Source organism: Corynebacterium nasorum, assembly GCF_032821635.1.
Classification (GTDB): Bacteria; Actinomycetota; Actinomycetes; order Mycobacteriales; family Mycobacteriaceae; genus Corynebacterium; species Corynebacterium kefirresidentii.
Genome location: NZ_JAVBIE010000006.1, coordinates 1 through 112,962 on the forward strand (window position 1 = coordinate 1; position 112,962 = coordinate 112,962).

Consider the following 112,962-nt stretch of genomic DNA (forward strand, 5'->3'; position numbering starts at 1 on the left):
TCGTAGAGGGCCACGGCATCGCGTTTGAACTGTTCGGAGTACCTGGACATGGTGGTAGATTACCTTTCTTCCAGCCCGACTGGGCTGGATATCAGGTGTCCACCAAACAGGGGTCAGGTCCGTATGCGGAACAAATAGATGTTGACCCCGTGCAGTACGAGGAATCTTTAGGCGTAGAGGGCGTGAAGGAACTTCGCGAGCGGGCGCATGGCGCGTATGCGAGGCGTCGGCTCGCGGTGCTTTCTGGCTCTGTCGAGGACGTATATCGTACTCATACGGACGGATACGAGCAGCTGATTCGCGGCCTTTCGGAGATAGGTCAGTTTGACCTCGCCTATAGGTACTCAGAGAAGGCCATGCTGGCGTTGCCCACGGAGGATACTTTCCATATCGTTACTTTTTGGGCCGCGCTTTGCGACGCCCACTTTCCCCACCGCAGCCCCGCCGTGCACCGGATAGCCTTCGATAGTTTTCCAATGCTATCGACTGCGCGTGGGCTTTTTGCGGCCGTAGGGGACACCGCGTCAGTACTCATCCAGACTCGCCTGCGGGATAAACCATGGGACCTAGCGATGTTCCAGTACGTGTGCCTAAATGATCCGGAGCGTGCTTGGGCAACAGCCTCGGACGCCGGAATTGAATGGAGCTTGGCAGAGCAGCTTCTTCCGGACTTGCCGGACGAGACCATTCCCATTCTGATGCGAAAAGTCGAGGAGCAGTTGGAAAACAAGTACGGTTGCGACCAAGCGTATGAGTTGCTCGGGAAAATCCAAAAGGTTGCTGAACCAACTTCCTTTGAAGAATTCTTGGGTCGGCTAAAGCGGAAGTTTGCTAACTGCCCCGAAATTCGCTCCCTGCTTGCCGGCGTCGACGAACTCTAAACCTTTCCTTTTACCCCCGCCGGTGTGTGGGGTGTGACTCTGGAGATCCCTGCAGGTTTAGGTCACCCTATTCGAACATAAACACCCCCATCAAGAGCATATGTTCGAAAGCCGGGATACTATAAGGACACTGGTTAGAAACCACGTACGAACCCCTACTTTTTTGTTGGAGTACACCCCGTGACTGCCACACTATCCCCACCTCAACCCGATACCGCCCTCGACTATCCCGACACCCTCCTCATTTCCGGCCATCCCGATACTGATCCTCTAGATGAAGGTGATGTGCCCGAAGCGTTCTACACCACCAACGCACCCGGCAACCACATCGGCCAAGCCGGCACCTACACCCGCAAAACCTCCTGGTTCCTCTACCGCGCAATCCTCCCCCAACTAGACGAAGATGTTGATTTAAGCCTGACCAGTCTCGCCAAAGACCTTGGTATCTCCTACTCGAAACTCCAAGGCTTCCTGCGCGTCCACTTCCGCATGCGCCAACTACCTCTAGTCACCGAAGTGCAAGGACTCCACTGGATCCTCGATCTGACCAAATTGCGCATCATCGACCGCGAACTACACCGACTGGAAAATAACCTAGATGACCTCGAAGCCATCGACGCCGCACTCGCAGACTTCCTCACGCCCACCGCACCGAATCAAACAGTCCCCACTGATGCTGAACTACGCCGCTTCATCCGCGGCTTCATCGACACCCACTTGCGCCCCGGAGACAAAGAAGAAAAGCCGCAACCCACACTCCGCATAAACTACAACCCCGATAACACCACTACACTATCTTTGACCTGCGATAGTGCTACCGCCACAATCATCGCCCGCCATATCGATGTGTACACCAACAAGGCACACACCACCGCAGCGCAGGGCCTTATCGATCTCATCCTCGAAGACACCCATACCAGCGTCGCTATAAACACCTTCACCACCAACGAAGACACCAATATCGTCTTTCATCCCGGCGCAGGTTGGATAAATCTCAACCATGCCCCCACAGACAACACCTTCATCCGTCGGCTTAACGCCGACGAAGTAGACTCCTACATCCCTGACGCCGACATCCGCGCCTACACCCAAGGCAGAGACGCCACCTGCCGCTGGCCCGGCTGCACCATCCCCGCCACACAGTGCCAACTAGACCACCGCATCGAATACCACCAAGGCGGACCGACCAGCCCAGACAACCTAGTAAACCTCTGCCAACACCACCACAACATCAAAACCGACCGCCGCGTCCACTACATCCTCGACCCCATCACCGGCACCATCGCCTGGCTCCACCGAGACGGCACCTACCAACTAGACCACCCCACCGGGCCCCTAGCCACACACCAAACACACTGGAACCACACCTGGGCAAAATACCTCGCACTACAACAACAGCGATCAAAAAGAGAGAAAGTGAAAGGATAAAGACGCCCGCCTCGCGGTTTAATTGTGATTGCGCGGGTTGCATATTTAGCGCGTAACTCGGTTTCTCGTTGAGGGCTACCGAGGCGTTAATCTTGCCTCGTGTGCTCACAGGACGAGGCAAGATGACGACCAATTCCTTGCCTAGCGTGGAAGTTTCAGTTGGGTCTGTGAACGGACCTGTATCCGACGTAGCTTATGCAGCTCTAGAGAACCAGCAGGTCGAACTTAGTAGCCTTGACGTCGGAAAGGCGCTTGCGGGCTCGCTCGAGGCGCTGCCATTCCTCTTGGGGGATGGATTTGCGAGCGATGGTGACGGTCTCGGCGTCAGGAGTGCCCCAGGCGATGGGCATCGGGGTGATTTGCTGCCAGTGGTTATTGTCCGCGCGGCCAGAAACAGCTGCAACGGGAACCTTGGTGCCTACGGTCCGTTGGGTGCCGGGGATGGCGGTCACGGTGCGCAGACATGCAGCCCAGCGGGGAGGAAGGGAAGGATCCACATTGGTATTCACCAATGCGAGCAAGACCATATCGCGTTCATTTACTTCAGCGATGACGGCCGGCGCAAGGGGATAGGAATCATAGAGTTGCTGGGCGGTGCCAACTTTACGAGCGGCGGCAAAGCCGACGATGGCCACCATGATTCCGAATAGAATCATGCCCAGGCCGATAGTGATGCCCCAGGAAAATCCCCACCAGATGGCCGCGCCGCCGATGATGAGCAGGATGCCCAGTACGAGGCCGGAAAGGCGAAGGCGGTTGGAATCGCGCAAGAGCTCGTTATTGGCCTTGGCAAAGGACTCGTCTACGTCGAACTTGAAGATTTTCATTGTTCTAAGTCTAGTGCGTCGATAAGCCGGTAGGCATATCCTTGTTCGGCGAGGAAACGCTGGCGGTGCACGGCGTAGTCAGCATCGAGGCTATCGCGGGTGACCAGCGAATAAAAGAGCGCCTCTTCTTCCTTGGGGCGGAGTAGCCGGCCAAGGCGCTGAGCCTCTTCCTGGCGGGAACCGAAGGTGCCGGAGACCTGGATGGCTAGGGCGGCCTCGGGGAGATCGATGGAGAAATTGGCGACCTTGGACACCACCAGAACGGGAAGGCTGCCATCCCGGAATTGCTGGAAGAGGCGTTCGCGCTTAGCAGTGGAGGTGGAGCCATCGATTACGGGGGCGTCGAGATGCGCGCCGAGTTCTTTGAGCTGGTCGACGTAGCCGCCGATGATAAGCGCCTGCTGCGGGTGGCGGGCCAGGATTTTGTCGACCGCGCGTAGCTTGGCGGCAGCCTGGGCAGCGATGCGGTAGCGGTCGCGAGGTTGGGCGGTGGCATAGAGCATGCGCTCCTCGGCGTCCATGTCTACGCGGACCTCGATGCACTCGGCGGTGGCGATATAGCCGGCCATCTCGAGCTCTTTCCATGGGGCGTCGTAGCGCTTAGGTCCGATGAGGGAAAAGACGTCGCCCTCGCGGCCGTCCTCGCGCACGAGGGTGGCGGTGAGCCCTAGTCGACGCCGCGATTGGAGGTCCGAAGTCATACGGAACACCGGCGCGGGAAGGAGGTGGACCTCGTCGTAGATGATGAGGCCCCAATCGCGGGAGTCGAAGAGCTCGAGGGCGCGGTATTCGCCTTTGGTTTTACGCGTGACCACCTGGTAGGTGGCAATGGTGATGGGCTTGATTTCCTTCTTCTCGCCGGAGTATTCGCCGATTTCATTTTCCGTCAGCGTGGTGCGGCGCAGGAGTTCGTCCCGCCATTGGCGGCCGGCGACGGTATTGGTGACCAAGATGAGCGTGGTGGATTCTGCTTTGGCCATGGCTGCCGCACCGACGATGGTTTTGCCAGCACCGCACGGCAGCACCACGACGCCAGAGCCGCCGGACCAAAAGGCCTCGGTGGCGTACTGCTGATAATCGCGCAGCTGCCATCCATCATGATTGAGGGCGATGGGGTGGGACTCGCCATCGACATAACCTGCGAGATCTTCTGCCGGCCAGCTCGCCTTGAGGAGGGCTTGCTTGAGGCGGCCGCGCTCGGAGGGCGGGACGGCGATGGAATGCTCGTCGATGCGAGCGCCAAGGAGCTTTCCGGTTGCGCCACGGGAGAGTTCTTCCAGGATAGGTGGCTCTTCGGACTCGAGAATGAGGCCGTGGGCTGGGTGGGCGTGCAGGCGGACGCGGCCGTAGCGGGACATGGTTTCGGCGACGTCGATAAGCAGGGCTTGGGGGACCGGAAAGCGCGAGTAGTTTTCGAGGACGTCGACGACCTGCTCGGCGTCGTGTCCGGCCGCGCGGGCATTCCACAGCGCGAGCGGAGTAATGCGGTAGGTGTGCACGTGCTCGGGAGCGCGCTCCAGCTCTGCAAAGGGAGCGAGCGCGGCGCGGGCCTCTGCGGCCTGGGCGTGATCCACCTCGAGCAAGACGGTCTTATCCGACTGCACAATTAATGGTCCATTCATGGCTCCAGCGTAACGGAGGTGATCCGGTGCAAGGGAAATCGGATAGTGGAGCCGTCGGAAGAGCGGGCGTCGATTTGCCCACCCGCGACCGTCAGCGGGGTAACGGTGCGGTGCTTTTCGTTGCCGTTCTTATCCGCATAGCCAATGGTGATCGACCGGGCTGTGCGTGCGGCTGCGTGGACTATATCGAGGCTGGGAGTGGAAGGCGCGGAGTCATCGCGCAGATTGCGCATGGCCTTCGCAATGTCCGGGAAAGCGGTAGCCCGACGCGCGGTGGGGGTCGGTAGCGTTGCAGGTTCGGGTGCAACCGTGAGGCTCGCGCCGTTGTGGTCCTCGGCCGCGGGAGAAAGACCGTGATCGCGCAGCCGCTCCAGCAGGTCGTGTACCGGCAGTTGAGAAATAGCGACGGTGGGAGCAAGCAGACGCAAAGGCGCGGCCTTGAGCGCAATCTGGAGGAGGGCTGGGTCCTCGCTGCGCAGGTAGGACAGTGCCGGGCCGGAGCGCAGGGTGCCGTGGCGCTTGGCGACGTCCCCGATATGGAACTCCAGCGTCTGCGGCACCTCCCCGTGGGCTGCGAAAAAGGCGTGGATTTCCTCCCCAGTCATTCCGCGATCAAGGCCGCGGCGAAGGGAAGCGTCCGAGATGCGGTAGACACTGGCCAAGCCGGGGGATTCAAGGTCCGCGACGGATTCGAGCCGTTGGTGTGTTTCTGGATCGAGCGGTCCGGGAACCAATACGGTCATATCTGCCTGAATTAGAAAGTAGTCAACCGTATCTGGGGTCAGGCGGGCGGCGGCCTCGGGGCCCTCGATAAGCACGCTGGTGGGGCGCTCGAGGGCGATTGCGCCGATCCACTCGGCTTCCGCACGGAGCTCGGCGATAGTCTCGTCCGCGGTATGCGTGGCAAAGAGTGGGAAGTGGAAGCGGAGGGATTCTTCGAAGGTGGGTTTCGCCCCGCGCAGATAGACCTGCAGGACCTTTTGCCTGAAGCCCGGCAGGCGGTCATTGGTGTGCGCCAGTGTGCGGCCTTCGTTGGTCCACGTGGAGGTTGTCCATGACTCGAGCAGGAGCTGCCATTTTTCGGCGAGGCTGGCGTCGAGCCAGGTTTGGGCGAGCTCCGTTGGGGCGAGGAAATTGCCCTCCATGTTTTTCGGCTCACCGCGGCTTAGTAGGCGGGCACTCATGCCGAGTTCGATGAGGCGGCGCAACTCCTCCTCGCCAATGTTAAGGGTCTTGCTTAATCCGGTGAGCTGGCGAACGCCGACGGTCTTGTCTTTGAGGAGTTCTATCGGCCGAGCGCCTAGGGAGTCAATGACACGCTGCATGCCGCGCACGACGGATAACCCGGCTGCAGTGCCAGCATCATCGGCCTTGGAATCGGGGGAGGGGGATTCGGTGATTCCCTCCACAGGGATAGGCGCGGTGGCTTTGCCGTTCAGCGCAAGGTGCACGGCGCGTGGCAGGCGGACGGTGGTTGAGTCAACGCGGTGGAGCAGCTGCTTGGCGATGAGCCGCGGGATCGGCCGCGTCGGATCCGCATCAACGGCTGCGTCCCGCGTGGTACCGAGGCCATTGGACCGGGACAGGGTCTCGAGGACCTTGCGCTCTTCAGCTGGCAGCTCGGCGATGTCTGCCGGGCTTACTCGGATTTGTTCGAGGAGGGACCAGCCCGTAGGCAAGGCAGGCATGACCTCAGGCGGAATGAGGACGTTGCCGTACGCTAGTCCGCGCTCCTTGAGCTGGCGGGTGGTCTCCGGATGCAGGTCTTCTACCTCCTCGAGCTCTCCACCACGGCGCGCGATGTCCTCGATTTTCGCGAGCAGCTCCGCGGAGCAGTCCATAAGGGCTCGTGTGATAGAGGTGCGCAGCAGGAGCCGAGTGGCGAGCGCGGCGATACTTGGGGGTAGTGGGTTGAGCACATCTGGCCGGTTGCGGAGGACTGTTGCCAGCTCTTCTTCGTCAAGGGAGGCAAGCCACGTGCGGAAATGCTGAAGATGGGAAGACTGAGTCATGATGACTTCCCAGTTTAGCTATCGATTGAGTTACGTTTTTGCGCAAGGTTTGAAATAATAGGGACTATGTCGAATGAGAAGAAGGGTCACGTTTCCCCGGCTTGGCCGAAGAACGAAAATCGCGAGCACGCAATCACGGAAATCTCTGCGCCTTTTGCTGGTGCATCCAGCCCCTACGGCGATGATCTGATTTTGCCGATGCCGGCAGAGAAGCTGAACTACGTTCACCCTTATACTCGCATCAACCGCTAGAGTGTTTCCCCGCCTCGGTGCGGGGAATTTCTCTCTCACGCAGAAAAGGCCCCTTGCATGAGCAAGGGGCCTTTCAGCGCTGTGTCTTAGCGGGTGATGTTCTCAATCATCTGCGCAATCGGGTCGATGACGTTGCGGTTGGCAGAGTAGAAGTTGTTGAAGTCGTGGCGGTTAGCCTTGTACAGCTCGGTGAACTGTGGAGGCAGAGCCAGGCCGTAGGAGTTAGCGGCGTTCTTGATGGTGTTGTACAGGGCATCAACGGCCAGCTCGTCGGACTTCTGGGCAGCAGCCTGCTTAACCGGAGCCGGTGCTTGGGCCGGAGCCTTAGGTGCGGCGGACGGAGCGGTGCGCTGGGTAGGAGCGGAGTTCAGGCCTAGGGAAGCGGAGCAAGCCGGCCATGCGCCCCAGCCCTGGGAAGCAAGTACGCGCTCAGCAACAACGATCTGCTGCTCGCGGGAAGCCTGGTCAGCGGTAGCTGCGAACTCGCCGCCGCCATTAGCCTGCCAGGTCTGCGGGTTGAACTGCAGTCCGCCGTAGAAGCCGTTGCCGGTGTTGATGTGCCAGTTGCCGCCGGCCTCGCACTGTGCCAGGCGGTCCCAGTCGGAATCCGGGGCAGCAGATGCGGTTGGTGCCATGATGGCAGCAGCGGCGCCGAAGGCGACGGTGCCGGCGGTGAACTTAGCGGCCATGCGGTTCTTAGCGGAGTGGCGTCCCATGTAGTTAGTCCTCTCTGTGTGCCCGCATTAAGTGCAAAGAATATGTACCAAAAAGAAAGGGCGGGCGAGGGCAACTTTCTTAACGGCTCTTAAATGTCTGGGGGACAGCGTAGCGGTTTATAACGAAAGTGTCACGTTATGGGCACTAAATGGGAAAGGAATGGGGCGAATGTGGCGCGTGCGAGGGCATTTGTGCAGGTGAGTGGCAACATGTGATCTGTGGCACATGGCGGAGGTGTGTCGCGTTAGCGTGCGCGACTTCTGTTGTTTTGACCAGGCAGCTAAAATAAAGATTTTCCCCTAGAGAAGAGGTGGGTACCTATGCCTATTGGCAAAGTGAAGTGGTATGACGCCGAGAAAGGTTTCGGTTTCGTCAGCAACCCGGGCGATGAAGACGTCTATGTCGGCCGCAACGTGTTGCCTAAGGGAGTAGAGGAACTGTTCCCAGGCCAGCGCATCGATTTCGATTTCGCGGCTGGCCGCCGTGGTCCGCAGGCGCTGCGGGTCAAGGTATTGGATAAGCCGCGTCGCCGCACGCCGGCCCGCAAGCCCGAGGAACTCGGCAGCATGGTCTCTGATGTGATGACTTTGCTGGAGTCACAGATTCAGCCGGTGCTCAATTCCGGCCGCTACCCGGAGCGCAAGACCGGCCGCCAGGTAGCAGAAATCCTTCGCGCAATTGCGAAGGATTTGGATAGCTAATCAGAAGCCTTCGTGGATTCCTCCGCGGAGGCTTCTCGTTCTTTATCGGTCATCGTGGTGAGCGACCACACGGTGGCCAAGGGGGTTTCGTCACCGTTGTCATCGGTGCCGATCATCATGGAGGAAATCTCTACCACCTTGAGGCGGGGGCGTTTGCCGGTGGAGGCCTTGATGGGCTCTACCGATCCGGGGATTGATACTTCAGTAGTCTCGTTCGCGCCGTGCGCGGTTTCATCATTGGCGGCGGGGTCATCGTAGATGGAGAGAATCTTCCATTCATGATCAGAAATCTCTTCGGGGATTTCCAGCTTGAGGGTGTCGTCTTCCCCTACGGTGAGGTTCGGGACCTCGCCCTCTGGGCAATCGGCGCCGGGCTCGCACGCGATATAAGGGGCGAAGTCGATGGAATTATCGCCCACGGAGGCGGTCACTTTGATTTCGCGCGGATCGGGACCCGGCCGCTGGTTCCACCAGTTCTGGAAGATCACTACGGCGGCGACGATGACTGCCACGACCACGATGAGGGCCAAGATCTGCAGCAGCGACTTTTTCCTTGCTTCCTTACGGGTTGCCATGGGCCTTTACCTTACTCGAACGTGGAAGAGTTCTTTCCACCGCTTGCCGGTAAGCCAGAACTCATCGTCTTTGATGTGCGCGATGCCGTTGAGGACGTCATCGGGGTCGGTATAGCGGGATTTATCTATGGCGTCGGTGGAAATGACGGCGGTCACGCGGCCGGTGGAAGGATCGATGCGGTAGATATTGTCATCCATCCACACATTGGCATAAACGGAATCGCCCACGCACTCCAGCTCATTGATGTCCTCGAGGGGTTTTCCTTCCAGGCTGACGTCGGTGGTCGAGCGCTCCGCAAAAGTTTCCGGATCCATATGCCGCAGGGTAGCGGAGCCATCGGACATGAGAAGATCTTCGCCGTTATTACACAGCCCCCACCCTTCACCGGTGTAGGCGGCGGTATCGACCTGGCGCAGGTCCTGGTCGTATTTCAGGGCCTGGCCGGACTTCCAGGTTAGCTGCCAGATGGAATCTCCGGCCTGGGTGATGCCCTCGCCAAAGTAGCGGTTATCCAGGTGCGTTTCGGCTAAGGTTTCGCCGGTTTCGGGGGAGAAGCGCTCCAGGCGGGATTCGCCCCATTGGCCGGTGCCAAGGAGCAGGTTGCCGTCCGGATCGGTTTCGAGGCCTTGAGTAAAGGAATTGGCCGGCAGGGAAGCGGTGCCTAAGACCTCCACGGAGAGGTGCTCAACTTCGGGTTCTGCATGGGTAGAGGAACAAGCAACGAGGGTGCAGGGCAGGAGAATGCAGGCGGCGCGGGAAAGAAACGACATGCACCATATGTACCACCGTGCGCGCCCCATAATGAATAATGAGGGGCGTGAGTAAGCGAAAAGCAAATCCGTTGATCGATTCCCGCGCCGTGCGCATTGCGCGCGAGGCGCTGGATGAGGTGGGGGAAGGGGGCGTCGGCAAGCATATCGGCGTCGCTGGGATGGGCCGAAACGTTGCTACCCACCGATTTGAAGCAGAGATGCCTGGCTACCCCGGCTGGGAATGGCAGGCGGTGCTCGCATGTGCGGAGGGATCGCGCTACGTCACCGTCAATGAAGTGGCGCTGGTGCCAGGCGGAGAGGCTCTGCAGCCGCCGGAATGGGTGCCCTATGAGGATCGCGTGCGGCCGGGCGACCTTGGGCCGGGTGATTTGATGCCACCGGCCGTAGATGATTCCCGCCTGGACGGCGACAAACTTTCCAAGTCCGGCTTGGACGACGCCAAGAAGCGCTGGCGCACCGAGCGTGGCCCGAATACGGATATGGCGGCCAAGGCGCGCCTGCAATGCCGCACCTGCGCGTTTTATGTAGAGCTGATGGAAAACTACGGCGTCTGCGCCAATGAGTATTCTGCGGACGGACGGGTAGTGCACTCGCGTTATGGTTGTGGCGCGCATTCGCAGACACGGGTGCGGGAAGAAAAGAACCCCGAAGTTGCCTTCGATGATGAAAAACCCATCTTCCAGGATTTTGAAATCGAGGACTAAGACAGCACACTTATGGCGTAAGACTCGCTGTACGTGAAAGGCGCAGGCGTTGAAAGCCACTCTCGATCGCTACTTCCATATCTCTGAACGTGGTTCCTCCATTGGAACCGAGCTACGCGCGGGAACGGTCTCGTTCTTCGCCATGGCCTATATCATTCTCTTGAACCCGCTGATCCTCGGCACCACCGAGGATGCAGACGGCTACGCGCTGGGCGTGCCGCAGGTTGCTGCCGCCACCGCGCTGGTCGCGGGCGTAATGTCTATCCTCTTCGGCGCGATTGCCAAATACCCCTTCGCCATGGCCGCCGGCCTGGGCATGAACACCTTCGTGGGCGTGAGCATGGTCGCCACCAGCGGGCTGACCTGGCAAGAATCGATGGGCCTGGTGGTTATCGAGGGCATCATCATCGTTCTGCTGGCCATTTCCGGTTTCCGCACCGCCGTCTTCGACGCCATCCCGCAGTCCATGAAGGCGGCGATGGGCGTAGGCATCGGCATGTTCATCGCCATGATCGGCCTTGTGGACGGTGGTTTTGTCACCCGCGTGCCGGACGCTGCGCATACCACCGTGCCGGTGGGCTTGGGCATTAATGGATCGATTTCCACTTGGCCGGCGCTGGTCTTTGTCATCGGCCTTATTATCTGTTCCTTCATGGTCATCCGGAACGTGCCGGGTGGGCTTTTTATCGCCATCGTGCTCACCACCATCATCGCTTTTATCGTGCAGGTATTTACCGGCTCCGAGGACTGGGGCATGGCCGCGCCCGTCAAACCAGAAGCGCTCGGTGGGATTCCGGACCTGTCCATTGTGGGCGATGTGAACCTGGTAGGCGCATTCACGAAAATCGGCGTGGTTTCCACCGTCTTGCTCATTTTCACCCTGTTGCTTACCAACTTCTTTGATGCGATGGGCACCATGACCGGCCTGGGCAAGCAAGGCAAGCTTGTCGACGCCGACGGCAACCTCCCCGATATGAAAAAGGCCCTCGTCGTAGAAGGCTTTGGCGCAGTGGCCGGTGGCCTAGGCTGTGCTTCTTCCAATACCGTCTTCGCGGATTCCTCCGCCGGCATTGCCGATGGCGCCCGCACCGGTCTGGCCAACCTGATGACCGGCCTGCTGTTCCTCGCCGCGATGTTTTTGACCCCGCTTTATGAAATCGTGCCTATCGAGGCCGCCTCCCCGGTGCTAGTCATCGTCGGCGTGATGATGGCCGCGCAGCTGACCGAGATCCGCTGGACCAAGATGGAAATCGCCATTCCGGCCTTCCTGACCATTGTGACCATGCCCTTTACCTATTCCATTGCCAACGGTATTGGCGTAGGCTTTATCTCCTTCGCGCTCATGTCCACCTTTGCCGGTAAGGCCAAGGAAGTGCACTGGATCATGTGGCTCTTGGCCGGCCTCTTCGTGATTTTCTTTGGCATGGATCCGATATCCAATGCCATCGGCTAGCCTAAAGGCATGCTGATTACTGACCCTGCGGACCCTCGCCTGGACGATATTCGGAACCTCAACAAATCCGATAAATCCGGCGAGGGTCTCGTCATTGCAGAGGGCCCGCTGGTGGTCTCCCGGCTGGCCGAATCCCGGTTCCCCATGCGTTGCCTGGTGGGCTTTCCTAAGAAGCTGGAAGCATACGTTTCCGAGTATGGCGAGCCTGAGTGCCCCATCTACGAGGTCTCCCGCGAGACCCTCGCAGAGGTAGCGGGCTTTGATATGCACCGCGGGCTTGTCGCCGCCGCGGACCGCGCCCCAGAGCCGGATCTGGGAGAGATTTTGAAGACCGCGAAAACCATCGCAGTGCTGGAGGGCGTGGGCGATCACGAGAATATTGGCGCAATCTTCCGCCACGCCGCCGGCATGGGGGTGGACGCGGTGCTGCTCGGCTCAGGGGCCGCAGATCCGCTCTATCGACGCTCGGTGCGCGTATCCATGGGGCACGTGCTGCGCTTGCCCTTTGCCCATTTGGAAGGCGGGTTCACCACGTGGCAGCGTTCCTTGCAGGCGCTTGCCGACGCCTCCTTTACCCTCATTTCCTTAACCCCCAACCCCCAAGCGGTGCATTTGGCCGAGGCCATGCATGGCTTGGATAAGGTGGCCATGCTCGTCGGTGCGGAAGGCCCTGGCCTTACCGAACACGCAATGAAGGCCACCGATGTGCGCGCACGCATACCGATGGCCCCGGGTACGGATTCCCTCAATGTGGCAACGGCCGCCGCCATTTCCTTTTATGAACGCCAGCGCTCCTTGAGCGACCTAAACGTCTGAGCGCCCCAATTGCCGATGAGGGAACCCAGATGCTTCGCAGTGGAGATGATCTCCTCGCCAGTGGATTCCGGCTCGGCGCTGTGGTCCTCGTAATCATCATAATCGTTCAGACCCAGCTTATTGGCCGACTGCGCAGCTAACTCGCCCACGGTCCGCTTCGGCTTCGGCGGGTCGATCTTCGGCTCTGGGCGGCCGTCAACCGCGTAACCCACGACGTCCAGATCCGGGCCATCGTGTCCTACCTCGATGCCGAGCCAGTACTCCTGGGCCGCCTCCATGATGCCCTGCGGCTCGAAGGGCAGGGAAATGCCACCGATCGGTTCGTACTTTTCTCCTGCCCAGTAGGGCGCCTCGAAAGGCTCTGGCAGGCCGGTGTCTTCATAAAGGTGCTCGCGCGTAGCGCACAGGCAGCGCTTGAGCTGGCCACCCTCCCACAGGGCGAAGCCGGCATAGCCTTCCTTTTCATTACTCGCCAGCGCAATGACGCGCTGGGCGGGGACCGCATTGAGTAGGGTTTCCGGCAGCTGAGAGAGGAGGACAGAGTCTCCTTCGCACACCGTCTGTACCACGGTGATGCCGGGGTAGCCGCCGATATAGTACTCATGTGGATCCGTCTGCGCGGAGCGGTTAAGCGGGAATTGCCCAATCGGGGTGACCGGGAATGTCGGGTCTAATTGGGCGAGGAATTTTCGCCCAAAGCCGCGATCCGCCTTGGGCTCGGTCTTTAGCACCTCTTCTGCGTTGGGCTTAGAGATGTACCAGAGAGTGAGTACTGCGTGAGAGATGTCCACGATTAGTCCCTAGGGCGCTTGGTATTGGAGCGAACGCCGAGTAGTACGTCCTCCCAATGCGGAGTGACGGCCTTGCGGCGGCGCTTGGCGGGCTTTTCTTCCGGGGAGGGGTTCTGTAGGAACTCCTCTTCCTCGGGCTCTTCCGGCGGGGTGGTTGGCGCAGTGAGGTCAGTGACGTTGCTGGGCTGATCGCCGTCGATAGCTTCGTCGTAGCGGCCACTGCCCAACGAGGTCAGCGAGCGCACCGGCTGTACGAAGTCCGGGTCCGTTAGGTCTGCGGCCACCGAGTTGCGGGCCTCCACCGTGGCGGGCGAGGACATGGACTGCTTGAAGTACCACTCGGCTTCGTTCTCGGACAGGCCGGCCTTCCACGTCACGCGCACGATCCAGGCCTCGCCCTGGTGGCGGTAGGCGTCCCAGGTGGACTCGGACAGTGAGTGTCCGCGAGCGGCAAAGGCGGTAGCAAGAACCTCCCACAGGGTGAGCTTGGCTGGGCCGTCCTCGCGTACCGGGTGAGCCTGCTTGGCAATCTCCGCGATGCGGTTGCGCTCCAGCATGACCGGGTAGGCGAAGGGTTCAATGCGGGACTCGGGCACGCCCATTTCTTCCGCCACTTCCGCCGCGGAGGCACCGGCGCGGATGCGGTTTTGGATCTCCGCCGGGCGAATCTTTGCCTCTTCAACCGGCTCCGGTTTGGCGGGCTTGGCAAGGCTGATGGCGGGAGCCGCCGGCTCTTCTTCCGGGGTTTCCTGCTGCTCACCCTGCAGGACCTCGCGCAGTTCATCGGTGATGGAGAGGAAAAACTCTTCGCCGTCTTCGGTGCGCAGCACCAAAGAGGTTTCAGTCGATTCGCTGTCAACTGGGAACAGCTCGCGCATAATAGGGCGCTCCTTTTGCCTATCGACGGCGGACAATTCTGTGATGCATTCAACTATAACGTGAAAAGCCCCACGGCCTGCGAGGCGGCGGGGCATGTTGAGTGAGTGATGCGTTACTTTGCATCCAAGACGTAGTCAATGCACTGGGTGAGCTTAGCGATATCCTCCGGATCAATGGCGGGGAACATGCCGATGCGCAGTTGGTTGCGGCCCAGCTTGCGGTACGGTTCCACGTCCACGATGCCGTTGGCGCGCAGGGTGGCGGCGAGCGCTGCGGCATCGACGGAGGCTGCAAAGTCGATAGTGCCCACCACGAGCGAACGAGAAGCAGGATGTGCGACGAATGGAGTGGCCTCTGGGCGGGATTCGGCCCAGCGGTACAGGTTAGTAGAGGACTGCGTGGTGCGCTCTACCATGCCGTCCAAGCCTCCGTTCTCATTCATCCACTGGATTTGGTTATCCAGCATGAGCAGGGTGGCAATCGCCGGGGTGTTATAGGTCTGGTTCTTGCGCGAGTTATCCACTGCGGTTTGAAGGTTGAGGAAATTAGGGATATAGCGCTCAGAGGCGTTGATCCTTTCAATCCGCTCCAGGGCGGCGGGGGACATGGCGGCTAGCCACAGGCCGCCGTCAGAGGCAAAGCATTTCTGCGGCGAGAAGTAGTAGACGTCCGTGTCGGCGATATTTACCGGCAGGCCGCCTGCCCCAGAGGTGGCGTCTACAACCACCAATTGTTGGTCGTTGCGCGGGTGTGGGCGGGTGACCTCTGCCATCGCACCGGTGGAGGTTTCATTATGCGCCCAAGCAACCACGTCCGCCTCCGCGGAGAGATCGCCTACGTCGGGCACGGTGCCCGCGGGAGCCTCCACGATGGACGGGGCATCAAGCCAAGGGGCACCCGCGGCAGACTTTGCAAACTTAGTGGAAAACTCGCCAAAGGTAAGGTGCGCGGAGTGGCGTTCAATGAGTCCGAAAGTGGCGGCATCCCAGAAAGCGGTGGCGCCGCCCACAGAGAGGACAATTTCGTAGCCTTCTGGCAACGAGAAGAGAGCGCTTAATCCTTCCCGTACCGAACCTACGAGGTTTTTGACCGCTGGCTTGCGGTGAGAGGTGCCCATGACTGCAGGTTCTATGGCTGCAAGCTGGTCGGGGCGAACCTTGGAGGGGCCACAGCCAAAGCGGCCGTCGGCAGGCAGGAGATGGGCGGGCAGCGTAAGTTCTGGAGTGCTCATGAGTGTCAGTGTAGGACAGTTCCGGTCGAACGGCAGTTATTTTAGTCGACCGAAACTTGTAGGCGGCGTCACAAAGTTTGCTAAACTGTGAAGAGCTATCCAACTAGCTTCTTTAAGTTAGTGCCTAATAATGACTTTCACAAAGAGAAAGGAACTTCCGTGGCTTCTGAAGACAACAAAGTAGTGCTCCAGTACCCAGGCGGCGAGTACGAGATGGACATCAAGCAGTCCACCGAGGGTGACTCCGGCTTTGACATCTCCAAGCTCCGTAACGAAACCGGACTTGTTACCTTCGACCCTGGTTACACCTCCACCGGTTCCACCGAGTCCAAGATCACCTTCATTAATGGTGAAGAGGGCATCCTGCGCCACCGTGGCTACGACATTGCAGACCTTGCAGAAAATGCTTCCTTCAACGAAGTTTCTTACCTCCTGATCAAGGGTCACCTGCCCAACGAGGAAGAGCTCAGCCACTTTAATAAGGAAATTCGCCACCACACCCTGCTGGATGAGGATTTCAAGGCCGCGTTCAACATCTTCCCGCGCAACGCACACCCGATGGCGGTGCTAGCTTCCTCCCTTAACATTCTCTCCGCTTACTACCAGGACCAGCTCAACCCGCTGGACCCAGAGCAGCTGGATAAGGCAACCGTTCGCCTGCTGGCTAAGGTGCCAATGCTGGCCGCCTATGCCTACCGAGCTTCCCAGGGTAAGCCTTATATGTACCCGGATAATAGCCTGAACGCCCGCGAGAACTTCTTGCGCATGATGTTTGGCTACCCAACCGAGGAATACGAGGTTGACCCGGTCGTAGCTAAGGCCCTGGATAAGCTGCTCATTCTGCACGCTGACCACGAGCAGAACTGCTCTACTTCCACCGTGCGCATGATTGGTTCCGCGCAGGCGAACATGTTCGTCTCTATTGCTGGCGGCATTAACGCTCTGTCCGGCCCACTGCACGGTGGTGCAAACCAAGCCGTTCTGGAGATGTTGGAAGATATCCAGAACAACCACGATGGTGACGCTACCGACTTCATGAACCGCGTGAAGAATAAGGAAAAGGGCGTTCGCCTCATGGGCTTCGGCCACCGCGTGTACAAGAACTACGACCCACGCGCTGCCATCGTCAAGGAGACCGCACACGAGATCATCGATCACTTGGGTGGCGACCCGATGCTGGATCTGGCCATGAAGCTGGAAGAGATTGCGCTGAACGATGACTACTTTGTCTCCCGCAAGCTCTACCCGAACGTGGACTTCTACACCGGCCTGATCTACCGCGCCATGGGCTTCCCGACGGACTTCTTCACCGTCCTCTTTGCTATCGGCCGCCTGCCGGGCTGGATTGCTCAGTACCGCGAGCAGCTGGAGATCAACACCAAGATCAACCGTCCGCGCCAGATCTACACCGGCGAGTCCCTGCGTAAGGTTACCCCACGTAACGAGCGCTAAAGCGCCCCGCGGGTTCGCCGAATTAAGCCGAATCGGGTGGTAGCACCTATAATAGGTGCAGCTCGGTTCGGTTTTTAATGCGACCGCACGAACAAACTAGATTTCCCAAGGAGAATAATCCCCATGGATAAGCCTGTTATTGAAGCCCAGTCTGGCCCAGCGCCGACGGACCTTGTCGTAGAAGACATCGTCGTCGGCGACGGTGCTGAGGCACAGCCTGGTGCCGTAGTGGAGGTCCACTACGTCGGCGCTGAATACGAGACCAACCAAGAATTCGATTCCTCGTGGGACCGTGGCCAGTCCATCGAGTTCCCACTGACCGGTCTCATTGCCGGCTGGCAGGAGGGCATTCCGGGAATGAAGGTGGGCGGCCGTCGCAAGCTCATCATTCCGCCGGAAAAGGCCTATGGTCCTGCCGGCGGTGCGCACCCGCTATCCGGCCGCACCTTGGTCTTCATCATTGACCTCATCCGCGCCGACTAAAAGCGCTCAACCCCAGGTTCGCCCTGGGGTTTCGTCGTTTTCGGCGCGGCTTTAAAAACTGCGGCACAATGGAGGGCATGACTGTGCCAACCGTAACTTTTAATGATGACCGCGAAATGCCCCAGCTGGGCCTAGGTACGTACAAGCTCTATGACGAGGAATGCATCCGCGTTATCCGTGAGGCCATCGATTTGGGCTACCGCCACTTCGATACCGCTACGCTGTACAAGAATGAAGAGGCGGTAGGCACCGCCCTCAAGCAGGCAATGGATGCCGGCGATGTCACCCGTGATGAGCTCTTTGTTACTTCCAAGGTCTGGCATTCCCACCACGGTGCGCACAAGGTAGAAGAGGCATTCCAGCAGTCGCTGAAGGATCTGCAGCTGGACTATCTTGACCTGTATCTCATCCACTGGCCGTGGCCGCAGGGTGGCCTATACAACGAGACCTTTGAGGCTATCGCCCGCCTGCAGGGTATGGGTCAGATTGCGTCCATCGGCGTGGCCAACTTCTACGAGGACGTGCTCAAGGACTTGATTTCCACCACCGGTATTTCTCCGGTGCTTAACCAGGTGGAGATTCACCCGGGCTTTACGCAGTCCGGTTTGCGCGCTTTCCATCACGATAATGACATCGTCACCGAGGCATGGGCCCCGTTGGCACGCGGGGTAGTGCTCAATAACCCAGTGATTGAGCAAGCTGCCGCTGACCATGAGGCCACCGAGGGACAGGTTGTGCTGGCTTATCTCATGTCTAAGGGGATGTCCGTGATCCCGAAGTCCGCGCGCACCGAGCGGCTAAAGGAAAACCTCGCTTCCACCGAGTTGGAGCTTACGGCGGAGGAAGTATCCGCCATCGATGCCCTGGAAGGCCAGGAGGGCTTTGGTCGCATGTTTAATGACCCGCGCGAGTTCCCTGGCGACGAGGAATAGTCTCACCCGCAGTTTAAGCCCCCTCACCGGGGGCTTTTCTTTTGTCAAGCGGCTGTTAACAATCTTCGCAAAAGGGGGGTTGTTTCCACCGATGGGGGTAGTTGGCTAAAGACGTTGATCCAGCTCGGCGGAACCTATCAGCTTGAAAGGGTGGAGAGGTGAGGTGTTTTCTTGGCAGAGTTCACAACCTTGCAGAAAATGTTCGGTAACTTACATGGAAACATGGATAGTGATTAATAACACATTATCTCGTGTGACCTAAGTTCCTCTCACCCAAGGAGACGAAGCTCTATGAGTGACGTAGCTGCAACTCCTGTCTCGCGCCGCGAACCCACCGGTAGCGAGTTCATCGCGATGCGCGACTCCGCCGAATTCGGCGAGCTGCGCCGTACCTACCGGAGTTTTACTTTTCCCATGACCGTGGCCTTCTTTGTGTGGTACGTGGTCTACGTTCTAGCTGCCGTGTTTGCCCCTGGCTTTATGGCAATCGAGCTTGGTGGCGGCTGGAATATCGGACTGGTTTTCGGCCTAGCCCAGTTCCTCACCACCTTCATTATCACGTGGATCTACGTGAAGTATGCCAATAAGAATATCGAGCCTAAGTCGGCCGCCATCCGTGAAGAGCTGGAGGGCATGTAATGATTACCACCACCCTCGCCGCCGAATCTTCCGCTGGCAATCCCATCTTGAATATCTCCATTTTCGGCATCTTCCTTTTCATCACCATGGCGGTGGTGCTGCGCGCCGGAAAGACCACGAAGAAAGCCTCGGACTTTTATACCGGCGGCGGCACCTTCTCCGGCCGACAAAACGGCCTAGCCATCTCTGGTGACTACCTTTCCGCGGCATCGTTCCTGGGCATCGTTGGTGCTGTGGCGCTCAATGGCTACGACGGCTTTTTGTACTCAGTCGGCTTCTTTGTTGCCTGGCTGGTAGCACTCATGCTCGTCGCTGAGCCCATGCGTAACGTGGGCCGCTTCACCATGGCGGATGTCTTGTCTTTCCGTTTGAAGCAGAAGCCCGTGCGCGTAGCGGCGTCCATCGCCACCCTCTTTGTCACGCTCTTCTATCTCATCGCACAGATGGCAGGCGCTGGTTCTCTAGTGGCCGTGCTGCTGGATATCCACGATTTTAAGTGGCAGGCGGTCGTCGTGGGCATCGTTGGTGTGCTCATGATTGTCTATGTATTGGTCGGTGGCATGAAAGGCACCACCTACGTTCAGATGATCAAGGCTGTGCTCCTAGTAGCCGGCGTAGTCATCATGTGCTTCTTGGTATTCATTGCACTGCGCGGTGGATTTAGCGCGCTGTTTAACAACGCCATTGATATGCACGCCGCCTCTGAACAGATTAAGGAGAAGGGCTATGAAGCTAAAGACATCATGGCCCCTGGCCTGAAATACGGCGCCACCACCGCCACCAAGCTGGATTTCATCTCCTTGGGCATTTCGCTGGTGCTTGGTGTGGGCGGCCTGCCGCACGTGTTGATGCGCTTCTACACCGTGCCTACCGCTACTGAAGCCCGCCGTTCTGTTACCTGGGCGATTGTCATCATCGGCGCCTTCTATCTGATGACCTTGGTCCTGGGATACGGCGCCGCCGCCTTGGTCGGTCCGGACCGCATCCTCGCCGCGCCGGGCGGGGCTAATGCCGCGGCACCACTGCTTGCGCTGGAGATTGGCGGCTCTATCTTCATGGCGGTTATTTCCGCAGTGGCCTTCGCCACCGTGCTTGCCGTGGTTGCTGGCCTGGCCATTACCGCCTCGGCATCCATCGCGCACGATATTTACCATGCGGTCATCCGCAATGGTAAGTCCACAGAAGCCGAGCAAGTTCGCGTTTCCCAGGCCACCGTGGTGGTCCTTGGCATCGTGGCTATCATCTTGGGCATTCTGGCCATGACCCAGAACGTGGCGTTTTTGGTCTCCTTGGCTTTCGCGGTTGCGGCTTCTGCCAACCTGCCGACTATCTTGTACTCCCTGTACTGGCGTCGCTTCAATACCGCAGGCGCGGTGGCCTCCATGTATACCGGCGTGGTGTCCTGCTTGGTGCTCATCTTCTTCTCCCCAGCAGTCTCCGGTTCTGAGACCTCCATGTTCCCGGGCGCGGACTGGGCTATCTTCCCGCTTTCCTCGCCGGGCTTGGTATCCATTCCGCTGTCCTTCTTCGTCGGCTGGTTGGTCTCCATCATGACCAAGCCAGACGACTTGGAGGAGCTTTCTGCAGAAATGGAAGTCCGCTCGCTTACCGGCGTAGGGGTGGAGGCACCCGTCCAGCATTAATTGCCTAGATAGTGCACTCAACCGGTAACATGTATCGACGTGTTTAGAACGTCGTTGACTCGCAAGGCGGCATCAGCCAAGGCTGGTGCCGCTTTAGCCGTATGTATGCTCGCCTTGACCGCCACCGCGTGCAGCACCAGCGAAAGCGATAGCGGCGCGCTTGCCGACGCCCCTTCGGGATTAACAGACACCAACCGCGACGTCCCACCAGAAATCAATGAGTTTCTAGAAGGCGATGAGGGGCGCTCTGTTACCTATATTCGGCTGCATGATGGCATGCATATGGGTTCTGCCTCGGAGCACGAGGCTCGCCCGGCGCTCAGCCTCATCAAGCTCTATATCGCCACCTACGTCATGGAAAAGGGCGAGTACGAAGATAAGTATGAGGCGCTGGATATGATCGCTAGCTCCTCCGATAAGTCCGCCGAGGATCTCTTTGAAAAGTACCCAGAGTCCATCGACACCATTGCCGATGAATTCAAGTTGGAATCCACCAAAGCCGGCGAGAAATGGGGTTACTCGCAGACCTCTACGTATGACGTTGCCAGCTTCATTTCGCAGCTCATCGAGCGCGATGAAACCCACCCAGTGCTCGTAGCTATGGCACATGCCGATCCCATCTCTGAGGATGGCTACCGCCAGGACTATGGCACCGCCAAGCTCTCTAACGTGGTGGGCAGCAAGTGGGGCTGGTCCAATGATAAGTCCATCAACTCTTCCGTCTCCTTTGGTGAGAACTTCGTAGCCGCAGCCTCAATCAATGGCTCGTCCGATGAGCTTACTGATTACGTAAAAGATGAGGTCACCGGAAAGAGCCTGGGCAAGGCTACCGAGCGTTTCCTCAAGTACAAAGACGGCGAGGGCGTGCCGCCGATTGAAACCACTACCTCGGAGACCTCCACGACGTCGTCTAGCAAGAAGGATAAGGACGAAAAACCCGGCACAGGGAAGAAGGATAAATCCGCGTCGAAGGAACCTACCAGCGAATCCACTACGTCCGAAAAGAAGGATAAAGGCAGCTCCGATAAGAAGTCCACAGATAAAAAGAAAGGCTCAGAGAAAACCTCCGAGCCCTCTAAAAAGTAGTACTACCGCGCCTTAGCAACCGTTTCTGCGACGATCTTCGCTAGCTGGCGAATTTGATCGTTGCTCAACGTTTTACCATTGAAAGTGACGCCATCCGCAGTTACCTGCGGTAGCTCTGGCAGCTCTGGATGTTTGCTCTGTAGCTGCGAGCTCAGCTGATTTACCAGGTCGGACGAGCCATTGCTCGGCGCCGTGGCCTGCGGCTGAGTCTTTGGCTGTGTTTTCTTAGTGGTTGGCTTCTTCGCCGGTGCAGGTGCTGCGGACTTGCCCGGTGTCCACTGGCCCCAGTCATCGGCGTAGACCTCGTTAACGTCTACGATGACGCCACCAATGGTCTGCTGTTTGCCGTGCGGCAGCTGGTGAATAGTGGTGCGCGGGTGAATCTTGCCATTAGAGCCCCAGTCATGCATCCAGAAATACTTGCCGATGCCATCCTGGATTGCCCACTCGATGGTGTTGTAATTACCGTAGACACCTGTCTGGTAGCCGGCCAGCTCCAGCGTCTTGGAAAACGCCTGCAGGTATGGGCGGATTTGGCGGGTGTACTGCTCGCGGGTGGGGTTATCGTCGATAGCAATGTAGATGGGGCGGTTTGTTGGGCCGCCTGCCTTCTTGTGTAGTGCAATCGCCTTCGGTGCGTGAAATGCAGCACCTGCTGCGCCCTGCTTCCAATCCGCGGTTTCCGCGCGGCCAAACTGGTATACGGAAGCGGTGGGCAGGCCTGCTGCCGCATTGGCCTTGGTCTCTTTCAGGGTTACCGGCTTGCCGGCCATCCACGCTGCATCGGGGCGCTTGTCGGAGACGTACCGAATCGCACCCATATGGCCGGCCTTCTTAATTGCCTGCGGGGAAGGAACGCCGGCAGAATAATCGATGATGGTGCCGCGCACCGGTCCGAGCGCCGCCGCATGGGGAGCGGCAGCACCGATGGCGCATGCGGTCAGGGCGAGAGCGCCGACCTTAAAGAGGCCGCGACGGGAGAAAGATGGTGACATGTTGAGCTCCTGCAGTAATCACATTTGTCACAGTAGTTAACAACTGCACCATAGCAGGAGGTCTAAAGCCCCAGAGGCAGCGAAAGCGCATGTCGCGCATTTACTTCGTAGTGCTATTTCGAGTCATTGCCAAACAACACTCGTGTGGGATTCTCAACCGTGCGCGACACCGTGCAGTCCTTCTCATGGGAGATGCGAATCAGATTGTCCACCAGCTCGCGTGCTTGGTTACCCTCGGACGTATCTGGGAAAGAAAGATTGAACCCCACGCGAACCTCCGACAGGCGCGATGCGCCATCCTCGTTTACGCGGTCGCCTTCTACATGCACATCAAAAGACTCCGGCTCAGCGCGCCGGGAGGTCACCACGTCCACGTCTACTGCGGAGCACCCCGCAACGGCCGCAAGCAAGAGTTCAACAGGGGAGAGGAGCCCCTCGCCACTGCCAAACTCAATGCTTGCTCCCGCGGAATTGGTAGCTCGGTATAGGGCGGTGTCGAGGCGGGTGAGGTCTACGGCGTAGTGTTTAGTACTTTCACTCATGACTTAGAGCTTAAGCAAGAAGCGAGAAACGCAGAAGGAAATGGCGGTGAGGATCGTTCGATGGTCAACGGTCCTCGCTTCTTGTGGTCAATATGAGCATAGGATCTTGTTCCAGAAAGCGGGGCAGCTGTCATGGAAAACGAGATCACAGTGAAACCGCCGAGTTGTTAAAAGTTCGCGGAACGTGACGAATTAAAAAATCAAGGGCGGCGAAAAGTGAATCCAAACCGATTGTCCCAATGCGGGTTTGTGGTCCGCAGTGGTGCGGAATATGGTTCCAGATTCATGAGTGGCGGTAACGGAGTAGTGGTCGCCTTCGAAAATTGCGGAGTCCACTATTGCTGGAACCGTGGTGCCTAGATAGTCTTCGTCCACAATCTTTGCGTGGTGCGGCAAGATAGCGGCTTTAGTACCTTCCTCTCGCACGGTTACTTGGCTCAGAGGCCATGAAACACCAAGCGTGGGACACTCGACGCAGCCTCCTGTAGTGGTGGTTTGAACAATTGTCGCGTCCGAAATAAACGCCGCGACCGCCGGGCTAGCAGGATTTTCCAGCAGCTGTTGCGGGGTAGCGATTTGTTGGATTTCGCCGCCGTCTAGGACCACGACTCTATCTGCAATTGCCAGCGCTTCGGCGCGATCGTGGGTCACGTGCACCGTGGTTAGACGTTGTTTTTCCGTCAGCGCCACTAGTTCGCGACGCAAATTATCGCGCAATGGTTCGTCAAGAGCTGAAAGAGCCTCATCCAGTAACAAAAGTTTGGGACTTGCGACGATCGCTCTGGCAAGAGCCACGCGCTGGCGCTGTCCGCCAGAAAGACTGTTCGGAGACCGGTCTTCGAATCCCGGCAGCCCTACGAGGGCCAAAGTTTTAGAAATGTGCTCTTCGCGTTTAGCCTTAGATACTTTCGCTCGGCGTAGCGGATAGCCAACATTCTCTTTAACAGACATGTGTGGCCAAATCGCGTGCTGTTGGAAAACCATACCAATGCCGCGCTCTTCGGGAGGAGTTGAAGTCATCTGTCTGCCATCGATGTCGAGCTCGCCCGATGATGGGGAAATAAAACCAGCGATGGTGCGAAGGAGGGTGGATTTACCGGAGCCTGACGGTCCTACAAGTGCGATGAGTTCTCCTGGCTCGATGGAGAGGTTGATATCGCGTAGGCCAGTGGTGCCGTCCGGAAAAGTGACCGAGAGGTGTGAAGTTGCAATTTTCGCCATTTTAAGTCCTTACCTTAGGGGACTGAATAGTCAGCGCGAGGGCAACGATGCCGACGATCGCGAAGAGTAGGGATAGAGCCGATGCCTGGTTATAATTTCCCGCCTGCTGAAGATTGAACACTTGGACGCCCAGCGTTGTCGTCCCGGGAGCGACAAGTAGTACGGAAATAGTTAGCTCTCGAATCGCAGTCACCGCCACTAGAACTGCGCCGGAAATCGCCGCTGGAATGCTCATTGCACCGACGGTTGAAAAGAGCGCCTTGAGGGGCGTGGCACCAGAAATGCGCGCTGCTTCTTCTATTGTGGTCGGGGTACTTATTAAAGGAGCACGCACGGATTGAACAACGAGTGCGGTAAATGCGCAGACGTAGGCAATAAGTATTATCCAAATCGTGTTATACAACCCCGTATAACGTCCGGCGATAAGCCAGGCTACACCGATGATGAGTCCTGGCAGGGCGCTCGGTAACAGCGTAGAAAGCATTAGAAGCGTATTTCCCCGTGCATGGGTCCGGGAAACTAATATTCCGATGACCCAGCCAAGAATGCCGCAGATTAACGCTGCGGTTATTGAGAGAAGTGCGGAATTGGTTAGCCCGTCGATGACGCGCGGGTTGGACAAAGCATTGGTGAAGTTCGCCAGCGAAATGGTTTCTAATGTAAACGGAATCCCAGGGGCTGGTAGCAATGCGCGGTAGGCCAAACCGAGGATTGGGCCAATGGAAATGACTAGTCCGCACACCCACATGATGATTGTGACCGGCCAACGCGCTGAATGCAGCGAAAAGCGCGCCGGGCTACCGGAGTCATGGGAAGAAGGTGAGTTTCTTAATGAGGTGAGATAGTCCATGATGACGGCGCCGATTCCCAAGAACAAGAGAACAACTCCGATGGTGGAGACTACCTGCAGGGGGTTGGATACGGTGCCAGAATCGATGAACCGGTAAATCATCGTTGCCAGGGTTTCGAACCTAGCTGGCGAGCCGATAATCGCGGGAATCCCGAAATCGGCAAGATTAGCAATTGCCGTGAGGGTAAACGCTGACAACAACGCAGGGCGAAGGAGGGGAAGGGTGACCGTACGCAGAACCGTTATTACGGAAGCTCCTGATACACGGGCGGCGAGTTCAAAATCTGGTGAGATTGAGCGCAGGCCCGATGAAATGATTACGTATGCTGTGGGAAAAGAGTGGATAGTCATCAGCGCAATGACCCCATCTGCGCCGTAGATATTCCAAAGTTCGAACCCAATGAGTCTATTTAAACCTTGATTCGGACCGAAGAGCTGAGTCCAGGCAATCGCTCCGATAAAAGGGGGAACCAAGAGGGGCGAAAGTAGGAAGAGCCGCAGTACCGAAGAGCCATAGATATCTGTGCGGTCTATTGCGATGGCAATAACGGTTCCAATGATGACGGCAGCAAGCGCCGAAAGCGCCGTGGTGAAAAGCGAATTCCATGTAGCAATGCTGAGCCCTTGTTCCAGAAGGGTGGGAATTTGGTTTCCTCCCAGTGCGAGGGAGACAACCAGGACCAAAGGCGTAATGAACAGACCAACAGCGATGAACCACACACCAACGCGCAGCGCGGATACGGAGGGATTTTTCAACAAGTGAGCCATCAAGAACTAGGAGGGATTAGAACAGACGGGGACTAGGAAGAAACTGCTTTTTGAAAAGCTTCGACGGCGGCGTTTTTATCCTTGGTAATTTTCTCTAGGTCTTGGTCCATGAGTTCAATGTCTTCAAGTTCTGGGGTGGCTGCTGGAGTTCCCACGTCCTTGCGCACTGGAAGATACGACTGCTCGACTGCGATTTTTTGTGCCTTTTTCGAAAGTAGGAAGTTGATGTACTTTTGTGCTGCTTCTTGTTTTTTGGAATCTTTGAATACACCCGCAGGTTCAGAAATATACGGTGCTCCCTCGGAAGGGTAGGAAAGAGCGACAGGGGAACCCTTGTCCGCTAGGTCTCGCACTAGATAATCGACGACTACACCTACGGGCCGTGACCCGGAGGCGATTTCTTGGGAAGTGGGACCATTGGACTCTGCGATCATCGGGGAGTTCTGGCCGAGATCTTCGAGCCAAGTTTCGCCGAGATCTGAATTGTTCTTCCACGCCGAGGCATTGAATGCCGCCGCGCCAGAGACCGCCGGGTTCGGCATGATGAGTTTGTCCTTATATTTCGGATCAGTTAGATCTGCCCACGACCTCGGGGCTTCGCCTTCTGCAAGTTCGTCGGTGTTATAGGCAATTACCGTAGGGATAATGCGCGTACCGACATAAAAATTCTCGTCGTCCTTGGCTTCGTCGATGATGTTGTTGGAATCAACATTGGCAAGCTGGATGAGGTCACCATCGTCGGCATAGTTTTCAAAGGTAGGTGCATCGGCTGCCCAGAAAACATCCGCTTGGATGTCACCAGATTTTTTCTCTGAAGATATGCGTGCGTTCAAATCTCCGGTGCCCGCGCGGTACACCTTGACCTCGATATCAGGAAACTCTTCATTGAAGGCCGCATTGATCTCATCGACCTTTTCTTCCGGCTCTGAGGTGTAGACGGTGATCGAAGTTGAACCGCTTTCTGCCTGCGTATCTTCATTCTTGGATGTAGGCTCACCGCACGAGGTAAGAAGTACAGTTGAAGCAAGAACTACAGCAGTAAGAGAAGAGTGCCTAGGCTTCATTTGGGGAATTTCCTCCAGAGAGAGTAGTGATCAGGAGTCTTTATCTAACTGTTCCGAAGTTAAGGAAACTTGGGATCGACGTGAATTCGCAGTTAATTTTTGACTCCCTGAGCGGGTGATTTGGAGGGCGGCGCGGTTAAAAATCCTCATACAAGACTGAATGAAACTACTTTCGCGTTTTGATCCTGTAAATATGAGCATCACGGCGAATGGATTGGTGCACTTTCGGCACACGCGGTTGCGTCTGGAATCCACGCTGTACCGTCCAACGGCGCCGTTTTGAGGACAACTAGCAGTGCCGACGTTGGTACTGACGACCCCCAGGGAATACCAGATCTCAGCAGTGGACCAAGCGCGAGCTGATGACCACAACCGTTCCGCGTTCACTTCGCTAATGCTGTGGGGCTTGGCGGCCCCCTTTAGATCGGCATGCTTCTCGCCGAGCTTTTCACCGTGGTATGGGATAGTGCGCTCTGAGGGCTACTCCCAAGTCAGTTATGGAGCAATTCCAATCAGAGGCGGGCAAGCGTTTGCTATTCCGCAGGTGTGATTGGAGAGCCATGGAGTTTAAAAGCTCTGCCAGAAGATTAAGGATTCAAAGAACTCGTTCAACTTTTTCCACGGGTCGTTTTGTCTGTAGACATTCTGAAATCGTCAATGTATTGCAGGCAATTGAAAAAGGCACGGTGCGTGGAGGTGGGTTTCGATAAAACTTATAACGGGAAAATCCCGAAACGATCTCTGTTCGAGGGTAAATTTGGCTTATTTGTTAATACTGGGCTTGGCGAGGGACTGGGGAATGCTTTCGTTTTCATTTGCGTCTGTGGTCAACCAACTGGTTGATTGCAGTTTCAACCAGCCCTGCGATTCAAAGCCGGAACAGATGTGGAAAGATGAGTCCTTGGAGTATTTGATTCGTCGCTAATCCGGCCGTGGCAGCGGTTGGGAAGGAGAATGACCATGAAAGCTTTGTATTGGGCATCTATTTTCTACCTTGTCTTGGGATTGGGGGCCGGGGTCTTCTACCGCGAATTCACGCGTGCCAATGACTTCCCGGAGGGTGAGTTCACTCAGCTGAGCGTGGCGCATACTCACTTGCTGGCGCTCGGTTTCATGATGAGCCTTATCTTCTTGCTATTGGAGAAGGTCTTTGGTCTGTCACGCAATCGTGGTCAGTTCAATGCGTTCTTTTGGCTGTATAACGTCGGCGTGGTCATCACCGTCGGCGTCATGATCTGGCACGGGTGCTTGACCGTATTGGGGGAGGAGTCCACTGCAATGATCTCCGGGATTGCTGGTCTTGGTCATATCCTCATTACGATTGGCCTGATTGCATTCATTGCAGCACTAGGCAATGCCATCAACGAGGCTCAAGAGGCTGAGGCCCAACCCGTAGCAGGTGACTAATGATGAGCGAGATGGCTACTGAATAGGCACAGTGCCTCCACGGCGAGACTGAACCTAACTCATGCGCACTGGGGTAATAGTTTGTATGCGGTCCTGTATGCAGCGCTGTTGTGGGCCACAGGAATGATTGCCGATAGCTGGTGTCGCAAGCGTTCATTTCTGGCGTGGCTGCGGTTGGATCATTGACTTGCCATTGACGCTCTACGGCTTGGGCTTTGTGCCTGTGTAGTTGATGGGTACGCTGCTCAGCGAGATTCCGGTGAATAGTTTCGGTCAGGCTTCGGCTACCCAGAGTACGGTCCGCCAAGTCGGTTCCGCGCTGGGCACTGCGGTTTCTGGGTCGGTATTTTCCATGGCACTTGGGCTAACGCTGCCCAAGACGCTGGAGGCGGCCGGCATCATGGGGCCGGGTGCCGCTGGCATAGCAGAAGCAACGCGCCAATCAGCTGGTTCCGCTATTGCAGAACTGCGCGTTCAAGGCGGGCATAGTCCCTTTAGCGAGCAGACCAGCGTTGTGGTGCAGGCGCTTAGCTACGGCATGACCGGCGCCGCCCGCTACTCCCTTCTTGCTGCAACGGCATTCCTGGCGCTGGGCTTTGTTAGTGCGATGCGGGTTCGCCGTGCCGCGAACGAAAGCAGTTCCATGGAGCAATCGAACTGATTTATTGCCAGAAAGTTAGTGTAAGTCTGTTGTTTTCCTGGGCGGATTAGATGAGCAAAGTTTTTCTGCCTTCAACTAAGAGGGCTTGCCCATCCCTCAGCAGTAGGAGATTCCAATCTTGTCCGTACTGCGCAACAGTTTCACTGATGACGTTTATAGAATAAGGACCAGTCGTTCCTTGGGCGTGGGGAATAATGACATACGGAGTGAGATTTAGTCCTGTGCGGTCGGTGAGCTGCGGTGCCGTCCGCGGATCGTCCATGATTGATGCCGGTTCGATTGAAGGTCCTGCAACCATTGCGCCGGCAGAACTTCCAGCGTAAAGCGTGCCGTTCTGGACCGCTTCAACTAGCAGGTGGTCGGTACCAGTGAGTCTCAGCGCATCAAGGAGACGGAATGCCTCGCCGCTCGCAACATAGATACAGTCGGCTAAGTTGATTTCATTGCGTATGTCGCTCGGTTGCGCCTGCGCCACGGTTAAGGGGATTAGTTCCTCTGCCGCATTGCGAATGGTTGTCAACTCTGTTTGGGCGAACGGGGCTTGGCTCATTCCCGCGGCAGCATCATCGATGTACAGCACTCGACCCGAAATGTATTTGCTGATTTCTGGGTGTAGGTATGAGGCGAGGAGTAAGTGCATAGGCTTAGTCTACGTGAGCGCCTTATATGCTTGGGGCAGCTAGATCGGAGTATTGAATAATCGGAAAAGTCTCGAGACGCCGATCGGAACGATGTCTCGAGACTTCACATTGTGCCCCAGAGTGGATTCGAACCACCGACACCGGCTTTAGGAGAGCCGTGCTCTATCCCCTGAGCTACTGGGGCTGGGAGTTGCTAGTGCAACTTGGCTAATCATAGCAGTGGGGCAGGGGCGCCCCGAAATGGCTGGGGCTTGGATTAGCTCTCGGCCAATTCCTTCTGCTTATTGCGCACGGAGGAAGCTGGTGGGTTGGTCTCGTGGGTACCGTCGGAGTAGAGGACGGTAGGGATAATGCGGTTGCCGTCGTTGACGGATTCAATCCAAGCGTTGATGTCCTCGGTGTTGTCGGCCTCGACGTCGACAAGCTCGTATGGGGTTTCGGTGCGGTCCAGGTTTTTAATCAGCTTGGCGCAGAATGGGCACCAATCGGCGTAGAAGATGGTGACGTCGGAGTTGGTTTCTGGGGTAGTAACAGACATTAGGCTGCATCCTTTCGGTCGTAGGTTAAAAAGCGGTATTTGATGGGGAGATCGCTGGCCTCTTGGTCCGGAAGCTCTAGGTGACCGTTGTCGGAGGTGAGCCAGTCGGTGCTGTGGGCGAGGCCGAATTCCTCGGGGATTTCGGGGGCGTAGATGGACCTATCGCCATAAGCATCCCCGATATTGACGCCCATGAGGGTGACCTCAATGCGGTCAACCTGATCCAGGGTGGCGGTGTAGATTTGGCCGCCGCCGATGACCCAGGCGTCGGAAAGCGGGGGCATAGCGGTGATGACCTGGGCGCCGGCGGACCACTGGCCGGGCGTGCGGGAGGAGAGCACGTAATTCTCCCGGCCAGGAAGGGGGCGGAATTTAGGATTGAGCGACTCCCAGGTCTTCCGGCCCATGATGACCGGCGCACCCATGGTTACGTCCTTAAAGTGCTTGAGGTCTTCCGGCACGTGCCAGGGCATTTGCTCGCCATCGCCAATAATTCCGTCCAAGGACTGTGCCCAGATTGCGCCCAACATTAGACGGACACCTGCGCCTTGATGGTGGGGTGGGGGTCGTAGCCTTCAATCTCAAAGTCGGCGAAGTCATAGGAGAACATGTCTTTCGCCTTGTGCAGGTTGAGCTGCGGGTACGGGCGTGGCTCGCGGGAGAGCTGCTCTTTGACCTGCTCTACGTGGTCGTTATAGATATGGCAATCGCCGCCGGTCCAGATAAGCTCGCCCACCTTGAGCCCGGCCTGCTGGGCAAACATGTGGGTCAGCGCCGCATAGGAAGCGATATTGAACGGAACACCTAAGAACATATCGGCCGAGCGCTGGTAGACCTGCATGGATAAGGTGCCATCGGCCACGTAGAGCTGGAAGAGCAAGTGGCAGGGCATCAGCGCCATCTTGTCCAGCTCCGCGACGTTCCATGCAGAGACCAAGTTGCGGCGCGAGTCCGGATTGTCCTTGAGGGTATCGAGCGCCTGCTGGATTTGATCAATGTGCTCGCCATCCGGGGTAGGCCAGGAGCGCCACTGCACGCCGTAGACCGGCCCTAGCTCGCCATTGTCATCCGCCCACTCATTCCAGATGCGGACCTTATTGTCCTGCAGGAACTTGATATTGGATTCGCCTTTGAGGAACCACAAAAGCTCGCCCAATACCGCGTGGAAATAGACCTTCTTGGTGGTCAGCAGCGGGAAAGACTCGGCCAGGTTATAACGCAGCTGCGCGCCAAAGATGGAGCGCGTGCCGGTGCCGGTGCGGTCGCCTTTGGGCGTGCCGGTCTCTAGGACCTTCTTCAGCAGATCCTCATACGGGGTCTCAATCATGCGCACTAGTTTAGAATCCGCCGTGCTCCTCGGCAAAGGCCTGGGCGTGCTCCAGGATTTCATCCTTGAGCTCGGGGCGGCAGATGAGGATATCCGGGATGAAGGTGTCCTCATTATTGAACCGGATTTCGGAGCCGTCGAGGCGGCAGCAGTGCAGACCGGAAGCTTGTGCGACGCCCACCGGGGCGGCCTGATCCCACTCGTACTGGCCACCGGCGTGGATATAACCGTCATAATCGCCGAGCAGCACGTGCATGGCCTTGGCACCCGCGGAGCCGACGCCCACGACTTCATAGCCCATTTTCTCCGCAATATAGCCGGCTACCTTGGGCGGGCGATTGCGGGAGACGACGAATTTTTTAGATAGCGGGCCGGTGACCGCCCGGACGTCCGAGGACTTGAAGGTAACGCCGAGATCCGGCAAGCCCACCGCCGCGTGGATAGGAATACCATTTTCTACCAGGGCGATGTGCACGGCCCAGTCTTGGCGGCCGGTGGCAAATTCCTTAGTGCCGTCGAGCGGATCCACGATCCACACGCGGTCCTTCTTGAGGCGAGTGAGGTCATCGGAGGCTTCCTCAGAGAGCATGCCGTCCTGGGGGCGGTGCTGTTCAAGCACGCGAGCGATCCATTCTTGGGCGGCTTCATCGCCGGCGTCGCCAAGCGAAAGGCCCCGTAGCAGGCCACCATTGCGCACGCCTTTAAGGATCTCACCGCAGCCCTGGGCGAGGGAATTGGTCAGGCGGGAATCAGAAATCTCGACGGTCATGGTGCCCACATTACAACGCGGACTAGAGTGTGGGCATGCCAGAAAACATCCTCGACCGCTTCCGGCCCCAAGTAGCGCAGTGGTTTCGGGATGTATTTGCCGCCCCCACCGCCGTGCAGGCGCAGGCCTGGGAGAAGATTTCCCGCGGTGAGCACGCCCTTGTAGTGGCCCCTACCGGTTCCGGTAAGACGCTCGCCGCGTTCTTGTGGGCGCTGAATAATTTGGTCGAGCGCGAGGGCCAGCTGGCGCTGCCGGTGGGTTCAGGGACTACCGGATCCGCCGCCGGGGTGAAGGTGCTGTATATTTCCCCGCTTAAGGCGCTGGGTGTGGACGTGGAAAATAACCTGCGCGCCCCGCTGACCGGTATCGCGCGCACCGCGGAGAACCTAAGGCTCGATGTGCCGGATATTTCGGTGGGCGTGCGCTCGGGCGATACGCCCTCGGCGGAGCGTGCGCGGCAGGTGCGCAAGCCGCCGGATATCTTGATTACCACCCCGGAGTCAGCCTATTTGATGCTGACTTCCAAGGCAGCGGGGATTTTGAAGACGGTGGATACCGTCATTATCGATGAGATTCATGCCCTGGCTGGTACTAAGCGCGGCGTGCATCTCGCGCTGACCTTGGAGCGCCTACAGCAGGTGGCAGGGGACTTCCAGCGTATCGGACTTTCAGCCACCGTGCGTCCGCTGTCTGCGGTATCGAATTTCTTAGGCGGCAACCGCCCAGTAGAAATTGTCGCGCCGGCCGCGGAGAAGAAGTGGCAGCTGGACGTGCATGTGCCGGTAGAGGATATGTCCGATTTGCCCACACCGGAGCAAGGCTCCACCATCGGGGAGATGACGGTGGATGATGCGATTGGCATCAGCTCTCCTTCCGTGGATGAGTCCGCGCTGCCCACGGCCAAGTCCATCTGGCCGTTTATTGAAGATGACCTCTATGCGGAAATCATGGCGCATCGCTCCACACTGGTATTTGTCAACTCTCGGCGCACGGCCGAGCGGCTGACCAGCCGGCTCAATGAGCTCTATGCGCAAGAGCATGATCCGGATTCGCTGTCGCCCGAAACCCGCCGGGACCCAGCCCAGCTGATGAAGCAGGTCGACGTCGCCGGCAAGGCCCCGGCGGTTATCGCCCGCGCCCACCACGGCTCGGTGTCTAAGGATGAGCGCGCGATGACTGAAACCATGCTGAAAGAAGGCACGCTCAAGGCCGTGGTGGCCACGAGCTCGTTGGAACTGGGCATCGATATGGGTGCAGTGGAGCTAGTCGTGCAGGTGGAATCGCCGCCTTCCGTGGCCTCCGGCTTGCAGCGCGTGGGCCGCGCCGGGCACTTTGTGGGCGCGGTCTCGCACGGGTCCTTCTATCCCAAGCACCGCGCGGATCTGGTGCAGTCCACGCTGACGGTATCGCGGATGCGCGCCGGGCTCATTGAGGAAATGCATACCCCGCGCAACCCGTTGGATGTGCTAGCACAGCAGACGGTGGCGGCCGTGGCTGCGGCCGGCGAGGACGGGCTCGATGCCGATGAGTGGTACGAGATGGTCCGCCGCGCTTGGCCCTACCGCGATCTGGCGCGGGAGGTCTATGACTCCGTACTGGACCTGGTAAGCGGTGTGTATCCGTCCACGGACTTTGCGGAACTTAAACCCCGCGTGGTCTATGACCGAGTGACGGGAGTGATGACCGCGCGGCCTGGTGCTCAGCGGGTGGCCGTGACCAGCGGCGGCACGATTCCGGATAGGGGCATGTTTGGAGTATTCCTCTATACCGGTTCGGGTGAGGGCTCCGGTGGCGCTCCGCGCCGAGTAGGCGAGCTGGACGAGGAGATGGTTTATGAGTCCCGGGTAGGTGATGTATTTACCTTGGGCGCTACCAGTTGGCGCATCGAGGACATTACGCGCGACCAGGTATTGGTCACGCCCGCGCCGGGGCATACCGGGCGCCTGCCGTTTTGGAATGGCGATGGCACGGGCCGCCCCTATGAATTGGGCAAGGCGCTAGGTGAGTATCGCCGCGAGGTCTTTTCCTCGCCGGATATCATTGCGGATGCCGATGATAATGCGCGCTCCAATATCGTGGCCTATCTGCAGGAGCAAAATGAAGCAACCGGTGTCATCCCGGATGAAAGGACGTTGGTGCTCGAGCGCTTCCGCGATGAGTTGGGCGATTGGCGCGTGGTGCTGCATACCCCGTTTGGCCGGCCGGTCAACTCCGCATGGGCGCTAGCAGTAGGCGCCCGGGTGGGCGAACGCACCGGCATGGATCCGCAGGCCGTGGCTGGCGATGATGGCATTGTGCTGCGCCTGCCGGAGGCAGAATCCGAGCCCGATGGGGCCATCTTCGCCTTCGATGCCGATGAGATAGCGGATATCGTGGCCGAGCAAGTGGGCAACTCCGCGCTCTTTGCCTCCCGCTTCCGCGAGTGTGCGGCGCGTGCGCTGTTATTGCCTCGGCGCAATCCCGGCAAGCGCGCGCCGTTGTGGCAGCAGCGCCAGCGCGCCGAACAGCTTTTGGACGTTGCGCGCAAGTACCCGTCCTTTCCCATCATCTTGGAGACGGTGCGCGAGTGCGTCCAGGACGTCTACGATGTCCCAGCTCTTACGGAAGTCATGCGGGAGCTGGGCCACCGCCGCATCCGTATTGCGGAGGTCACCACCGAACAGCCCTCGCCATTTGCCTCTTCGCTGCTGTTTAACTACACCGGCGCGTTCATGTACGAGGGCGATTCCCCATTAGCAGAAAAGCGCGCGGGCGCCCTGGCCCTCGACCCTGCGCTATTGGCCAAATTGCTCGGCACGGTGGAGCTGCGCGAGTTGCTCGATCCAGAGATTATCGCCGAGGTCCACGCCCAGCTCCAACGCACCGATCCCTCGCGCCGAGCTCGTACCACCGAGGAGGTGGCGGACCTGCTGCGCGTGCTCGGGCCGATTCCCGTAGACGAGCTGGGCGAGCACACCGACGTGCCGCTATCCGCACTGGACCAGCTGGGCACGCGGATTATGCGCGTGCGCATTGGCGGGCGCGAGCACTTGGCCCAGTCCCAGGATGCACCCCTGCTTCGCGACGCCCTCGGTATCCCCATTCCTCCCGGCATCCCCGCCCAAGTGGCAACCATTTCTGATGCCTTGCCGCAGCTGGTCTCGCGCTGGGCGCGCACCCGTGGGCCCTTCGTGTTGCGCGATCTCACCGCGGCCTTCGGCATTTCCGTCTCTGCCGCGCATACCGTCCTCGGCGCGCTTGATGGGGTAGTAGAAGGCCGCTACCGCCAGGGCGTCGACGAGCAGGAATACTGCGCCGCAGCGGTGCTCAAGACCATCCGCTCGCGTTCGCTCGCCGCCGCGCGTGCTGCTACCGAGCCGGTATCAGGTGCCACTTTTGCCCGCTTTTTGCCGGAGTGGCATAGCATCGCACCGGCCGGAAAGCGCCCGGCCCTGCGCGGGGCCGATGGCGTCTTTTCCGTCATCGAGCAGCTAGCCGGGGTGCGCCTGCCGGCCTCCGCGTGGGAATCGCTCATCCTGCCCGCGCGGGTGGGAGATTATTCGCCCACCATGCTCGATGAGCTCACTTCCAATGGCGAGGTGCTCATCCTCGGCGCCGGCAAGGCCGGTGCGGCAGACCCCTGGATCATGCTGCTGCCTTCTGACTACGCGGCCCAGCTAGCCCCGGAAACCGATGGCGAGGGCGTGAGCATGCTGCAGCGCGCCATCCTTGATGTCTTGGGCCGCGGCGGCGGCTTCCTCTTTGCCGATATCGCCGCCGAGGTCCCCGGCACTACCGAGGAAACCCGTGAGGCCCTCTGGGGTTTGGTGGAGATGGGCTTGGTAAGCCCCGATTCCTTCGCGCCGTTGCGTACCCGGTTGTCTTCCGGCGGTTCGCGCTCAGGCCGCACCGCGCATCGCTCAAAGCGGCGGCCCACCCGCTCTCGCCTGCGCATGGGGCGCACCTCTTTTGCCCAAGCACACAATGCTGCGGCCGCGCAGACCCCGCCCGATGTCATGGGCCGATGGTCGCTGGCTGTGTCTGCCGCTACCGATGCCACCTCGCGGTCTGTGGCACACGGCGAGGCTTGGCTCGACCGCTACGGCGTGCTCACCCGCGGCTCCGTCGTGGCCGAAGACGTGCTCGGTGGCTTTGCGCTGGCCTATAAGGTGCTCTCCGGCTTCGAAGAATCCGGCAAGGCCATGCGCGGCTATGTCATCGATGGGCTGGGCGCCGCCCAATTTTCTACCCCCGCCATCATCGACCGCCTGCGCGGCCTGGCCGATTCCCCGGATGTTACCGGCTGGCCGTCTGGAACCACCGAGCCCGAAACCTTTGTCCTCGCCGCCTGCGACCCGGCCAATCCCTACGGTGCGGCCCTGCCGTGGCCGCAGCGCGACGATGCCGACGGCAAAGCCACCGGCGGGCCTACCCGTGCGGCCGGCGCGCTGGTAGTGCTTATCGACGGCCTACCCATCGCCCACCTCACCCGCGGCGGGAAAACCCTCACCACCTTCCTGGAATCGCTGCCGGGAGGCATCGACCCGGCGGAGGTATATCCCCGCCTGGTAGGCGCGCTCACGGATATGGTTGCAAGGGGAGTGCTGTCCCCGTTGGTTATCGAAAAGTGCAATGGCAGCCCCATTCATAAAACCGATGCGGCGGCCCACCTGCGCGACGCCGGCGCCGGCATAACGCCTAAGGGCGTGCGCATCTCTGCCCGCGCCGCCGCCCCGCGCACCCCACGTGCAGGACGCCGCGCGAGCGAGGCCATCGAAGAACTCAGTTTTGATGACCCACCACCCGCTCCGCGCAATAATGGTGGCTTCCGCCCGCGCGGCGGGTACCGTCGCTAAAGATCCACTGGAGGTGTTATGCCCGAAGGCGATTCCGTCCTGCAGCTATCCAACCGCCTGCAGTTCATGGCCGGCCGCGAGGTCACCGGCTGTTCCGTACGCGTGCCGCGCTACGCCACCGCGCACCTAGACGGCATGGTGTGCGAGCGCGTCTGGCCCTACGGCAAGCACCTGTTCATGCAATTCGACCAGACCATCGTGCACACCCACCTCAAGATGGAAGGTACCTGGGCCATCCACTACGCAGGCGATCGCTGGCGCAAGTCCGGACATACCGCGCGCATCGTCCTGCAGCTAGCCAACGCCCCGCGCGATATTGAGGTCGTTGGTCACCAGCTAGGCTTCGTGGATATCTATCCCGCCGACCAATACCACCAACGCATCGCCCACCTCGGACCGGATATTCTCGACCCCGACTGGGACCGCGAAGAAGCCCTGCGGCGGCTCAATAACCGTCCCCAGCGCGCCATTGGCGCGGCGCTGCTCGACCAAAAGGTCGTCGCTGGCATCGGCAATGAATACCGCGCCGAGGCCTGTTTCCTAGCAGGGGTGCACCCGGCCACACCAGTATCCGAGGTGGATACCGCCCGCATCCTCGACATCTCTCGGCGCATCATGTGGGCCAACCGCACCTCCCCGGTGCGCGTGACCACCGGCGTGCGCCGCGCCGGGGAGACCACCTATGTCTTCGGGCGCAATCGCAAGCGCTGCCGCCGCTGCGGCACCTTCATTACCAAGGGCGCACTCGGCGGTGTGGATGCCGGCGGCGATGAAGGCGAACTCGAGCGCATCATCTGGTGGTGCCCACATTGTCAGCCACTTCACCCCGCGCACTAAGACTCCCGCGCTAGTGTGGGGGACATGCGTACCTTTCTTAACATCGTTTGGTTTATCACCGGCGGGTTCCTCCTAGCCCTTGCCTATTTCCTCTTTGGCATCATTGCCTGCATCTTCATCGTCACCATCCCCGCGGGCGTGGCGTCGTTCCGCATGGCTAACTTCGCCCTGTGGCCATTTGGCCGCTCGGTGGTGCAGCCGGTGAAGGGCAGCGGCTCCATGTCCACCTTCTCCAATGTCGTGTGGTTCGTAGTCGCCGGCCTGTGGCTGGCCATTGGCCACGTCACTACCGCAGCGGCGCAGGTAGTGACCATCGTGGGCATTCCGGCCGCGCTAGCCAACCTGAAGATGATCCCGGTGACCTGCTTCCCATTTGGCCGCCGAATTGTGAACTCGGAGGACATTCCCTTCGGCTGGGAGCCGATGGTCAAGCTCTAAACCGCATTCCGCTGACAAAACAAGCACGTTCTGCCCAATTTCGCGCTGATTTAGGGCAGAACGTGCTTGTTTTACATCTCCGTGGGGCGAGCGAGGCCATAAAGCAGCCGCGTTATCCGTTCCGCCGAGTGGGTGGGAGGGGATAAGGCGGCTCAAAGTGGGCGTTAGCGGTTGGAGCGATACCAACCGATGAGCTCGTCGGTGGATTGGTCGCCGGATGCGGCTTCTTCCTTGCCGGAGACTGCCGGTGCCAGGTTATTGGCCTGCTGCTTGCCCAGCTCTACGCCCCACTGGTCGAAGGAGTTGATATCCCAGATAACGCCCTGGGTAAACACGATGTGCTCGTAGAGGGCGATGAGCGCGCCCAGAACGGCGGGGGTCAGCTCCTCGGCCAGGATGGTGGTGGTCGGGCGGTTGCCTGGCATGACCTTGTGCGGCACGATGGCCTCATCGACGCCCTCCGCCGCGATTTCTTCCGCGGTTTTGCCAAAGGCCAGGACCTTGGTCTGGGCAAAGAAGTTGCCCATGAGCAGATCATGCATGGAGCCGGAGCCATCGGCGGTGGGGAAGTCCTGCTTCGGGCGGGCAAACCCAATAAAGTCCGCCGGGATGAGGCGGGTGCCTTGGTGCATGAGCTGGAAGAAAGCGTGCTGGCCATTGGTGCCTGGCTCGCCCCAGTAGATTTCGCCGGTAGACGGGACGGTGACCGCGGTGCCGTCGCGGCGTACGGACTTGCCATTAGATTCCATGGTCAGCTGCTGCAGGTAGGCCGGGAAACGGCCGAGGTCCTGCGAATAGGGCAGCACGGCGTGAGTTTGGGCGCCGAAGAAGTTGGTATACCAGACGCCAAGGAGGCCCATGAGTGCGGGGACGTTTTCCTCCAGCGGGGTAGTGCGGAAGTGCTCGTCCATGGCGTGGAAGCCCTCCAGGAAGCGCATGAAGTCCATCGGTCCAATGGTGCACATAAGGGACAGGCCAATGGCGCAATCCACGGAGTAGCGGCCGCCAACCCAATTCCAAAACGGGAACATATTCTCGGTATCGATGCCGAACTCGGCTACCTTTTCTGCATTGGTGGATACGGCGACAAAGTGCTTGGCCACGGCGGATTCATCGCCATCGAATTGCTCGATGAGCCAGCGGCGCGCGGCGTGTGCGTTGGTCAGCGTTTCTTGGGTAGTGAAGGTCTTGGAGGCGATGATAAATAGGGTGGATTCGGCATCCAGGCCATCGAGCGTGGCGGCCATATCGGCGGGGTCCACGTTGGAAACGAACTCTGCGGAGATACCAGCGACCTCGTAGGAACGCAGTGCCTTGGCTGCCATGGCCGGGCCGAGGTCGGAGCCGCCGATGCCGATATTGACTACCTTTTTGATGGTGTGGCCGGTGTGCCCCAGCCAGGAGCCGGAGCGCAGCGCGCTGGCGAAGTCGCGCATGCGGCCTAAGACTTCGTGGACATCGGCGGCGACGTCTTGGCCATCTACGCTTAAGTCATCTTCGACCGGGATGCGCAGCGCGGTGTGCAATACAGCGCGATCCTCGGTGTTATTGATGTGCTCGCCGGCGAACATGGCATCGCGGCGGGACTCTAGGTCGGCGGCCTTGGCCACTTCCACCAGCTGCTTGATGACGTCCCCGTCGATCAAATTCTTCGATAGATCGACGTGCAAACCGGCGGCGTCGAAAGTGAAGTTGCGGGCGCGGTCTGCATCGGCGGCAAAAAGCTCGCGGAGGTTGAGATCCTTTTTGGTCTCATATGCCTTCGCGAGATCGCTCCACTGGGCAGATGCGGTGATATCCATGATGGTTGGCCTTTCTGGCAACTAGCGCATTGGCAACATTTACCTCTCCCACCGTAGTCCAGAAAGGGCAACCGCGTCGGGCCCTTCTAGAGGATGAGTGCGCCTGCCCAGCCGGCGATGAGCAGCGGAATATTGAAGTGGATAAAGGTGGGTATGACCGAGTCGCGGATGTGGTCGTGCTGGCCGTCCGCGCCGAGGCCCGCGGTGGGGCCGAGGGTGGAATCGGAGGCGGGAGAGCCGGCGTCGCCAAGCGCGCCTGCAGTGCCAATGAGCGCAACGGTGGCCGCGGGACTAAAGCCCAGCGACATGCACAGCGGAACGTAGATAACGGAAATAATGGGCAGCGTGGAAAACGACGAGCCGATGCCCATGGTGACTACCAAGCCCACCACCAGCATGGCACCGGCGGAAAGGACCTTATTGGTGCCAAAGAGGTTAGCGGTGGCATCCACCAGTGGGCCGACCTCATTGGTGGCCGTCATGACCGAGGCAAAGCCCTGGGCGGTGATCATGATGAAGCCGATGAGTGCCATCATCTTCATGCCATTGGTGAAAACGTCATCGGCATGCTTCCAATCCACCGCGCCGGTCAGTAGCAAAATACCCAGGCCGGTCAGTGCGCCGACCATGAGGCCATCGGATTCGAAGTCGAGCGCCTGCATGACAATCTGCACCGCAAAGGTGGCAATGATGGCCACGACGGAAACCCAGACCTTATAGGTAGAAGGGGTCTCTTGGTGCTCCGCAGCGGCGATGGGTAGGTCCTTATAGTTACGCGGCTTGCGGTAGCTAAAGAAAATAGCGATGAGCAGGCCTGCGAGCATACCGAGCGCCGGCACACCCATAACCTGCATGATATTGATATCCGAGGTATCCAACCCTGCCTGCTGGATATTAAATAACAGGATGTCGTTTAAGTAGATGGAGCCAAAGCCCACCGGGATGAACATGTAGGTGGTAATAAGGCCAAAGGTCAGGCAGGTGGTAATGAGCCGGCGGTCTAGGCGCAGCTTATTCATCACCTTAAGCAGCGGCGGAACGATAAGTGGAATGAAAGCAATGTGAACCGGGATGAGGTTTTGGCTCATCACGGACATGGCGATGAGGCCGAGGATGAGCATCCACTTGGTGGCTAGGGCCGCCTTGGGATCCGCTTCGCCGCTGCCGCCGAGCTTGCGAATGAGGAAGTTCGCCAGGATTTGCGGCAGCCCGGCTGAGGCCACGCCCATCGCAAAAGCGCCCAAGAGGGCATAGCTCAGCGCAATCTTGGCGCCGCCGCCCAAGCCATCTTGGAAGGCAACCATGGTGGCATCGAGTCCCATGCCGGACATGAGCCCGCCGACGATGGCACCCAAGAAGAGAGCCACCACCACATGCACGCGCAAAAGGGCGAGCACGAGCATGACTATGACGGCGATGAGAACTGCATTCATGCTTAGCCAGGATACTGCATAGTATCGGCTGGCCAGTAATTATTCGGCTAGCCCAACCGCCCGCGGCCCATGCGCAGCAGCGCCGAGGCAATAGTGGGGCCTTCCTCGCCGAGTTCATCGCGGAACTGATTCAAAATTGCAATCTCGCGCGTGTGAACGAGACGGGTGCCGCCGGAGCTCATGCGGGTGCGGCCGATGGCCTGGGAGACTTCCGTGCGGCGCTTGGCAGCATCCAAAATGATGCGGTCCATGCGGTTGATTTCTTCGCGATATTGTTGGATCTCCGCATCAGAAAGGGGATCATCCGTGCCCGAGGGCGTGCGGATGTCCAAGCCATTATTGACGATGTCCTTATTATCTTCTGCGGTCATAAAACCATATTGTGCCACCCGTTCGTGCAAAAGGAAATAGCAGCTCGCACGGCGGATACGGGACGTGTCCGAGGGGGCTAGTAGGTTGGTAGGCATTATGAACGAAAACTCTCCTTTTAGTCCTTCCCCGTCTAGCGGTGGTGCGCCCGCCCCAAGCCCCTTCGGTGGCTTCGGCGCACCGCGCGGGGCGAGCCCGCAACCCGAATCCTCTGATGCTTTGACCGAGGGCCTTAACCCACAGCAGCTTGAGGCCGTAACCCACTCTGGAAGCCCGCTGCTCATTGTGGCCGGCGCCGGTTCCGGTAAGACCGCCGTGCTTACCCGGCGTATTGCTTATCTCATGCGCCACCGTGGGGTAAATCCGTGGGAGATCCTCGCCATTACCTTTACCAATAAGGCCGCCGCGGAAATGAAGGAGCGCGTGGGCGGGCTAGTTGGCCCTGTGGCCGAGCGCATGTGGGTATCTACCTTCCACTCCATCTGCGTGCGCATCCTGCGTCAAAATGCGCAGCTCGTCCCAGGCCTTAATACCAACTTCACCATCTACGATGGCGATGATGCCCGCCGGCTTTTGTCCATGATTGCCAAGGACATGCAGCTGGATCTGAAAAAATACACCCCGCGGGTGCTGGCCAATCAGATTTCAAACCACAAAAACGAGCTCATTGGCCCCGAATCCGCGCTGGAGGCGGCGCAACAGACCAAGAATCCTTTTGATACCACCGTGGCCCAGGTCTATGCCGAATACCAGCGCCGCTTGCGCGCGGCCAATGCCGTGGACTTTGATGATCTCATCGGTGAGGTGGTGCGGATCTTCACCCAGCACCAGCAGGTGGTGGAATTTTATCGGCGGCGCTTTAAGCACGTGCTTATTGACGAGTACCAGGACACCAACCACGCCCAGTATGCGCTGGTTGCTGCGCTCGTGGGCAGGGGAGAGCTCGGCCCTGACGCGCCCGAGCTGTGCGTGGTGGGCGACTCCGACCAGTCCATTTATGCCTTCCGTGGTGCGACCATCCGCAATATCCAGGAATTCGAGCGCGACTACCCGCAAGCACATACCATCCTGTTGGAGCAGAATTATCGCTCTACCCAGACCATTCTCAATGCGGCCAACGCCGTTATTGCTAAAAATGAGAACCGACGCGAGAAGAACCTGTGGACGGCCCACGGTGAAGGCGAGCAGATCGTGGGCTACGTTGCCGATAACGAGCACGATGAGGCGCGGTTCATCGCCTCCGAGATTGATTCCTTGGCGGATAAGGGGCGCAGCTATTCCGATATCGCGGTCATGTACCGCACCAATAATGCCTCCCGTGCGCTGGAAGATATCTTCATCCGCTCCGGAATTCCCTACAAGGTGGTCGGTGGAACGCGCTTTTATGAGCGGCGTGAAATCCGCGATATGGTGGCCTACCTGCGCATCCTGGATAACCCGGATGATACGGTGAGCCTGCGCCGCATTATCAATGTGCCCAAGCGCGCCATTGGGGATAAAGCACAAGGGCACATTGCCCTCCATGCAGAAAACCACGGCATTAGCTTTGGCAAGGCGCTTGCCGATGTCCCTCGTGGCGAAGTGCCTGGCCTAGCCACCCGGGCCATTAACGCGGTCACCAAATTCAACGAGATGATGGAGGGCATCCGCAATCAGATCCCTTCCATGCGCGATGAGGTTACTGGCCAGCCGGATTTGGGTGAGCTGCTCACCGCCATTTTGGATGCCACGGGATACAAGGCGGAATTGGAAAACTCGAACGATCCGCAAGATGGCGCGCGCCTCGATAACTTGAATGAGTTGGTATCGGTGGCACGCGAATTTACCTCAGAGGCCGCGAACCAGCTGGCTGCTTCGGGTGCAGATGCAGTGGATCCTTCCGAGTTAGTGGAGGAGGGTGAGGCCGCGCCGGGCTCGCTGCAGGCCTTCTTGGAAAAGGTGTCGCTGGTGGCTGATGCTGATCAGATTCCTGACTCGGAGACTGGCGTGGTCACCATGATGACTCTGCACACCGCAAAGGGCCTCGAGTTCCCCGTGGTCTTTTTGACCGGCTGGGAGGATGGCCAATTCCCGCATATGCGCTCTCTCGGTGACCCGAAGGAGTTGAGCGAGGAGCGCCGCTTAGCCTATGTGGGCATTACTCGTGCCCGTGAACAGTTGTATCTCACCCGTGCCATCTTGCGCTCGGCTTGGGGCAACCCGGTGACTAATCCTGCCAGCCGCTTCCTCGGCGAGGTCCCTGCAGACCTCATCAACTGGCAGCGCGAAGACTCCGATAGTTCCCTAACCGGTGCGTGGGGTGAGGACGATTACCAATATGGTCGTTCCTACGGCCGCGACTGGTCTGGGTGGGGCAGAGGTGGGGCCCGCGGTGGCCAGTGCGCTGCGTCTTCCCCATCGCAACGCACTAGCAAGCCGGCGGCAACCTCAATGCCTAAGAACAATAACTTCAACCTGGCCGTGGGTGACCGTGTCAATCACGCTAAGTACGGGCTCGGTACCGTTATTGAGACGTCGGGCTCCGGTAAGCGTGCCACGGTCACCGTGGACTTTGGTTCTTCCGGTAAGGTCCGGCTGATGCTCATCGGCGGAGTGCCGATGGAAAAGCTCTAGACCGAAATGCCGCGCTCGTTGAACCAGGAGACTGGGTCAACGGGTGCTCCACCACCTGGGTGAATCTCAAAGTGGAGGTGCGGGCCCGTGGAGTGGCCCTCGTTGCCAATGCCGGCGATCTCTTGACCCGCGGTCACGTGGTCGCCCACATTTACCTTGAGCTGGTCTGCCGACATGTGGCCGTAGACGGAGATGGTGCCGTCATCGTGCTGGATGCGGATCCAGTTGCCAAAGCCCTGTGCTGGCCCGGAGTTGATGACGGTGCCGTCCATGACCGCCACAATCGGGGTGCCCACGGAGTTTGCTACGTCGATGCCGTTGTGCATGGTGCCCCAGCGCTGGCCGAAGCCGGAGGTAAGGGTGCCGGAGGTAGGAAAGACCACTGTATTGCCCGCGGAGTCCTTGCCGCGCTTCGTGGTGAGTCCAGAGTGATTTCCCTGGGGAGCGAATGCTTCTTTCAATCCCGGTACAGAACCCGGATCCAAGACGATATTTACTCCGCCGGATTCGTTTCCATCTACCTGCGGGGTAGCCTCGCCGTTGAGAACGCCTACGGTAGTGGTGGCCAAGCCCACGAGGGCGTCGACCACACCGGCGTCATCTACGTTCGTAGCGGTGGGCTCGGAAGAGCCGTCCGATACGTCCACGCTAGCCACTGGCTCTGCAGCAAAAGCGGTGGTGCCGGTAGCAAGTACGGTACCGAGCGTAACGATGCTCAGCGCCACGTTCTTGCGTGCGCGGTTCATGCGCTTCATATCTTAAGTCCTTTTCATGGCTTGCATGGTCTCGGGACGCTTGCGCCCTAGTGAGGGCGGCGTCTTGCAACTGCCAACCGCGACACGCCGAAAGCTGAAATGCTTGCGTTCGAAATCGCTCGTGGCAACGAGTTAAAAGTTAGCCCGCCTGAACGGCCCGCGCAATCTTAAAAAACGCTGGTAGCGGCGGAAAAATTCGAAATTATTCGAACATGCCAGCTTGTTGCGCGTGTTACGAATGTGACTAGAGTGGCGTGTGTGAAGTGTTGGTTTAGGGACTGGGGGTAGACTTTGGGGGTGGGTATGCCGCTCTGGAAATGGCGTGTTGCGTTCAAACCCAGTGATTAGCGGAAAATGTGTATTTACCTGCGACAAGGCTGAGCGCTGGACTTGCCTGTGCGGCGCAATTTGTGTCTAGGTCCGGTGGTGGAGCGCTTGTCTCGACGGGGCTTGCCATTTGTTGGAGGCGCAATGGGAAGGCTGCGACGCACTTGAGTCGTCTTGGGGAAGGTTGGCTGCAGCCGCGGTGGTCGGGAGCCGGCGCTGGTGTCTTTAGGGGCAATTGTGGACATGAAAAAGCGCCGCAGGAAAGCCACTGCGGCGCTTAACAAGAAGGTGTTTGGGTGGGAGCCTTAGAGGTCGATGCCTCGCTCAGCCAGCCAAGGCTGCGGATCGATTGCCTCGCCACCGTTCGGGTGAACTTCGAAGTGGAGGTGGGAGCCGGTGGAAAAGCCCATCGAGCCCATGCCGGCGATCTTCTGGCCGGCATGCACGTGCTCGCCAACGGCCACGTCAAGGGTCTGCATGTGACCATAAACGGTCATGGTGCCGTCGTCGTGCATGATGCGGATCCACTGGCCAAAGCCGGAAGCTGGACCGGAGTCGATGACCGTACCATCCATGACGGCAAGGATGGGGGTGCCGGGAGAGTTGGCGATGTCGACGCCCTTGTGGAAGGTGCCCCAGCGCATAGCGAATGGGGATGTGAATGCACCCTCGGCTGGGCGGGCTACGGACGGTGCGCGAGCGGCTTCGTCAGCGGCGGCGCGCTCCTCGGAAGCCTGGATGGCCTTGTTGAGCTGATCGGATAGATCTGCAACCGGCTTTGCTTCAGCTACATTGAGGATCTGCGGAGTGGTATCAACGGGGGCCTCAGCAGCGTCCTCAACCTGGGTGGAATCAGAAGCGAGCTCGAAGTCAACGGACTGCGTCTTGGTAGTGGCCGCGTCATCAGACTGGATGTTTGCAGCGGCTGCGCCACCTACGCCGGCGGTGGATACGGCACCTGCCGCAACCGTCATTACGGCGATGCGGCCCTTCGCGGTCTGCGAGGTGACAATCTTGCGATGGCGACCGGCGCCACGCTGAACTTTGCTTCGCATTAGGTCTTCTTTCGTCTTTTTCACAATCTGCGCAATCTGAGTGTTACGTCCCCACCGAGTTAGTTACGAGATTGTGACCTTCTTGTTACCAACGAGATGTAACAGTAGCGTCTCGAAAAGATAACAGCAACCCAAATTAAGAAATTTTTAGGCGTTGCTCGAGGGAATTGCCCACGAGCAGGCAACATAATCCGAATGGCATATTATTACTGCGACCAAGATCCCACTCGGGCTGCGTGTGGGTCGTATAAAACCGATAACTTTCCATTCATGTTACTGTAGCCAGAGTTAAAGGTGTGAAACCGGGGTAGATTTTATACTCCTAATATATATGTGTGGTCAAGGTGCAGGGGTGTCGCCGGTGATTTTATGGCTACCTCGTCGCGCCACCCCAGATCTGCTGCCGGAAAGTGGCAAAGTGGACGCCGATGAACAAAAACACCAGCCCCCATTCTCGGTCAACGCCCCGCCCGCGTAGCCAGGCGCGGGGCAGGACGGTGCGCACGGAGCGCACCCCACGCGCGCCCCATCCCAGCGGGGCCCGCCAGCCCTCTGGATCGGCGCAACGTGTCGCCCGAAAGGCCGGATCTAAAGCCAAAGCGCGCCGTACTCCTGCGCCGCTGACTAGGGCCGGCCGCATCCGACGCATGCTTATCACGGCGGCAGTGCCCAACGTGGTCATTGTCCTTATCATTATGGCCATTGCCCTCGGTGGTCTTATGCTGGCCGGCTCACCCATGGCGTGGTGGTACACCATCGTGGCGGAGTCATGGATGGTCTTTAACCTCGCGCCAGTCTCGGCGGCCGAAGTGCACATGTCTTTCTTGCCCGCCTTACCCGCGCTCATCTTGGCTGCGGTCGTGGCAGTCCGCGTGCGTAACGCGGTTAAGCACAAGGTCAGCGTCAAAGACTTGCTTATTCTTCTTAGCTGCGTCCTTGGCGTGCCAGTGGTATTTACCATCATCGCCTGGCTGATGCTGTGGGACGCGGGCAAGGTCTATGATGTCTCCCCGCCAAACCTGGCACAGGCTTTGCTGCGGGTTATTGTTCTACATCTTGCTGCTATGGCAGCCGGCATGGGCTCGCGCTTGTGGCGGGCATTGGCCAAGCGTTATGGGGTGCCGCGCCAGATTGTCGACGCCACTCAGATCGCCCTTCGCTACCTCGGCTACCTAGCCATTGGTGCCGCCGTAGTCTTTGCGGTGGTTTTCCTCCTCAATATTTCTCGCCAGGGCGAGATGATGGATGAATATCCCACGGTCTCCGGTCTAGGTGTGGCCGGACTAGTGCTAGTGAGCCTGCTATACATTCCCAATGCCATCGTCAGCACCGCTGCGGTGGTGGTGGGCTCAGAGTTTTCCATCGGCGAAGGTTCGGTCAGCCTCTTTAGTGCCCACCTCGTGCCGTTGCCACCGCTGCCGATTACCGGTGGAATCCCGGCCTCCGCGCCTAGCTGGGCCGTAGTGCTTCTAGTTGTCCCGCTCGGCGCCGCAATCTACGCCCTATATAAAAAGCGGCCAAGCTTCCAGGACGTACTAGTAGCTACGGTGGCCTCCGCGGTAGTGATGTTTATTGCCTGCTACCTTGTCAGCGGCGACCTTGGCTACTACGGCGCCACCGGTCCGATTCTGTGGACCGCCGCAGGCCTAACCGCCCTGTGGATGGCCGTTGTCGGCAGCGCCGTTGCCGCAGGTTTTGCCTTTGTGGCATGGCGCGCGGCGCGCACGGCACGTGTCACGGCCCCTGATACTCCCGATTCGGATGCCGCTGAAGACGACGCCCCTGAGGCCGCCGCTGAAACCGACGAGACCCCAGTTGAACCGGAGCGCGAGCCCATCACCGATCCAGAGATCGTTGACGCCGAAGTAGTTGAGAACGAGCCCGATGACTCCGCCCCTGACGCAGCCGCGGATGGGGAAGAAGGCACCCCAGCTGAGGATGCGGCGAAGCAGCAGGAGGAACCGGAGGAATCTGAGAAACACGAGGAATCGGACGAACCTGAGGACGCTGAGGAGAAGAAAAGGGGCGTCGCCAAGCCGGTTAGCCAACAGCTCAAGGACCAAATGGGGGAGAGCGAGCAGGCTTCCTCGAGCGAAAATTCCTCCGCGGAAGGGGAGAGAGACTAGGCTATAGCGCGTGACTTCACCGATGCCTCCGCGCTATACCGCTGACCCTGAACGCCTCCGAGTGGTGGTGCTCGTTTCTGGAACGGGTTCACTGCTGCAAGCCATCGTGGATGCCCAAGCAGGGCACTACCAAGTGGTGAAGGTGGTGGCGGATAAGGAATGCCACGGTATTTCGCGCGCACAGGACCACGGGATCGATACCGAGGTCGTGGCGCTAGGTGCCGATCGCGCCGAATGGAATCAACGTCTGGTTGACGCAGTAGATGCTGCGCAGCCAGACGTTGTTGTTTCTGCGGGCTTTATGAAGATCCTGGGAAAGGAATTTCTTGACCGCTTCGAAGGCCGCACCATCAATACCCACCCGGCGCTGCTGCCAGCTTTCAAGGGAGCGCACGCCGTGCGCGACGCCCTAGACTATGGCGTGAAGATCACCGGCTCTACCGTCCATTTTGTGGATTCGGGAGTGGATACCGGACCCATCATCGCGCAGCGATCCGTAGCCATCATGGCGGACGATGATGAGTCCACTCTCCACGAGCGCATCAAACAAGTAGAGCGCGATCTCATCGTGGAGGTGCTGCGCGCAGCAGACGTCCACAATGAGGAACTTATTATTCAACTCGCAGACTAAGACTTTTCGAAAGGCTTAATCCTCCTCATGAGCGAAGACCGCAAGCAGGTAAAGCGCGCTCTTATCAGCGTGTACGACAAGACCGGGCTGGAGGATCTGGCCCGCGCCCTCGATAAGGCAGGCGTAGAAATCGTCTCCACCGGCTCCACCGCGAAGAAGATCGCGGACCTAGGCATCGAGGTCACTCCGGTAGAAAAGCTCACCGGCTTCCCAGAGTGCTTGGAAGGCCGCGTCAAGACGCTGCACCCGCGCGTTCACGCCGGCATCCTGGCCGATACCCGCAAGGAAGAACACCTCAACCAGCTCGCCGAGCTCGAGGTAGAGCCTTTCCAGCTCGTCGTGGTCAACCTGTACCCCTTCCGCGAGACCGTCGCTTCTGGCGCGGACTTCGATGGCTGCGTGGAACAGATCGATATCGGCGGCCCGTCTATGGTGCGCGCGGCCGCTAAGAATCACCCGTCTGTTGCCGTGGTAGTAGATCCCTCCCGTTATGACGAGGCTGTGGAGGCCATCAACAACGGGGGCTTTACTCTAGAGCAGCGCCGCGGCTTGGCCCGCGACGCCTTCCTGCATACCGCGGATTATGATGCGGCCGTCTCCGCCTGGTTTGTGGACCAGCTGAGCGAGGAAGGCCAAACCACCCCGCTGCGCTATGGCGAAAACTCCCACCAAAAGGCCACCATCACCCGCATCGGTTCTACGGGCCTTGCCAATGCCACCCAGTTCAACGGCAAGGAGATGAGCTACAACAACTACCAGGATGCGGATGCCGCCTGGCGCGCCGCTTGGGACCACGAGCGCCCCTGCGTTGCAATTATTAAGCACACCAATCCTTGTGGCATTGCCGTTTCTGAAGAGTCCATCGCCGCCGCCCACCGCGCGGCGCATGCGTGTGACCCGATGTCCGCCTTCGGCGGCGTCATCGCCGTCAACCGCGAGGTCACCGTGGAGATGGCCGAGCAGGTCAAGGAAATCTTTACCGAGGTCATCGTCGCTCCTTCCTACGAGGACGGCGCCATCGAAGTCCTCAAGGCCAAGAAGAACCTGCGCGTGCTGCAAGCAGAACACGAAGACCAGCACGAAGAGCGCAAGTACATCTCCGGCGGCGTGCTCACTCAAGAGCCAGATACCTACCAGGCCGAGGGCGATGACCCAGCAAACTGGACCCTGGCCGCAGGTGAGGCCCTCAACGAGTCCGATATGGCTGAGCTCGAGTTCGCCTGGCGCGCCGTGCGCGCGGTGAAATCTAATGCGATTTTGCTGGCTAAGGACAATGCCACTGTGGGCGTGGGCATGGGCCAGGTCAACCGCGTTGACTCTGCCAAGCTCGCCGTCGAGCGCGCCAATACCCTGGCCGATGGCGCCAACCGCACCAAGGGCTCTTTCGCAGCTTCCGACGCCTTCTTCCCATTCGCCGATGGCTTGCAGGTGCTTCTCGACGCCGGCGTGAAGGCCGTAGTCCAGCCCGGCGGCTCCATCCGTGACGAGGAAGTCATTGCAGCGGCCAAGGAAGCCGGCGTTACGCTGTACCTGACTGGCACCCGCCACTTCGCCCACTAGCCTAAGCTAGTTTTCATGACGTTCCCTATCCGCCGGGCCTGGGGCCCGGCAGCTGCCCTCAGCGCCTGCGCACTCTCCCTGGGCGCGTGCGCAAGCGCTGAGGATGCAGCGGATAATTCCCCTACTTTTGTCAATACCGAGGCACGCGGCACGGCCGATCCCTTGTACGGAGAGACCACGTCTGCAACGACTGCGTCCTCATCCGCAGCCCCTGCTGCCGAGCGCGCCCCGTCCGACTCCACGGAACCTCCGGTCGCAGCCCCTGCCGATGACGTTCAAGCCGTACTTGATCGCATTGTGGCAGAACACGGAAATGTGGGCATTGCGGTCTCCGATGGCACCTCTACCGTCGAGGCTGGGCGCACCGCTCCCGAAGCCGCGTGGTCAACCTCCAAGGTGCCCGTGCTTATTGCGGCGCATCGTACGGGTGTTGCCGATAGCCAGCTGGTGTCCTCTGCAATTACTTACTCCGATAACGAGGCCGCCAAGGCCGCGTGGGCAGCATTAGGGGAGCCGACCGTGGCCGCACACGCCGCCCAAAGCGTTATTGCGGAGGCAGGCGATACCGCCACCCAAGTCCAATCCCAGGTCACCCGCCCTGAATTTACGGCCTTTGGTCAAACCATGTGGAGCGTGGGCAACCAGGCTAAGTTTATGGCTGGGTTGCGCTGCGTGGACGGAGCTCAGCCGATTATAGACGCCATGGGAGTCGCCGATCCTGCACAAAGCTATGGCCTACGCACCCAGCCGGGCGCCTTGATGAAGGGCGGCTGGGGGCCGAACCCCGCTGGTGCTTACGATGTGCGCCAGATGGGTATCGTCCGGTTGGGCGGGCACGATGTCGCCGTAGCATTAATTGCCTCGTCTCCTGATGGGCAGTACGCCTCCACCCAGGCGGTCCTTACATCCATTGCCGAAGACCTCGCTCAAGCCAATACGCAGTGGCCCAGCTCGGCCTGCTAAGTCCTAGCACGAGAAAGGAAAGCTAATGTCTTATCGCTCTCGCCTCCGCCCGCTTATCGCCGCGGGGTTCGTCCCACTCGTGGCCGCCAGCCTCGCGCTCAGCGGCTGCAGCAACGCCAAGGATGAAGCTGCCCCTAGCTTTAAAGGCCAGGGTAGTGGAATGACCACGGTCGACAACGCCGATAAAGAAGAGAAGAGTGGCGAGGAAACCACGGCTGCGCAAGAGACCGCAACGAAAGATGAGGAAACCCCCGAGGAGCCACCGGTAGTTACGGTCACGCAGACAGAAAAGCAGGAGTTACCTTCCTCTTCCGGCGGGGGTCAGAAGAGTGGTGTGGGTAACTACATTTCCAACTTCAACGAGTACGGATGGCTGGATGGCGGCTACGCCGACTGTCAGCGCTTTGAGCGTGCCTTGTTCGCCGGCTCTGGTCCCGACGGCAGGGTCATCATTTGTGAAACCGGCGGTGGAGTCAAATTCTATCGCTCGTCGATGTTTGATGGTCAGTTCCAAACGGACGACGTTACCCAAGACGGGAATAACTACTACGTCAATGCGGATCCCTCGATTATCGTGGTGACCCCGAGCGGCGTCAGCGTGCGCGAGGGAGGCGGATTGGCTGCCACGGGAGAGTTCACGGAGTCGTGGCAGCGCTAGTGAGGGGTTAGCGCGACTTCTTCTTGCGGTCGGCTGCTGCGGCGGCGGCCGCAGAGATGGAGTCGTTGCGATTCTTCAATAGCTCGAGGGTGGTTTCCTCGGCGTTATCGGGAACGGAGGCGCCGAGGACGGCTAAGGCGGCGTCGGCAAGCATGGCTGCAGTCTCTGGTACCGACTGGGAAGCATCGAACGGAGGGGTGCCGTTATTGGGGCGCATTTCGATGACGGATAGCGCAATGTGGAAGGGAAGCTCCACTCGGGGATCCTCCTCGCCCACAATGGCGGCGGCGGTAGAGCGGAAATGATTCTGCAGGCGGTCGCGCGATTCGTGGTATTCGGAAAACTCCGGAGAATTAGCCACCGGCAGTTGATATAGGCGTCCCACGTTCCAGCCGCTGGTGAGCAGTAGACGTGATTCCGCGGCGACCAAAGACCACAGGCGTTGAGCCGGATCGGCATCAGTGCCGGCCAACTCATCGGCCAACTCCAAGGATGGTTCGATGGTGGAATTGAGCAGCGTAAGGAAAATCTCCGTCTTGGACGGGAAATGGTAATACAGCGAGGCCTGGCGGATGCCAACCGCATCTGCAATCTGGTGCGTGGATGTAGTAGCAAACCCTTGAGTAGTGAAAAGCTCGGAGGAGGCGTCCAAGATCTCCTCTCGGGCGCTGTTTCCCCTGCGCCGCGGGCTGTGTTTACGCGGCCTACCGACAGTGCCTGCCATGCGGTGGGACGCCTCCTTTCACAAGAAGAAATTGCTTTTAATTACCAACTGTACAATCTTATGCCCGACTAGGTACTGCTTCCGAATCCGCACCTTAGGGACTATTTATATTCTTCTGTCTGCTGGGTAATGGACTCAAATACGGCCGAGACAATACGGCACGCCGAGCCATAAGCAGTGCGGTCCAACGGCGGAAGATCCCGCAGCGTGGCTGGGCGGTCACTGACGCGCTCGTACCAACGGCGCAACTCTAATGCATAGCCGGTACGCCACGCTAGATCCAAAGACTCTGCGTCGGTGGCGGTGAGGACAGCGCGCTCAACGCCAATCGCCAGGCGATCTACCGTCGGGCGAGGCCCCGGCGCTGCCCAGCGAGCGATAGCTGCAATGGGGGAGAGCAGTGTCGCCTTGATGTCCACAGCTGCATCTCGGTCCGGCAGGCCGTCCACCATTTTCAGAGTAGGCGGGCGCTTGGTCAAAGCTTCTTCCAGGAGTGCTTGTTCGCCGCCGTTTCCTAGGGGGAGGCCGGCATCGACGCGCGAGGCAATCGAATCGGCGGCCTCGTGAGCCTGGAGGCCGACATCAGAAAAGACTTCCTGGAGATCGGAGTCCTGGCCAATCCACTCCACAGGCATAGATGGCAGCTGGTCGCCCCGAGCGGCAGCACCGGTAAGGCGTACCGGTGAGTTGACCCCAGGGGAGCGAACGATATCTACCAACAAGTGGGAATACCAGTGAGCCAATTCAATCTCATTATCTTGGTGAGCGACCGCATTGCGCAAGATATCTTGGGCCTCTGCGAGCAGCCCGCGGGCCGTAGCGCGGGACTGGCAGTGCGGGGCAAGCTCGGAGAGATCGAGTAGGGATTGGTGTAGGGCCATTGCTCACTGCCTTTCACTAGTGCGAAGCCGGTGCTTCCCCCAGCGGCTGCGGGGCGCACGAATGCTTTAAATCTAACACCTTGGCCGCGTGGGCTGAATATCTGGGTGCAAAGGCGGGAGTAAGAGGGAGAAAACGACTATCGCCGCCTGCCCTCGAGGAGGGAGGCGGCGATAGTCTATGGATCTTTTACCGTGTCACACTTGCCAGCGGCAAAAGTGCGCTGTTGATACCCAGCTACTGTTTAGCGGGTGGTGAACGGCAGGAGAGCCATTTCGCGTGCGTTCTTGACTGCGGTAGCAACCTGACGCTGCTGCTGCGGGGTCAGACCGGTGACGCGACGGGAACGAATCTTGTGACGATCCGAGATGAACAGACGCAGAGTCTTGGTGTCCTTGTAGTCCACCTTCTCGATGCCCTCAGCCTTCAAAGGGTTCTTCTTCGGGCGACGGCTCTGCTCCATACGGAACTTCTTTTGGTTATTGCGCTTATTAGCCATTGTGCAATTACCCCTTTACCAGCTGGACTTACGAACGCCCGGCAGCTCACCACGGTGAGCCATGCCGCGCATACGGACACGGGACAGGCCGAACTTGCGGAGGTAACCGCGTGGGCGGCCATCGGCAGCGTCACGGTTACGTACGCGGGCTGGGGAAGCGTCACGAGGCTGGCGGTTCAGCTCGAACTGAGCCTCCAGGCGCTCCTCATCCGGGGTGTTCGGGTTCTTGATGATCTTCTTGAGCTCAGCGCGACGCTCCGCATAGCGGGCGACGATTTCCTTGCGCTGCTCGTTCTTAGCGATCTTGGACTTCTTAGCCATTGATTATCGCTCCTCGCGGAATTCGACGTGCTTGCGGGCAATCGGATCGAACTTCTTCAAGGTGATGCGATCCGGGTTGTTGCGCTTGTTCTTACGGGTCACGTAGGTGTAACCGGTGCCCGCAGTGGACTTCAGCTTAATGATTGGGCGGATATCGTTACGTGCCATACTTAAATCTTCTCCCCACGTGCGCGAATCTTAGCCACAACGGACTCGATGCCATCGCGGTCGATGATCTTCATGCCCTTGGTGGAAACATTCAGGGTGATGGTACGGCCCTCAGAGGGCAGGTAGTAGCGACGACGCTGCACGTTGGGGTTCCAACGGCGCGAAGTGCGGCGGTGCGAGTGCGAGACCTGCTTGCCGAATTCCGGCTTGCGGCCCGTTACCTGGCAAATAGCCGACATGGGTCTTCTTTCTCCTAGCCGCCCACATCATGGCTATGGACAATGAAACGCCGACTGCCGAGTGAGGGTGGCAGTGCTCAAAAGTGAGGTGTGAGCGGGTGCGGCGCCATCGTCGAACGCCAGTAGACGGGGCGTAAAACGTATATTTTGACAACAGCAAGGGAAAATCTTACAGCCTTGGGCGCGAATTACCTAATCGCTACCTTGCTGTGGTTAGTGGGGCTGTTTGTGGTTTTGGGGTGGCATTTGGCTGTGGCGTGCCGCCATGCGTAATACAAGAAACTGGTGTGAAATGAGTGGTCGGAGCGGGAAGGGGATTTCGCATCTGGGGTAGTTGACTGTAGGATAATTCAGGTTGTTGACCCGTGCCGCACGGCACGCGGTTAGCAGAGTGAAATTTGTACGTCCCAACTCGGGCACGATCCGCTCCATAAGTGGGTGGAACCGACCTGTAGTCCAACCCTGAGGGAATATATATGAAGAAAGATATTCACCCGGATTACCACCCGGTAGTCTTCCGTGATGCTGGTACCGGTCACTCCTTTTTGACTAAGTCCACCGCTTCCTCCGACCGCACCGTGGAGTGGGAAGATGGCAACGAGTACCCACTGATCGTTGTTGACGTTACCGCTGAGTCCCACCCGTTCTGGACTGGTGCACAGCGCGTTATGGATACCGCCGGCCGCGTCGAGCGCTTCAACCAGCGCTTCGGTGGCATGGCTCGCCGTAAGAAGAAGAACGCGTAAGGAGGAGAATAGAAAATGGCAACTCCTAAGTTTAAGAAGTCCCGTGCGAACACCCACGCACGTCGTTCCCAGTGGAAGGCTGACAACGTGGCCCTCCAGGAAGTCACCATCGACGGACAGACCGTCCGCATCCCGCGCCGCTTGGTCAAGGCTGCCAAGCTGGGCCTGGTTGACGTAGAGCAGTTCTAAGCTCGTTTCGCACTTTCCCCGTTCGCTCTCTGTAGGAGGGTTGAGCGGGGATTTTTGCTACCTTAAGTATTATTTGGGGGGCTATGGGGGTAAATATTTCTCATAACTTCATGAAGTTGCGTTTCATCAGTAATAATTAGGATCATGAAAATCCTTGTGGTGGATGATGAACAACCCGTCCGTGAATCGCTACGCCGTTCCCTACGTTTCAACGGCTACGATGTGCTGACTGCTAGCGACGGCTTAGAGGCAGTGGAGGCGGTGCGCTCTGAGAATCCAGAATTGCTGATTCTGGACGTCATGATGCCAAACATGGATGGACTTGAGGTGTGCCGCACCCTGCGTAGCGAAGGCTGGGACCGTCCGATTCTCGTGCTGACCGCGCGCGATGGCGTATCGGACCGCGTAGCTGGTCTCGATGCTGGCGCCGATGATTACTTGCCAAAGCCATTCGCACTGGAAGAGCTCTTGGCGCGCGTGCGTTCCTTGGTTCGCCGCGCTTCCGCAGATTCCATCGCTGCTGAGGCTCCGGTGGAGAGCAAGCTTAGCTTCGAAGACCTAGAACTCGACGCTGATACTCGTGAAGTAAGCCGCGGTGGCCGCTCAATTTCTTTGACGCGTACCGAATTTTCCCTACTGCAGCTCCTTATGGAAAATCCCCGCAAGGTGCTTTCTCGTAGCAAGATTCTGGAGGAGGTATGGGGCTATGATTTCCCTACCTCTGGCAATGCGCTCGAGGTCTATATTGGCTACCTACGTAAGAAGACGGAGGGAGACGGCGACTCGCGTCTTATCCACACTGTCCGTGGCGTTGGTTATGTCTTGAGGGAGTCTCATCCGTGATCTTAAGGAAGCCCGCTTCCCCTGCAGTGGCTTCCGGGAAAGCACAGCCCACACCTCTTACTGAGTTCTCTGAAAGTCAAGGGAGCTGGGCTTCACGGGCGCCACTGCGGTGGCGCCTTGCTACTGTTACTGGCCTTGTGGTGGCCGTAGCCGTTGCCGTAATGACCTTGGCAACGTACTGGGTAGTATCTATGTCCCTGCCTGCCTCCGTAGATGACCGCTTGGAGGCCAAAGCGGATGCCTTGTTGCGCAAGAGCCAGGACCCGCGGTTTATCGACAACGTGGATCAGGAAATTGAAGAATTTAAGTCCTATAACCCTGATACGCGCGTTTCCTTATCGCCGCCCTCAACGAGCTTGTCCTATGGCGATACTATTCCCCTCGGTGGAGACTTCCATCGGACGGAAGACTATACAGACACCTCCGTGCGTACGGTCGGCGGCGAACGTGTTCTGGCCAAACGCCACGATCTAGGCTCTACCGTTATCGTTGCGCAATCTCTGGCTCCGACCCAAGAATTCATCGCCATCCTCGGCACAGTTTTGCTGATTATTGTTGCGCTTGGCATTTTGCTCGCCATCTTTGCTGGTCTCATCGTGTCCAAAACCGGCATGCAACCCATTGCGCGCTTGAAACGCGCAGTGGATTACGTGACGCAGACCAATGATCTGCGCCCCATCGAAGTATCCAATAATGACGAGATGGCTCAGCTGACCACATCCTTTAACCAGATGCTGGAAGCTCTGCAAGAGTCTCGGTCGCAGCAGGCCCAGTTCGTCGCCGATGCCGGGCACGAGCTGAAGACGCCGTTGACCTCAATGCGTACCAATATTGAGCTTTTGATGATGCTTAATCGCGCCGGTGGCGGCTTTGGCATGAGCGATGAGGACCGCAAGGACCTTGAAGATGACGTCATGTCCCAGATGAACGAACTCTCCACCTTGATTGGTGACCTCGTTGACTTGGCGCGTGAGGATGGCAACGAACGAGAACCGGAACCGGTGGACCTGTGCGAGGTCATGATGTCTTCCTTAGAGCGTGCCCGTCGCCGCCGCCCGGACGTGGAATTTCTGGTGCGCTTTATCCCGTGGGAGCTGGATGGTGACCCCTTCGCATTGGGCCGCGCTACGTTGAATCTGATGGACAATGCGGCTAAGTGGTCGCCGGCTACTGGCACGGTACGCGTGTCCATGGAACAGCTATCTTCCCACGAGGTGCGCTTGCGCTTTGATGACTCCGGTCCGGGCATTGCGCCGGAGGAGCGGGAGAAGGTTTTCGAGCGCTTCTACCGTTCGGCAGAGGCGCGTTCTATGCCTGGCTCTGGTTTGGGCCTGGCTATCGTGAAATCGGTGATTGAGCGCCACGACGGCACGATTAAGATCCGTGAGTCTAATGATGGTGGCACACGCATGGAAGTAGTCCTGCCGGGCAAGCCCGTGTCCGGAGAAATCTTTGTCGATGGTTTGGCAGAACCGCATGAGGGGCAGCCGGGCGGCAATGAAGATTCCAGCGATCGCGGTGAAATCTTTGCTCAACGCTGGTTTAACCAAGGGTAGGCTGCGGCCTTTTATACTGGTGATCGCATACAGCTACCTTTCAGGAATTCCTAGTAGGTTGGCAGATCAGTAACAGTCTTGACTAAGCGAAGTGAGGCATAGTTTTCTCATGAACATGAGGAATGACGATTACCGCGGCTTTGATGGTTCCTTCCCGGAGGGAGCGTCCCAAGAAGGGCCGGGTAAGGCCGAGCCGGTACACGGTGGTCCGAACTTTGGAGACATCGGGCAGCCAAACCCAAACGCTGGCACCGCCGGCCCCTATAGCAGCGACGCCGACGCGCAGGAATATGGGACTGGCTCGTATTCACAAGGCTGGAATCAACCACGCGGCGGTGCAGAAGGAGCTGATCCCAGCGCGCTAGGTTCACAGGCGCCGTACCCGCAGGGCCCGCAGACCCAAAGCTTTAATACTCAGGGCCAGGAAGGTCCGATGGTCACCCCGCTGCCCCCGCAACCGGAACAAAAGAAAAAGATTGGCCTCGGCGCCGCAACTGCCTTGGCTGCCGTAGCCGCAATCGCCGCGGGTTCAATCGCTGGAGCCGTGGTCGGTATGAATTCTGGGGGAGGCAACAACGATACGTCAGTGGTCAATGAGGCGCTCAAGGCCCAGCCGGCCAATAACAGCACCGGCAAAGAACCAGAAAAGGGCTCCGTTGAAGAGGTAGCCTCCAAGGTTTTGCCGGCGGTGGTTTCTATCCAGACGATGACCCGGACGGGCGGGGCAGAAGGCTCCGGTTCCGTTATCTCCCCGGACGGCTACGTGCTGACCAATTACCACGTGGTTGCAGGCGCTGAGCACGGCGGCATGATGCAGGTGACCATGAACGACGGCAGCAAGCATGATGCTGACGTGGTGGCTTCCGATGCGAATACTGACGTGGCCATTGTGAAGATAAAGGATGTCAAAGACCTGCCGTTCTTGCAGTTCGGTGATTCTGATTCCGTCGCCGTGGGACAGGAGGTTGTGGCCGTGGGCTCTCCTCTGGGCCTTAATGCGACCGTGACTTCCGGTATCGTTTCTGCCAAAAACCGCCCAGTGCGCGCCTCCCAAGAAGGCGGCGAGTCTTCCTTGATTGACGCCATTCAGACTGATGCCGCGGTCAACCCGGGCAACTCCGGCGGTCCACTGGTGGACCGGGACGGAAATATCGTGGGCATGAACTCCATGATTGCTTCGCTGTCCAGTAATTCCACCGGGGAGGGCGGATCCATCGGACTGGGCTTCGCCATCCCGTCGAACTTTGCCAAGCGCATGGCGGACGAGCTCATTAATGATGGCAAGGTCACTCACCCGACCCTAGGCGTGAAGGTGCTGGCGCGTGACGACGGCAATGGTGCCCGTATCGCCGGGGTTGAGCCAGGTGGCCCAGCAGATAAGGCGGGCCTGAAGGAAGGTGACATCGTCACCCGCGTCAATGATCGCTTGATCGAGAATGCCGATGCCCTGATTGCGGCGGCGCGGTCGCAAGATTTTGGCGCGACAGTGACCTTGGAGGTTACACGCGAAGACTCGGATGAGTCTCGTCAGGTAGAGGTAACCCTCTCAGGCGAGTAAATTACTGTGCAAGACCTCATTAGGTGCTGAATGCACCGTACCTCACACCGCCGAAAGGCCCTACTGCCTTAAATTAAGGAGAATAATGCCAGATTTGCAGCAGGACTTGACCGACTCCGCGCAACCGGAAGGCGAAGGCAAGCACGATTCCTTGATGGATGTTGCCGAACCCGATGATGCCTTCCTGCTAGCGAGCGAGCAGGAGGATAGCCTAGCCGCGCCACGCCGTGCTCTCATCGTTATTGTCACTGATCACCCTGGGGAGCAATCCGATAGCACCTCTCAGTTGGTCAGTGAGTTGCTCGCGGAAGCTAACTTCCGTGTCGATGGCGCCATCGTGGTGCGTTCCAAGAAGTCCAAGATTCGCCAGGCCATTGAGACCGCCGTGGTCGGTGGCGTGGATTTGGTGCTGACCGTAGGCGGCACCGGTGTAGGCCCGCGCGACAAGACCCCGGAGGCTACCCGCTCCGTCATTGACAAGATGGTTCCGGGCGTGGCCCAGGCGCTGCGTTCTTCCGGTCAAGCCTGTGGCGCGGTGGATGCTTGCACGTCCCGCGGCTTGTCGGGCGTTTCTGGTTCGACTGTAGTGGTCAACCTTGCCTCGTCGCGCGCTGCGGTTCGCGATGGCATGGCTACCTTGGCACCGCTGGTGCACCACCTCATTGAGCAGCTGCAACAATCCAGCGTTCAGTAATCACAAGGCATAGTCTATGACGTTCCGGAAAAATCGTCGGAGAGTCTTCCGTCAATCGGAAGCTGCCGATTATGACCGTAGTGCTGATAAGCCCGGCACATCGGCTGCCCACGGGGTCGATGAGGATCGAATTGTTAACGTTGATGACGCGGAATCGGCCACCGCAGCAGAAGGGGAGTCTGGTCAGCGCGATGAGCAGTTCTACCGCGAGAACCAGCCCCCACACTATGGCGGCTAGTGCGAAGGAGAAGAGTGCAATCACGCACTCAGTAAAGGGATAGATAAAAGCCCGCGGTTCCTACTTCCTCGGAAGCGAAACCGCGGGCTTTGTGCTGCGAACAGCGACAGGCGTATAGCGAAAGGCTACTTGGCCTGGTGGCGGCCGCCGCCGGTGGAACCGTAGTCTGCGTCCTCTGCGGCGTGGGAGGAACGGCTAGTGCCGGTTCCCGGGATGTCCGTATCGGAGACATTCTGGGCTTCGAGCAGATCGCGGATTTCTGCCAGGAGCTCCTCGGAGGTTGGGGCGGGAGCCTCAGGGTCGACACCGTGGCGGCGCTTAGCGGCCTCGGTGAGCTTATTAATCGGCATCACGATGAGGAAGTAGACTACTGCGGCGATAATGAGGAAGTTGATCGCCGCGGAGATGACGGCGCCGAAGTCCACAAAGGTGTTTTTCGCCTCCGTGATCTGGAAGCCAACGGCCCCAACCTCGGCGGAGCCGAGGGAGTTAATGATCGGCTGGATAATAGAATCCGTAATGGATTTGACGATTGCGGTAAAGGCAGAACCGATGATGACTGCGGTGGCAAGTTCGATGACGTTGCCACGCATGATGAAGTCTTTGAAGCCCTTGAGCATGGTGATAAGCACCAACCTTTCTGGGAATAACTAACGGTAGGTAAAAACCATGGACACTGCGAAACCTTAATGGAGCCGGTAACCGACCACAACTGTTGTGGCTGAAAAGGTCTAGTGTTGCTGCGGGTGAGCGCGATCACCAACTATGACCACCGTGAGCGGCTGGCTTAACGACGCCGCGGCAACATCATTAGCGTGATCTTGGGGCAATGCGAGTAAAACGGTCGACGAGGAAGCCTCGCCTTCCGGGCTGGAGGTAGACACCACGCGTCCGCCTGAGGCGATAACGCGTGCGGTAGGGGTTGCGGCGGCCGCCCCCGCCTCAACTGCGGTCACCACGTCCACGGTGTCGCCGTGATGCAAATGGGGGATGATATCGGGCTCGGCAAGTTTGACCGGAATCATCCGCCCGGCCTCGGCCCCTGTGCCACCCACCAAGCTGGAGACAAGATCTTCTCCTAGAAGGCGAGCACCGGTAATCACTTCGCCCTTGTTGGCGGCGGCGGTAATAACGCGGCCACTTAGTTCTTCTGGCTTTTCCGTTAGCGTAGAATCGGGGATAGAGGAGGCAGGAAGCCGGGCTAGGTCGACGTCGGCAAGCGCAAGCTCTGCTCCCGCCGGCAGATCGCGGCTAAAAACGGGAACGCGCGGTAGCTCCTTGGCCGCCGAAAGGGCCGAGGCTAGCGCGGCAATAAGGAGGGCCACCGCAATGGCGCGGCGCACTAGTACGCCGCGGCGGTGGCCAGGGCTGCGGAGGGTATCAACGAGGCGGGGAAAATGAGAAGTGGGCATACTTTTTTAGACTGTCCAAAACCGCTCATGGTTCCCGTACCCCGGAAACTAGAAGCGAGTGATGCCGTGGGCGGTGACCACGGCATCGACCTTGCGGTCGTGGTCCTCGGTAGGTAGCTCATCTAGCAGCTCGGTGGGGTAGACCATGGCGAAGACCGGTGGCTTGCCGTGGGGAAGTGGCTCTAGTGCGCGGTCATAGTATCCGCCGCCTTTGCCCATGCGGTTGCCCTTGGCGTCTACGGCCATGGCTGGGGCGAGTACCAGATCGCACTCGGCCAGGACGCTGCTATCAAAGCTTGGGCCTTGGGGCTCATTCAAACCCATCGCGCTTTCGTGCATTGCTTCTTTGCCGCGGTATTCAGCAAAGGTCAACGTGCCATTCTCGCCGGAAATTGGCAAGAGGACGCGGGAGACATGCTCCTTGAGCCACGGCACAAAATCGGCGCCGCCCGGCTCCGAACCCAAAGGCCAGTAGGCAGCCACGGTCATGGACTCGGTGAGTTCGGACTCGAGATGCTTACGCACGCCAGCAGTAAAGGCGTCGTGGTCTTCGGCGGAAAGTTCGCGGCGGGCCTGGACCAAGCGGGCCCGCAGCTCGTTTTTAGCAGTCATGGAAGAGGTCATAAATTAATCATAACCCCGCGGCGTAGCGGTGCACGGGAAAATAATGTGGCGTTGTACGCTATTACGCATGGCTATAGAACGCGAAGATTCCGCCCGCGGAATCACCACGGTTGTAGTTCCAGCGGCAGGTATGGGCACCCGATTTTTGCCCGCCACCAAGACGGTTCCCAAAGAACTGCTTCCCGTTGTTGATACTCCCGGCATTGAACTCATCGCAGAGGAGGCGGCCTCTGTAGGCGCCCGCCGCCTTGCGGTGATTACCGCGCCCGATAAGCAAGAAGTCATGCGCCACTTCGAAGCTTTCCCAGAACTGGTAGACACCCTTGAATCCCGCGGCAAGGACGAGCAGGTTGCCAAGGTTAAGCGCGCTAATCAGCTCATTCACCCTGTTGCGGTGGAGCAGGAAAAGCCACTGGGCTTGGGCCACGCGGTGGGCCTGGCAGAAGAGGTACTCGGCGAAGATGAGGATTCTTTTGCCGTCATGCTTCCAGATGACATCGTGCTGCCTGCCACCGTCATGGCAGACATGGCTCGCGTGCGCGCGGCTTTGGGCGGTAGCGTGCTGTGCGCCTTCGAGGTCCCGCGCGAGCAGACCTATAACTACGGCGTCTTCGACGTAGAAGATACCAATGCCCCCGGCGTTAAGAAGGTCGTGGGCATGGTGGAAAAGCCGGCGGTGGAAGATGCCCCGTCTAATCTCGTGGCCACCGGTCGCTACCTATTGGATCGCAAGATTTTTGATGCCCTCCGCCGTATTAAGCCAGGCAAGGGCGGCGAGCTGCAGCTTACCGACGCCATCGAGCTCCTCATCGAGGAAGGCGAGCCCGTGCACGTGGTAGTCCACCAAGGAAAGCGTCATGATTTGGGAAATCCCGGTGGGTATATCCCCGCCAATGTGGATTTTGGTCTGCGCGATGAAAAGTATGGCCCCACGCTGTATAAAGCGATTAAGCAGATTCTGGCCGAGTATGAGGATGAGCACGGCCTAAACTAGGGAGATTTCCCAAGGGCAGAGGACATGAAAGCGAAGAAAGGGCTGGCATAGACCTTATGCGTTCAGTTGATGACCAGTTGGCGCTGGTAACGGATGCGGCGAACACGCCGGAGCCGGTGCGCATCGGTATTTCCAACGCGTTGGGGTTAATGTGCGCCGAGGAGGTGCAAGCAAACCAGCCCCTGCCGGGCTTTCCGCAGGCAGCCATCGACGGCTATGCGGTGCGCGCCGTTGATATTGGAGGCGAGCGCGGCCTAAGGCTCCGCCGTCCCAAGGAGCAGGAGGAGCAGGCTGCGGAGGGGGAAGAAGAGAAGGCACCCCAGCAACCGGAGGTCGAGCGTTCCTTGCCTGTGGTGGGCGAGGTTCCGGCCGGCTCCAAGCAGCCGTTGCGCCTGCAGCCCAAGCAAGCCGTGCGTGTGTATACGGGTGCGCCTTTGCCCACGCTTGCCGACGCCGTCCTTCCCCTCGAGTGGACCGACCGCGGCCGCAAGCGCGTCACCGCCCATCGCCCGGTGCGCTCCGGTGACTTTGTTCGCCGGGTAGGCGACGATATCCAACCTGGCGATGTGGCTGTATCTTCCGGCACGGTTTTGGGCCCCGCCCAGATCGGCCTGCTGGCCGCAGTTGGCCGCTCTAAGGTATTGGTCTATCCGCGCCCGCGCATCACCATCATCTCCTTTGGTCGCGAACTGGTTGATTTGGACCAAGAACCGGCACTGGGCCAAGTCTTTGACGTCAACTCTTATTCCCTCGCCGCCGCGGCTCGCGAGGCTGGGGCAGAGGTGCATCGCGTTGGCATTGCCGAGGGGGAGCCGCGCCGCATCCGCGAAGCGCTGGAAAAGCACATCGCTCGCAGCGAGGTCCTGGTCATCTCCGGTGCGGTTGGTGGAGCCGGCGCCGAGGCCATCCGTGAGATTCTTGATGACCTCGGTGATATCGATACCTCTCGTGTTGCCATGCATCCCGGCTCCGTCCAGGGGTTTGGTCTGGTGGGCGAGGAACGCATTCCTACCTTCTTGCTGCCGTCTAATCCAGTATCCGCGTTCGTGGTCTTCGAGGTATATATCCGCCCGCTCATTCGCTTGGCACTGGGTAAACGCAATGCGCACCGCCGTGTGGTGCGTGCCCGCGCGCTGAACCACATCGATTCCCGCCCCGGCCGGCGCGGCTTCATCCGCGCTCGTTTGATGCGCGATGCGGAAACCGCGGATTATCTGGTGGAAGGGCTGGGCGGTGCCGCGGGTGCCCCAGCGCACCTATTGGCCGGTCTTTCGGAGGCCAATGCCATGATTCGCGTGCCGGAAGAGGTAACGGAAATCCGCCCGGGCGATGTGGTCGATGTGTTGTTTTTGACCCAGCGTAGCTAATGCTCGATCCCTTCGGCACTGCGGCGGATAGGTTCCGCCTTCCCGCTACCGGCCCCACGGATGACATGCATCCGGGATGGCCGGAATCTACTCCTTTTGTTAGGCTTCCCGCTTCCGCTGTCTTCCCTTCGGGGGCGCGGATGCGCCTGCGGCCGCTGCTGCGATCTGATGGGCATGAGTGGCGGCGCCAACGTATCGAAGATGAAAGCTTCCTCCGCTCGGTCGAGCCGACCCAAGCGGCACCTTGGGCGGCGGCGCATAGCCAGCAGGCGTGGTGGAATCATCTGATGTACCTGCGTACCGCCGCCCGTGAGGCACTGGTGGTCCCACTTGTCATTGAAGTGGAGGGCCAATTCGTAGGCCAAATCACCTTGGGGAATATTCAGCATGGCAGCATTCGCGATTGCTGGATTGGTTACTGGGTTTATTCCGCTATCCACGGCGCCGGCGTGGCTACGGCTGCCACCGCCTTAGGCGTGGACCACGCCTTTGGACGGGTGGGCCTACACCGGGTGACCGCTACCTATCTAGAGAGCAATCCTGCCTCTGGTCGCGTCTTAGCCGCCAATGGCTTTCGACACGAGGGATACTTGCGTCGCAATTTGCATATAGACGGTGCCTGGCAGGACCACCATTACGTGGCTTTAGTTAAAGAAGACTATGCCTCCACGGCTGTCGAGCGCCTGCGCCAGGCTGGCCGGTTGGCGTGAAATAGCTCCACAGTTGCTGGGATTTCGACCTCAATTTTCACAGAAGTCACAACATTGTAATTTGTGGGAATTTGGGGTGCTATGGTGCGGTTTCACCGTTTAGAGTGGAGTAATCATCTGTATTCAAGGGGAAGGTCCTTTTCGTGTCGACAGCTGTGCCGGTTATCGCGATCATCGTGGTGTGGCTCTTCGTCCTCGCACCATGGATTCTGGGTAGGAATAACCGCCCAATGAGCCATACTGGTGAGGCCTTTGAAGATACTCGCGTCCTTTTTGAAGGAGATTCTGGCAAGGTCGCTGGCCGCCGGCGTCCACGCCTGCGTGCCGATGATGTGCACCGCCGCGAGGACCAGGACGAGGCGGACTATGAAGTAGTAGAGGCCGCAGACACCGGCGTGGATGAGTCGGATGCCGAGGCTACTAAGCCCTCTTCGCGCTCCGTGACTATTGCCGGTGCTGCCCGCCGCGCTAAGTCCCAGCCTTTCGGTACCGGCAGCCGTGCGTTTTCTGCGGCGTCTTCCTCCGCAGCTGGTGAGGACACTCAGCCAGAAGCAGATACTATCGACGGCGAACTGGTCGAGGAAGCGACTGTAGAAGGCGACGATTCTGCAGTTCAGCCCCAAGCAGTCGCGGTCCCAGCCTCCCAGCAGGCTGATACGGCGGCAGTTGGTGACGACACCGAATTCGATGATGCCGATGACGTACTTCTTGAGGACGAGGAAGACGCCGCAGACCAGGCCGCAAAAGATGACTCTACCGATATTGCTGCCGCCGAGTCAGAGGTCTTTAGCGCTCCCGCAGTCTCTACCGTGGCGAGTGATGCCTATGACTACGACGAGACTTATACCTCGCCGGTGGACCTTATGTACCCCGGTGCCGTAGATAAGGCCGAGGTCGCTGAGAAGGATTCTGCCGATTCGGAAGGCACGGCTGACGCTGAGCCGGTATCCGTGGACAAGGCAGAGGCCGAGGACTCTGGGGAACTCATGGAAACCGCTGCAGCAGACGACGCCGGTATGGATACCAACCTGTCCGAGGATGAGATGGAATTCGCGCAGCGTCGCATGGGCCGTGGCGGCTGGGACCCGGTAGCAGAAAAGGAAAAGTCTGTTACTCGTTACCAGCGCCGTCAGCGCACCCTGCTGGGCCTAGCCGTGGCCGTGGTACTCACGGTGGCCCTGGGGATCGTGGCCGGCGGCTGGACCTGGTGGTTGGCTGCGGTGGCCGGTGCGCTCACCGTTGTCTATCTGATGGCTCTTCGCGCTCAGGTCCGTCAGGAGCGAGCCCTGATGCGCCGCCGTGTGCGCCACTTGCGCCGCGCCCGTTTGGGCGTGCGCAACGCAGAGGATGAAGCTTTGAAGATTCCGCGCAACTTGCGCCGCCCAGGCGCTGTGATCGTGGAGATCGATGACGAAAGCCCTGACTTTGTGCACCTTCCGCTGCGCTATAACGATGGGGAAGACGGCGATTTTGATGGCCCCCACGCCGGGCCCGACGGCTATAGCCGGCGCGATGACCTAGCAGCCCGTCGCGCTGGATAGGAACTGGTGCCGACTTAGCAGGCCGCGTTCCGGAGTTCAGTGGAAGGCGCTGACCGCGGGTTCGTGAGCGCGTTGTATTCCTGCGCTAGGCCATAATGCGGCACACCGCTGTCGTGCCATACCCCGGAGGTTCCGCGGCGGTGAGAGCCGATGAGATGGGTATCAATCATGCCGATCGCCTCCATGAGTGCGAAACAGGTGACGGGGCCGACAAAGCGGAAGCCCTTCTTCTTGAGTTCGCGTGACATCAACTTGGATTCGTAGCTCTTTTTCGGAATATCTTCCATTGCGGTGGGGTAGAGGTTCTCCGGCGGTTGGAAGGACCAAATGAACTCCGCCAGCCCGCCCTCTTCGCGTAGGGCGATGGTGGCTTTGGCGTTTGTGATGGCGGCGCGGATTTTGGTCTCGTTGCGAATAATGGAGGCGTCGCCAAGCAATCGCTCAACATCCGGTTCGGTAAATTGAGCGACTTTTTCAGGATCGAAGTCGCAAAAAGCCGCACGGAAGGCCTCGCGCTTTTTCAAAACCACCGCCCAGGAAAGCCCGGACTGGAAAGACTCGAGGCTCAAACGCTCGTAAAGAGCTGCTTCATCAAAAATAGGCAGGCCCCATTCGGTGTCGTAATACTCCTTCAACATCGGCGAGGACATTGCCCAAGGCGGGCGGCCAAGTCCATCATCGTCATAGACTAAGGCGGTGCGCTCTGCGGACTGCGTAGCTGGTTTGCTCATGGTGTTCTCCTTTAATCTTTCTGCCTGGTTCCCATTGAAACAGTCCGCGTGACTATATGCCGTTCCTTCCCCGGCAAAGGGCGAAATTCCCAGCAGTATGGGCGTAGGCCATTGCCTTCGCATCGGGTGAGGGGTTCAGGGTAATCTGTTCAGCATGAATAGACCTGCCGTACGCGATGCCGCTTTGCTTATTTTTCGAGCGGTCCTCGGATTAATCTTTATCGCACACGGCGTGGACAAGATGTTTATGACCGGCATGGACGAAACCGTGGGGCAATTTTCCGCCCTTGGGGTGCCGCAGCCACAGCTTTCCGGCTATATCGCCGCCATCGGGGAGATGGTTGGGGGCGCCTTCCTCGTCGTCGGTTTGCTCACCACTTTTGTGGCCGGCGCGCTTGCCCTGCTGATGGGGTGCGCACTGTACTTTGTGCATTTGGGACATGGTCTTTTTGCTGCCGAAGGCGGAATCGAATACCCACTGGTATTGCTGATGTCCTTATTGATGATCGTGATTTTTGGCTCCGGTCGAGCCAGCATGGACGGGGTGCTCAGCAATGTTGACGCATAGCCAAGTCCAAGCGGCGATTTCTGCGCAGCTGGACGGTGAGCACTCAGATCTGGCAGAGGACGTAATCGATGCACACTTGGAAAGCTGCGCCGAATGCCGCGCCTTTCGCGATAAGGCGGCCGCGCTTTCGCGATCATTGCGTTTTGTGGAGCCTGCGGAATCCGGTATGGCGCCGCCAACGGATCTCTCCGAAGTCATTTTGGCCGGTGTGGAGCCGGAATGGCGGCGCACCTCGAGCGCTCGCCAGGCCAACCTGACGGTTGCGCGTGCCGCCATGGTGCTCATGGGCGCCATCTTTGCACTCTGGGCAGTAGCGCTCATCGTCCATTCCTCCGGGCTCGTACCGTTGGGTGAGGAAGGAAAGGTTTTAGATCCCACGGCGGATCCGGAACGAGCCAACCTGTTGATGGAAGGCGCAGCCGTACGCTTTGGCATGGCCTGTGGCCTATTTTTTAGTGCCTGGCGCCCCGCAGCGCTTACCGGCCTGCTCCCGGTCTCGGCCACGATGTTTGCTTTCCTCTTCGGGTTCGGCATGCGCGATATTGCGCTGGGCACCGTAACCATCGAACAGGTATATTTTCTTATCGCTACCGCGCTGGCGACCTTCAGCTTGGCGTGGGCTTGGGCGGCAGAAAAGGGCTACTTGGTGCGCGCCTGGTGGAAGTCCCTCAACGCACAACCTCAATAAGCCCCGCTTTCGTGCGGCTAGGTCCAGCTAGGCAGCCACATCATGGAGTGGTACCAAGAATCTGGAATCTTGTAGCCGTACAAAATGGGAGAGAAATAGAAGAACATCGCCACTACCAGGGCTAGGTAGAACACGGCGGCGATTGTTCCCCAGCGTACAGGGCCGCCTGCCAAACTCTTGAGCCATCCCCACTGCACTGGCCTGCCATGGCCGATGAGCTGGCCGAGTGCTAAGGCAATGAGCACGATGACAAAGGGGATAAACGCAGTGGCATAAAAGAAGTACATCTGGCGGTCAAAGGCTGCAAGCCAGGGCAAGAAACCTGCCCCAAAGCCCACCAAGGGGATGAGGAAGCTGCGATTGCGACGAATGATAAGTGACCACAGTCCCCACAGGACGGCCGGGATGACCAGCCACCAGATAGCCGGCGTGCCAAAAAGGTAGAGCATCTTGCGGCACTCGTTGCTGCCATCACCGCATTGCAGGTCGGTGGAGGAGTAGTACAAGATGGGGCGGGCGGCTACCAGCCACGCCCAAGGCTTAGAATCCCACGGGTGGTGGTGGCCACCGGAGGAAGTCAGGCTGGCGTGGAATTCTAGGACAGAGGAATGGTAGTAGAACCAGCCTGCCAGGGATTCAGGCAGGTGCATCAGCCACGATCCATCCTCGATCGTTCCATCTACTTTGGCGTGGCGGTACACGGCGGTTTCGGAGGAAAACCACGCTCGCCAGGTCCAGGCGTAGAGCAGCACCGGCACCAGTACGAGGGAGGCTAGGGCAGCAGGAGTATCGCGCACGAGGGTGCCCACTATGTAGCGGCGTACGCCATAGCGCTTGCGCAGGGCAAGATCGCTAAAGACGGACATGAGGCCAAAGAACATGATGAAGTACAGGCCGGACCACTTCACCCCCAGGGAAAGGCCAAGACAGACGCCCGCGAGGAGTCGCCACCAGCGGAATCCAAAGCGTGGTCCGAAGGCGGAGGAGCCCAAACGATTTTTAAGGAAAGCGCTGTGGAGGCGCTCGCGCATCTGATTATGATCGCGAGCAAGTGCCCAGGCGGCCGAGACAACAAAGAAGACCTGGAAAATGTCCAACATGCCGAACTTGGAAGAGACCAAAAGCACACCATCAAAGACGGCGATGAGGCCAGCCAGGGTTGCTACCTGCCAGGATAAAGAGACGCGGCGGGCCAGGGACATCGTCAAGAGCACGGTGGCTGCGCCGAAGAGGGCAGTCATAAAACGCCAGCCCAGTGGGGAATAGCCAGCGACCCATTCGGACAGCGCCACAATCTGCTTGCCCAGCGGTGGGTGAACCACCAGGCCATAACCGGGGTTGGATTCTATACCTCCGATGAAGAGGTTATCCCAGCTTCGCACCATGTCCCAGGCTTGCGGAACGTAGTGCTTTTCATCAAAGACAGGAGTGCCCTTTGATACGGGCGCGGTCAATCCGGCAAAGCGGGTAATGAGCGCGAGTACGCCAACGACGCTAGTGCTTATCCAGTCAGCCTTGCCCCACTGATAGGTGCGGGGCGCTGGCGGGGCCACAGTGTCGTGCGTGGTGCGCGATGGGGCAGCGGTAGCAATAGTCACTTGGTTGAGTCTAGGCGACAAGGCACCGCGCCCGCGCATTAGAGAGTATGGAATGCTAGAGATATGTCTGTTTCAGGTCTGGATCCACTACCGCGCGGGGTCATCCTCGCCGCCACGCCGCTGGGAAACGTGGGAGATGCCTCCGCGCGTTTAATGCATGCCTTGCAGCATGCGGACGTCATTGCGGCCGAGGATACGCGGCGCGTGCGGAACTTGGCGCAAGCTTTGGGCATCGAGATTTCCGGGCGGGTGGTGTCCAATTTTGATCACAATGAAAAGGACCGAGCCCAGCAGCTTATCGACGCCGCCGCAGCCGGCACCGTCCTCGTCGTTACGGATGCCGGCATGCCCATCATTTCTGATCCAGGACTGTCTATTGTGGCTGCAGCAGCTGACCGGGATATTCCCGTGACTTGTTTTCCTGGCCCTTCTGCCGTCCCAACGGCCTTGGCGCTGTCCGGCCTCGGCGTGGGTCACTTCCTCTTCGACGCCTTTCCTCCCCGCAAGCCCGGACCTCGCAAGGCCTGGTTAGAGTCACTGCGTAACGAAAAGCGCGCCATCGTCTTTTTTGAATCCCCACACCGGGTAGCCGAAACTCTAGCCGAGGCCGCGGATATCCTCGGCGCCCAGCGCCCGGCAGCGGTGTGCAGGGAGCTTACTAAAACCTATGAGGAAGTCCGGCGCGGCAGTTTGGAAGAGTTGGCCGAGTGGGCGGCTGAAGGGGCACGGGGAGAAATCACTGTGGTGATCGAGGGCGGAACCGCCGCGGCCGCTACCGCCGCAGATTTGGTTCCCCAGGCGATGGAATTGGCGGCGGCGGGGATGCGGCTAAAGGATGCTTGTAAGCAGGTAGCGAAAGACACCGAGGTTTCCAACCGCGAGCTTTATGACGCCGCTTTAGCAGCTCGCAAGGACTAGCCCCTATCGACGTGCTGATTAAGTCACAACTTTTGGTACCCGCAGATGGCTTCACTAAAGCAAACTTTGTAACTGAATTGTTATAGTGCTCGGGCGTGTGGGTGGCTTAAAGCGCTATTTACATGGGGAAATGAAGCGTAAAAACTGTTCAAATTAGCGTGGAAAATTCCTGGGAAATGGCGCTGAGCAGCGAAGTTTCTTACTGCTTCGTTTGATAATTGAGTAGTTCCGCACCACTGTATAGTTCATGACAAACTCGGAAAATATGGGCACAGGCGTGCCAGAAGAAGGAAAGGAACCGGTCGGCGCACATGCGCAGCCGGCTTCGGCTTCTTCGAGCGAGCAGCCTATTGAGAATTATCAGACTGTAGACGAACAGCTGGACGCACAATCTGCCACCGGCCAGCTGCAGGATATGATTCACTCCGACGGTTTCCACCCGGAGCGCTACGACGATCCTGAGGTAGAAATTGCGGCCGATCGTGACAATATGCCAATCGATTGGTCCATCGTCGGCATCGCCGGCGTGCTTGTTGCCGCGATCGTCGTCTGGGGTTTGGCTGCCCCGGATAACTTTGCCAACTTCTCCGCTTCGGCCCTGACCTGGGTAGTCGACAACTTTGGTTGGGCATACATTCTCTTCGGCACCGTCTTTGTGGTGTTCGTTGTCTTCATTGCCGCCTCCAAGTTCGGCTCCATCAAGCTGGGCCGCATTAATGAGGAGCCGGAATTTTCCACGCCCTCATGGATCGCCATGATGTTTGCCGCCGGTATGGGCATCGGCCTGATGTTCTATGGTGCCTCCGAGCCGCTAGCTAACTACCGTGACGGCACCCCAGGTGAGGGCACCGGCAACGTTGGATCTTCCATGGCCTATGCAATGTTCCACTGGACGCTGCACCCTTGGGCGGTCTATGCCATCGTTGGCTTGGCCATTGCATACTCCACCTTCCGCATCGGCCGTAAGCAGTTGTTGAGCCAGGCTTTCGTGCCGCTGATTGGCGAGCGTAATGCTAATGGTGCAGTGGGCAAGCTCATTGACATCCTGTCTATCTTCGCCACCGTCTTCGGCACCGCCTGCTCCCTGGGCCTGGGTGCCCTGCAGATTCAGGCCGGACTGAAGGCATCCGGAATCATCGATAATCCCACCAACTCCGTGGTTATCGGCATTGTGTTGGTTCTGACCCTCGCGTTCATCCTGTCTGCGATGTCCGGCGTGGGCAAGGGCATTCAGTATATCTCCAATGCGAATATGGTCCTCGCCGCAGTGTTGGCGATCTTCGTGTTCATCTTGGGCCCGACCGTTACCATCCTGAACCAGATTCCTGGCTCCATTGGTAACTACCTCAACTACTTCACCGAGATGATCGGCCGCACCGCCGAGTCCGAAAACGGCGCCGCCGCTGAGTGGCTTTCCGGTTACACGATCTTCTACTGGGCTTGGTGGGTTTCCTGGTCCCCGTTCGTGGGCATGTTCCTGGCTCGTATTTCCCGCGGCCGTTCCGTCCGCGAATTCTGCTTGGGCGTCCTGCTCATCCCAGCCGGCGTATCCACCCTGTGGTTCGCTATCTTCGGTGGCACCGCCATCCACATGGAGCAAAACGGCGAATCCATCACCGGCGAATCTGCCGAGGAAGAGCTGTTTAACCTCCTGCAGTCCATGCCTGGCGGTTTCGTTGCCGGCATCGTTGCAGCAATCCTGTTGGCTACCTTCTTCGTTACCTCGGCAGACTCCGCGTCCACGGTGATGGGCTCCATGTCCCAAAATGGTGCCGCTACTGCTAAGCCGTGGCTTTCCGCCGCGTGGGGTGGATTGACTGCCTTGGTAGGCCTGACCCTGCTCTTGGCCAATGAGGATGCACTGTCTAACCTGCAGAACGTCACCATCGTTGCTGCACTGCCATTCCTGTTCATCGTGGTTGGACTGATGTTCGCCATCTACAAGGCGTTGAGCGAGGATGTTATCTACCTCGAATACCGCGAGGCACAGCAGTTCCAGCGCAAGATGGCCCGCGAGCGCCGCCTGCACCGCGAGTACCAGCGCACGCAGGTTCTGAAGAAGCGCCGCAACGAACGCCTGAAGCACCCGATGAAGCGGAAGTAAATCGCTTTCTTCGCGGCTGCTCTAAAGCGCCCATTGTTTCCTTAGTGGTAGGGAAGCGGTGGGCGCTTTCTGCTGAAAATGCAGTTCACCTGCGGGAGAAATGTCTGCCCTAATCGTGTGTATAGGAGTCGGCTTCGATAAAGTAGAACCCATGACTGAGTCTGTAGTAGTTAATGTTGCTTGGCCCTACGCCAACGGCCCGCGCCACATCGGACACGTGGCCGGTTTTGGTGTTCCTTCCGACGTCTTTGCACGTTTCCAGCGAATGCGTGGCCGCAACGTACTCATGGTCTCGGGTACGGATGAGCACGGCACTCCGCTATTGGTACAGGCGGATAAAGAGGGCGTTTCCGTTCGTGAGCTCGCAGACCGCTATAACCGTCAGATCGTTACTGACTTGTCCAACCTTGGCCTGTCCTATGATCTCTTTACTCGCACCACCACCCGTAACCACTACTCCGTGGTGCAGGAGCTGTTCAAAGGCCTGTATGCCAACGGTTACATGCTCAAAGAGACCACCAAGGGCGCTATTTCGCCGTCTACCGGACGTACCCTGCCGGACCGCTATATCGAGGGCACCTGCCCAATTTGCGGTGCGGATGGCGCCCGCGGTGACCAATGCGATGAGTGCGGCAATCAGCTCGACCCCGTGGACCTTATCAACCCCGTATCTAAGATCAACGGTGAGACCCCGAAATTCATCGAAACCGAACACTTCCTACTGGATCTGCCAGCCATCAAGGATGAGCTGCAAAAGTGGCTTTCTACCCGCGAAGATTGGCGCCCGAACGTACTGAAGTTTTCCCTGAACCTGCTTGAAGATATGCGCCCGCGCACCATGACGCGCGATATTGACTGGGGAATTCCTATCCCCGTCGAGGGCTGGCAGGACAATAACGCCAAGAAACTCTACGTGTGGTTCGATGCGGTCATCGGCTATCTGTCTTCCTCCATCGAATGGGCGTACCGCACCGGTCAGCCCGAGGCCTGGAAGGACTTTTGGCAGAACCCAGACGCCCGCCACTATTACTTCCAAGGCAAGGACAATATCACCTTCCACTCCCAGATCTGGCCGGCCGAGCTATTGGGCTATGCCGGTAAGGGCAACAAGGGCGGGGAACTCCACAAGTACGGCGAGCTCAACTTGCCTACGGAAATCGTCTCCTCCGAGTACTTGACCATGTCTGGATCCAAGTTCTCCTCGTCCAAGGGTGTTGTCATCTATGTCAAGGACTTCTTGGCGGAGTTCGGCCCTGACGCCCTGCGCTACTTCATTGCCGTGGCTGGCCCTGAAAACAATGACACGGACTTTACCTGGGATGAGTTCGTTCGCCGTATCAATAATGAGCTGGCAAATGGCTGGGGTAACTTGGTCAACCGCACCGTATCTATGGCCTTTAAGAACTTCGGAGAGGTTCCCGCACCAGCAGCATTAGAAGAAAAGGACAAAGAAATCCTGCAGCTGGCGGAGGAGACCTTCGACACTGCCGGTGGTTTGCTGGAGCAGTCCAAATTTAAGCAGGCGATTACCGCTATCATGCACGTCGTCGGCGAGGCCAATGCCTATATTGCAGACCAGGAGCCATGGAAACTAGCCAAGGATGAGTCTCAGCGCGAGCGTCTAGCCACCGTGCTGTGGACCGCCCTCCAAGTCGTTTCTGACTGCAATGTCATGCTCACGCCCTACCTGCCGTTTACCGCGCAGAAGGTGCACGAAACCTTGGGCCGCAGCGGCGTGTGGGCCGCCCAGCCGGAGGTACACGACGTCAAGGACGATATTCCGGTAGAACTCGTGGGCGCTGGTTTACCGCCAGAGGGCCACGAATATCCGATTATCATGGGTGACTACACCCAGCAGCAGGCGAAGTGGGAGCGCATCCAAGTAGAGCCGGGCACCGCTTTGACAAAGCCTAAGCCGCTCGTCTCCAAGCTGGACCCAGAGCTGGGTGAAACCGGTCCAGAGTGGGCGCCTGTCTCCAAGTAACACCATATAAATAGCCGCGTTATCGCCCGATTTTTAGGAAGTTAAGGGCATAACGCGGCTATTTGTGTGCTCCAGTGCTGAGGGGCGCGGAGCGGCGGGGAAAAACCTGGCGGTTAGCGCTGGAAATCGCGCTGGAGGTGTACCAGGCCGAGGCGGACGCCGTCTTTGGTATGGATATTCGGCATACGGCCGGTCTCGGTAAAGCCGAACTTTTTATGCAAGGCGATAGAGCCTTCGTTGGTATCGACGATATAGGTGATCATCGTCTGTACGTAGCTGTCATCAGCGGCGTAGTCCATGAGGGCGTCGAGAAGCTCGGAGCCTACGCCCTTGCCCTGGGCGGAGGGAGCAATGTAGACGGAATCTTCGACGGTGCCGTAATAGATGGCAGGGGTCACGAACTGGAAATAGGCGGCCCAACCAATGATTTCATCATCGTGTACGGCTACGAAGACCGGGGAGCCGGCCTCAAACATCTCCTTGAGCCACTTTTCACGGTCAGCCACATCTTCTTGCCAGGTGACCAAGTTGGCGGCGGGTTTCGCTGCGGAGCCGGCGTTGTAGATGGCGGTGAGCGCGGGGGCGTCGGCAAGCTCGGCAGGGCGGATATGCATAGAAATTCCTTTACACCAGAAGTTGTAGGTGGGTGAGGCTCAGCCAACGATCGAACTTGTAGCAAACCTCTTTAAGAATACCCACGTTTTCAAACCCAAACTTTTCATGCAACTTAAGTGATGCCGCATTGGTGGAGACGATGAGGGCGAGCAGCGAATGAACCTTTTTATCGGCGCGCGCCGCCTTTACCAAGGCGCCAAGTAAAGCAGTGCCTACGCCTTGGCCCTGAGCGGTGGGGGAAAGATAGATGGTGGTTTCATAACAGCCTGTCCATACCTGCGGATCGCGGTAGGGGTGGTAGAGCGCCCACCCCAGGTAGTCGCCAGAATCGGACTCCGCGACGAGGCATGGGCAGTCCTTTTCCCACAGCTCGCGTAGGTAGTCTTCGCGCTCTGCGATGCTGGCCGGGGTAGCGCGGAAGATGGCGTCGGTGTGTGCGATGGCCCAGTTGAGGGTTTCGGTCATGGCGGGCACATCCGCAAGGCCGGCGGGTCTGATCAACATGGCAGCCAATATTACAATTGCGTGCATGGCTAAAAAGAAGCGACGACCCACTCCCGTTCCGGCACCGGGCCTCAGTGGCCTTATTGATGCGCACACGCATCTTTTCTCGCACAAGGACACCGATGAAGTGCTGGTGAATCGCGCACGCACCGCCGGTATCAGCCGCATGGTGACGGTTGGTGATGACCGCCGCGAATCGGCAGCGGCTCTGGCGACTGCACATGCCTTCCCGGATGTTTATGCTGCCTGTGCCATCCACCCAGTGCGCGCTAATGAGTTGGATGCGCCGACCAAGGCAGCGCTGGAAGAGATGGTGGCGGATCCGCGCTGCGTCGCGGTGGGGGAGACAGGACTGGATGCGTACTGGGTGCAGCATGAGCCAGAGACCACCGCGACCATGGCCCAGCAAGAGGAATCCCTGCGGTGGCATATTGACCTTGCAGTGCGCCATGGCAAGACGCTGATGATCCACAACCGCGAAGCGGATGCGGACTTGCTGCGCATCCTTGCCGACGCCCCCGCTCCCCACACCGTCATGCTGCACTGCTTCTCCTCGCCGCTGAAGGTAGCAGAGGAGGCCTTGGAGCGCGGCTACGTGTTGTCCTTTGCCGGCAACGTAACCTTTAAGCGCAACGCCGAGCTGCGGCGGGCGGCTGCCAAGGCGCCGGCCGGCCAGCTGCTGGTGGAAACTGATGCACCGTATATGACGCCAGAACCCTTCCGCGGCCAACGCAATGAACCGGCTCTTATCGGGCACACATATGAATGCATCGCCCGTGTACGCCACCAGACGGTGCAGGCGCTAGCGGCGGAGGTTAACGAAACCTTTGACCGCGTCTACGGCCTGGGCTAACTCCTGGGTGATGGTTTTCACAATTTCAAAACCCGCTGGCCAGGGGTGGCGTGGGTGTTTGGTGTGGCGGTTGTGTGCTCAGTGAGGCATGTGGCGGATTGGTTCTCGACTTTATGTTGCTGTTATCGTATTGTTATTAATCGTTCGTTTAGGTTTTAGGGATCCGCAGCGCCGCCCACGGTGCGGCAGCAGCAGATCTGAGCAATGCAATTGCCTGCGCGGAAATTCTTGCTGGCCTAAACTCTAATAATTGTTGAAACCTGCACTATCGGAGATTCATTCAGCATGTCACCTCATCAAATCAAGCGCATCAATAACTCCCGCTCGCTGCCACTGCGTCTGGCAACGGGTGGCGTCTTGGGTACCTTGGCCGTGGGCGGCGTCGTTGCCGTTGCGGCACAAAAGGATGTCACCGTCGACGTTAACGGCGACAAGGTGGAACTGGCTACCTTTGCCAAAGACGTTGACGGCGCGCTGGAGGCAGCTGGCGTTCAGGTGAGCGAGGAAGACATCGTCTACCCGGCACCGTCCGAGTCTGTGGGCGATGGCGATGAGATCTCCGTTCGCACCGCCAAGCCGGTGGCCGTGACCATCGACGGCGTGCAGCAGCAGTTGTCCACCACCGACCTCACCGTTTCTGACCTATTGGGTAACTTGAGCGGCGTGGCCAAGGGCGCTTCCGTCAAGTCCGGTGACGCTGACGTGGACCAGGATGCCCAGCTGGAAGAGGGCATGGACCTAGAGGTCGTTTCCCCGAAGATCGTCAAGATTAATGATGGTGGCAAGGTAACTTATACCAAGATTGCTGCTAAGACCGTCGAGGACGTTCTTAAGGCGCGCAATATCGACGTTGATGACGATGATCGTGTCTTCCCGTCCAAGGACACCAAGGTTACCGATGGCATGTCCATCAAGGTGGATCAGGTTTCCACTACGACCTATGACTCTGAGGAAGAGTTCGAAGCCGAGCCTAACTTTGTTGATGACCCGGAGCTGGAAGAGGGCACCGAAGAGGTCCGCGAGGAAGGCGTTAAGGGCAAGCGCGTTATCACTCGCAAGCTGGTGATGAAGGACGGCGCCAAGGAATCTAATGACGTCATCAAAGAAAAGGTGACCGTAGAGCCTAAGGCTGCCACCATCGCCCGCGGCACCAAGAAGGCCGAAGAAGAAAAGCCAGAGGAGGGCGGTAACTCTGGTGCTGCTGCTCCGGCTGTCGCCGATGGCTCCGTCTGGGATTCCATCGCACAGTGCGAGGCTACCGGTAACTGGGCTATCAATACCGGCAATGGCTTCTCCGGTGGCCTGCAGTTCACTCCATCCACTTGGGCCGCATTCGGTGGCACCGAGTACGCACCGGAGGCATGGCAGGCTTCCCGCGAGCAACAGATTGCCGTGGCACAGAAGGTGCAGGCGGCGCAGGGTTGGGGCGCTTGGCCGGCATGTACTTCCAAGCTGGGCCTGCGCTAGACTGAAGCGCTTTATCGCCGCACACCTAAGTGGTGTGCGGCTTTTTCATCTCTTCTACTAAGTTAGAAGGCATGACTGATTCCACCGGCGCCGCGCTTTTGGGCCCCGTAGAGATCCGCGCCCTCGCGGAGAAGCTCAACATTGTGCCCACGAAGAAGCTAGGGCAGAACTTTCTGCATGATCCGAATACCATTCGGCGCATCGTCGCTGCGGCCGAGTTGGATCCCGCAGACCGCGTCCTCGAGGTGGGGCCGGGCTTGGGCTCGCTAACCCTCGGCCTGGTAGAGGCTGTGGAAAAAGTTACCGCGGTAGAAATCGACTCGCGCCTGGCTGCACAGCTGCCCGATACCGTGGCTGAGCGCGCCCCGGAATATGCCCAGCGTCTTCAGGTGGTGGAAAAGGACGCACTGCGGGTAACAGAAGCTGACGTCACTGAGCCGACCGCTCTGGTAGCCAACTTGCCGTATAACGTGGCCGTCCCGGTGCTGCTGCACCTATTGGAGACTTTTCCTTCCATTTGTCGCGTGCTGGTTATGGTCCAGCTAGAGGTGGCGGACCGCCTAGCTGCGCAGCCGGGCAGCAAGGTGTACGGCGTGCCTTCGGTCAAAGCGGGATTTTATGGCAAGGTCTCCAAGGCGGGCACTATTGGTAAGAACGTCTTTTGGCCTGCGCCCAATATTGAGTCTGGGTTGGTGCGTATTGACGTCTTCGACTCTGCTCCGTGGCCCGTCACTGACGAGTCGCGTGCTAAGGTCTGGCCGGTTATCGACGCCGCCTTTGCCCAACGCCGCAAGACCCTGCGTGCGGCATTGTCGGGTCACTTTGGTTCGGGAGCAGCCGCCGAGGAAGCATTGCGAGCTGCGGACATCGATCCGAAGCAACGCGGCGAAAAGCTCGCCGTGGAGGACTTCGTACGATTGGCAGGAATCTAATGACCGCCCCCATCGATAACGAACCATTCGTCTACACGGCGCGGGCTCACTCCAAGGTCAATATTCACCTGGGAGTGGAGGAACCGCGAGAGGATGGGTTTCATGAGCTTGCCAGTGTTTTTCAGTCCTTAGAGCTACATGACACAGTAACGCTGACTGACTTGGGGAACCCCGAGGTAGATAAGCCACGCATTCAGGGCCTGAAGGTTACAGGCCCTCACGCGCAGGGCGTGCCAGAAGACTATACGAACCTAGCGTGGACCGCGGTAAACCGTATCATGCAGTACCTGTACAGCACCCATGGGCCGAAGGCGCTGCCGGAGGTAGCGCTGGAAATCCACAAAGCCATTCCTACCGCCGGTGGCATGGCAGGTGGTTCGGCGGATGCGGCGGCCGCGCTGCGATTGGCCGAGCGCTGCTATGGCGGCTATTACGGCATCGATTCGGTGGGGGAGCCAATCCTAGACGCGCTGGGCGCGGCATTGGGCTCGGATGTTCCCTTCACCTTGCTGGGAGGCACCGCGCTCGGCACGGGGCGCGGCGAGCAGCTGACCCCGATGATGACGCGCGGTACCTACGATTGGGCGCTCATCGCCTCGGACCGTGGGCTTTCTACCCCGCAGGTCTTTCATAAGCTCGATGAGATGCGGGAAAAGGGCCGCGGCGGTGAGCCACACCTGGACACCGCAGCGGTATCGCAGGCGCTCATCTCGGGCGATCCGCACCGAGTGGCGCAGCACTTGCATAACGATTTGCAGCCGGCAGCGCTGTCGTTGCGCCCAGACCTGCGCAAGACCTTGGAGGCCGGTGTGGCCGCCGGAGCCCTAGCAGGGATTGTCTCCGGCAGTGGTCCGACCTGTGCCTTCCTTTGCGCTGGGGCAGAAGAAGCTCAGGAAGTAGTGTCCCAAGTGACGGTGGAGATTCCCGGAACCAAGGGAGTGGCTACCCAGGGGCCAGCTAGCGGCGCCGTGGTGCTGTAGCTAGAGCACCGTCATTTCGGTGGGCTCGATGTCGAGGTCGAAGCGGTTGACTTCCTTTTCCTGCAGGAGGTCAATGACTACGAGCTGCTTCTTCTGGGCGTCAGTGATAAAGGCATAGCCATCGGCAGCCTGAAGGATAGGTCCTGGTTGCTGCCATTCCTTGTTTTCCTTCCACCGGGAGATGGCATCAATCTGCTTGGTGATTTCACCGGAATCTGGGTCGATGACGTTGAGTTTGCCGTCGGTGGTCAGCACAAGTGCCTCGCCCAGCGGGCCGCGGGCTAGGGAGCGGAACCAATAAGAAGCATCGAGGTCTACCTTCTTGGCCGAAAAATCCTTGGTATCTACCAAGGTTACGGAGGTAGGGCGTTCGAGCTCTGCGTCTTTGTCGGTCTTATTATCGGCCAGGATGACATCGGATTCCTCCGAACCGGCGGCATTGCCAGAGCGCTGGTAGCCGCCTGCACCGGCATAAGCAGAGGCGTCTACCTTGTGGAACTCCTTGCCATCAAAGACCACCGGGCCGTCTTCGCAGCCAAAGAAAATATTGCCGTTTCCAGCGGCAGCCTCGCCGTGGACACCAGGGCATTTGGTGGTCTCAGTAAGAACTTTGCCCTCCTTATCCAGATGCTGGATGGTGTGGCGCTCGTCCTCGGTGCCCTTAGTGATGACCACCGAGCCATCCTTCAGCGGTACGGCCACGCCGTGGTGTGCGGCCCCGGTGCCAACGGTATTGACTGGCTGGGCGTCCTTTTTGCCAATGTCTTCGGTCTTATAAATCTTTGCCACGCCATCACCATCGGAAAATAGTGCGGTAAAGCCATCGTGGTGGACCACGTGGCCGGCATGCGGTGCCTTATTGGGGGCGTCGCCAAGCGCGGGCTCAGCGGTGTAGTAGTGGTTGTGATCGCCATGGCCCTTGGTGATGCGCCCAGTGTCGTAGGTGAGGAAGCTATCGCCCTTAGTGACCATGACGTGGCGATTATCGCCGGCATCGCTGAGACGAAGGAAGGCATTCATCTTGTCCTCGCCGATTACTTTGCCCGTTTTGGCGTCATAGGCGGTTAGACCATCCGCATGGGAGATAACGATGCGGGTGGGCAGCTGGGCTACCTCGGTTTCTCCCTCTTCGGCTTCAAAGCCTTCGTGTGAGTGTCCGGCGTGGTCATGGCCGTGCTCGTGGTCATGGTCATGGTCGTGTTCATGGGCATGCTCGGCTTCGCTATGTGCGTGGTCGTGGGAGTGCAGTGAGTCCTTTTCTTCCTCGGTGGGGGCAGAGCAGGAAGCGATGGCTATCGCCGCAGTGGAAAGCACGGCGCAGAGAGAAAGTGTGTAGCGTTTCATACATTGGCAGAGTATTGGACTTGAAAATCAATAGCAATAGGTTGCAGAAATGCGGGGGTACAGGCAGGGAGGTATTAAGATGGACACTCGTTATGGCAAACCTGATTAACCTCGAGCAAGTCAGCAAAACTTATGGATTAAAAACCCTTTTAGACGGGGTGTCCCTAGGTGTGCAAAGCGGCGATCGCATCGGCATCGTCGGCGTTAATGGCGGTGGCAAAACCACCTTGCTGGAGGTACTTACCGGCATCGAACCACCCGATGCCGGCCGCGTATCCCATACCTCTGATCTACGCATGGCCGTGGTCACCCAGCGCTTCGATCTACCCGATGAACTGACCATCGCCCAAGTCATTATCGAACCCCTCGAACTGGAAACCTATGAGTGGGCATCCAATGCCAAGGTGCGCGATGTCTTGGGCGGCCTGGGCATTGTGGATTTGGGATTGGATACCCCAGTTGGCTCACTCTCCGGTGGCGAGCGCCGCCGCGTGAACCTAGCCGCCGCGCTGGTACAGGACTTGGATCTCGTGGTGCTCGATGAGCCCACCAACCACCTTGACGTGGAGGGAGTGCAGTGGCTCGCAGATCACCTCCTTAAGCGCAACTTGGCCGTAGTCGTGGTCACCCACGATCGCTGGTTCCTCGACACCGTAGCCACGTGGACCTGGGAAGTCCACGATGGCGTGGTTGATACCTACGAGGGCGGCTACAACGATTGGACCTTCGCCCGCGCCGAGCGCGCCCGCCAGGCCGATGCCATGGAACAGCGACGCAAGAACCTCGCCCGCAAAGAGCTGGCATGGTTGCGTCGTGGCGCGCCTGCCCGCACGTCCAAGCCGCGCTACCGGATTGAAGCTGCCGAGGCGCTCATCGCAGACGTGCCGGAGCCGCGCAATAAGGTCGAGCTCATGGCCTTTTCTAAGCAGCGCCAAGGTCGCGTGGTCATCGAGCTTGAGGATGCCACCGTGAAGTCCCCAGACGGTCGCACCTTGGCGGATCACCTTACCTGGCGCCTAGCCCCCGGCGAGCGCATTGGTTTGGTAGGCGTCAATGGCTCCGGTAAGACCACGCTGCTGCGCACCCTGGCCGGCGAATACGAGCTGGCGGCCGGCAAGCGCATCGAGGGCCAAACCGTGCGCCTTGGCTGGTTGCGCCAAGAGCTCGATGACTTGGATCCGCAGCGTCGGCTTATCGACGCCGTCGAGGACGTTGCCACCTATGTCCAGCTCGGCAAAAAGGAACTTTCTGCCTCCCAACTTGCTGAGCGCCTAGGGTTTTCCGCCAAGCGCCAGCGCACCCCGGTGGAGGATCTCTCCGGCGGCGAGCGCCGCCGCTTGCAGCTCACCCGCGTACTGATGGCCGAGCCCAATGTGCTGTTGCTCGATGAGCCCACCAACGACCTCGACATCGATACCCTACAGGAACTGGAGTCTCTCCTTGACTCTTGGCCGGGCACGATGGTGGTTATCTCGCACGATCGCTACCTCATTGAGCGCATCGCGGACAATACCTATGCGCTCTTTGGTGATGGCAAACTCACCAACCTTCCCGGCGGCATCGATGAGTACCTGCGCAAGCGCGCCGCACTTGAGGCGCAACACAACTCCGGCGTGCTCAACTTGGGCGAAAGGAAGCCAGACAGCTCTGCTCCTAAGCCGGAAAAGAAGCTCTCTTCCCAGCAAGAACGTGAAATCACCAAGAAAATGAACGCGCTGGAGCGCAAGATGCACAAGCTCGAGAAGGCGGCCGCGCAGATTAATGAGAAGATGGCGACTGCCGCGGAAAAGGTCGACACTCAAGCCTTGACCGAGCTAGACGGAGAACTAAAGGACAACCGTAGCGCCTACGAGGAACTGGAGATGGAATGGCTAGAGTTGGGGGAGAAGCTCGAAGGGTAGAAGCCCGCATCGCCGATATCGTCGGCCACCTTGACCTGTGGGGCATTATCGGCGCTGCGGCGCTTTTTACCCTAGGCCTTACCCCATCCCTCCTGCCGCGTGACTGGCTCTACCAAGGGCTGGTCTCCGGCATTGCCGCAGGACTTGGTTATACGCTGGGTGTTGCCCTCAAACACGTGTGGTACCGCCTCGTAGTGCGTTATGCGGCACCACGGTATTCCTGGCTCGATGCCACCACGTGGCCGCCCCGGCGCTACCGCCTTGCTTCTCGCATCGCCACCGGAGTTTTTGTGCTGTGGATGGTGGGCTTTGCGGTCTTCGCCGTGCGCTGGCAGCGTCAACTTGCAGATGCCCTAGCCGCCCCAGCGCCGACCATTGCCAGCTATCTTCTTGTGGTTCCGCTCGCTCTTGCAGTATTCACTGCTTTCCTTTTTATTCTGCGCGTGCTGCGCTTTTGCGTGCGTTGGCTCTCCAGCCACTTTCCCCACCGCTTTCGCGCCGCCTACCGCGTCGTGGGTGCGGTGCTCATCGTTGCCCTAGTGGGCACGTATACCGTGGAAAACCTCATCCCTGGCGCCATCGTTGGCGTGGGCGAGAGGATCTTTACCGCTCAAAACGCCGACCCCGATCCCGCCATGAAGCGGCCTATGTCCGCAGAGCGCAGTGGTTCCCCGCAGTCCCGTGTGGACTGGAACGGCGTGGGCCTGCAGGGCTCGCGTTTCCTTTCTTCCGGTGCGCACCGCGCGGAATTGGAGAAGGTAAGCGGAAAGCCTGCCAAGGAACCCATCCGCGCCTATGCCGGATTGGGCAATCGTGACTCGAATGAGGAGCGAGCGCAGCTGCTCATCGACGAACTCGAGCGCACCCACGCCCAAGACCGCAAAGCCCTGCTTCTCATTATGACCACCGGTACGGGCTGGGTGTCTTCCTATTCTGCTCAAGCCTTCGAACTACTCTACGGTGGCGATACCGCCATTGCGGCTGCCCAATACTCCGCTATGCCTTCCGCCCTGCACTTCCTATCGGGCGGTGGCCAGGTAGAGCGCGCCGGGGAAGAGTTCATCAACCCCATCGTGGACTGGTGGAACGGTCTGCCAGAACGCAAGCGCCCGAAGCTCTACTTATACGGCGAATCCTTGGGTACTACGGGCATCGAAGCAGCGTTTTCTGGAGTGCGTGATATTGCCAATTCTGTGGACGGAATCCTCCTTACCGGCCCGCCGCACTTCAATCGCCTGCGCACGCAATTTGTGGAAAGGCGTGATCCCGGATCCTCCGAAATTTCCCCCGAATACGCCGGGGGCCTCGTGGTGCGTTTTGCTAACGATGACGCGCAGGTACGCCAGTGGGGACCGGTGCCGGAAGAAGAGTGGGGACGCACCCGCATGCTCTATATCCAACATCCCTCGGACCCAGTGGCCTGGTGGTCTCCACAGATGGCTTTCAAAGAGCCGGATTGGATGCGCGAACGGACGCCGTATTCTGCCGAGCGCGTGATGCGATGGATGCCCATCATCTCCTCTCTCCAAGTGGCGGCCGATCTGCCCGGTGCAAAAGACGTTTCCGATGGGCACGGTCACAACTATGGAGCATCGGTACTTGATGGCTTTGCCGCCATCGCAGGTCCAGACGTGGCAGGAGCCATCGACCCCGATGAGCTACAGCACGAATTCGCCGCGCTCGACGTCGGCGTTTACTAGGTGTTTAGCCAAACAGGGCCGCGATCGCCAACATCGCCGGCAGCGAGAGGAAGGTCGTGAGAAAAACCGTATCCCGGGCTACGGTTTCTCCTACCTCATAGGTGGCGGCATAGTTGTACACGTTCTGTGCCGTGGGCAAGGCAGCCAGAATTAACGCAGCATACAACTCCGCGCCGTCAAGACCTAGCGCTGCACCAACGGCCAGCGCGATAGCGGGCATTCCCACCAACTTCAATACCGTCGCGGTAATGGTGGGCAGGCGGTCTTCCTCCAGCAGCGCGTCGCCCTTTAAAGAGGCACCAAAGCTCATGAGAATCATGGGGATAGAGGCGCCGCCCAGAATCTCCAGTGGCTTCATTATTACTTCCGGTACCTGCCACCTTGCCGCGGAGACTATGAATCCCGCCACCGCTGCCAACACTACGGGCGCGGTAACCCCTGAGACTACGGAGCGCCATATAGATTGCAGGCTTGTACCCTGCGCATTGAGCCCCGCGATGATAAACGGAGAAAGCACCGCCATTTGCAGAACTAAGGCCGGGATAGCATACGTGGCATCACCAATGACATAGGTAGCGATGGGCAGACCGATATTGACTGAGTTGTAATAGCTTGCCGCTGCGGCACCGGCCATGGTTTCGGCACCGCTGCGGGAAAAGAATAGCTGGCTACACAGCCAATACAACGCAATGGTGGCGATGGATGCAGCAGCTATAACAGCCACCACTGGGGACACGAAGGCAGAGGTATCGGATTTAGCCACGCTGGAGAAAATGAGTGCCGGCGTGGCCGCCCAAAAGGCCGTTCGATTGAATTGCAATCGTGCCTCGCCTTTGCCAATAACGCCCCTGTGCGCCAGCACAAATCCCACACCGATGACTACGAAAATGATTGCAAAACCGGTCAATACGTCCAGCAACAGTCAACAACCTTTCGCAGTACTAAAGAAAAATTCGCTGTGGGCAATTGTCCCATTATCTCTGTCGGTCATAAGACACGGGGGACCATAACAAAGTTGTATCGAAATGCCTGAGCACCACGGAAACGCCTTCCACACTGCTTGTGCTTTATGGCACGGTGGAGGGCATGAAGCTTTCTCACCGCGCAATCGTAGCCACCGTATCCACCGCTCTTGTCGTCACCGGTACTTCCACCGTGGCCTCTGCTCAGCCGGCCTTGCCGCCACAGATCCAGCAGGCTTCTTCGCAGGCTCAGCAGCTTTCTTCTGATCCTTTCGCCGCTTTAGAAGATTTCCGCCTCACCCTGCCGCCGCAGGCCTATGAGCTGGCTGAGAAGTACAATATCCCGCTGCCAGAATTCCTCGCCAAACCGGTGGGCCAGGCGCCCAAGGTTGCCGGCCAGCTAGGCGCCGCCACCACCGCCCACCTCGAAAAGGCTGGGCACCATAAAGATGCGCGTGCAGCGGCTATCGCCCAGGAATGGGCCAATCAAGGTGCTGCCGGCAAGCTTGAGTACAAGGGCGGCATTGCTCACGGTTTGAATCACAAGGACGAGGGCCAGGGCACAGTTCGTCGCCTTAGCGAACAGCAGGCGCAAGATCGCCTGAACTGGTTCAACCGCGATGTCCCGGTCAACGCTGCTCCCCAGCACGGCTTTGGCGTGGCAACCGCCTACGACGGGACCTACATCTATGTTGCGGAGTTCTTCCTCAACTAAACTTTTCCCCAAGCCTCGATTCCGCCGCGTTCTTAGCATTCATCTGCAACGATGACGAAGCCGCACGGCGCCGGTAGAATCGGGGCATGATTTTGATCAACGTACAGTTCCACGTCAAGCCCGAATACGCAGAGACCTTCCTCGATGAAATCAACTGGTACACCGAGGCCTGCAATGCAGAGCCGGGCTGCATCGACTTCAAGTGGTTCCGCGATCCAGAAGATCGTCAGCGTTTCTTGCTTCTGGAGTCCTACGCCGACGGCAAGGATGTCGAGCACGTCCAGAGCGAGCACTTCCAGCGCTCGACCGAGGAGTTCCCGAAGTACCTCGTGGAAACCCCAGACATCATTAACGTCCATATTGACGGCCGCACCGGCTGGGACAAGATGGGCGAATTTTCCGTCGACTAATCCTAAAGAGAAAAGGCTCGTCCTCTACCACGTGGTAGAAGACGAGCCTTTTCTCTTTAGCTCACTACCCTTCGCGCTCACTGTGGTCGTTGCTATCCGTGGAGCACGAGCCCTCCGTGAGCGCGAAGGGCGGGGGAGGGGCTAGGCGCTTGCCGACGCCGTTACCTCCCCATATTGCCTTTGCCTTACTGCGGCACGCACTGCGAGGACACGGTCTTGTCGTATTTCGAGTACTGCTGCAGAGCATCGTAGAATGCGTCCGAGTACTCGCCGGTGCGCTCTGGCATTGGGTGAACACCATCGGAATAGAGGATTGCGGGGTCGCTCTGAGCGTGTCCGCACCAGTCAGCGACGTATACATTGTCGTATTCTTTGGCTGCGTCGAGGACATCCTGCTGGGACTGGGACATCCATTCACGGTCACCATAGGGTACAGCCATGACAACGGTGCGGTCTTTGCCGATGATATCGAGAGCTTCCTTGATCTGATCCGGGAAGGCAGGGCCATTGGTACCGAACCCGAGGAAGACGGTATCGCGCAGCTTTCCGGAATCCTTGAGCTGCTGCAGAATCTGAATGCCTGCAGTGTAGTGGCGGGATACGTCTGCGTCGACGTAAATCTGCGGGAAGCGTTGTTTGAGGGCGCCGCTAGAAGCCAGCATCACTGAGTCACCGATGGCGGTAATGTCCTTGCCCTGCGGCATGGGGCGGGTCTTCGTATTCTTCGAGTCATCCTTGTCGGCGTCGCCCGCGACAGGCGGCTGCGGGGCAGCATCATTAGGTTGAGCCGGAGCATTGTTGCTGCTCTGGTTCTGCTGCTGAAGCTGCTCTAATTGCTGCTCCAACTCGGTCTTATCGCTGGAGTTAATTACGCCGTAGACTACCCCGGCCACCGAGGCGATGACGAGGAACGGGACTACCGGCCACATGGTTTTGCCAAATCCGTCGCGCAATTCGCTAAAACCTGGGCGGGACGACCAGTAGGTGTTCCATGTCTTCTTATAGCCGCCGCGGCGGAAAGGATTCTCAATGAACTGGTAGGAAATCTCGGACAGTAGCAGCGAAATAGGTACGACCACCAGGCCCAGAATCCACGATTTATCGGAATTCTGGTTGCCCTCGAAAAGCGCCTTGAGCATCATGATGACCGGCCAATGCCAGAGATATAGCGAAAAGGACCGCTGACCAAACCAGCGCATGACCTTGGTCCTAAATAGCGGGGTCATAGGACCGTATTCGCGGACCACGCCCCACACCATAAGGACACCGAGCACGCTGGTGAGGAAGAGCCCACCGCGGTAGGTGAACTCCGCGTCATCCGGCATGAGGAATAGCTGCGCACCGTAGCCGATGAGAGCCAAAGTGCCGATGACTCCAGCGATGCGGGATTCAGCCTTGCCCGCCGCGGCCCAAGAATCGGCCTGTGGATTCGATTGGGTAGAAGTCATCAGGAGAGACAGCACGGCGCCAGTGAGCAGGCCAAAAGCGTGGGTGTCTGTGCCGTAGTAGACACGCGTCGGGTCCTCACCGGGCACGAAGATAAGCGCCATGGCCACGGCGGATCCGAGGGCTAAAAGCGTGGACACGAGGATAGGAAGTCGGCGCGGCTTATGGCGAGAAATGAGGAAAATGCCCGTGATAAGGAGCGGCCAAATTACATAGAACTGCTCTTCCACGGCCAGCGACCAATAGTGGGCAAAGACCTGAATCTCATTGTCCGCGAAGTAGGACTGGGAGGTCGCAATCTGTGTCCAGTTATTGACAAAGAACAAAGTGCCCAAGAACTGTTGGCGCAAGCCCACCGCTAAGTCCCCGCCGATCCATGCCACCAGTGCGGTGCACATGACGAGAACTGATACTGCGGCTGGGAGGATACGCCGGAATCGTCGCACCCAGAAGTCCTTCAAGCTAATCCTGCCGGAGGTACGGAATTCACGCACCAGCAACGAGGTGATGAGGAATCCGGAAAGGACGAAAAAGAGGTCAACGCCCAAGTAACCTCCGGGAAGGAGGGCAGGGAAGAAGTGATAGAGCACCACGGCAATGACCGCGAGGCCGCGCAGTCCGTCAAGCCCCTTGACCTGGCGGAGGCGGGCATGGCGCTTCTTCTTGACTACCTTGCTCTCCGGCGGTGTCGCCAGCGCCTCAGGGTCCTTGGTCTGTTTTTGAAGCGGATATTTGGACTTGCCTTCTGACTGCCCAGCCGGAGCCTTCTGAGGTGCAGGTTTATTCGCAGCCGCTGGTGCCTGCGTCGCCACAGCTTGGGCCTTTTTCTTATCGGACGCTGGTTGCTGTGACTGGGGCGACTGCGCGTTTTCGCGCTTCTTCTCTGCGGCGGTAGCGGCTACCGCACCCGACCCCGCGATGGCACCCTCAGCCGCGGACTTGCCTGCCTTGGCAGATGCTCCCTTAGAAGCAGCTTGGGGCTTTACCTGCTTCGGCTGAGGCTGTTCAGGCTGTTGCTTATCCTTTGACTTCTGGGCAGCGCGTGCTGGATTTTGCTGAGCCGGGGTGGGAGTGCCTACCTGTTGTGACTTTCGGGCCAATCCGCGGCTGATATCGTTTGGCTTTACCTGTGGACGCAGCTTTGTAGCCTTCTTGGCCTTGCCCTGTGGCATAGACTCCTTGGGCCGTGGCTGCTGTCCCTGCGGCTGCTGCTTGTGGAGGTTGGTTTGTGAAGGGCTGCCTTGCTGAGGCTTTGCTGGCGCTGCCTTCTCCTCCTTGGCGGCGGATTTATTCTGAGCCGGCTTAGTTTGCTTTTGGGGAGCGTTCGCTGCGCCCTTTGGGGTGTTTTCCTGTGGCTTTGGGGCAGTGGTGCCCTTCTTCGGCGCTGGGGCGTTCGATGATGCTGCTGGGGCAGACTTCTGCTGTGGTGCCGTAGGCGTGCGCGATGAACTTTTGCCTTGAGATGGCTGGGAACGATTAGAAGGCTGAGCCTTCTTCTTAGGTGATGATGGCTGTGGCTTGGACTGTTCCTTTGTCGGGTGTGTCTGTACGCGTTTCTGTGGGCCTGGCTTGTGCGTTTGCTGTTTACTTGGGGACGGTTTGGTGGTGGCAGGCTTGGGCTGTTGCGGATGGGATTTTTGTTGTGCGGCCGGTTTAGAAACCGTCTTTGCTTCAGTTGCGGACGAGCGCGGTGCCGCCGCTTTCTGGGAAGCCTTTTTTGCGCTAGGCGGAGTGGATGGCTTGGGAGGCTGCGCTGGCTTTTGCGTGGCAGGCCGAGCCTGCTGTGAGGGCCTTCCGGTCTCTTGCCGAGAAGGCTTTGCGGCAGGTTTAGGGGAAGCACCACGGGCAGAGTCGTCTTTTGAGGCGGCCTGGGTAGGCGGGGTACTAAAATTCGCACCGCGGCGTGGACGCTGAACCGGCTCATGTGCGTTGCGCTGTGGCTTCTTTTCCGGCGCGCGCGATTCTGCCTGCTTCTTTGTAGCTGCTTTAGGAGAAACCCCTGGCGCGTCTTGCTTGGCGCCGGCAGGCTTAGGCGCAGACTTTTGAGTGGCAGGCTTGGCCTTTGGCTCCTTGGCTGCAGGTGTCTGCGCGGACCGCTTAACCTGTTGCGGTTGAGCGGAATTGGTCTGAGAAGCGTGCGGTTTCGCGGTGCTGGGGCGGGGGGTGCCCTCAGCCGCGGGTTTGGCCTCGGGGGCCTTTGTAGGCTTCTCCTTGGCTTGGTCCTTGGACTTGCCTTGCGGCGTCGTGGGCTTTGCACCGGTGGTGGACTCGGTGTTGTCTGATTTTTGGGGCGCGGAGGCCTTGTTCTCAGAAGGGCGAGATGTACTGGTGGAGCCAGCTTTGGGCTTTACTGCCTGATAGACCGATGGGCGTGGTTCATCTGAACGCCCAGGTTTCTTCTTGCCCAGCAGTGAGCGCAAAATCTGCTTCACAAAAACTCCCAAAGCACTACGTATATTTTCTAAACGGACTATTTTAGCCTGCGTACGAGGTTTTCTCCCATGAGGGTGAAGTAAAGAAGCGGCACGCGGGCCGGAGACGAAAATTCGATTCTAGGACTCTTCGCTGTCAAAAAGCTGACGCAGGACTGTCATGACACCAAATTCGGTATTGGGTGGGGCTATGAGATCGGCGATTTCTTTCAATTTTGGGTGCGCATTTTCCATTGCGATAGCAGTGCCGGCCTCGCGGAGGAGCTCGTAGTCATTCAGGAAATCGCCGAAGGCGGCGGTGCGAGACATGGGAACCGCGAGGAGCTCGGCCATGGTGTGTAGCGCTTCGCCTTTATTGACGCCCGCGGCCATGACGTCGAGCCAGACGGCGCCGGAAATGGCGATATTGTGCTCCGGAACGGCCGCGAGGAGAGGCTGGTGGAGGTGCTTTTCGCTGCCGTCGGCGCAGTAAGCCGCGATTTTGATGATGTCCGCGTCGAGAAGGGCACCGAGGTCATCTACCCATTCCACTGACCTGTAGTACTTGGAAATTTCTGCGCGGGCCTGCTCATCGGCGCCCTTGTGGACAAAAGCGGTATCTGGGGTACACAGCACGACGGTATGCGCGGCGTCGACAGTGCGGAGAGCGGCAACGGCAGCGCGGACTGCCGCGGTGGGCAGGGTAGTAGCGCTAATGACCCGATTATCGTGCACGACGACGGAGCCATTTTCTGCAATGAAGGTATCTTCATGCGGAAACATTTCTTGCAGGGTGGCAAGCTGGCGGCCCGAGGCAGGGACAAGGGTGACGCCGAGCTGGCGGGCGCGGGTGCTGATCGCGGAAAAATCTGGTGGAAGTTGGCCGTTGCCGTCCAGTAGGGTGCCGTCCATATCCAGGGCGATGAGCTGTGGGAGCAAAATCCGAACCTATCTGTGAATCAATCAATGGTGGCTAAGGGGGTGAGCTGTGTGTCACACTAGGGGGTATGACCAACGCTTCACCCATCGTGTCCTCAATCCGTAACCATACCGGAGTGATTGAACTCAACCGTCCCAAGGCTCTCAATTCCCTCACCCCGGAGATGGTAGAACTCATCGCGGCGTCGCTAGCGCAGTGGCGTGAAAACGATGAGGTGGAGCAGGTGCTTTTTCTCTCGGCCAGCCCAAAGGCATATTGCGCCGGTGGTGACGTCCGCTATGCCCGCGAAAGGGTCCTGGAAGGAAAATTAGGCGAAGTCGACACGTTCTTTGCGGATGAATACACCTTAAACGGCGATATCGCGGAGTATCCCAAGCCAGTTATCGCGCTCATCGATGGCATCGCTATGGGAGGTGGCCTGGGTATCTCCGCCCATGGATCCCATCGAGTAGTTACGGATAAGACCTTTGCTTCTATGCCAGAGATGAATATCGGCTACGTCACCGACGTAGGCATGGCCTATGCCGCCCAGCGCGCGGTGGGAACGCGCGGAAAGGCCTCGCCCGAGCTAGCGAAGTTCTGGGGTATTACCGGGTATCGCATGTACGCCGCAGACCTCCTGTGGAGTGGGTTGGCCACTCACTACGTGGCAGACGCAGAGGCTTTTGCTCACGCGGTAATTGAGCAGGGCATGGCCGCAGCGCTAACCCAGCACGCCACCGAACCCGCGGGTGAGCCCGCTTTGATTGAGCTTATTGATTCCATCGAAGACGCCTTCTCCCACGAGACCTGGCAGGATATCACCGCGGCCTTGGATAGTCACCCAGAGCTCAAGCAGCTGGTAGGGGAGCTGACTGCGCAGGCCTGCCCCACCTCTATCGTCGCAGCCATGGAGCTATTCCGCGCCGAGCAGGAGTGCAGCAGCGTGCGGGAGGCGCTGGACATGGAAACCAATCTGGGCGCCTTTATGTATCGGCGGGCGGACTTCGCCGAGGGAGTGCGTGCGGTTTTGGTAGACAAAACCAACGATGCAGCGTTTGAGCCAGCTGCGCTTGACGACGTCGACGTGGACGCCATCCGCAGCGCCCTACACGTCCACCCCGCGAAATGACGCGTAGGCGGCGCGGGCACGATCTGCATCGAGCCAATCGGGAGGGCTAACTTCTAACGTTGCCGCTGTGGCGGTGGGCGTAGGCTTGGGCAAGTGCAGCTCCGGCGCATCGAGGAGGACGAGGCCCACGCGGCCGTCGGAAAGCGTAGTGCCAGCCAGCGTCCAGATGCCAAGGATAGGCAAAGCCAGGTGGGGCAGTTGTTGCCTGCGCGCCAGCTGGAGCGGAAGGTGTGGGCGAACCAACTCGGGGACGACCTCGTTCATGCCAAAGCGTGCCAAACTGCCTGCCCACCGGGCGGCCGCAGAGTCCTTAAGCGAAGGATCGGCCCAAGCCCAGGTGAATTCCTCAGCGGATATGGTGGCTATAAGCACCGCCTTCGCCGCAAACTGCCCACCGCGATAGGACACGGTAGCGGTGGCCTTGTCTACATCGAGGTCAATTGTGGCGGCGGGGAAACGGCCCTGGAAATAGAGTTGGTTCTCCACACCGAGATAAAAGGCATCCTCGAGGATGCTGGTGGCGCTAAAACCCGGGGTGATGCTGGAAATCTTGTGCACGCCGTGGTCGGCTGGTTCGAAACACACCGTGGTGCCATCGGAAAAATGCACGTACGGCTCTTCCTCGGTGGAGTCCATGTCCAAGTAACGAGCAAGGGTGAGGGTAGGGGCCTTTTCATCCTCGTCCGCTCTGCTGTGCCGCAGGCCGTGCAGCAGGGCCTGGCGAAACTCCAGGCGAGGGTGAAAATCTACCGCAACGATAGCCACGTGCTCACCCTGCTGGGCCCGAAGTATCGGCATATTGCCCACGATGAGGGAAGCTAAAGCAATCATGCTTTCAGGGTCTCTCGTCATCGAGATACTCTGTGGCAAATCAGCACAATTCTCGGTGGCCGTGGTGGTCCAGTGCCAGGTGTCGGCAGAAATGACGGCTAGCCGCACGCCACGGAAATCAGAAACCTGCTGCGTGGAACTTATCCTCGCCTCCACTAGCTGATCGGTGACAAAATCGCCTTTACCATCCGTGGAGGGGCCGAGGAAATTAAATTCCACGTCGGTCGCCTTCCCAATGCGGTCTTGAAATGCGGCATTAACGCCCGCCTGAATGAAGCGGGCGTTATGCGCGGTGCTCGATATAGGGGCTTTCTTATCCATAACTACTGCCGAGCATACGGATTAAAGCGCCCATTAGGCTAGCTAGTCGATGGCGCGCACGGCGGCAAAGGCCGTGCGTACTATCTCATGCTTGGCGTGAGCACTCAGTGATTCTTCGGCCTGGGAGCGGCGGTGGATTTCTTTCATGCTCACCGCGGCGGCGCCCGCACAGGCCTGGAGGATGACCGCGACCTCAAAGCGCGATTTATCCGGAACGCGTTGGTGGAAAGCTTCCAAAACCTGCTCGGATACGACCTGGAATTGTTGGCGCTCTTCGGTGGTATGGCTCAAGTTTTCTAAAGCCTCGCCGATAGTGAAAAGAGAGGTGATGGAATGCAACTCTTTTCCTTCATTTTCGGTGGCATCGAGCGTTACCTGTTCGAAGAATTCAGAAATGGATGAGTTAGGAAAGACGGTGGGCACTTCCTTAGAAAACTCGGCAAGCACATTGGTGCCAAAGGACAACAGCGCATCAGAAACCGAGGAGAAGTAGTTATGGAAGGTGCGCGGGGAAACCCCGACGGCGGCAGTTATGCCTGAAACCGTGGCAGCTTCAGCGCCACCCTCGAGGACGAGGCGCGCTGCCGCATCGGCCATGGCCTGACGAGTAGCTCGCTTCTTTTCTTCGCGCAGACTAGTCACGGTGTGTTTCGCCTACCTTCTCCCGTTGGGTGCGCAAGAGCTCCTCGCGCTCAGAGTGCAAAGCCTCTCCCTCAATATCCATGTTTGGGGTGATCTTATCCAACCAACGTGGGAACCACCATGCCTTCTTATCCAGCACGAACATGGTGGCCGGGATGATCATCATGCGGACCACGAAGGCGTCGATAAGCACGCCAGCAGCCAGGGCAAAGCCCATGGTCTTAATAAACGGCTCGTCCATCAAAATGAAGGCGGCGAAGACCGAAATCATAATCAGGGCCGCAGCGGTTACCACGCGGGCGCCGTGCTTAAAGCCATTGGAGGTAGCGTTGCCAGCCGTTTTGCCATTGACAAATCCCTCGCGCATGCGGGTGACCAAGAAAACCTGATAGTCCATGGCCAGGCCGAAGGTAAGGCCGATGAGCATGATGGGCAGGAAGGAAAGAAGCGGCTGCGGGTCATCGACGATGCCGAACATACCCTCCTGCCAAATGGCTACGGTGATGCCGAAGGTCGCGGCCATCGACAAAGCGAAGCCGGCTGCGGCGATAAGCGGTACCCAGATGGAGCGGAAGACCAGCATCAAGACGATGAAGGCCAAGCCCAGCACGATGGCTACATAAGGAATGAGCACGTTATTGAGGCGCTCAGAAATGTCATCGAAGATGGGGGTGATGCCGGTGATGCCATAAGAGCCGCCGGTCTTTTCAAACTCACCCTGGTAATCGCGCAGGTGGTTGAGGGTCTCGGTGGTTTCTTCATCGGTGGCGCCAGTGGTTGGCGTGATCATGATCTGTGCAGCATCACCGTTGTCAGTGGTCTGCACGATCTGGGCGTTTTCTACACCCGAAGTGCTATTGAATTCCTGCAGCAGGTTTTGGAACGCCGGCATGCGATCCTGTTCGGACACGTTAGCTACGTCAACGAAGGCGATCATTGGCGCATTGCGGCCTGGGCCAAAGGCATCTGCCGTAATCTCATAGGCCTCGCGCTGCGGGGTACCCGGCTTCGCGGTGCCATCGGTGGGCATGGCCAAGCGCAGCTGGGCGAATGGTACAGCCAGGATGCCCAGCAAGACGACGCCGGCGATAAGATGCAGCCACGGATGGGCGCGCACACGGCGCACCCAACGCAGACCCATGGTGGGCTTTTCGTCCTCTGGGTCCGGCACCTTGGGGCCGGGGACGCGGCCGGCAAAAATCTTGGTGCCCAAAAGTCCCAGCAGGGCAGGGATAAAGGTATTGGCAACGAGCACTGCGATGATGACCGTTGCTGCCGCGGCGATCGCCATGGTGCCCAGGAACGGAATGCCGATGATGGTCAGAGCGGCCAAGGCAATGACCACGGTGGTGCCGGCGAAGACGACGGAACCGCCCGCGGTACCCAGCGCCATGCCCATGGCGTGAGCACGGGTGGCCTTATCCATCTTCTTGAGCTCTGCGGCTAGTTCCTTAGGCGAAAGATCATTGAGGCCAGAGGAGGTAATGAGCTCATTGCGGAAACGGTTAACAATAAATAGTGCGTAATCGATGCCGACCGCCAAGCCGATCATGGAGGCCAAGGTCGGGGTCATATCGGAAATGGTATCCGTGAATACGGTGGAAACCTGCACGCCAAGGATGCCGATGCCCACACCGATGATGGCGGAAATAAGCGGCATGCCGGCGGCGACGAAGGAACCGAAGGTAATCAGCAGCACGATTGCGGCAACGATAAGGCCGATAATTTCGGCGCTGCCACCCATCTCTTGACCAGCGGAGTTAAAAGCATTGCCCTGGTACTTGACCGTGAGCTCGCCCTCGTCGTACTTGTTCAACACATCCGTTACCGCAGTCATATCCTCTTCCGGGATGTCCATGACATTGTCGGAGTTGAAGGTAATAGTGACGGTACCGGTAGTTTTATCCTCGCTGAGAGGGGAGAGCTGTTGCAGGTTCTTCTTCACCTGCTCCTCCGGCATGTGCTGGGCCTTCATTTTTTCGCCCATTTGCTTTTCCATGCCAGCGGCGGCCATAACCGGGCTGACCAGCTTGTCTTGGTCCTTGAGCGCACCGGTGTCCTTGAGGTCACCGAGGAGGTTATCCACCTCGCCGGCCACCTGCTTATCGGTGAGGTCTTTGCCCTCCGGTGCTTGGATAACCACTGTGCCCTCGGGAGCGCTCATGGCATCGGTGTCTTGGCCAAAGCGTTCCATCATCTTGTCTTGGGTGGTGGTCGAATCCATCTCCGGCATGGAGAAGTTGGGGTTCGGCGACTTGGCAAAGCCGGCGGTTAGGCCCACCATGGCCACCAAGACGATAAGCCAAAAGGCCAGGAAGGGCCATACCTTGCGGTATGACCAACTTCCTAGTCGGTAGAGAAATTTAGACATATGCGTGCTTTCTAGTCGAGTGAACGGGCAATGTTATGCGCGCGGATAAGCGCGGATATGCGATCCGCGAGCAAAGATTGCATTTCATAAGAAACATTGCACAGTCTATGCAAAATTACTGAGTGTACGCAAAGGTACGTGTGGTGCATCATAAATTGACGCTCTCGAGAGATAAAACATTCAATCTCTGCAGCGTCGGAGATTTCGGCGTGGAGCGGTAGACTATCCGGCATGCTCCATGCCGTTAGTTTCGCCCTTTTGGATTCCGTTAATGCCTTGCTTATTGGCATCCTTGTGGCCATCGGCATCATCTTGCCCCGCGGTAAGTACCGGCGCATCGCCGCATTGGTGGTGGTAGGAGATTGGGTCGGGGTGCTCGTTGCAGCGGCCGTGGTCATGTTTTTGCTGCTTGGGGTAAAAGATCAAATTGAGGCCATTTTGAGCTCGCCCATTGCCGGCTGGGTGCTGGTCGCAGTTGGCATCGCCGTGGCTATCGGCTCGTGGCGCTCCAAAGGGAAACCCAACGCCTTGGTCAACCGGCTACTAGAGCCGCTCCGCACGCCGTCGCTGATTACGGCACTCATCGGCTTTGTGATGGGTGTGGTGCAATCACTGACCTCGGTGCCTTTTTATTACGGGCTCATGCACTTGGCCACAGAAGATATCTCTCCAGCAGCACAATATGGAGGCCTAGTGTGGTATGCCAGCCTAGCTCTATCCTTGCCTACCATCTGCGGCCTATTTATCGCTGTGGTGCGCGCACATCCCGATTCGGCGGCGGGCAGGCTTTTTGCCGCTGCCCGTGCCAATAGCACCCAAGTGGCGCTCTTTGGTGGTTACCTCGTGGCGATCTTTCTTATCCTCATGGGCGTATTGTCGCTCTAATCAAAGAGGACTTCATCCAGGCTTAATGCCTCATTAGATTGGCGCTGGGCGCACTCCACGTAGCGCGCCGCATGTGGGATGAAAGCTTCCGACTCCTCTGGGCTGAGTTCGCGGCGGACCTTGGCCGGCACGCCGACGGCGAGGCTGCGCGGCGGGATTTCTGTGCCCTCCAGTACCACGGCACCGGCGGCGATAAGCGAGCCCGCACCTATAGTGCAGCGCGAAAGTAGCGAGGAGGACATCCCAACTAAAGAACCTACCTCCACGTGTGCGGCGTGGACCATTGCCATGTGCCCCACCGTGACATCATCTTCCAGTACGCAGGGGGTATCTTCTTCCACGTGGAAGACACAGTTGTCCTGAATATTGCACCGCGCACCGATCCGAATTTCCCCAACATCACCGCGCAGCACGCTGCCATAAAACACGGAGGATTCCGGGCCGATTTCAACGTCTCCAATGATGGTGGCATTAGGGGCAATCCACGCGCTGCGATGGATGCGTGGCTTCTTTCCAGCAAAGGGCAACAGGAGCATGTGCGGATTCCTTTCAAAAGTTATTCGACTACTAAAGCCAAGGCGGGGGAGAGCTCATATTCGCCGGGGCGGGGAAGGTGGTCTAAGAGGGCGTCGGCAAGCGCGGGCGTAAGCGGAATAACCCAGCCGCGCCGGGGATCCTTGATGGGCAGGGCATCCTTCTTCGCAGCCGGGAAATGAACCGTTGCGGTGGGAGAAACCAGGGTGGCCGACTCGCGGGAGCGGGCTATCTCGCGCAGAACCTCCGCGCCGGGCTGATTGGTGACCACTATGATCAATGAGCCGGCGGTGTGGATTTCCAGCCTTTCCACCTGGGCAGTGGGGGCAGTGGAATCGGGGTGCGCTAAGCGCGGGGACTGCGTGCCGGTGAGCCGAGCAAGTGCATCTTTTAATCCCATAAGCCTCTAGCCTAGTGAGCGCGCACGGTAACGGTGTGGCCGCGCTCTAGATCGAAGTAGGTGCGTTGTCCCGTGGCGGCAACGTGCTCGCGAGCGAGAGATTCGTCTTGGGTAACCGACGTAGCAAAAAATACTAAAGGGCCGCCTGGGTGGCGCCAGGTACTGAAATAGCGTGCGCCCTCTCGCCTGGCTCGTGCGAGGGCTGTGCGTATCGCGTCCGGAGTGGGCTCATCTGCTTTCAGTAGCGCCGTTGCGGTAGGGGCGTAGGCAAACCCGGTGCGGGGTTGCTGGCCGGTTTCGATATCGAAGGTGCCTTCCTCGTCCGCGAGTAATTGCCGGAAAATGCGCTTCATTGGGTCCAGCGTAGTATGGGGCATCATGATTGACGCTAAGAACACCGCACTCGTTATCGAAGGCGGCGGCATGCGCAATTCCTATACCGCCGCCTGCATGGTTAAGCTCATCGAAGAAGGCGTGGACTTTGGTTGGGTAGGCGGTGTTTCAGCCGGGGCATCCCACACCGTTAATTATTTATCGCGCGATGCTCGGCGTGCGGAAGAGTCGTTTACGGACTTTGCCAAGAATCCTAGTTTTGGCGGTGTGGGGTCGCTGGTGCGTGGAACGGGCTATTTTAATGCGGAATATATCTACGAGCGCGCCGCGGATAAGGACCTGCCTTTTGATTGGACGGCTTACCGCGAGCACCCGGCCGATATGGTGCTGGCGGCAGCGCGGGCGGATACCGGCGAGTCCGTTTATTGGACTCGCGAGGATGTCCACACCCCAGAGGATCTTTTTGTGCGGGTGCGAGCCTCTTCCACGCTCCCGCTGATTATGCCGATGCGTTTTATTGACGGCGCTCCCTATGTCGACGGCGCTTTAGGCTCTTCCGGCGGCATTACCATCGCGCAAGCGGAGGAGGCCGGCTACGAGAAGTTCCTTTTCATCGGTACTAAGCCGCGTGGGTATGTACGTCCTGAGGTGGCGCGCCCGGCCTTAATCCGCCGCATCTTCCGCAGGTACCCCGCTATTGCCGACGCCCTGATAGCCCGCCCCGCTATCTACAATGCCGCCAAGGACCGCCTTGTGGAATTGGAACGCCAAGGCAAGGCCCAGCTATTTTTTCCGGAGGACATGCAGGTCGTCTCTACCGAGCGCAATGTGCACAAGCTGAGCGCGAATTATCAGGCGGGCAAAGCCCAGACCTATACGGAGTGGCCGCGGTGGAAGGAATTCCTCCTCGACTAGTTCACTTTGGATAGTTGCTGTGAGATGTACCGCTGCTGGGGGTGGTCGGTCGACGGTGAAACTGGTCTAAGCAGTAGCGATGCCGAGTGCAGGCTTTGAAGAAAGTGTCTTTCACGTGGCACTTTGCTGGAAAATGCCTAAACTATTCCAGCGTGTTAGCAATTTTTGATGGAAATATATGGCTGAGCATCTTTTTCATAGTGCTGCTCGGCACGTTATTTGGCATGATTCCTTTCGGGCCGCTGCGCTTTGGCGCGGCCGGCACGCTTTTTGTGGGTTTGGCCCTCGGCTCGTTTATTGACCTGGACAAAGACATCCTAAGCTCCCTGCAAGAGCTGGGCTTGGGACTCTTTATTTATATGCAGGGGCTCTCCGCTGGTGAGCGCTTCTTCAAGGGCTTTTCCAAGCAGATGAAGCACATGCTCACGGCGGCCATTGCGATTGTGGTGGCTGCGGGCGCAGCCCTCCTCTTTGGTGGCATGCTGGGGCTGGATACCTTGGCTTCCGTTGGTGTATTTGCCGGCGCCACGACCTCGACGCCGTCGCTGGCAGTTGCCCAGCAACAAACCGGTGAAGAGCTACCCGCCGTGGGCTACTCGCTGGGCTATCCCGTGGGCGTGGCGGTGGCCATTTTGGTCGTGGCATTCCTGCTCAAGCAGAATTGGCCCGCCAAGCACGATAAGGACAATTCTGCCTCCAAGATCTTCCGTTCCCGCACCATTCGCGTTACCAAAGACGTGAACTACGATGATTTGGAAGAACAGTTCAAGGATCACTTTGTTATCGCTACCATTCGCCGCGGTAATAAGGTCCGGGTTGCCGGCGATCGCCCCGAATTGCACAAGGGCGATATCCTGCGCGTGATGGTCACCAAGGCTAAGGCCCGTGAGCTCACCCAAATGCTGGGCAAGCGCCAGCCGCAGACTCCGTTCGTGGATAAGCGCCTGGTCATCGAAACCGTGGCTGTATCTAACCAGGATATTGCCGGTCGCACCGTAGAGGAGTTGAACCTGTTTTCTCGCTATGGCGGCCGCATCGTGCGCGTACAGCGTGGCGACGAGGAGTTCCTAGCCAATAATGAAACCCACTTGGCCTCTGGCGATACGCTGGAGCTCATCGTGAAGTTTGACCGTTTGGGCGATATCCGGGATTACTTCGGTGACTCCGTTAAGTCCTACTCCGAGTTGAACTGGGTGGCACTAGGCGGCGGTCTTTTCTTGGGCTACCTGCTCGGCCAGGTCGTAGTACCGATGCCGGGAGGCGCTTCCTTCGAACTGGGCTTTGCACTCGGACCGCTGATTACCGGCCTGATCCTCGGCGCGCTGCACCGCACCCGCCGCATCCCGTGGCAGGTTCCGGCCTCCATTAATACCGCCTTCCAGCAGTGGGGCCTCGTCATCTTCTTGGCATCCGTGGGCCTATCTTCTGGTGAGGCATTCCTGTCCACCGCATTCTCCTGGATGGGGCTGAAGTGCATGATCCTTGCTGCCATTGTTACCTCGGTGGCTGCTGTGTTTTTCGCCGTGGCGAATCGCTTCATGGGGCAATCTGAAACTCGCACCGTCGGCGGACTCTCCGGCATTTTTGCCCAGCCAGCCGTAGTCAATTACGCCACGGGGCTTAGCTCCGACTCACGTATTATGATCGGCTACGCCGCCACGATTGTGGTGGCACAGGTGGTCAAAATCGCCGTTGTCCCAGTGATGTTGATGCTTTAACCGGGCAACCGAACAAGGCCGCTTCCCAAGAATGGGAAGCGGCCTTTTGCTTGTCTTGTAGAGAAAAGAAAGCAGTGCTGCTTTAATCCGCCACCAGCGTTTCCATGGTCAGCTCTGGGTGTTCTTTCTCAATGAAGGCGAGCTTCCACTTGTCACCAAAGAGCGCGATGAGCTCGCCGTCTTGGCGGGTGAAAATTTCCACGCCACGCTGACGGCCAAGCTCTGGGGCGGATTCGGCATCGGTGCGGCGAGCTACGGAATAGGGGATAGGCTCGGTGACGGTTTCCACGTTGTATTCGAACTCCATGCGGGCCTGCATAACCTCGAACTGCATGGGGCCGACCGCCGCCATGACCGGCGAGGCATCGCCACGGGCTTCGTTCTTGAGAATCTGAACCACGCCCTCGGCTGCTAGCTGATCCAGGCCCTTGCGGAAGGCCTTGTACTTGCCCAGCGACTTCGCGCGCAGAATCTGGAAAGCCTCCGGGGCGAATTGTGGCATCGGCTTGAACTGGACCTTTTTGCCGGAATAGATGGTGTCACCAGGGGCGAGTGAGCCGGCGTTGACCAGACCCACGATATCGCCGGGATAGGCGGTGTCCACGGTATCGCGTGTGCGGCCGAAGACGGTCAGGGCATACTTGGTGGAAAAGCTGCGGCCAGACTGGGCGTGGTGCACCTGCATGCCGCGCTCAAACTCGCCGGAGACCACGCGCATGAAGGCCAAATTATCGCGGTGCTTTTGGTCCATGCCTGCCTGAACCTTAAAGACGACGCCGGAGAAATCATCGCTTACTTCGCGGACCTCATCGATAGCACTGGTGGCAGCCTCAACCGCTTTAGGATCAGATTCGCGCGAGTGCGGGGCCGGGGCAATGGCACACAGCGTATCCAGGATTTGGTGCACACCAAAGTTCAGCATCGCAGAGGCAAAAATGAGTGGGGAAGTCACGCATTGCTCAAAAAGCTCCTGATCATGCAGGGCACCATCGGCGGCGAGGAGCTCGGCCTCTTCGACCGCGGTTTCCCATACATCTGCTTCCTTCTCACCGGCGGCATCCGGATCGAAGTGCTCTTCTGGAGCAATGGTGGAACCGCCAGCGGTGCGGATAAAATGGATATACTCATCGGCCTCGCCGTCGTCATTGATATGCGCCAGACCGCGGAAATCACCGGCTATGCCCACCGGCCAGTACAGCGGAGTGGGCTGCAGCTGGATTTCGTTGACGATCTCATCGACGAGCTCCAAGGGCTCGCGGCCTACACGGTCCCACTTATTGATCACGGTGACGATGGGCAAGCCGCGGGCCTTGCAGACGCGGAAGAGCTTGAGGGTCTGGGGCTCGAGGCCCTTGGCGGCGTCGATAAGCATGACTGCCGCATCTACCGCGGTGAGCACGCGGTAGGTGTCTTCCGAAAAGTCCGCGTGGCCTGGGGTATCAACCAGGTTGATCATGTAGGGCTCGCCCTCGTGTCCCTCGGGCGCATACTCGAACTGCAGCGCTGAGGAAGCCACGGAAATACCGCGGTCCTTCTCCATGTCCATCCAGTCAGACACGGTGGACTTGCGGTTGCCCTTGCCGTGGACCGCGCCGGCCTCGTTAATAACGTGTGCGTGTAGCGCCAGCGCCTCCGTCAGCGTGGACTTACCAGCATCCGGGTGGGCGATGACGGCAAACGTGCGGCGGCGCGAGGCCTCAGAAACGACAGAACTCATGCGGCATAGTCTAGTGGGTTTGCGCTACCACTCCACATTGAGGCGGCGCCCCAAATCATCAAAGACGCGGCGGGCTACCGATAGCTTCTTCGCAATGGGACGCTGCAGGCCGGGTTTGCGCTTGTCGTTGTAGTATTCGCCGGATTCGAAGTGGATGCCTTCCGTGCCGGTCAGGTAGTAAGCGAGGTTATCGCCGCCTTCGGCAGGCTTGCCAAAGGTTTTGCCGATCAGTCCGGAATATATTTTGGACATCATGCCAGTCGAGGACTTGGAGAAGTCCGTGGCCAGCACGCCCGGGTGGAAAGAGACTGCATTAAGCCCGTGGGCATCGAAATAGCGGGTAAGCAGGATATCCCCCAACTTCGCGTTGCCATAAGCACGCTCGGGGCTAAAGCGCTCCACAGTATCGGGATAGTTTGGCTCAAAGTAGGACATGAGAAAATTGGCCAGCGAAGCGGTCTGGACCACGTTGGCAGAATCTGCGCGCAGCTTCTCGCGCAGCAAAGAGGTCAACAGGAAAGGCGCAACCACGTTGACCTGCCAGGTGCGCTCAAATCCATCAGCAGTGGTGGAGGGGCCATCGAAAATGCCGCCAGCATTATTGCCTAGCGCATGGATATGCTCCAGCTCGCTCAACTCTCCAGCCAGGCGGCGCACCTGCCCCAAAGACTCGAAATCGGCAAGGAAGTACTGGCCGCCCACTTCCTGTGCCACCGCGCGAGTCTTTTCCGGGTTGCGGCCAATAATAACCAGGTTGTCTTGCGGGCGGGTGCGGTGCAACTGGCGTGCGGCCGCGGCGCCCAGCCCGCCCGATGCGCCCGTAATCACAATCGTCTTGGCAGTGCTATGTGGCGAAGTCATAGCCCCAATCTTAACTTCGCGGCGGGGGTGGTGCCTGCTAGCAGTTTCCTTGCACCCCAAGCAGGTCTATACTTCCGCTCGTGAAACATCTGCTTTCCATACGGCAGTGGGGACCGGCGCGCTTAACCGCCGCCGGCTTTCTTTTGCTCATTTTGCTGGGAACGGTTTTGCTCATGCTACCGTTCGCCGAGGCCGGCACCGCCCGCGCTTCTTTTCTGTCTGCGCTTTTTACCGCTACGTCTGCGGTATCGCTAACCGGACTTATCGTGGTGGATACCGGTAGTTTTTGGAGCCCGGCCGGCCAAGTGATCATCTTGGCACTCATCCAACTGGGTGGCTTGGGCATCATGTCCCTGGCCTCGCTATCCGGCCTGCTTTTTACCGGCCGGATTAGCTTCAAAGCACGCAAAACGGGCGCCTATGAGGGGCGCCCCATTGCTCCTGGCGGAATTCGCAAGACGCTGATTTTTACCTTTGCCTTTACCGCCGTGGCAGAGATCATCATCGCTCTCATCGTGGCTGCGCGGTTGATGATTGGCTATGGTCATTCCTTTCCGCGCGCGGTATGGGAAGGCATCTTTCACGCCATTTCTGCATTCAATAACGCGGGATTTAGCACCAACAGCGATAACCTAGTGCCCTTTGTTGCAGATGCCTGGATTCTGCTGCCCTTAGCCGCCGCACTGATCGGTGGCGGCTTGGGATTTCCGGTATGGGCGGAGCTGGTGCGCCTCGTGCGCCGCAACCGTTACGTGGTCCACCGCATCTCCATTACCGCGCGCATGACTCTGGTTGCTACGACCGTGCTCTTGGTAGCGGGTGCGGTCTTTTTCGCCTGCATGGAATGGACGGGACTGTTGTCGTCCATGTCGCTGGGAGAAAAATTGCTCAACTCTTTCTTTGCCAGTGCATCTCCGCGCACGGCCGGCTTTAATGCCATCGATTACGGGCAGGCTCACCCCATTACCCTGATGGGCACCGATATTTTGATGTTCATCGGCGGCGGGTCTGCCGGTACCGCCGGCGGCATCAAGGTCACCACCGCGTGCGTGCTCTTGGCGGCGATGGCGGCTGAGTTCACTGGGCGCGAAACCACGACCATCGGGCACCGCAGCCTTCCGCGCTCGGTAACCCGCCAGGCCCTGGCTTTGAGCTTTGCCGGAGTCATGGTGGTCACACTCGGCGTGGCGGCCCTGCGCTTTTTTGATCCGGAATTCAGTGGTGACCAAGTCTCTTTCGAAGTACTCTCCGCATTCGCTACGGTGGGTTTGTCCACCGGAATTACCGCCAGCCTATCTGCACCCTCGCAGATAGTGCTGTGCCTCATCATGTACCTGGGCCGTGTTGGCCCAACCACCTTGGTAGCGGCGCTGGCGGCAAAAACCGTAAGTCGGCGTTTTAGCTATCCCGAAGAAAGGCCGTTCCTTGGCTAATATTCTCAAGGCGCTGGGCCGCACCCGCGCCGGCATCGATATTCCACCCGTCGTCGTCATCGGCTTGGGACGCTTTGGCTCCTCGCTAGCCCATGAGTTGATGGCCAATGGCGTTGAGGTCCTTGGCATCGACTCCAGCGAAAAGCGCGTGCGCGAGGAAGCGCCTTACCTCACTGAGACCATTGCAGCAGATACTACTGACCCGGAAGCCTTACGTCAGCTGGGCGTGGAGGAAGTCGAGCGCGTCATCGTTGCTATCGGCTCCCACCTAGAAGACTCCATTCTTACCGCATCTAACCTGGTGGAGCTGGGGGTGAAAGATATCTGGGCCAAGGCAGATTCAGAGGCGCATGCGCGCATTTTGAGCCAGATTGGCACCCACCACGTCATCCGGCCAGAGCGAGATACGGGCCGCCGCGTGGCCTACCTTTTGGGCGGGCGTTTCCGGGATTTTGCGGAGATTGCCACCGACTATGGCGTGACCCAAATGGCCGTTCCTAGCTCATTGGTGGGCCGACCGCTCGACCTTTCCGCCATCTGGCGCACCCACCGCGTGCAATTGGTTTCGGTGCGTTGTGCGGAAGGGCAGTGGGCCCCGCTTGCCGACGCCACCGAACTTGCCCCCACCGATTTCATCGTCGCCGCCGGCAGCCCGCAGGCCCTAGAGAAATTCTCCCAGTGCTAGCGCGAGTGGTTAACGCGAGTGGATCTGGTTTTGGGCTTTGCTTAGCCCTTCGGTCACGATGAGCCGAGCCGCCTTAGCTGCAGTGGCAATGGCGTCGTCAAAGTCCGCGCCGGTATCCACCGGGCCTAATACATAGTCTGGAATCGACGAGCCCTTGGGCGGCCGTGCAATGCCAATTCGTACACGCAAGTAGTCGCGCGTGCCTAAGCGCTCGGTGAGGGACTTTAGCCCGTTGTGCCCGTTTTCATTGCCACCCTGCTTGAGCCGGACCTTATTGGCCGGCAGATCGAGCTCATCGTGGAGGACAATCACATGGTCTGGAGCGATTCCTAATTGCTGCGCTAGCGGTGCCACAGGATCCCCCGACAGGTTCATAAAGGTGCCCGAACGCACGGCAAGTACTTTGTGGCCCTCCCAATTAAGTGAAGCTACCTGCAGATCTAGCCCGCGCACCGGTTCGAGGACATCTCCGCCTGCAGCCAGTAGATCGTCGATGGCCATATAGCCCACATTGTGGCGGGTAGCGGCATACTTCGCGCCGGGGTTGCCCAAGCCCACGATAAGCCAGTCTGCCTCAAGCTCGGACGGTGTGAGTCCTAGTTGCGGCTTATCCTTCGAGCCAAAGATCCGCGCGAAAAAATCTCCTAAAGCTGCCACTGCGCTAGCTTCCTCTCTCGGTAGGGTGGGGTGGTATGAGTCAGGTTATTAGCTCCCTTTCCCGTAGCGTAATTCCCGCGCCAATGGCCGGTGGCCCCACCACCCCGGAACTGGTGCACGCAGCTTATGCGGCTGGGTCTTTCGGCACCCTAGGTTTGGGCTCTGCCAGCATCGACTCTGCTCGCACACAGATAGAACAGTGCGCCGGAATTCCGTTCGGGGTGAATCTCTTTTGCCCACAGGAACCACTTACCGAGCCGTACTTGGCAGCCGCACGCGAGCTGGCTCAAGCAGAAAACCAGCCGCTACCCGAGCCCGACTATTCCTTTGGCTATGAAGAAAAGCTGGAGCTAGCCCTGCGCGGCGGCGCCCGGGTGGTGTGGTCCATGTTTGGAACCTTCACACCCGAACAGATAGAGCGAATCCACGCTGCGGGCGCAGAGGCGTGGACCACCGTTACCACCCCTACGGAGGCAATTGCGGCCGCACGTGGCGGCGTCGACGTGCTCTGCGTCCAAGGTCCGGCGGCTGGTGGACACCGTGGAACCTGGGAGCTTTCCGCAACCCCGGATTCCCGGGGCCTAGAAGAGCTAGTAGCCGATGTGCGCGCCGCTTCTCCAGAACTTCCCCTTATCGCAGCCGGTGGCCTGCGCACCGCGGCTGATGTAGCCAACGCTATGTCCTGGAGCGGAGTTGCCGCCTGCTCTTGCGGGTCCGCCTTTTTGCTCGCTGCCGAGGCTGGCACGAGCGACTATAACCGGCAGCTTCTTCGCCGTGGTGGGAAAACCGTGTCCACCCGTGCATTCTCAGGCCGCTTCGCCCGCGGTTTGGAGACCGAGTACACCCGGAGACACCCTGACTTGCCCCCGGTCTACCCACTTTTGAATCCGGTCCTAAAGAAACGCCGTGCGCAGCACGATGATGCCGTATCCTACTGCCTCGTAGGTACAGAGGTAGGCAAAATAAACGGGGGTACTGCGGCCGACATCCTTAACCGACTATGCCAAAACCCACACTAGTAGGCGCTAATATTTAGGTTTGAAGATTTAATGCCACCCCCGTGACAGAAAAGGAATGAATTTCGTGACTGCGAACGCACATGTTGGCCATGATGATTGGAACGAGCGCCTCGAGCTGGCGCAGCAGATGATTCCACTCATCCACCAGCTGCACCGCAACAATAACGTTGTCACCACCATCTTCGGCCGCCCGCTGGTGGGCCAGACGGATATCGACATCATCAAGTCCCACCGCTACGGCCGCCGCATTGCGCAGCGCCACCTGTCCACGGCGGAGACCCTGCCAATCCTGGTGGAATTGGCGGACATGAACCTAGGCGCCGCCAGCGTTGACCTCGGCCGCTTGGTACTGGGCTGGGAGGAGTCCAACGAGGAAAACCTCCGCATGTACCTGGAAGGCGAGCTATGCGAGATCGTCGGTGCAGGCGTGGATTTGGAAACCACCGACGTCGTCCTCTATGGCTTTGGTCGCATTGGCCGACTGCTTGCCCGCCTGCTCGTCGCCCGCGAGGCAGCCTATGGTGGAGTCCGCCTGCGCGGCATCGTCCTGCGCAAGAAGGGCGATGGGGACATCCTCAAGCGCGCCTCCTTGCTGCGCCGCGATTCCGTCCACGGCGCCTTCAACGGCACCATCTCCGTGGATGAGGAAAACGAGGTCATCTGGGCCAACGGCACCAAGATCCAGATGATCTACGCTAACGATCCCTCCGAGATTGACTACACCTCTTATGGCATCAACGATGCCATCTTGGTAGATAACACTGGCGCGTGGCGCGACCGCGAGGGCTTGTCCCAGCACCTCAAGGCCAAGGGCATCTCTCGTGTGCTTTTGACTGCACCGGGCAAGGGCGATATCAAGAACATCGTCTACGGCATCAATAACGAAAAGATCACCGATGAGGATCAGATCCTCTCCGCCGCGTCCTGCACCACCAACGGCATCACCCCAGTACTCAAGGTCATCAATGACCGCTACGGCGTAACCCACGGCCACGTGGAAACGGCGCACTCGTTTACCAATGACCAGAACCTCATCGATAACTACCACAAGGGTGATCGCCGTGGCCGCGCCGCGGGCCTGAACATGGTGCTTACCGCCACCGGTGCAGCTAAGGCTGTGTCTAAGGCCCTGCCGGAGTTCGAAGGCAAGCTCACCGGCAACGCCATCCGCGTTCCTACCCCGGACGTGTCTATGGCCGTGCTTAACCTTGAACTGGAAAAGGAAGTAGACCGCGAAGAGGTCAACGACTTCCTGCGCAACGTTTCGCTGCACTCTGACTTGCGTCAGCAGATTTCCTATATCGCCTCCCCAGAGGTTGTTTCCTCTGACTTCATCGGCAATACCCACGCTGGCATTGTCGACGGTGTTGCCACCATCGCCTCCGGCAAGCACCTCGTGCTTTATGTGTGGTACGACAACGAGTTCGGTTACTCCAACCAGGTAGTACGCATCGTAGAAGAGCTGGCGGGTACCCGCCCGGTTGTTCTGCCGAAGCGCGTTTCTCCTGCTGAGCTTTAAGGCTCAATGAACTATAGCCCGCGGTTACCCGCGGGCTTTAGTCGTTTTCCGGGGCATTTTCAGCAAAGCGTAAAAGGTTTGAGCACCGAGCACCACTCGGCTTAGTTTGCCGGTCGCAGCGCTTTAGTCTTAAGCAGCCGGATGACCATCCACGTACCAGCCGTGGCGAAGATTCCTATCAGCACCGTCGCAAGAATATAGCGGGCAGGGGAATCCGCGTTCATGGGCCATGCGGGGAAGGCGATCAACCACAGCGGGGTTCTAGCGAGGACGTCTCCGCCCAAGGTCACGGAGACGATAGTGCAGACGATGCACAGTGCCAGGCCACTCATGATGCCCAGACGAATCACGATGAGAAGAGAGAATACCGAAATCACATATCCCACCCCAATGGCTAGGGGCAGTTGGACGGCCGTCGTCGAAGCTGAGCTGCCAGAAGCACTAAGTGCGAGCGAAGCGCCCACGCATACTGTGGATACTATCCCGAAAAGCCACCAGAGGAGCGCGCTGGAACAATGGCGGGATTCAATGTGGCTGAGTGGCCATACCGGCGCGAGTAATGGCCACACCACAACCGGTAACACACCCGCTCCTACAGGGAGAAGCAGAAAAATAAAGAAGCCCTGGACATAAGTCGGAGGGTAGAAAAGGACAAGAAATAGCAGTGCCAAGGCACTTAACGCCAAGCAGGCGATAACCGCTGGGCTGCACGCCGCTCGGTGGAGACCAACCAGCGCGCCTACCAAGCGGGGGCGGGCGGTGGCACGCGGTGCTGTGGCTGGGCGCCATGTGGCAGTGGTGCCGCTGGAGGCAGCGGTCGTCTGGCCGCGGCGAGGTAAAGCGAGACGGCGCAG

The 112,962-nt window shown here is 58.8% G+C and carries 107 protein-coding genes and 1 tRNA gene (1 of these 108 only partly in view); 56 read left to right on the forward strand and 52 right to left on the reverse strand.

Annotated elements, in window-relative coordinates; genetic code table 11:
- Positions 1-881 (forward strand): hypothetical protein (locus RAE07_RS06185; RefSeq protein WP_317001548.1); only part of this gene is annotated, 881 nt, incomplete at its 5' end.
- Positions 882-1,061: 180 nt separating this feature from the next.
- Entirely contained in the window at positions 1,062-2,309 is a 1,248-nt protein-coding gene (locus tag RAE07_RS06190; RefSeq protein WP_317001549.1) for an HNH endonuclease signature motif containing protein, read from the forward strand.
- Positions 2,310-2,512: 203 nt separating this feature from the next.
- Here the strand turns inward: RAE07_RS06190 and RAE07_RS06195 are convergent, their stop codons facing one another.
- From RAE07_RS06195 to RAE07_RS06205, 3 genes are read right to left on the reverse strand one after another with little or no spacing between them, the layout of a single operon-like run.
- On the reverse strand, positions 2,513-3,136 hold the full coding sequence (locus tag RAE07_RS06195; protein WP_049360595.1) for a DUF3239 domain-containing protein: 624 nt from the start codon (positions 3,134-3,136) through the stop codon (positions 2,513-2,515).
- Entirely contained in the window at positions 3,133-4,758 is a 1,626-nt protein-coding gene (locus RAE07_RS06200) for a DNA repair helicase XPB (RefSeq protein WP_023022022.1), read from the reverse strand. Before RAE07_RS06200 ends, RAE07_RS06195 begins: the two co-directional genes overlap by 4 nt.
- A complete protein-coding gene (locus RAE07_RS06205) occupies positions 4,755-6,770 on the reverse strand; it encodes a helicase-associated domain-containing protein (RefSeq protein WP_317001550.1) in 2,016 nt (671 codons plus the stop codon). Before RAE07_RS06205 ends, RAE07_RS06200 begins: the two co-directional genes overlap by 4 nt.
- 66 nt (positions 6,771-6,836) lie before the next feature.
- Here RAE07_RS06205 and RAE07_RS06210 point away from each other — a divergent pair, with 66 nt between their 5' ends.
- Positions 6,837-7,022 carry a hypothetical protein gene (locus RAE07_RS06210; RefSeq protein WP_023022020.1) on the forward strand — a complete coding sequence of 62 codons (186 nt, stop codon included), beginning with the start codon at positions 6,837-6,839 and terminating at the stop codon, positions 7,020-7,022.
- An 86-nt stretch (positions 7,023-7,108) separates the two neighbouring features.
- On the opposite strand, the gene RAE07_RS06215 is transcribed toward RAE07_RS06210, so the two are convergent.
- Positions 7,109-7,738 (reverse strand): resuscitation-promoting factor Rpf1 domain-containing protein, encoded by a 630-nt coding sequence (locus tag RAE07_RS06215; RefSeq protein ID WP_049360602.1) that lies wholly within the window; start codon positions 7,736-7,738, stop codon positions 7,109-7,111.
- Positions 7,739-8,059: 321 nt separating this feature from the next.
- Between RAE07_RS06215 and RAE07_RS06220 the strand changes: the two genes are divergently transcribed.
- Positions 8,060-8,440, forward strand: coding sequence for a cold-shock protein (locus tag RAE07_RS06220; RefSeq protein WP_005323875.1), 381 nt, complete (start codon positions 8,060-8,062; stop codon positions 8,438-8,440).
- Here RAE07_RS06220 and RAE07_RS06225 read toward each other — a convergent pair.
- Positions 8,437-9,015 (reverse strand): DUF2771 domain-containing protein, encoded by a 579-nt coding sequence (locus RAE07_RS06225; protein ID WP_023022018.1) that lies wholly within the window; start codon positions 9,013-9,015, stop codon positions 8,437-8,439. The two genes, RAE07_RS06220 and RAE07_RS06225, sit on opposite strands and share 4 nt — an antisense overlap.
- A gap of 6 nt (positions 9,016-9,021) precedes the next feature.
- Positions 9,022-9,786, reverse strand: coding sequence for a glutaminyl-peptide cyclotransferase (locus tag RAE07_RS06230; protein WP_248100409.1), 765 nt, complete (start codon positions 9,784-9,786; stop codon positions 9,022-9,024).
- Between the two features lie 38 nt (positions 9,787-9,824).
- Between RAE07_RS06230 and RAE07_RS06235 the strand changes: the two genes are divergently transcribed.
- The 3 genes from RAE07_RS06235 to RAE07_RS06245 are packed head-to-tail and all read left to right on the forward strand — an operon-like array spanning position 9,825 to position 12,762.
- Entirely contained in the window at positions 9,825-10,493 is a 669-nt protein-coding gene (locus tag RAE07_RS06235) for a DUF3027 domain-containing protein (protein WP_248100411.1), read from the forward strand.
- Between the two features lie 49 nt (positions 10,494-10,542).
- A complete protein-coding gene (locus RAE07_RS06240) occupies positions 10,543-11,946 on the forward strand; it encodes an NCS2 family permease (RefSeq protein ID WP_200287981.1) in 1,404 nt (467 codons plus the stop codon).
- A gap of 9 nt (positions 11,947-11,955) precedes the next feature.
- Positions 11,956-12,762: a TrmH family RNA methyltransferase gene (locus RAE07_RS06245; RefSeq protein WP_200287979.1), complete on the forward strand. Its 807-nt coding sequence runs from the start codon at positions 11,956-11,958 to the stop codon at positions 12,760-12,762.
- Here the strand turns inward: RAE07_RS06245 and RAE07_RS06250 are convergent.
- The 3 genes from RAE07_RS06250 to serC form a co-directional block, all read right to left on the reverse strand.
- Positions 12,723-13,553 (reverse strand): DUF6928 family protein, encoded by an 831-nt coding sequence (locus RAE07_RS06250; RefSeq protein WP_023022013.1) that lies wholly within the window; start codon positions 13,551-13,553, stop codon positions 12,723-12,725. The two genes, RAE07_RS06245 and RAE07_RS06250, sit on opposite strands and share 40 nt — an antisense overlap.
- Before the next feature lie 2 nt (positions 13,554-13,555).
- Entirely contained in the window at positions 13,556-14,431 is an 876-nt protein-coding gene (sepH, locus tag RAE07_RS06255; RefSeq protein WP_023022012.1) for a septation protein SepH, read from the reverse strand.
- 113 nt (positions 14,432-14,544) lie between these two features.
- Complete coding sequence (gene serC / locus RAE07_RS06260) at positions 14,545-15,663, reverse strand: phosphoserine transaminase (RefSeq protein WP_200287977.1); 1,119 nt, start codon at positions 15,661-15,663, stop codon at positions 14,545-14,547.
- Positions 15,664-15,822: 159 nt separating this feature from the next.
- On the opposite strand from serC, the gene RAE07_RS06265 reads away from it, so the two are divergent.
- The 6 genes from RAE07_RS06265 (at position 15,823) to RAE07_RS06290 (ending at position 21,898) form a co-directional block, all read left to right on the forward strand.
- The gene (locus tag RAE07_RS06265) at positions 15,823-17,115 is read left to right on the forward strand and encodes a citrate synthase (protein WP_023022010.1); all 1,293 of its coding nucleotides are present in this window, start codon (positions 15,823-15,825) and stop codon (positions 17,113-17,115) included.
- A gap of 123 nt (positions 17,116-17,238) precedes the next feature.
- Entirely contained in the window at positions 17,239-17,598 is a 360-nt protein-coding gene (locus RAE07_RS06270) for an FKBP-type peptidyl-prolyl cis-trans isomerase (RefSeq protein ID WP_005323855.1), read from the forward strand.
- Positions 17,599-17,666: 68 nt separating this feature from the next.
- Positions 17,667-18,530 (forward strand): aldo/keto reductase, encoded by an 864-nt coding sequence (locus tag RAE07_RS06275; protein WP_200287976.1) that lies wholly within the window; start codon positions 17,667-17,669, stop codon positions 18,528-18,530.
- 291 nt (positions 18,531-18,821) lie between these two features.
- Entirely contained in the window at positions 18,822-19,169 is a 348-nt protein-coding gene (locus RAE07_RS06280) for a DUF485 domain-containing protein (protein ID WP_023022008.1), read from the forward strand.
- A complete protein-coding gene (locus tag RAE07_RS06285) occupies positions 19,169-20,812 on the forward strand; it encodes a monocarboxylic acid transporter (RefSeq protein ID WP_200287974.1) in 1,644 nt (547 codons plus the stop codon). The genes RAE07_RS06280 and RAE07_RS06285 overlap by 1 nt, the downstream gene beginning before the upstream one ends.
- 39 nt (positions 20,813-20,851) lie before the next feature.
- Positions 20,852-21,898, forward strand: coding sequence for a hypothetical protein (locus RAE07_RS06290; RefSeq protein ID WP_200287972.1), 1,047 nt, complete (start codon positions 20,852-20,854; stop codon positions 21,896-21,898).
- 2 nt (positions 21,899-21,900) lie between these two features.
- Here the strand turns inward: RAE07_RS06290 and RAE07_RS06295 are convergent, their stop codons facing one another.
- The 5 genes from RAE07_RS06295 to RAE07_RS06315 form a co-directional block, all read right to left on the reverse strand.
- A complete protein-coding gene (locus RAE07_RS06295; RefSeq protein WP_200287970.1) occupies positions 21,901-22,893 on the reverse strand; it encodes a DUF1906 domain-containing protein in 993 nt (330 codons plus the stop codon).
- Between the two features lie 113 nt (positions 22,894-23,006).
- Entirely contained in the window at positions 23,007-23,435 is a 429-nt protein-coding gene (locus RAE07_RS06300) for an OsmC family protein (protein ID WP_023022004.1), read from the reverse strand.
- Between the two features lie 192 nt (positions 23,436-23,627).
- Positions 23,628-24,656 (reverse strand): ABC transporter ATP-binding protein, encoded by a 1,029-nt coding sequence (locus RAE07_RS06305; protein WP_316328275.1) that lies wholly within the window; start codon positions 24,654-24,656, stop codon positions 23,628-23,630.
- A gap of 1 nt (position 24,657) precedes the next feature.
- Positions 24,658-26,274, reverse strand: a complete 1,617-nt coding sequence (locus RAE07_RS06310; protein ID WP_023027830.1) for an ABC transporter permease — start codon at positions 26,272-26,274, stop codon at positions 24,658-24,660.
- A 32-nt stretch (positions 26,275-26,306) separates the two neighbouring features.
- Positions 26,307-27,338, reverse strand: coding sequence for an ABC transporter substrate-binding protein (locus RAE07_RS06315; RefSeq protein ID WP_316328279.1), 1,032 nt, complete (start codon positions 27,336-27,338; stop codon positions 26,307-26,309).
- A gap of 960 nt (positions 27,339-28,298) precedes the next feature.
- Between RAE07_RS06315 and RAE07_RS06320 the strand changes: the two genes are divergently transcribed.
- Together RAE07_RS06320 and RAE07_RS06325 are read left to right on the forward strand one after the other, a co-directional pair.
- Entirely contained in the window at positions 28,299-28,745 is a 447-nt protein-coding gene (locus RAE07_RS06320) for a DUF2871 domain-containing protein (RefSeq protein ID WP_316328280.1), read from the forward strand.
- Between the two features lie 232 nt (positions 28,746-28,977).
- Complete coding sequence (locus RAE07_RS06325; RefSeq protein ID WP_023021999.1) at positions 28,978-29,406, forward strand: hypothetical protein; 429 nt, start codon at positions 28,978-28,980, stop codon at positions 29,404-29,406.
- Positions 29,407-29,452: 46 nt separating this feature from the next.
- Here the strand turns inward: RAE07_RS06325 and RAE07_RS06330 are convergent, their stop codons facing one another.
- From RAE07_RS06330 to RAE07_RS06355, 6 genes are all read right to left on the reverse strand, one after another.
- Positions 29,453-30,046 (reverse strand): Type 1 glutamine amidotransferase-like domain-containing protein, encoded by a 594-nt coding sequence (locus RAE07_RS06330; RefSeq protein ID WP_023021998.1) that lies wholly within the window; start codon positions 30,044-30,046, stop codon positions 29,453-29,455.
- Between the two features lie 112 nt (positions 30,047-30,158).
- Positions 30,159-30,231 (reverse strand) — tRNA-Arg (locus RAE07_RS06335).
- A gap of 72 nt (positions 30,232-30,303) precedes the next feature.
- Complete coding sequence (locus RAE07_RS06340) at positions 30,304-30,585, reverse strand: glutaredoxin domain-containing protein (protein ID WP_023021997.1); 282 nt, start codon at positions 30,583-30,585, stop codon at positions 30,304-30,306.
- Entirely contained in the window at positions 30,585-31,115 is a 531-nt protein-coding gene (locus RAE07_RS06345; RefSeq protein WP_200287958.1) for a dihydrofolate reductase, read from the reverse strand. Before RAE07_RS06345 ends, RAE07_RS06340 begins: the two co-directional genes overlap by 1 nt.
- Positions 31,115-31,912 carry a thymidylate synthase gene (locus RAE07_RS06350; protein ID WP_200287956.1) on the reverse strand — a complete coding sequence of 266 codons (798 nt, stop codon included), beginning with the start codon at positions 31,910-31,912 and terminating at the stop codon, positions 31,115-31,117. Before RAE07_RS06350 ends, RAE07_RS06345 begins: the two co-directional genes overlap by 1 nt.
- Before the next feature lie 10 nt (positions 31,913-31,922).
- Positions 31,923-32,681, reverse strand: coding sequence for a 3'(2'),5'-bisphosphate nucleotidase CysQ (locus RAE07_RS06355; protein WP_316328283.1), 759 nt, complete (start codon positions 32,679-32,681; stop codon positions 31,923-31,925).
- A 35-nt stretch (positions 32,682-32,716) separates the two neighbouring features.
- Here RAE07_RS06355 and RAE07_RS06360 point away from each other — a divergent pair, with 35 nt between their 5' ends.
- Genes RAE07_RS06360 through RAE07_RS06370 form a run of 3 tightly spaced genes read left to right on the forward strand, consistent with a single transcriptional unit; the run spans position 32,717 to position 38,791 of the window.
- Positions 32,717-37,516 (forward strand): ATP-dependent helicase, encoded by a 4,800-nt coding sequence (locus RAE07_RS06360; RefSeq protein ID WP_317001554.1) that lies wholly within the window; start codon positions 32,717-32,719, stop codon positions 37,514-37,516.
- An 18-nt stretch (positions 37,517-37,534) separates the two neighbouring features.
- Positions 37,535-38,353: a DNA-formamidopyrimidine glycosylase family protein gene (locus RAE07_RS06365; RefSeq protein ID WP_317001555.1), complete on the forward strand. Its 819-nt coding sequence runs from the start codon at positions 37,535-37,537 to the stop codon at positions 38,351-38,353.
- A gap of 24 nt (positions 38,354-38,377) precedes the next feature.
- The gene (locus tag RAE07_RS06370) at positions 38,378-38,791 is read left to right on the forward strand and encodes a YccF domain-containing protein (RefSeq protein WP_200287948.1); all 414 of its coding nucleotides are present in this window, start codon (positions 38,378-38,380) and stop codon (positions 38,789-38,791) included.
- Positions 38,792-38,955: 164 nt separating this feature from the next.
- Here the strand turns inward: RAE07_RS06370 and pgi are convergent, their stop codons facing one another.
- From pgi to RAE07_RS06385, 3 genes are all read right to left on the reverse strand, one after another.
- The gene (pgi, locus tag RAE07_RS06375; RefSeq protein ID WP_316328287.1) at positions 38,956-40,593 is read right to left on the reverse strand and encodes a glucose-6-phosphate isomerase; all 1,638 of its coding nucleotides are present in this window, start codon (positions 40,591-40,593) and stop codon (positions 38,956-38,958) included.
- A gap of 86 nt (positions 40,594-40,679) precedes the next feature.
- Positions 40,680-42,026: a Na+/H+ antiporter family protein gene (locus tag RAE07_RS06380; protein WP_239205209.1), complete on the reverse strand. Its 1,347-nt coding sequence runs from the start codon at positions 42,024-42,026 to the stop codon at positions 40,680-40,682.
- A gap of 47 nt (positions 42,027-42,073) precedes the next feature.
- Complete coding sequence (locus RAE07_RS06385; protein ID WP_239207972.1) at positions 42,074-42,397, reverse strand: chorismate mutase; 324 nt, start codon at positions 42,395-42,397, stop codon at positions 42,074-42,076.
- Between the two features lie 97 nt (positions 42,398-42,494).
- Between RAE07_RS06385 and pcrA the strand changes: the two genes are divergently transcribed.
- A complete protein-coding gene (gene pcrA / locus RAE07_RS06390) occupies positions 42,495-45,008 on the forward strand; it encodes a DNA helicase PcrA (RefSeq protein WP_239207973.1) in 2,514 nt (837 codons plus the stop codon).
- Here pcrA and RAE07_RS06395 read toward each other — a convergent pair.
- Together RAE07_RS06395 and RAE07_RS06400 are read right to left on the reverse strand one after the other, a co-directional pair.
- Entirely contained in the window at positions 45,005-45,763 is a 759-nt protein-coding gene (locus RAE07_RS06395) for a M23 family metallopeptidase (RefSeq protein ID WP_023021986.1), read from the reverse strand. The genes pcrA and RAE07_RS06395 overlap by 4 nt on opposite strands.
- A 632-nt stretch (positions 45,764-46,395) precedes the next feature.
- Positions 46,396-47,145, reverse strand: a complete 750-nt coding sequence (locus RAE07_RS06400; RefSeq protein WP_023021985.1) for a M23 family metallopeptidase — start codon at positions 47,143-47,145, stop codon at positions 46,396-46,398.
- Positions 47,146-47,792: 647 nt separating this feature from the next.
- Between RAE07_RS06400 and RAE07_RS06405 the strand changes: the two genes are divergently transcribed.
- From RAE07_RS06405 to RAE07_RS06425, 5 genes are read left to right on the forward strand one after another with little or no spacing between them, the layout of a single operon-like run.
- A complete protein-coding gene (locus tag RAE07_RS06405) occupies positions 47,793-49,271 on the forward strand; it encodes a cell division protein PerM (protein ID WP_023027763.1) in 1,479 nt (492 codons plus the stop codon).
- A gap of 22 nt (positions 49,272-49,293) precedes the next feature.
- Entirely contained in the window at positions 49,294-49,902 is a 609-nt protein-coding gene (gene purN, locus RAE07_RS06410; protein ID WP_023021983.1) for a phosphoribosylglycinamide formyltransferase, read from the forward strand.
- 27 nt (positions 49,903-49,929) lie between these two features.
- Positions 49,930-51,462 (forward strand): bifunctional phosphoribosylaminoimidazolecarboxamide formyltransferase/IMP cyclohydrolase, encoded by a 1,533-nt coding sequence (gene purH, locus RAE07_RS06415; RefSeq protein ID WP_023021982.1) that lies wholly within the window; start codon positions 49,930-49,932, stop codon positions 51,460-51,462.
- Positions 51,463-51,477: 15 nt separating this feature from the next.
- Positions 51,478-52,425 carry a hypothetical protein gene (locus tag RAE07_RS06420; RefSeq protein WP_023021981.1) on the forward strand — a complete coding sequence of 316 codons (948 nt, stop codon included), beginning with the start codon at positions 51,478-51,480 and terminating at the stop codon, positions 52,423-52,425.
- 25 nt (positions 52,426-52,450) lie between these two features.
- Positions 52,451-53,083 (forward strand): hypothetical protein, encoded by a 633-nt coding sequence (locus RAE07_RS06425; protein ID WP_023021980.1) that lies wholly within the window; start codon positions 52,451-52,453, stop codon positions 53,081-53,083.
- Between the two features lie 7 nt (positions 53,084-53,090).
- On the opposite strand, the gene RAE07_RS06430 is transcribed toward RAE07_RS06425, so the two are convergent.
- The 6 genes from RAE07_RS06430 to rpmB form a co-directional block, all read right to left on the reverse strand.
- Positions 53,091-53,807, reverse strand: a complete 717-nt coding sequence (locus RAE07_RS06430; protein ID WP_023021979.1) for a TetR/AcrR family transcriptional regulator — start codon at positions 53,805-53,807, stop codon at positions 53,091-53,093.
- Positions 53,808-53,908: 101 nt separating this feature from the next.
- Complete coding sequence (locus RAE07_RS06435; RefSeq protein ID WP_023021978.1) at positions 53,909-54,688, reverse strand: putative nucleotidyltransferase substrate binding domain-containing protein; 780 nt, start codon at positions 54,686-54,688, stop codon at positions 53,909-53,911.
- A 242-nt stretch (positions 54,689-54,930) separates the two neighbouring features.
- The gene (gene rpsR / locus RAE07_RS06440; RefSeq protein WP_005279904.1) at positions 54,931-55,185 is read right to left on the reverse strand and encodes a 30S ribosomal protein S18; all 255 of its coding nucleotides are present in this window, start codon (positions 55,183-55,185) and stop codon (positions 54,931-54,933) included.
- Positions 55,186-55,200: 15 nt separating this feature from the next.
- The gene (rpsN, locus tag RAE07_RS06445; protein WP_005279906.1) at positions 55,201-55,506 is read right to left on the reverse strand and encodes a 30S ribosomal protein S14; all 306 of its coding nucleotides are present in this window, start codon (positions 55,504-55,506) and stop codon (positions 55,201-55,203) included.
- Between the two features lie 3 nt (positions 55,507-55,509).
- On the reverse strand, positions 55,510-55,674 hold the full coding sequence (rpmG, locus tag RAE07_RS06450; RefSeq protein WP_005279910.1) for a 50S ribosomal protein L33: 165 nt from the start codon (positions 55,672-55,674) through the stop codon (positions 55,510-55,512).
- Positions 55,675-55,676: 2 nt separating this feature from the next.
- Positions 55,677-55,913, reverse strand: a complete 237-nt coding sequence (rpmB, locus tag RAE07_RS06455) for a 50S ribosomal protein L28 (RefSeq protein WP_005279911.1) — start codon at positions 55,911-55,913, stop codon at positions 55,677-55,679.
- Between the two features lie 476 nt (positions 55,914-56,389).
- Here rpmB and RAE07_RS06460 point away from each other — a divergent pair, with 476 nt between their 5' ends.
- The 7 genes from RAE07_RS06460 to RAE07_RS06490 all read left to right on the forward strand — a co-directional run bounded on the left by RAE07_RS06460 (position 56,390) and on the right by RAE07_RS06490 (position 61,737).
- Complete coding sequence (locus RAE07_RS06460; protein WP_005323793.1) at positions 56,390-56,659, forward strand: type B 50S ribosomal protein L31; 270 nt, start codon at positions 56,390-56,392, stop codon at positions 56,657-56,659.
- A 15-nt stretch (positions 56,660-56,674) separates the two neighbouring features.
- On the forward strand, positions 56,675-56,848 hold the full coding sequence (rpmF, locus tag RAE07_RS06465; protein WP_005279913.1) for a 50S ribosomal protein L32: 174 nt from the start codon (positions 56,675-56,677) through the stop codon (positions 56,846-56,848).
- Between the two features lie 144 nt (positions 56,849-56,992).
- Positions 56,993-57,691, forward strand: coding sequence for a response regulator transcription factor (locus RAE07_RS06470; protein ID WP_023021977.1), 699 nt, complete (start codon positions 56,993-56,995; stop codon positions 57,689-57,691).
- A complete protein-coding gene (locus RAE07_RS06475) occupies positions 57,688-59,247 on the forward strand; it encodes a HAMP domain-containing sensor histidine kinase (RefSeq protein WP_524535620.1) in 1,560 nt (519 codons plus the stop codon). Before RAE07_RS06470 ends, RAE07_RS06475 begins: the two co-directional genes overlap by 4 nt.
- 109 nt (positions 59,248-59,356) lie before the next feature.
- Positions 59,357-60,805 (forward strand): S1C family serine protease, encoded by a 1,449-nt coding sequence (locus RAE07_RS06480; RefSeq protein WP_200287938.1) that lies wholly within the window; start codon positions 59,357-59,359, stop codon positions 60,803-60,805.
- Between the two features lie 85 nt (positions 60,806-60,890).
- Positions 60,891-61,499: a MogA/MoaB family molybdenum cofactor biosynthesis protein gene (locus RAE07_RS06485; RefSeq protein WP_023021974.1), complete on the forward strand. Its 609-nt coding sequence runs from the start codon at positions 60,891-60,893 to the stop codon at positions 61,497-61,499.
- Positions 61,500-61,515: 16 nt separating this feature from the next.
- On the forward strand, positions 61,516-61,737 hold the full coding sequence (locus RAE07_RS06490; protein WP_023021973.1) for a hypothetical protein: 222 nt from the start codon (positions 61,516-61,518) through the stop codon (positions 61,735-61,737).
- A 125-nt stretch (positions 61,738-61,862) separates the two neighbouring features.
- On the opposite strand, the gene mscL is transcribed toward RAE07_RS06490, so the two are convergent.
- From mscL to RAE07_RS06505, 3 genes are all read right to left on the reverse strand, one after another.
- A complete protein-coding gene (gene mscL, locus RAE07_RS06495; protein ID WP_023021972.1) occupies positions 61,863-62,357 on the reverse strand; it encodes a large-conductance mechanosensitive channel protein MscL in 495 nt (164 codons plus the stop codon).
- A 111-nt stretch (positions 62,358-62,468) separates the two neighbouring features.
- On the reverse strand, positions 62,469-63,149 hold the full coding sequence (locus tag RAE07_RS06500; protein ID WP_317001561.1) for an SAF domain-containing protein: 681 nt from the start codon (positions 63,147-63,149) through the stop codon (positions 62,469-62,471).
- 48 nt (positions 63,150-63,197) lie between these two features.
- Entirely contained in the window at positions 63,198-63,773 is a 576-nt protein-coding gene (locus RAE07_RS06505) for a 5-formyltetrahydrofolate cyclo-ligase (RefSeq protein WP_023021970.1), read from the reverse strand.
- Positions 63,774-63,840: 67 nt separating this feature from the next.
- Here RAE07_RS06505 and RAE07_RS06510 point away from each other — a divergent pair, with 67 nt between their 5' ends.
- The 4 genes from RAE07_RS06510 to sepX all read left to right on the forward strand — a co-directional run bounded on the left by RAE07_RS06510 (position 63,841) and on the right by sepX (position 68,385).
- A complete protein-coding gene (locus tag RAE07_RS06510; protein ID WP_317001563.1) occupies positions 63,841-64,767 on the forward strand; it encodes a UTP--glucose-1-phosphate uridylyltransferase in 927 nt (308 codons plus the stop codon).
- Positions 64,768-64,823: 56 nt separating this feature from the next.
- Positions 64,824-66,134: a molybdotransferase-like divisome protein Glp gene (glp, locus tag RAE07_RS06515; RefSeq protein WP_317001564.1), complete on the forward strand. Its 1,311-nt coding sequence runs from the start codon at positions 64,824-64,826 to the stop codon at positions 66,132-66,134.
- Entirely contained in the window at positions 66,134-66,844 is a 711-nt protein-coding gene (locus RAE07_RS06520) for a GNAT family N-acetyltransferase (RefSeq protein WP_023021967.1), read from the forward strand. The genes glp and RAE07_RS06520 overlap by 1 nt, the downstream gene beginning before the upstream one ends.
- A 143-nt stretch (positions 66,845-66,987) precedes the next feature.
- Positions 66,988-68,385, forward strand: a complete 1,398-nt coding sequence (sepX, locus tag RAE07_RS06525) for a divisome protein SepX/GlpR (RefSeq protein WP_317001567.1) — start codon at positions 66,988-66,990, stop codon at positions 68,383-68,385.
- Positions 68,386-68,399: 14 nt separating this feature from the next.
- Here the strand turns inward: sepX and RAE07_RS06530 are convergent, their stop codons facing one another.
- Complete coding sequence (locus RAE07_RS06530) at positions 68,400-69,116, reverse strand: DNA-3-methyladenine glycosylase I (RefSeq protein ID WP_023021965.1); 717 nt, start codon at positions 69,114-69,116, stop codon at positions 68,400-68,402.
- 154 nt (positions 69,117-69,270) lie between these two features.
- Here RAE07_RS06530 and RAE07_RS06535 point away from each other — a divergent pair, with 154 nt between their 5' ends.
- Together RAE07_RS06535 and RAE07_RS06540 are read left to right on the forward strand one after the other, a co-directional pair.
- Entirely contained in the window at positions 69,271-69,684 is a 414-nt protein-coding gene (locus RAE07_RS06535; RefSeq protein ID WP_023021964.1) for a DoxX family protein, read from the forward strand.
- On the forward strand, positions 69,671-70,372 hold the full coding sequence (locus tag RAE07_RS06540; protein ID WP_023021963.1) for a zf-HC2 domain-containing protein: 702 nt from the start codon (positions 69,671-69,673) through the stop codon (positions 70,370-70,372). The genes RAE07_RS06535 and RAE07_RS06540 overlap by 14 nt, the downstream gene beginning before the upstream one ends.
- A 17-nt stretch (positions 70,373-70,389) precedes the next feature.
- On the opposite strand, the gene pmt is transcribed toward RAE07_RS06540, so the two are convergent.
- Positions 70,390-72,009 carry a protein O-mannosyltransferase gene (pmt, locus tag RAE07_RS06545; protein ID WP_023021962.1) on the reverse strand — a complete coding sequence of 540 codons (1,620 nt, stop codon included), beginning with the start codon at positions 72,007-72,009 and terminating at the stop codon, positions 70,390-70,392.
- A gap of 24 nt (positions 72,010-72,033) precedes the next feature.
- Between pmt and rsmI the strand changes: the two genes are divergently transcribed.
- The 3 genes from rsmI to metG all read left to right on the forward strand — a co-directional run bounded on the left by rsmI (position 72,034) and on the right by metG (position 76,976).
- The gene (gene rsmI, locus RAE07_RS06550; RefSeq protein ID WP_023021961.1) at positions 72,034-72,888 is read left to right on the forward strand and encodes a 16S rRNA (cytidine(1402)-2'-O)-methyltransferase; all 855 of its coding nucleotides are present in this window, start codon (positions 72,034-72,036) and stop codon (positions 72,886-72,888) included.
- Positions 72,889-73,135: 247 nt separating this feature from the next.
- A complete protein-coding gene (locus RAE07_RS06555) occupies positions 73,136-74,992 on the forward strand; it encodes a BCCT family transporter (protein ID WP_023021960.1) in 1,857 nt (618 codons plus the stop codon).
- Positions 74,993-75,143: 151 nt separating this feature from the next.
- A complete protein-coding gene (gene metG, locus RAE07_RS06560) occupies positions 75,144-76,976 on the forward strand; it encodes a methionine--tRNA ligase (RefSeq protein ID WP_084279147.1) in 1,833 nt (610 codons plus the stop codon).
- A 113-nt stretch (positions 76,977-77,089) separates the two neighbouring features.
- Here metG and RAE07_RS06565 read toward each other — a convergent pair whose 3' ends face one another.
- Together RAE07_RS06565 and RAE07_RS06570 are read right to left on the reverse strand one after the other, a co-directional pair.
- Positions 77,090-77,590: a GNAT family N-acetyltransferase gene (locus tag RAE07_RS06565; protein ID WP_023021958.1), complete on the reverse strand. Its 501-nt coding sequence runs from the start codon at positions 77,588-77,590 to the stop codon at positions 77,090-77,092.
- A 10-nt stretch (positions 77,591-77,600) separates the two neighbouring features.
- The gene (locus RAE07_RS06570) at positions 77,601-78,095 is read right to left on the reverse strand and encodes a GNAT family N-acetyltransferase (RefSeq protein WP_023021957.1); all 495 of its coding nucleotides are present in this window, start codon (positions 78,093-78,095) and stop codon (positions 77,601-77,603) included.
- A gap of 25 nt (positions 78,096-78,120) precedes the next feature.
- Here RAE07_RS06570 and RAE07_RS06575 point away from each other — a divergent pair, with 25 nt between their 5' ends.
- The 4 genes from RAE07_RS06575 to RAE07_RS06590 all read left to right on the forward strand — a co-directional run bounded on the left by RAE07_RS06575 (position 78,121) and on the right by RAE07_RS06590 (position 82,327).
- Positions 78,121-78,948 carry a TatD family hydrolase gene (locus tag RAE07_RS06575; protein ID WP_232212582.1) on the forward strand — a complete coding sequence of 276 codons (828 nt, stop codon included), beginning with the start codon at positions 78,121-78,123 and terminating at the stop codon, positions 78,946-78,948.
- A 285-nt stretch (positions 78,949-79,233) separates the two neighbouring features.
- Positions 79,234-80,415 (forward strand): resuscitation-promoting factor, encoded by a 1,182-nt coding sequence (locus tag RAE07_RS06580; RefSeq protein ID WP_023021955.1) that lies wholly within the window; start codon positions 79,234-79,236, stop codon positions 80,413-80,415.
- 71 nt (positions 80,416-80,486) lie between these two features.
- A complete protein-coding gene (gene rsmA, locus RAE07_RS06585) occupies positions 80,487-81,347 on the forward strand; it encodes a 16S rRNA (adenine(1518)-N(6)/adenine(1519)-N(6))-dimethyltransferase RsmA (RefSeq protein ID WP_239207985.1) in 861 nt (286 codons plus the stop codon).
- Positions 81,347-82,327, forward strand: coding sequence for a 4-(cytidine 5'-diphospho)-2-C-methyl-D-erythritol kinase (locus RAE07_RS06590; RefSeq protein ID WP_239207986.1), 981 nt, complete (start codon positions 81,347-81,349; stop codon positions 82,325-82,327). The genes rsmA and RAE07_RS06590 overlap by 1 nt, the downstream gene beginning before the upstream one ends.
- Here RAE07_RS06590 and RAE07_RS06595 read toward each other — a convergent pair whose 3' ends face one another.
- Complete coding sequence (locus RAE07_RS06595; RefSeq protein WP_316328408.1) at positions 82,328-83,671, reverse strand: hypothetical protein; 1,344 nt, start codon at positions 83,669-83,671, stop codon at positions 82,328-82,330.
- 92 nt (positions 83,672-83,763) lie between these two features.
- On the opposite strand from RAE07_RS06595, the gene RAE07_RS06600 reads away from it, so the two are divergent.
- Together RAE07_RS06600 and RAE07_RS06605 are read left to right on the forward strand one after the other, a co-directional pair.
- On the forward strand, positions 83,764-85,572 hold the full coding sequence (locus RAE07_RS06600; RefSeq protein WP_317001572.1) for an ABC-F family ATP-binding cassette domain-containing protein: 1,809 nt from the start codon (positions 83,764-83,766) through the stop codon (positions 85,570-85,572).
- Entirely contained in the window at positions 85,539-87,272 is a 1,734-nt protein-coding gene (locus RAE07_RS06605; RefSeq protein WP_239207989.1) for an alpha/beta-hydrolase family protein, read from the forward strand. The genes RAE07_RS06600 and RAE07_RS06605 overlap by 34 nt, the downstream gene beginning before the upstream one ends.
- Before the next feature lie 4 nt (positions 87,273-87,276).
- On the opposite strand, the gene RAE07_RS06610 is transcribed toward RAE07_RS06605, so the two are convergent.
- On the reverse strand, positions 87,277-88,191 hold the full coding sequence (locus RAE07_RS06610; protein ID WP_239207990.1) for an AEC family transporter: 915 nt from the start codon (positions 88,189-88,191) through the stop codon (positions 87,277-87,279).
- 167 nt (positions 88,192-88,358) lie between these two features.
- On the opposite strand from RAE07_RS06610, the gene RAE07_RS06615 reads away from it, so the two are divergent.
- Both RAE07_RS06615 and RAE07_RS06620 read left to right on the forward strand, forming a co-directional pair.
- Complete coding sequence (locus RAE07_RS06615) at positions 88,359-88,949, forward strand: hypothetical protein (RefSeq protein ID WP_200287916.1); 591 nt, start codon at positions 88,359-88,361, stop codon at positions 88,947-88,949.
- Between the two features lie 86 nt (positions 88,950-89,035).
- Positions 89,036-89,359 (forward strand): putative quinol monooxygenase, encoded by a 324-nt coding sequence (locus RAE07_RS06620; protein WP_023021947.1) that lies wholly within the window; start codon positions 89,036-89,038, stop codon positions 89,357-89,359.
- Positions 89,360-89,544: 185 nt separating this feature from the next.
- Here RAE07_RS06620 and RAE07_RS06625 read toward each other — a convergent pair whose 3' ends face one another.
- Together RAE07_RS06625 and RAE07_RS06630 are read right to left on the reverse strand one after the other, a co-directional pair.
- The gene (locus tag RAE07_RS06625) at positions 89,545-93,237 is read right to left on the reverse strand and encodes an acyltransferase family protein (protein WP_317001573.1); all 3,693 of its coding nucleotides are present in this window, start codon (positions 93,235-93,237) and stop codon (positions 89,545-89,547) included.
- 120 nt (positions 93,238-93,357) lie between these two features.
- A complete protein-coding gene (locus RAE07_RS06630) occupies positions 93,358-94,155 on the reverse strand; it encodes a Cof-type HAD-IIB family hydrolase (RefSeq protein WP_023021945.1) in 798 nt (265 codons plus the stop codon).
- Between the two features lie 68 nt (positions 94,156-94,223).
- Between RAE07_RS06630 and RAE07_RS06635 the strand changes: the two genes are divergently transcribed.
- On the forward strand, positions 94,224-95,267 hold the full coding sequence (locus RAE07_RS06635; protein WP_023021944.1) for a 3-hydroxyisobutyryl-CoA hydrolase: 1,044 nt from the start codon (positions 94,224-94,226) through the stop codon (positions 95,265-95,267).
- On the opposite strand, the gene RAE07_RS06640 is transcribed toward RAE07_RS06635, so the two are convergent.
- Genes RAE07_RS06640 through RAE07_RS06650 form a run of 3 tightly spaced genes read right to left on the reverse strand, consistent with a single transcriptional unit; the run spans position 95,244 to position 99,432 of the window.
- Positions 95,244-96,419, reverse strand: coding sequence for a DUF6882 domain-containing protein (locus RAE07_RS06640; protein ID WP_239207992.1), 1,176 nt, complete (start codon positions 96,417-96,419; stop codon positions 95,244-95,246). The genes RAE07_RS06635 and RAE07_RS06640 overlap by 24 nt on opposite strands.
- A 42-nt stretch (positions 96,420-96,461) precedes the next feature.
- Positions 96,462-97,061: a TetR/AcrR family transcriptional regulator gene (locus RAE07_RS06645; protein WP_239207993.1), complete on the reverse strand. Its 600-nt coding sequence runs from the start codon at positions 97,059-97,061 to the stop codon at positions 96,462-96,464.
- Entirely contained in the window at positions 97,054-99,432 is a 2,379-nt protein-coding gene (locus RAE07_RS06650; protein ID WP_239207994.1) for an MMPL family transporter, read from the reverse strand. The genes RAE07_RS06645 and RAE07_RS06650 overlap by 8 nt, the downstream gene beginning before the upstream one ends.
- Before the next feature lie 231 nt (positions 99,433-99,663).
- Here RAE07_RS06650 and RAE07_RS06655 point away from each other — a divergent pair, with 231 nt between their 5' ends.
- Positions 99,664-100,317, forward strand: a complete 654-nt coding sequence (locus tag RAE07_RS06655) for a hypothetical protein (protein WP_200287906.1) — start codon at positions 99,664-99,666, stop codon at positions 100,315-100,317.
- Here RAE07_RS06655 and RAE07_RS06660 read toward each other — a convergent pair.
- The 3 genes from RAE07_RS06660 to RAE07_RS06670 are packed head-to-tail and all read right to left on the reverse strand — an operon-like array spanning position 100,314 to position 101,604.
- The gene (locus RAE07_RS06660; RefSeq protein WP_200287904.1) at positions 100,314-100,853 is read right to left on the reverse strand and encodes a gamma carbonic anhydrase family protein; all 540 of its coding nucleotides are present in this window, start codon (positions 100,851-100,853) and stop codon (positions 100,314-100,316) included. The genes RAE07_RS06655 and RAE07_RS06660 overlap by 4 nt on opposite strands.
- A gap of 20 nt (positions 100,854-100,873) precedes the next feature.
- Positions 100,874-101,251 (reverse strand): hypothetical protein, encoded by a 378-nt coding sequence (locus RAE07_RS06665; RefSeq protein ID WP_200287902.1) that lies wholly within the window; start codon positions 101,249-101,251, stop codon positions 100,874-100,876.
- An 11-nt stretch (positions 101,252-101,262) separates the two neighbouring features.
- Positions 101,263-101,604 (reverse strand): hypothetical protein, encoded by a 342-nt coding sequence (locus tag RAE07_RS06670; protein WP_234288113.1) that lies wholly within the window; start codon positions 101,602-101,604, stop codon positions 101,263-101,265.
- Between the two features lie 25 nt (positions 101,605-101,629).
- On the opposite strand from RAE07_RS06670, the gene RAE07_RS06675 reads away from it, so the two are divergent.
- Both RAE07_RS06675 and RAE07_RS06680 read left to right on the forward strand, forming a co-directional pair.
- Positions 101,630-102,499: a patatin-like phospholipase family protein gene (locus RAE07_RS06675; RefSeq protein ID WP_259824449.1), complete on the forward strand. Its 870-nt coding sequence runs from the start codon at positions 101,630-101,632 to the stop codon at positions 102,497-102,499.
- A 152-nt stretch (positions 102,500-102,651) separates the two neighbouring features.
- Entirely contained in the window at positions 102,652-104,217 is a 1,566-nt protein-coding gene (locus RAE07_RS06680; protein ID WP_259824448.1) for an aspartate-alanine antiporter-like transporter, read from the forward strand.
- Positions 104,218-104,299: 82 nt separating this feature from the next.
- On the opposite strand, the gene RAE07_RS06685 is transcribed toward RAE07_RS06680, so the two are convergent.
- Together RAE07_RS06685 and RAE07_RS06690 are read right to left on the reverse strand one after the other, a co-directional pair.
- Positions 104,300-105,934, reverse strand: a complete 1,635-nt coding sequence (locus tag RAE07_RS06685; protein ID WP_239207997.1) for a peptide chain release factor 3 — start codon at positions 105,932-105,934, stop codon at positions 104,300-104,302.
- 24 nt (positions 105,935-105,958) lie between these two features.
- A complete protein-coding gene (locus tag RAE07_RS06690; protein ID WP_239207998.1) occupies positions 105,959-106,795 on the reverse strand; it encodes an SDR family NAD(P)-dependent oxidoreductase in 837 nt (278 codons plus the stop codon).
- 80 nt (positions 106,796-106,875) lie between these two features.
- Between RAE07_RS06690 and RAE07_RS06695 the strand changes: the two genes are divergently transcribed.
- Together RAE07_RS06695 and RAE07_RS06700 are read left to right on the forward strand one after the other, a co-directional pair.
- Positions 106,876-108,228, forward strand: a complete 1,353-nt coding sequence (locus RAE07_RS06695) for a TrkH family potassium uptake protein (RefSeq protein ID WP_023021932.1) — start codon at positions 106,876-106,878, stop codon at positions 108,226-108,228.
- A complete protein-coding gene (locus RAE07_RS06700) occupies positions 108,221-108,913 on the forward strand; it encodes a potassium channel family protein (RefSeq protein WP_023021931.1) in 693 nt (230 codons plus the stop codon). The genes RAE07_RS06695 and RAE07_RS06700 overlap by 8 nt, the downstream gene beginning before the upstream one ends.
- 9 nt (positions 108,914-108,922) lie before the next feature.
- Here RAE07_RS06700 and pth read toward each other — a convergent pair whose 3' ends face one another.
- Positions 108,923-109,570 carry an aminoacyl-tRNA hydrolase gene (pth, locus tag RAE07_RS06705; RefSeq protein ID WP_239207999.1) on the reverse strand — a complete coding sequence of 216 codons (648 nt, stop codon included), beginning with the start codon at positions 109,568-109,570 and terminating at the stop codon, positions 108,923-108,925.
- Between the two features lie 35 nt (positions 109,571-109,605).
- Here pth and RAE07_RS06710 point away from each other — a divergent pair, with 35 nt between their 5' ends.
- The gene (locus tag RAE07_RS06710; RefSeq protein ID WP_259824442.1) at positions 109,606-110,589 is read left to right on the forward strand and encodes a nitronate monooxygenase; all 984 of its coding nucleotides are present in this window, start codon (positions 109,606-109,608) and stop codon (positions 110,587-110,589) included.
- A gap of 64 nt (positions 110,590-110,653) precedes the next feature.
- Positions 110,654-112,108 (forward strand): glyceraldehyde-3-phosphate dehydrogenase, encoded by a 1,455-nt coding sequence (locus RAE07_RS06715; protein WP_375545473.1) that lies wholly within the window; start codon positions 110,654-110,656, stop codon positions 112,106-112,108.
- 101 nt (positions 112,109-112,209) lie between these two features.
- Here the strand turns inward: RAE07_RS06715 and RAE07_RS06720 are convergent, their stop codons facing one another.
- Positions 112,210-112,962 carry the 3' portion of an ABC-2 family transporter permease gene (locus RAE07_RS06720; RefSeq protein ID WP_284835682.1) on the reverse strand. Its footprint extends 729 nt past the window's final position, so only the last 753 of its 1,482 coding nucleotides appear in the window; its start codon lies beyond the right edge, outside the window — the gene reads right to left on this strand; its stop codon occupies positions 112,210-112,212.

Bases quoted from the DNA above. Each gene is read 5' to 3' on its own strand.
- RAE07_RS06195 (WP_049360595.1), bottom strand. From the start codon at position 3,136: ATGAAAATCTTCAAGTTCGACGTAGACGAGTCCTTTGCCAAGGCCAAT.
- RAE07_RS06200 (WP_023022022.1), bottom strand. From the start codon at position 4,758: ATGAATGGACCATTAATTGTGCAGTCGGATAAGACCGTCTTGCTCGAG.
- RAE07_RS06205 (WP_317001550.1), bottom strand. From the start codon at position 6,770: ATGACTCAGTCTTCCCATCTTCAGCATTTCCGCACGTGGCTTGCCTCC.
- RAE07_RS06210 (WP_023022020.1), top strand. From the start codon at position 6,837: ATGTCGAATGAGAAGAAGGGTCACGTTTCCCCGGCTTGGCCGAAGAAC.
- RAE07_RS06215 (WP_049360602.1), bottom strand. From the start codon at position 7,738: ATGGGACGCCACTCCGCTAAGAACCGCATGGCCGCTAAGTTCACCGCC.
- RAE07_RS06220 (WP_005323875.1), top strand. From the start codon at position 8,060: ATGCCTATTGGCAAAGTGAAGTGGTATGACGCCGAGAAAGGTTTCGGT.
- RAE07_RS06225 (WP_023022018.1), bottom strand. From the start codon at position 9,015: ATGGCAACCCGTAAGGAAGCAAGGAAAAAGTCGCTGCTGCAGATCTTG.
- RAE07_RS06230 (WP_248100409.1), bottom strand. From the start codon at position 9,786: ATGTCGTTTCTTTCCCGCGCCGCCTGCATTCTCCTGCCCTGCACCCTC.
- RAE07_RS06235 (WP_248100411.1), top strand. From the start codon at position 9,825: ATGAGGGGCGTGAGTAAGCGAAAAGCAAATCCGTTGATCGATTCCCGC.
- RAE07_RS06245 (WP_200287979.1), top strand. From the start codon at position 11,956: ATGCTGATTACTGACCCTGCGGACCCTCGCCTGGACGATATTCGGAAC.
- sepH (WP_023022012.1), bottom strand. From the start codon at position 14,431: ATGCGCGAGCTGTTCCCAGTTGACAGCGAATCGACTGAAACCTCTTTG.
- serC (WP_200287977.1), bottom strand. From the start codon at position 15,663: ATGAGCACTCCAGAACTTACGCTGCCCGCCCATCTCCTGCCTGCCGAC.
- RAE07_RS06270 (WP_005323855.1), top strand. From the start codon at position 17,239: ATGGATAAGCCTGTTATTGAAGCCCAGTCTGGCCCAGCGCCGACGGAC.
- RAE07_RS06275 (WP_200287976.1), top strand. From the start codon at position 17,667: ATGGAGGGCATGACTGTGCCAACCGTAACTTTTAATGATGACCGCGAA.
- RAE07_RS06280 (WP_023022008.1), top strand. From the start codon at position 18,822: ATGAGTGACGTAGCTGCAACTCCTGTCTCGCGCCGCGAACCCACCGGT.
- RAE07_RS06285 (WP_200287974.1), top strand. From the start codon at position 19,169: ATGATTACCACCACCCTCGCCGCCGAATCTTCCGCTGGCAATCCCATC.
- RAE07_RS06295 (WP_200287970.1), bottom strand. From the start codon at position 22,893: ATGTCACCATCTTTCTCCCGTCGCGGCCTCTTTAAGGTCGGCGCTCTC.
- RAE07_RS06300 (WP_023022004.1), bottom strand. From the start codon at position 23,435: ATGAGTGAAAGTACTAAACACTACGCCGTAGACCTCACCCGCCTCGAC.
- RAE07_RS06305 (WP_316328275.1), bottom strand. From the start codon at position 24,656: ATGGCGAAAATTGCAACTTCACACCTCTCGGTCACTTTTCCGGACGGC.
- RAE07_RS06310 (WP_023027830.1), bottom strand. From the start codon at position 26,274: ATGGCTCACTTGTTGAAAAATCCCTCCGTATCCGCGCTGCGCGTTGGT.
- RAE07_RS06315 (WP_316328279.1), bottom strand. From the start codon at position 27,338: ATGAAGCCTAGGCACTCTTCTCTTACTGCTGTAGTTCTTGCTTCAACT.
- RAE07_RS06320 (WP_316328280.1), top strand. From the start codon at position 28,299: ATGAAAGCTTTGTATTGGGCATCTATTTTCTACCTTGTCTTGGGATTG.
- RAE07_RS06325 (WP_023021999.1), top strand. From the start codon at position 28,978: ATGGGTACGCTGCTCAGCGAGATTCCGGTGAATAGTTTCGGTCAGGCT.
- RAE07_RS06330 (WP_023021998.1), bottom strand. From the start codon at position 30,046: ATGCACTTACTCCTCGCCTCATACCTACACCCAGAAATCAGCAAATAC.
- RAE07_RS06340 (WP_023021997.1), bottom strand. From the start codon at position 30,585: ATGTCTGTTACTACCCCAGAAACCAACTCCGACGTCACCATCTTCTAC.
- RAE07_RS06345 (WP_200287958.1), bottom strand. From the start codon at position 31,115: ATGTTGGGCGCAATCTGGGCACAGTCCTTGGACGGAATTATTGGCGAT.
- RAE07_RS06350 (WP_200287956.1), bottom strand. From the start codon at position 31,912: ATGATTGAGACCCCGTATGAGGATCTGCTGAAGAAGGTCCTAGAGACC.
- RAE07_RS06355 (WP_316328283.1), bottom strand. From the start codon at position 32,681: ATGACCGTCGAGATTTCTGATTCCCGCCTGACCAATTCCCTCGCCCAG.
- RAE07_RS06360 (WP_317001554.1), top strand. From the start codon at position 32,717: ATGCCAGAAAACATCCTCGACCGCTTCCGGCCCCAAGTAGCGCAGTGG.
- RAE07_RS06365 (WP_317001555.1), top strand. From the start codon at position 37,535: ATGCCCGAAGGCGATTCCGTCCTGCAGCTATCCAACCGCCTGCAGTTC.
- RAE07_RS06370 (WP_200287948.1), top strand. From the start codon at position 38,378: ATGCGTACCTTTCTTAACATCGTTTGGTTTATCACCGGCGGGTTCCTC.
- pgi (WP_316328287.1), bottom strand. From the start codon at position 40,593: ATGGATATCACCGCATCTGCCCAGTGGAGCGATCTCGCGAAGGCATAT.
- RAE07_RS06380 (WP_239205209.1), bottom strand. From the start codon at position 42,026: ATGAATGCAGTTCTCATCGCCGTCATAGTCATGCTCGTGCTCGCCCTT.
- RAE07_RS06385 (WP_239207972.1), bottom strand. From the start codon at position 42,397: ATGACCGCAGAAGATAATAAGGACATCGTCAATAATGGCTTGGACATC.
- pcrA (WP_239207973.1), top strand. From the start codon at position 42,495: ATGAACGAAAACTCTCCTTTTAGTCCTTCCCCGTCTAGCGGTGGTGCG.
- RAE07_RS06395 (WP_023021986.1), bottom strand. From the start codon at position 45,763: ATGAAGCGCATGAACCGCGCACGCAAGAACGTGGCGCTGAGCATCGTT.
- RAE07_RS06400 (WP_023021985.1), bottom strand. From the start codon at position 47,145: ATGCGAAGCAAAGTTCAGCGTGGCGCCGGTCGCCATCGCAAGATTGTC.
- RAE07_RS06405 (WP_023027763.1), top strand. From the start codon at position 47,793: ATGCTTATCACGGCGGCAGTGCCCAACGTGGTCATTGTCCTTATCATT.
- purN (WP_023021983.1), top strand. From the start codon at position 49,294: ATGCCTCCGCGCTATACCGCTGACCCTGAACGCCTCCGAGTGGTGGTG.
- purH (WP_023021982.1), top strand. From the start codon at position 49,930: ATGAGCGAAGACCGCAAGCAGGTAAAGCGCGCTCTTATCAGCGTGTAC.
- RAE07_RS06420 (WP_023021981.1), top strand. From the start codon at position 51,478: ATGACGTTCCCTATCCGCCGGGCCTGGGGCCCGGCAGCTGCCCTCAGC.
- RAE07_RS06425 (WP_023021980.1), top strand. From the start codon at position 52,451: ATGTCTTATCGCTCTCGCCTCCGCCCGCTTATCGCCGCGGGGTTCGTC.
- RAE07_RS06430 (WP_023021979.1), bottom strand. From the start codon at position 53,807: ATGGCAGGCACTGTCGGTAGGCCGCGTAAACACAGCCCGCGGCGCAGG.
- RAE07_RS06435 (WP_023021978.1), bottom strand. From the start codon at position 54,688: ATGGCCCTACACCAATCCCTACTCGATCTCTCCGAGCTTGCCCCGCAC.
- rpsR (WP_005279904.1), bottom strand. From the start codon at position 55,185: ATGGCTAATAAGCGCAATAACCAAAAGAAGTTCCGTATGGAGCAGAGC.
- rpsN (WP_005279906.1), bottom strand. From the start codon at position 55,506: ATGGCTAAGAAGTCCAAGATCGCTAAGAACGAGCAGCGCAAGGAAATC.
- rpmG (WP_005279910.1), bottom strand. From the start codon at position 55,674: ATGGCACGTAACGATATCCGCCCAATCATTAAGCTGAAGTCCACTGCG.
- rpmB (WP_005279911.1), bottom strand. From the start codon at position 55,913: ATGTCGGCTATTTGCCAGGTAACGGGCCGCAAGCCGGAATTCGGCAAG.
- RAE07_RS06460 (WP_005323793.1), top strand. From the start codon at position 56,390: ATGAAGAAAGATATTCACCCGGATTACCACCCGGTAGTCTTCCGTGAT.
- rpmF (WP_005279913.1), top strand. From the start codon at position 56,675: ATGGCAACTCCTAAGTTTAAGAAGTCCCGTGCGAACACCCACGCACGT.
- RAE07_RS06470 (WP_023021977.1), top strand. From the start codon at position 56,993: ATGAAAATCCTTGTGGTGGATGATGAACAACCCGTCCGTGAATCGCTA.
- RAE07_RS06480 (WP_200287938.1), top strand. From the start codon at position 59,357: ATGAACATGAGGAATGACGATTACCGCGGCTTTGATGGTTCCTTCCCG.
- RAE07_RS06485 (WP_023021974.1), top strand. From the start codon at position 60,891: ATGCCAGATTTGCAGCAGGACTTGACCGACTCCGCGCAACCGGAAGGC.
- RAE07_RS06490 (WP_023021973.1), top strand. From the start codon at position 61,516: ATGACGTTCCGGAAAAATCGTCGGAGAGTCTTCCGTCAATCGGAAGCT.
- mscL (WP_023021972.1), bottom strand. From the start codon at position 62,357: ATGCTCAAGGGCTTCAAAGACTTCATCATGCGTGGCAACGTCATCGAA.
- RAE07_RS06500 (WP_317001561.1), bottom strand. From the start codon at position 63,149: ATGCCCACTTCTCATTTTCCCCGCCTCGTTGATACCCTCCGCAGCCCT.
- RAE07_RS06505 (WP_023021970.1), bottom strand. From the start codon at position 63,773: ATGACCTCTTCCATGACTGCTAAAAACGAGCTGCGGGCCCGCTTGGTC.
- RAE07_RS06510 (WP_317001563.1), top strand. From the start codon at position 63,841: ATGGCTATAGAACGCGAAGATTCCGCCCGCGGAATCACCACGGTTGTA.
- glp (WP_317001564.1), top strand. From the start codon at position 64,824: ATGCGTTCAGTTGATGACCAGTTGGCGCTGGTAACGGATGCGGCGAAC.
- RAE07_RS06520 (WP_023021967.1), top strand. From the start codon at position 66,134: ATGCTCGATCCCTTCGGCACTGCGGCGGATAGGTTCCGCCTTCCCGCT.
- RAE07_RS06530 (WP_023021965.1), bottom strand. From the start codon at position 69,116: ATGAGCAAACCAGCTACGCAGTCCGCAGAGCGCACCGCCTTAGTCTAT.
- RAE07_RS06535 (WP_023021964.1), top strand. From the start codon at position 69,271: ATGAATAGACCTGCCGTACGCGATGCCGCTTTGCTTATTTTTCGAGCG.
- RAE07_RS06540 (WP_023021963.1), top strand. From the start codon at position 69,671: ATGTTGACGCATAGCCAAGTCCAAGCGGCGATTTCTGCGCAGCTGGAC.
- pmt (WP_023021962.1), bottom strand. From the start codon at position 72,009: ATGCGCGGGCGCGGTGCCTTGTCGCCTAGACTCAACCAAGTGACTATT.
- rsmI (WP_023021961.1), top strand. From the start codon at position 72,034: ATGTCTGTTTCAGGTCTGGATCCACTACCGCGCGGGGTCATCCTCGCC.
- RAE07_RS06555 (WP_023021960.1), top strand. From the start codon at position 73,136: ATGACAAACTCGGAAAATATGGGCACAGGCGTGCCAGAAGAAGGAAAG.
- metG (WP_084279147.1), top strand. From the start codon at position 75,144: ATGACTGAGTCTGTAGTAGTTAATGTTGCTTGGCCCTACGCCAACGGC.
- RAE07_RS06565 (WP_023021958.1), bottom strand. From the start codon at position 77,590: ATGCATATCCGCCCTGCCGAGCTTGCCGACGCCCCCGCGCTCACCGCC.
- RAE07_RS06570 (WP_023021957.1), bottom strand. From the start codon at position 78,095: ATGTTGATCAGACCCGCCGGCCTTGCGGATGTGCCCGCCATGACCGAA.
- RAE07_RS06575 (WP_232212582.1), top strand. From the start codon at position 78,121: ATGGCTAAAAAGAAGCGACGACCCACTCCCGTTCCGGCACCGGGCCTC.
- RAE07_RS06580 (WP_023021955.1), top strand. From the start codon at position 79,234: ATGTCACCTCATCAAATCAAGCGCATCAATAACTCCCGCTCGCTGCCA.
- rsmA (WP_239207985.1), top strand. From the start codon at position 80,487: ATGACTGATTCCACCGGCGCCGCGCTTTTGGGCCCCGTAGAGATCCGC.
- RAE07_RS06590 (WP_239207986.1), top strand. From the start codon at position 81,347: ATGACCGCCCCCATCGATAACGAACCATTCGTCTACACGGCGCGGGCT.
- RAE07_RS06595 (WP_316328408.1), bottom strand. From the start codon at position 83,671: ATGAAACGCTACACACTTTCTCTCTGCGCCGTGCTTTCCACTGCGGCG.
- RAE07_RS06600 (WP_317001572.1), top strand. From the start codon at position 83,764: ATGGCAAACCTGATTAACCTCGAGCAAGTCAGCAAAACTTATGGATTA.
- RAE07_RS06605 (WP_239207989.1), top strand. From the start codon at position 85,539: ATGGCTAGAGTTGGGGGAGAAGCTCGAAGGGTAGAAGCCCGCATCGCC.
- RAE07_RS06615 (WP_200287916.1), top strand. From the start codon at position 88,359: ATGAAGCTTTCTCACCGCGCAATCGTAGCCACCGTATCCACCGCTCTT.
- RAE07_RS06620 (WP_023021947.1), top strand. From the start codon at position 89,036: ATGATTTTGATCAACGTACAGTTCCACGTCAAGCCCGAATACGCAGAG.
- RAE07_RS06635 (WP_023021944.1), top strand. From the start codon at position 94,224: ATGACCAACGCTTCACCCATCGTGTCCTCAATCCGTAACCATACCGGA.
- RAE07_RS06640 (WP_239207992.1), bottom strand. From the start codon at position 96,419: ATGGATAAGAAAGCCCCTATATCGAGCACCGCGCATAACGCCCGCTTC.
- RAE07_RS06650 (WP_239207994.1), bottom strand. From the start codon at position 99,432: ATGTCTAAATTTCTCTACCGACTAGGAAGTTGGTCATACCGCAAGGTA.
- RAE07_RS06655 (WP_200287906.1), top strand. From the start codon at position 99,664: ATGCTCCATGCCGTTAGTTTCGCCCTTTTGGATTCCGTTAATGCCTTG.
- RAE07_RS06660 (WP_200287904.1), bottom strand. From the start codon at position 100,853: ATGCTCCTGTTGCCCTTTGCTGGAAAGAAGCCACGCATCCATCGCAGC.
- RAE07_RS06665 (WP_200287902.1), bottom strand. From the start codon at position 101,251: ATGGGATTAAAAGATGCACTTGCTCGGCTCACCGGCACGCAGTCCCCG.
- RAE07_RS06670 (WP_234288113.1), bottom strand. From the start codon at position 101,604: ATGAAGCGCATTTTCCGGCAATTACTCGCGGACGAGGAAGGCACCTTC.
- RAE07_RS06675 (WP_259824449.1), top strand. From the start codon at position 101,630: ATGATTGACGCTAAGAACACCGCACTCGTTATCGAAGGCGGCGGCATG.
- RAE07_RS06685 (WP_239207997.1), bottom strand. From the start codon at position 105,934: ATGAGTTCTGTCGTTTCTGAGGCCTCGCGCCGCCGCACGTTTGCCGTC.
- RAE07_RS06690 (WP_239207998.1), bottom strand. From the start codon at position 106,795: ATGACTTCGCCACATAGCACTGCCAAGACGATTGTGATTACGGGCGCA.
- RAE07_RS06710 (WP_259824442.1), top strand. From the start codon at position 109,606: ATGAGTCAGGTTATTAGCTCCCTTTCCCGTAGCGTAATTCCCGCGCCA.